The 112,453-nt window shown below is 68.8% G+C and carries 107 protein-coding genes, 4 tRNA genes and 1 pseudogene; 65 read left to right on the top strand and 47 right to left on the bottom strand.

Translation table 11 applies throughout. The annotated features are described in order from the left end of the window. The first annotated feature begins 61 nt into the window (after positions 1 to 61). On the top strand, positions 62 to 1,099 hold the full coding sequence (locus tag HNO83_RS13135) for a YeiH family protein (protein WP_175337963.1): 1,038 nt from the start codon (positions 62 to 64) through the stop codon (positions 1,097 to 1,099). 7 nt (positions 1,100 to 1,106) lie between these two features. On the opposite strand, the gene HNO83_RS13130 is transcribed toward HNO83_RS13135, so the two are convergent. After that, positions 1,107 to 2,003: a LysR family transcriptional regulator gene (locus HNO83_RS13130; RefSeq protein WP_175337962.1), complete on the bottom strand. Its 897-nt coding sequence runs from the start codon at positions 2,001 to 2,003 to the stop codon at positions 1,107 to 1,109. Between the two features lie 99 nt (positions 2,004 to 2,102). Between HNO83_RS13130 and HNO83_RS13125 the strand changes: the two genes are divergently transcribed. Both HNO83_RS13125 and HNO83_RS13120 read left to right on the top strand, forming a co-directional pair. Further along, positions 2,103 to 3,392, top strand: a complete 1,290-nt coding sequence (locus HNO83_RS13125; protein ID WP_502708434.1) for a DUF445 domain-containing protein — start codon at positions 2,103 to 2,105, stop codon at positions 3,390 to 3,392. 98 nt (positions 3,393 to 3,490) lie between these two features. Continuing rightward, positions 3,491 to 4,225, top strand: a complete 735-nt coding sequence (locus HNO83_RS13120) for an alpha/beta fold hydrolase (protein WP_175337961.1) — start codon at positions 3,491 to 3,493, stop codon at positions 4,223 to 4,225. Positions 4,226 to 4,234: 9 nt separating this feature from the next. Here the strand turns inward: HNO83_RS13120 and HNO83_RS13115 are convergent, their stop codons facing one another. After that, positions 4,235 to 5,209 (bottom strand): glycoside hydrolase family 6 protein, encoded by a 975-nt coding sequence (locus HNO83_RS13115; RefSeq protein ID WP_175337960.1) that lies wholly within the window; start codon positions 5,207 to 5,209, stop codon positions 4,235 to 4,237. Positions 5,210 to 5,297: 88 nt separating this feature from the next. Beyond that, entirely contained in the window at positions 5,298 to 7,355 is a 2,058-nt protein-coding gene (locus HNO83_RS13110) for a transglycosylase domain-containing protein (protein WP_175337959.1), read from the bottom strand. Positions 7,356 to 7,898: 543 nt separating this feature from the next. On the opposite strand from HNO83_RS13110, the gene HNO83_RS13105 reads away from it, so the two are divergent. The 4 genes from HNO83_RS13105 (at position 7,899) to HNO83_RS13090 (ending at position 11,971) form a co-directional block, all read left to right on the top strand. After that, positions 7,899 to 9,221, top strand: a complete 1,323-nt coding sequence (locus HNO83_RS13105) for a quaternary amine ABC transporter ATP-binding protein (protein ID WP_175337958.1) — start codon at positions 7,899 to 7,901, stop codon at positions 9,219 to 9,221. Further along, positions 9,218 to 10,132: an ABC transporter permease gene (locus tag HNO83_RS13100; RefSeq protein WP_175337957.1), complete on the top strand. Its 915-nt coding sequence runs from the start codon at positions 9,218 to 9,220 to the stop codon at positions 10,130 to 10,132. The genes HNO83_RS13105 and HNO83_RS13100 overlap by 4 nt, the downstream gene beginning before the upstream one ends. A gap of 123 nt (positions 10,133 to 10,255) precedes the next feature. Further along, positions 10,256 to 11,155, top strand: a complete 900-nt coding sequence (locus tag HNO83_RS13095; RefSeq protein ID WP_175337956.1) for a glycine betaine ABC transporter substrate-binding protein — start codon at positions 10,256 to 10,258, stop codon at positions 11,153 to 11,155. Between the two features lie 93 nt (positions 11,156 to 11,248). Beyond that, entirely contained in the window at positions 11,249 to 11,971 is a 723-nt protein-coding gene (locus HNO83_RS13090) for a DUF4396 domain-containing protein (protein WP_175337955.1), read from the top strand. Here the strand turns inward: HNO83_RS13090 and HNO83_RS13085 are convergent. Then, a complete protein-coding gene (locus HNO83_RS13085; RefSeq protein WP_175337954.1) occupies positions 11,955 to 13,157 on the bottom strand; it encodes a cation:proton antiporter in 1,203 nt (400 codons plus the stop codon). The two genes, HNO83_RS13090 and HNO83_RS13085, sit on opposite strands and share 17 nt — an antisense overlap. A gap of 147 nt (positions 13,158 to 13,304) precedes the next feature. Here HNO83_RS13085 and HNO83_RS13080 point away from each other — a divergent pair, with 147 nt between their 5' ends. Genes HNO83_RS13080 through HNO83_RS13065 form a run of 4 tightly spaced genes read left to right on the top strand, consistent with a single transcriptional unit; the run spans position 13,305 to position 18,304 of the window. Then, a complete protein-coding gene (locus tag HNO83_RS13080; protein WP_349627191.1) occupies positions 13,305 to 14,090 on the top strand; it encodes an SDR family NAD(P)-dependent oxidoreductase in 786 nt (261 codons plus the stop codon). Continuing rightward, entirely contained in the window at positions 14,087 to 15,895 is a 1,809-nt protein-coding gene (locus HNO83_RS13075) for a glycoside hydrolase family 15 protein (RefSeq protein ID WP_349627189.1), read from the top strand. The genes HNO83_RS13080 and HNO83_RS13075 overlap by 4 nt, the downstream gene beginning before the upstream one ends. Positions 15,896 to 15,901: 6 nt before the next feature. Next, the gene (locus HNO83_RS13070; RefSeq protein WP_175337952.1) at positions 15,902 to 17,236 is read left to right on the top strand and encodes an NAD(P)/FAD-dependent oxidoreductase; all 1,335 of its coding nucleotides are present in this window, start codon (positions 15,902 to 15,904) and stop codon (positions 17,234 to 17,236) included. After that, entirely contained in the window at positions 17,237 to 18,304 is a 1,068-nt protein-coding gene (locus tag HNO83_RS13065; protein ID WP_175337951.1) for a sodium:calcium antiporter, read from the top strand. Between the two features lie 19 nt (positions 18,305 to 18,323). Here the strand turns inward: HNO83_RS13065 and HNO83_RS13060 are convergent, their stop codons facing one another. Then, the gene (locus HNO83_RS13060) at positions 18,324 to 18,689 is read right to left on the bottom strand and encodes a MerR family transcriptional regulator (RefSeq protein ID WP_175337950.1); all 366 of its coding nucleotides are present in this window, start codon (positions 18,687 to 18,689) and stop codon (positions 18,324 to 18,326) included. A 169-nt stretch (positions 18,690 to 18,858) separates the two neighbouring features. Between HNO83_RS13060 and HNO83_RS13055 the strand changes: the two genes are divergently transcribed. Then, positions 18,859 to 20,388 (top strand): SulP family inorganic anion transporter, encoded by a 1,530-nt coding sequence (locus HNO83_RS13055; protein ID WP_175337949.1) that lies wholly within the window; start codon positions 18,859 to 18,861, stop codon positions 20,386 to 20,388. 23 nt (positions 20,389 to 20,411) lie between these two features. On the opposite strand, the gene HNO83_RS13050 is transcribed toward HNO83_RS13055, so the two are convergent. After that, on the bottom strand, positions 20,412 to 22,181 hold the full coding sequence (locus tag HNO83_RS13050; protein WP_217499020.1) for a chloride channel protein: 1,770 nt from the start codon (positions 22,179 to 22,181) through the stop codon (positions 20,412 to 20,414). Between the two features lie 67 nt (positions 22,182 to 22,248). Here HNO83_RS13050 and HNO83_RS13045 point away from each other — a divergent pair, with 67 nt between their 5' ends. The 4 genes from HNO83_RS13045 to HNO83_RS13030 are packed head-to-tail and all read left to right on the top strand — an operon-like array spanning position 22,249 to position 25,084. Continuing rightward, a complete protein-coding gene (locus HNO83_RS13045) occupies positions 22,249 to 22,719 on the top strand; it encodes a MarR family winged helix-turn-helix transcriptional regulator (RefSeq protein WP_175337948.1) in 471 nt (156 codons plus the stop codon). A 48-nt stretch (positions 22,720 to 22,767) separates the two neighbouring features. Beyond that, positions 22,768 to 23,259 carry a hypothetical protein gene (locus HNO83_RS13040; protein WP_175337947.1) on the top strand — a complete coding sequence of 164 codons (492 nt, stop codon included), beginning with the start codon at positions 22,768 to 22,770 and terminating at the stop codon, positions 23,257 to 23,259. Beyond that, the gene (locus tag HNO83_RS13035) at positions 23,246 to 23,887 is read left to right on the top strand and encodes a methyltransferase family protein (protein WP_175337946.1); all 642 of its coding nucleotides are present in this window, start codon (positions 23,246 to 23,248) and stop codon (positions 23,885 to 23,887) included. Before HNO83_RS13040 ends, HNO83_RS13035 begins: the two co-directional genes overlap by 14 nt. A gap of 9 nt (positions 23,888 to 23,896) precedes the next feature. After that, a complete protein-coding gene (locus HNO83_RS13030; protein WP_249776713.1) occupies positions 23,897 to 25,084 on the top strand; it encodes an FAD-binding domain in 1,188 nt (395 codons plus the stop codon). Here HNO83_RS13030 and HNO83_RS13025 read toward each other — a convergent pair. From HNO83_RS13025 to HNO83_RS13015, 3 genes are read right to left on the bottom strand one after another with little or no spacing between them, the layout of a single operon-like run. Then, positions 25,081 to 26,262 carry a redoxin domain-containing protein gene (locus HNO83_RS13025; protein WP_175337945.1) on the bottom strand — a complete coding sequence of 394 codons (1,182 nt, stop codon included), beginning with the start codon at positions 26,260 to 26,262 and terminating at the stop codon, positions 25,081 to 25,083. The two genes, HNO83_RS13030 and HNO83_RS13025, sit on opposite strands and share 4 nt — an antisense overlap. After that, positions 26,259 to 27,110: a cytochrome c biogenesis CcdA family protein gene (locus tag HNO83_RS13020; RefSeq protein ID WP_175337944.1), complete on the bottom strand. Its 852-nt coding sequence runs from the start codon at positions 27,108 to 27,110 to the stop codon at positions 26,259 to 26,261. The genes HNO83_RS13025 and HNO83_RS13020 overlap by 4 nt, the downstream gene beginning before the upstream one ends. Then, positions 27,107 to 28,153, bottom strand: a complete 1,047-nt coding sequence (locus HNO83_RS13015) for a cytochrome c oxidase assembly protein (protein WP_217499019.1) — start codon at positions 28,151 to 28,153, stop codon at positions 27,107 to 27,109. Before HNO83_RS13015 ends, HNO83_RS13020 begins: the two co-directional genes overlap by 4 nt. Before the next feature lie 264 nt (positions 28,154 to 28,417). Between HNO83_RS13015 and HNO83_RS13010 the strand changes: the two genes are divergently transcribed. From HNO83_RS13010 to HNO83_RS12970, 10 genes are all read left to right on the top strand, one after another. Next, a complete protein-coding gene (locus HNO83_RS13010; protein ID WP_175337943.1) occupies positions 28,418 to 28,828 on the top strand; it encodes a hypothetical protein in 411 nt (136 codons plus the stop codon). Further along, positions 28,825 to 29,466, top strand: a complete 642-nt coding sequence (locus tag HNO83_RS13005; protein WP_175337942.1) for a gluconate 2-dehydrogenase subunit 3 family protein — start codon at positions 28,825 to 28,827, stop codon at positions 29,464 to 29,466. The genes HNO83_RS13010 and HNO83_RS13005 overlap by 4 nt, the downstream gene beginning before the upstream one ends. Beyond that, positions 29,459 to 31,093 (top strand): GMC family oxidoreductase, encoded by a 1,635-nt coding sequence (locus HNO83_RS13000; protein ID WP_175337941.1) that lies wholly within the window; start codon positions 29,459 to 29,461, stop codon positions 31,091 to 31,093. The genes HNO83_RS13005 and HNO83_RS13000 overlap by 8 nt, the downstream gene beginning before the upstream one ends. A gap of 23 nt (positions 31,094 to 31,116) precedes the next feature. Beyond that, entirely contained in the window at positions 31,117 to 32,955 is a 1,839-nt protein-coding gene (locus tag HNO83_RS12995; RefSeq protein ID WP_175337940.1) for a thiamine pyrophosphate-requiring protein, read from the top strand. Continuing rightward, the gene (locus tag HNO83_RS12990) at positions 32,945 to 34,075 is read left to right on the top strand and encodes an enolase C-terminal domain-like protein (RefSeq protein WP_175337939.1); all 1,131 of its coding nucleotides are present in this window, start codon (positions 32,945 to 32,947) and stop codon (positions 34,073 to 34,075) included. The genes HNO83_RS12995 and HNO83_RS12990 overlap by 11 nt, the downstream gene beginning before the upstream one ends. A gap of 34 nt (positions 34,076 to 34,109) precedes the next feature. Beyond that, on the top strand, positions 34,110 to 34,910 hold the full coding sequence (locus tag HNO83_RS12985) for an alpha/beta fold hydrolase (RefSeq protein WP_175337938.1): 801 nt from the start codon (positions 34,110 to 34,112) through the stop codon (positions 34,908 to 34,910). Between the two features lie 86 nt (positions 34,911 to 34,996). Then, a complete protein-coding gene (locus tag HNO83_RS20430; RefSeq protein WP_249776712.1) occupies positions 34,997 to 35,581 on the top strand; it encodes a hypothetical protein in 585 nt (194 codons plus the stop codon). Further along, positions 35,578 to 37,185, top strand: a complete 1,608-nt coding sequence (locus tag HNO83_RS20800) for a helix-turn-helix transcriptional regulator (RefSeq protein WP_349627186.1) — start codon at positions 35,578 to 35,580, stop codon at positions 37,183 to 37,185. The genes HNO83_RS20430 and HNO83_RS20800 overlap by 4 nt, the downstream gene beginning before the upstream one ends. A gap of 132 nt (positions 37,186 to 37,317) precedes the next feature. Next, entirely contained in the window at positions 37,318 to 38,604 is a 1,287-nt protein-coding gene (locus HNO83_RS12975; protein ID WP_175337936.1) for a hypothetical protein, read from the top strand. Then, positions 38,604 to 42,941 carry a CLIPPER-2 domain-containing protein gene (locus HNO83_RS12970; protein WP_175337935.1) on the top strand — a complete coding sequence of 1,446 codons (4,338 nt, stop codon included), beginning with the start codon at positions 38,604 to 38,606 and terminating at the stop codon, positions 42,939 to 42,941. Before HNO83_RS12975 ends, HNO83_RS12970 begins: the two co-directional genes overlap by 1 nt. Before the next feature lie 125 nt (positions 42,942 to 43,066). Here HNO83_RS12970 and HNO83_RS12965 read toward each other — a convergent pair whose 3' ends face one another. Then, the gene (locus tag HNO83_RS12965) at positions 43,067 to 43,447 is read right to left on the bottom strand and encodes a VOC family protein (protein ID WP_175337934.1); all 381 of its coding nucleotides are present in this window, start codon (positions 43,445 to 43,447) and stop codon (positions 43,067 to 43,069) included. 494 nt (positions 43,448 to 43,941) lie between these two features. On the opposite strand from HNO83_RS12965, the gene HNO83_RS12960 reads away from it, so the two are divergent. Next, positions 43,942 to 44,373: an Hsp20/alpha crystallin family protein gene (locus HNO83_RS12960; RefSeq protein WP_175337933.1), complete on the top strand. Its 432-nt coding sequence runs from the start codon at positions 43,942 to 43,944 to the stop codon at positions 44,371 to 44,373. A gap of 62 nt (positions 44,374 to 44,435) precedes the next feature. On the opposite strand, the gene HNO83_RS12955 is transcribed toward HNO83_RS12960, so the two are convergent. From HNO83_RS12955 to HNO83_RS12925, 7 genes are all read right to left on the bottom strand, one after another. After that, a complete protein-coding gene (locus tag HNO83_RS12955) occupies positions 44,436 to 44,681 on the bottom strand; it encodes an acyl carrier protein (protein WP_175337932.1) in 246 nt (81 codons plus the stop codon). Between the two features lie 29 nt (positions 44,682 to 44,710). Next, complete coding sequence (locus HNO83_RS12950) at positions 44,711 to 46,066, bottom strand: dihydrolipoamide acetyltransferase family protein (RefSeq protein ID WP_175337931.1); 1,356 nt, start codon at positions 46,064 to 46,066, stop codon at positions 44,711 to 44,713. Then, positions 46,059 to 47,036 carry an alpha-ketoacid dehydrogenase subunit beta gene (locus tag HNO83_RS12945; protein ID WP_175337930.1) on the bottom strand — a complete coding sequence of 326 codons (978 nt, stop codon included), beginning with the start codon at positions 47,034 to 47,036 and terminating at the stop codon, positions 46,059 to 46,061. Before HNO83_RS12945 ends, HNO83_RS12950 begins: the two co-directional genes overlap by 8 nt. Next, a complete protein-coding gene (pdhA, locus tag HNO83_RS12940) occupies positions 47,033 to 47,998 on the bottom strand; it encodes a pyruvate dehydrogenase (acetyl-transferring) E1 component subunit alpha (protein WP_175337929.1) in 966 nt (321 codons plus the stop codon). Before pdhA ends, HNO83_RS12945 begins: the two co-directional genes overlap by 4 nt. Further along, positions 47,995 to 49,797, bottom strand: coding sequence for an acetate--CoA ligase (gene acsA, locus HNO83_RS12935; protein WP_175337928.1), 1,803 nt, complete (start codon positions 49,795 to 49,797; stop codon positions 47,995 to 47,997). The genes pdhA and acsA overlap by 4 nt, the downstream gene beginning before the upstream one ends. A 320-nt stretch (positions 49,798 to 50,117) precedes the next feature. After that, the gene (locus HNO83_RS12930; RefSeq protein ID WP_175337927.1) at positions 50,118 to 50,360 is read right to left on the bottom strand and encodes a hypothetical protein; all 243 of its coding nucleotides are present in this window, start codon (positions 50,358 to 50,360) and stop codon (positions 50,118 to 50,120) included. 157 nt (positions 50,361 to 50,517) lie between these two features. Continuing rightward, positions 50,518 to 50,823 carry a hypothetical protein gene (locus HNO83_RS12925; protein WP_175337926.1) on the bottom strand — a complete coding sequence of 102 codons (306 nt, stop codon included), beginning with the start codon at positions 50,821 to 50,823 and terminating at the stop codon, positions 50,518 to 50,520. 190 nt (positions 50,824 to 51,013) lie between these two features. Here HNO83_RS12925 and HNO83_RS12920 point away from each other — a divergent pair, with 190 nt between their 5' ends. Next, the gene (locus tag HNO83_RS12920; RefSeq protein WP_175337925.1) at positions 51,014 to 51,397 is read left to right on the top strand and encodes a hypothetical protein; all 384 of its coding nucleotides are present in this window, start codon (positions 51,014 to 51,016) and stop codon (positions 51,395 to 51,397) included. 214 nt (positions 51,398 to 51,611) lie between these two features. Here HNO83_RS12920 and HNO83_RS12915 read toward each other — a convergent pair. From HNO83_RS12915 to HNO83_RS12905, 3 genes are all read right to left on the bottom strand, one after another. After that, positions 51,612 to 51,687, bottom strand: a tRNA-Phe gene (locus HNO83_RS12915). A 76-nt stretch (positions 51,688 to 51,763) separates the two neighbouring features. Then, a tRNA-Asp gene (locus tag HNO83_RS12910) sits at positions 51,764 to 51,840 on the bottom strand. A gap of 42 nt (positions 51,841 to 51,882) precedes the next feature. Then, a tRNA-Glu gene (locus HNO83_RS12905) sits at positions 51,883 to 51,955 on the bottom strand. A 351-nt stretch (positions 51,956 to 52,306) separates the two neighbouring features. On the opposite strand from HNO83_RS12905, the gene HNO83_RS12900 reads away from it, so the two are divergent. Both HNO83_RS12900 and HNO83_RS12895 read left to right on the top strand, forming a co-directional pair. After that, positions 52,307 to 53,578: a peptidoglycan DD-metalloendopeptidase family protein gene (locus HNO83_RS12900; RefSeq protein ID WP_175337924.1), complete on the top strand. Its 1,272-nt coding sequence runs from the start codon at positions 52,307 to 52,309 to the stop codon at positions 53,576 to 53,578. Next, entirely contained in the window at positions 53,571 to 54,872 is a 1,302-nt protein-coding gene (locus HNO83_RS12895) for a C40 family peptidase (protein WP_175337923.1), read from the top strand. Before HNO83_RS12900 ends, HNO83_RS12895 begins: the two co-directional genes overlap by 8 nt. Positions 54,873 to 54,979: 107 nt before the next feature. Here the strand turns inward: HNO83_RS12895 and HNO83_RS12890 are convergent, their stop codons facing one another. Beyond that, positions 54,980 to 55,471, bottom strand: coding sequence for an inorganic diphosphatase (locus tag HNO83_RS12890; RefSeq protein ID WP_064109921.1), 492 nt, complete (start codon positions 55,469 to 55,471; stop codon positions 54,980 to 54,982). Positions 55,472 to 55,590: 119 nt separating this feature from the next. On the opposite strand from HNO83_RS12890, the gene tilS reads away from it, so the two are divergent. From tilS to cls, 15 genes are all read left to right on the top strand, one after another. Further along, positions 55,591 to 56,598, top strand: a complete 1,008-nt coding sequence (gene tilS, locus HNO83_RS12885; protein ID WP_349627198.1) for a tRNA lysidine(34) synthetase TilS — start codon at positions 55,591 to 55,593, stop codon at positions 56,596 to 56,598. Between the two features lie 16 nt (positions 56,599 to 56,614). Continuing rightward, on the top strand, positions 56,615 to 57,166 hold the full coding sequence (hpt, locus tag HNO83_RS12880; protein ID WP_175337921.1) for a hypoxanthine phosphoribosyltransferase: 552 nt from the start codon (positions 56,615 to 56,617) through the stop codon (positions 57,164 to 57,166). A gap of 79 nt (positions 57,167 to 57,245) precedes the next feature. Further along, positions 57,246 to 59,249, top strand: coding sequence for an ATP-dependent zinc metalloprotease FtsH (gene ftsH / locus HNO83_RS12875; RefSeq protein ID WP_175337920.1), 2,004 nt, complete (start codon positions 57,246 to 57,248; stop codon positions 59,247 to 59,249). Between the two features lie 13 nt (positions 59,250 to 59,262). Beyond that, the gene (folE, locus tag HNO83_RS12870) at positions 59,263 to 59,841 is read left to right on the top strand and encodes a GTP cyclohydrolase I FolE (protein WP_175337919.1); all 579 of its coding nucleotides are present in this window, start codon (positions 59,263 to 59,265) and stop codon (positions 59,839 to 59,841) included. Between the two features lie 8 nt (positions 59,842 to 59,849). Next, a complete protein-coding gene (gene folP, locus HNO83_RS12865) occupies positions 59,850 to 60,641 on the top strand; it encodes a dihydropteroate synthase (protein ID WP_175337918.1) in 792 nt (263 codons plus the stop codon). Beyond that, positions 60,634 to 61,017: a dihydroneopterin aldolase gene (gene folB / locus HNO83_RS12860; RefSeq protein WP_175337917.1), complete on the top strand. Its 384-nt coding sequence runs from the start codon at positions 60,634 to 60,636 to the stop codon at positions 61,015 to 61,017. The genes folP and folB overlap by 8 nt, the downstream gene beginning before the upstream one ends. After that, entirely contained in the window at positions 61,014 to 61,571 is a 558-nt protein-coding gene (gene folK / locus HNO83_RS12855) for a 2-amino-4-hydroxy-6-hydroxymethyldihydropteridine diphosphokinase (RefSeq protein WP_175337916.1), read from the top strand. The genes folB and folK overlap by 4 nt, the downstream gene beginning before the upstream one ends. Next, positions 61,568 to 62,047, top strand: coding sequence for a DUF3180 domain-containing protein (locus HNO83_RS12850; RefSeq protein ID WP_175337915.1), 480 nt, complete (start codon positions 61,568 to 61,570; stop codon positions 62,045 to 62,047). The genes folK and HNO83_RS12850 overlap by 4 nt, the downstream gene beginning before the upstream one ends. Continuing rightward, positions 62,031 to 62,516 (top strand): PH domain-containing protein, encoded by a 486-nt coding sequence (locus HNO83_RS12845; RefSeq protein WP_175337914.1) that lies wholly within the window; start codon positions 62,031 to 62,033, stop codon positions 62,514 to 62,516. Before HNO83_RS12850 ends, HNO83_RS12845 begins: the two co-directional genes overlap by 17 nt. Then, positions 62,513 to 64,192 carry a PH domain-containing protein gene (locus HNO83_RS12840; protein WP_175337913.1) on the top strand — a complete coding sequence of 560 codons (1,680 nt, stop codon included), beginning with the start codon at positions 62,513 to 62,515 and terminating at the stop codon, positions 64,190 to 64,192. The genes HNO83_RS12845 and HNO83_RS12840 overlap by 4 nt, the downstream gene beginning before the upstream one ends. Beyond that, a complete protein-coding gene (locus HNO83_RS12835) occupies positions 64,192 to 64,995 on the top strand; it encodes a Rossmann-like and DUF2520 domain-containing protein (protein WP_175337912.1) in 804 nt (267 codons plus the stop codon). The genes HNO83_RS12840 and HNO83_RS12835 overlap by 1 nt, the downstream gene beginning before the upstream one ends. 40 nt (positions 64,996 to 65,035) lie before the next feature. Continuing rightward, positions 65,036 to 65,908 (top strand): pantoate--beta-alanine ligase, encoded by an 873-nt coding sequence (gene panC / locus HNO83_RS12830; protein WP_175337911.1) that lies wholly within the window; start codon positions 65,036 to 65,038, stop codon positions 65,906 to 65,908. Positions 65,909 to 65,961: 53 nt separating this feature from the next. After that, the gene (gene lysS, locus HNO83_RS12825) at positions 65,962 to 67,491 is read left to right on the top strand and encodes a lysine--tRNA ligase (RefSeq protein WP_175337910.1); all 1,530 of its coding nucleotides are present in this window, start codon (positions 65,962 to 65,964) and stop codon (positions 67,489 to 67,491) included. A 33-nt stretch (positions 67,492 to 67,524) separates the two neighbouring features. After that, on the top strand, positions 67,525 to 67,698 hold the full coding sequence (locus HNO83_RS12820) for a hypothetical protein (protein ID WP_175337909.1): 174 nt from the start codon (positions 67,525 to 67,527) through the stop codon (positions 67,696 to 67,698). An 84-nt stretch (positions 67,699 to 67,782) separates the two neighbouring features. Beyond that, complete coding sequence (gene cls, locus HNO83_RS12815) at positions 67,783 to 69,246, top strand: cardiolipin synthase (RefSeq protein WP_175337908.1); 1,464 nt, start codon at positions 67,783 to 67,785, stop codon at positions 69,244 to 69,246. A 27-nt stretch (positions 69,247 to 69,273) separates the two neighbouring features. Here cls and HNO83_RS12810 read toward each other — a convergent pair whose 3' ends face one another. The 3 genes from HNO83_RS12810 to HNO83_RS12800 all read right to left on the bottom strand — a co-directional run bounded on the left by HNO83_RS12810 (position 69,274) and on the right by HNO83_RS12800 (position 71,088). Beyond that, positions 69,274 to 69,687 carry a type II toxin-antitoxin system VapC family toxin gene (locus tag HNO83_RS12810; RefSeq protein ID WP_175337907.1) on the bottom strand — a complete coding sequence of 138 codons (414 nt, stop codon included), beginning with the start codon at positions 69,685 to 69,687 and terminating at the stop codon, positions 69,274 to 69,276. Further along, positions 69,684 to 69,962, bottom strand: a complete 279-nt coding sequence (locus tag HNO83_RS12805; protein ID WP_175337906.1) for a FitA-like ribbon-helix-helix domain-containing protein — start codon at positions 69,960 to 69,962, stop codon at positions 69,684 to 69,686. Before HNO83_RS12805 ends, HNO83_RS12810 begins: the two co-directional genes overlap by 4 nt. Before the next feature lie 151 nt (positions 69,963 to 70,113). Beyond that, on the bottom strand, positions 70,114 to 71,088 hold the full coding sequence (locus HNO83_RS12800; protein ID WP_175337905.1) for a pirin family protein: 975 nt from the start codon (positions 71,086 to 71,088) through the stop codon (positions 70,114 to 70,116). 56 nt (positions 71,089 to 71,144) lie between these two features. Between HNO83_RS12800 and HNO83_RS12795 the strand changes: the two genes are divergently transcribed. From HNO83_RS12795 to HNO83_RS12775, 5 genes are all read left to right on the top strand, one after another. Continuing rightward, positions 71,145 to 71,567 (top strand): hypothetical protein, encoded by a 423-nt coding sequence (locus HNO83_RS12795; protein WP_175337904.1) that lies wholly within the window; start codon positions 71,145 to 71,147, stop codon positions 71,565 to 71,567. 130 nt (positions 71,568 to 71,697) lie between these two features. Then, positions 71,698 to 74,220, top strand: coding sequence for an ATP-dependent Clp protease ATP-binding subunit (locus HNO83_RS12790; protein ID WP_175337903.1), 2,523 nt, complete (start codon positions 71,698 to 71,700; stop codon positions 74,218 to 74,220). 135 nt (positions 74,221 to 74,355) lie between these two features. Further along, positions 74,356 to 76,278 carry an alkyl/aryl-sulfatase gene (locus HNO83_RS12785; protein WP_175337902.1) on the top strand — a complete coding sequence of 641 codons (1,923 nt, stop codon included), beginning with the start codon at positions 74,356 to 74,358 and terminating at the stop codon, positions 76,276 to 76,278. 64 nt (positions 76,279 to 76,342) lie between these two features. After that, on the top strand, positions 76,343 to 76,861 hold the full coding sequence (locus tag HNO83_RS12780) for an amino-acid N-acetyltransferase (RefSeq protein WP_175337901.1): 519 nt from the start codon (positions 76,343 to 76,345) through the stop codon (positions 76,859 to 76,861). A 63-nt stretch (positions 76,862 to 76,924) separates the two neighbouring features. Next, complete coding sequence (locus tag HNO83_RS12775; RefSeq protein WP_175337900.1) at positions 76,925 to 77,557, top strand: hypothetical protein; 633 nt, start codon at positions 76,925 to 76,927, stop codon at positions 77,555 to 77,557. Here the strand turns inward: HNO83_RS12775 and HNO83_RS12770 are convergent. Both HNO83_RS12770 and radA read right to left on the bottom strand, forming a co-directional pair. After that, on the bottom strand, positions 77,544 to 77,930 hold the full coding sequence (locus tag HNO83_RS12770; RefSeq protein ID WP_175337899.1) for a YciI family protein: 387 nt from the start codon (positions 77,928 to 77,930) through the stop codon (positions 77,544 to 77,546). The two genes, HNO83_RS12775 and HNO83_RS12770, sit on opposite strands and share 14 nt — an antisense overlap. A 69-nt stretch (positions 77,931 to 77,999) precedes the next feature. After that, positions 78,000 to 79,361: a DNA repair protein RadA gene (gene radA / locus HNO83_RS12765; RefSeq protein WP_175337898.1), complete on the bottom strand. Its 1,362-nt coding sequence runs from the start codon at positions 79,359 to 79,361 to the stop codon at positions 78,000 to 78,002. Between the two features lie 143 nt (positions 79,362 to 79,504). On the opposite strand from radA, the gene HNO83_RS12760 reads away from it, so the two are divergent. Then, a complete protein-coding gene (locus tag HNO83_RS12760) occupies positions 79,505 to 80,431 on the top strand; it encodes an alpha/beta fold hydrolase (RefSeq protein WP_175337897.1) in 927 nt (308 codons plus the stop codon). Here HNO83_RS12760 and HNO83_RS12755 read toward each other — a convergent pair. Next, positions 80,421 to 81,218, bottom strand: a complete 798-nt coding sequence (locus HNO83_RS12755) for an SGNH/GDSL hydrolase family protein (protein ID WP_175337896.1) — start codon at positions 81,216 to 81,218, stop codon at positions 80,421 to 80,423. The two genes, HNO83_RS12760 and HNO83_RS12755, sit on opposite strands and share 11 nt — an antisense overlap. An 88-nt stretch (positions 81,219 to 81,306) precedes the next feature. Here HNO83_RS12755 and HNO83_RS12750 point away from each other — a divergent pair. After that, a tRNA-Ser gene (locus HNO83_RS12750) sits at positions 81,307 to 81,396 on the top strand. A gap of 1,785 nt (positions 81,397 to 83,181) precedes the next feature. On the opposite strand, the gene HNO83_RS12745 is transcribed toward HNO83_RS12750, so the two are convergent. After that, positions 83,182 to 84,282 (bottom strand): tyrosine-type recombinase/integrase, encoded by a 1,101-nt coding sequence (locus HNO83_RS12745; RefSeq protein WP_175337895.1) that lies wholly within the window; start codon positions 84,280 to 84,282, stop codon positions 83,182 to 83,184. A gap of 138 nt (positions 84,283 to 84,420) precedes the next feature. Here HNO83_RS12745 and HNO83_RS12740 point away from each other — a divergent pair, with 138 nt between their 5' ends. Next, entirely contained in the window at positions 84,421 to 84,825 is a 405-nt protein-coding gene (locus HNO83_RS12740; protein WP_175337894.1) for a hypothetical protein, read from the top strand. Between the two features lie 8 nt (positions 84,826 to 84,833). Here HNO83_RS12740 and HNO83_RS12735 read toward each other — a convergent pair whose 3' ends face one another. Together HNO83_RS12735 and HNO83_RS20625 are read right to left on the bottom strand one after the other, a co-directional pair. Continuing rightward, entirely contained in the window at positions 84,834 to 87,512 is a 2,679-nt protein-coding gene (locus HNO83_RS12735; protein ID WP_349627183.1) for an AAA family ATPase, read from the bottom strand. 363 nt (positions 87,513 to 87,875) lie between these two features. After that, on the bottom strand, positions 87,876 to 88,010 hold the full coding sequence (locus HNO83_RS20625) for a hypothetical protein (RefSeq protein WP_283810099.1): 135 nt from the start codon (positions 88,008 to 88,010) through the stop codon (positions 87,876 to 87,878). A 558-nt stretch (positions 88,011 to 88,568) separates the two neighbouring features. Between HNO83_RS20625 and HNO83_RS20130 the strand changes: the two genes are divergently transcribed. Continuing rightward, entirely contained in the window at positions 88,569 to 89,453 is an 885-nt protein-coding gene (locus tag HNO83_RS20130; protein WP_217499018.1) for an HNH endonuclease, read from the top strand. Positions 89,454 to 89,852: 399 nt separating this feature from the next. On the opposite strand, the gene HNO83_RS12725 is transcribed toward HNO83_RS20130, so the two are convergent. The 4 genes from HNO83_RS12725 to HNO83_RS12710 form a co-directional block, all read right to left on the bottom strand. Further along, a complete protein-coding gene (locus HNO83_RS12725; RefSeq protein WP_175337893.1) occupies positions 89,853 to 90,593 on the bottom strand; it encodes a DUF4396 domain-containing protein in 741 nt (246 codons plus the stop codon). A 46-nt stretch (positions 90,594 to 90,639) separates the two neighbouring features. Beyond that, the gene (locus tag HNO83_RS12720; RefSeq protein ID WP_175337892.1) at positions 90,640 to 92,172 is read right to left on the bottom strand and encodes a multicopper oxidase family protein; all 1,533 of its coding nucleotides are present in this window, start codon (positions 92,170 to 92,172) and stop codon (positions 90,640 to 90,642) included. Between the two features lie 104 nt (positions 92,173 to 92,276). Beyond that, positions 92,277 to 92,882 carry a DUF305 domain-containing protein gene (locus HNO83_RS12715; protein WP_175337891.1) on the bottom strand — a complete coding sequence of 202 codons (606 nt, stop codon included), beginning with the start codon at positions 92,880 to 92,882 and terminating at the stop codon, positions 92,277 to 92,279. A gap of 83 nt (positions 92,883 to 92,965) precedes the next feature. Continuing rightward, complete coding sequence (locus HNO83_RS12710) at positions 92,966 to 93,427, bottom strand: DUF6153 family protein (RefSeq protein ID WP_175337890.1); 462 nt, start codon at positions 93,425 to 93,427, stop codon at positions 92,966 to 92,968. Positions 93,428 to 93,564: 137 nt separating this feature from the next. On the opposite strand from HNO83_RS12710, the gene HNO83_RS12705 reads away from it, so the two are divergent. Next, positions 93,565 to 93,816 (top strand): SHOCT domain-containing protein, encoded by a 252-nt coding sequence (locus HNO83_RS12705; RefSeq protein WP_258045885.1) that lies wholly within the window; start codon positions 93,565 to 93,567, stop codon positions 93,814 to 93,816. Between the two features lie 14 nt (positions 93,817 to 93,830). On the opposite strand, the gene HNO83_RS12700 is transcribed toward HNO83_RS12705, so the two are convergent. The 6 genes from HNO83_RS12700 to HNO83_RS12675 form a co-directional block, all read right to left on the bottom strand. Next, positions 93,831 to 94,148 (bottom strand): metal-sensitive transcriptional regulator, encoded by a 318-nt coding sequence (locus tag HNO83_RS12700; protein ID WP_175337889.1) that lies wholly within the window; start codon positions 94,146 to 94,148, stop codon positions 93,831 to 93,833. A 17-nt stretch (positions 94,149 to 94,165) separates the two neighbouring features. Then, on the bottom strand, positions 94,166 to 96,346 hold the full coding sequence (locus tag HNO83_RS12695; protein ID WP_175337888.1) for a heavy metal translocating P-type ATPase: 2,181 nt from the start codon (positions 96,344 to 96,346) through the stop codon (positions 94,166 to 94,168). Positions 96,347 to 96,402: 56 nt separating this feature from the next. Continuing rightward, positions 96,403 to 96,666 (bottom strand): YHS domain-containing protein, encoded by a 264-nt coding sequence (locus tag HNO83_RS12690; protein WP_175337887.1) that lies wholly within the window; start codon positions 96,664 to 96,666, stop codon positions 96,403 to 96,405. Positions 96,667 to 96,718: 52 nt separating this feature from the next. Next, the gene (locus HNO83_RS12685) at positions 96,719 to 98,986 is read right to left on the bottom strand and encodes a heavy metal translocating P-type ATPase (RefSeq protein WP_175337886.1); all 2,268 of its coding nucleotides are present in this window, start codon (positions 98,984 to 98,986) and stop codon (positions 96,719 to 96,721) included. A gap of 35 nt (positions 98,987 to 99,021) precedes the next feature. Beyond that, a complete protein-coding gene (locus tag HNO83_RS12680) occupies positions 99,022 to 99,231 on the bottom strand; it encodes a heavy-metal-associated domain-containing protein (RefSeq protein ID WP_175337885.1) in 210 nt (69 codons plus the stop codon). A 367-nt stretch (positions 99,232 to 99,598) separates the two neighbouring features. Continuing rightward, positions 99,599 to 100,102: a hypothetical protein gene (locus tag HNO83_RS12675; RefSeq protein WP_175337884.1), complete on the bottom strand. Its 504-nt coding sequence runs from the start codon at positions 100,100 to 100,102 to the stop codon at positions 99,599 to 99,601. 186 nt (positions 100,103 to 100,288) lie between these two features. Here HNO83_RS12675 and HNO83_RS12670 point away from each other — a divergent pair, with 186 nt between their 5' ends. After that, complete coding sequence (locus tag HNO83_RS12670) at positions 100,289 to 100,867, top strand: TetR/AcrR family transcriptional regulator (protein WP_175337883.1); 579 nt, start codon at positions 100,289 to 100,291, stop codon at positions 100,865 to 100,867. Positions 100,868 to 100,869: 2 nt separating this feature from the next. Here HNO83_RS12670 and HNO83_RS12665 read toward each other — a convergent pair whose 3' ends face one another. From HNO83_RS12665 to HNO83_RS12645, 5 genes are read right to left on the bottom strand one after another with little or no spacing between them, the layout of a single operon-like run. Further along, positions 100,870 to 101,397, bottom strand: coding sequence for a DUF2306 domain-containing protein (locus HNO83_RS12665; RefSeq protein WP_175337882.1), 528 nt, complete (start codon positions 101,395 to 101,397; stop codon positions 100,870 to 100,872). Between the two features lie 52 nt (positions 101,398 to 101,449). After that, positions 101,450 to 101,944 (bottom strand): GNAT family N-acetyltransferase, encoded by a 495-nt coding sequence (locus tag HNO83_RS12660; protein WP_175337881.1) that lies wholly within the window; start codon positions 101,942 to 101,944, stop codon positions 101,450 to 101,452. Between the two features lie 33 nt (positions 101,945 to 101,977). After that, on the bottom strand, positions 101,978 to 102,388 hold the full coding sequence (locus HNO83_RS12655; RefSeq protein WP_175337880.1) for an arsenate-mycothiol transferase ArsC: 411 nt from the start codon (positions 102,386 to 102,388) through the stop codon (positions 101,978 to 101,980). After that, on the bottom strand, positions 102,385 to 103,770 hold the full coding sequence (locus HNO83_RS12650) for an FAD-dependent oxidoreductase (RefSeq protein ID WP_175337879.1): 1,386 nt from the start codon (positions 103,768 to 103,770) through the stop codon (positions 102,385 to 102,387). The genes HNO83_RS12655 and HNO83_RS12650 overlap by 4 nt, the downstream gene beginning before the upstream one ends. Before the next feature lie 13 nt (positions 103,771 to 103,783). Continuing rightward, positions 103,784 to 104,521 (bottom strand): aquaporin, encoded by a 738-nt coding sequence (locus tag HNO83_RS12645; protein WP_217499016.1) that lies wholly within the window; start codon positions 104,519 to 104,521, stop codon positions 103,784 to 103,786. 77 nt (positions 104,522 to 104,598) lie between these two features. Between HNO83_RS12645 and HNO83_RS12640 the strand changes: the two genes are divergently transcribed. Next, positions 104,599 to 105,225, top strand: a complete 627-nt coding sequence (locus HNO83_RS12640) for an arsenate reductase/protein-tyrosine-phosphatase family protein (RefSeq protein ID WP_349627182.1) — start codon at positions 104,599 to 104,601, stop codon at positions 105,223 to 105,225. Here HNO83_RS12640 and HNO83_RS12635 read toward each other — a convergent pair. Both HNO83_RS12635 and HNO83_RS12630 read right to left on the bottom strand, forming a co-directional pair. After that, positions 105,222 to 105,902 (bottom strand): MFS transporter, encoded by a 681-nt coding sequence (locus HNO83_RS12635; RefSeq protein ID WP_175337877.1) that lies wholly within the window; start codon positions 105,900 to 105,902, stop codon positions 105,222 to 105,224. The two genes, HNO83_RS12640 and HNO83_RS12635, sit on opposite strands and share 4 nt — an antisense overlap. Further along, complete coding sequence (locus HNO83_RS12630; RefSeq protein ID WP_175337876.1) at positions 105,899 to 106,252, bottom strand: ArsR/SmtB family transcription factor; 354 nt, start codon at positions 106,250 to 106,252, stop codon at positions 105,899 to 105,901. The genes HNO83_RS12635 and HNO83_RS12630 overlap by 4 nt, the downstream gene beginning before the upstream one ends. A gap of 85 nt (positions 106,253 to 106,337) precedes the next feature. On the opposite strand from HNO83_RS12630, the gene HNO83_RS12625 reads away from it, so the two are divergent. From HNO83_RS12625 to trxB, 8 genes and pseudogenes are all read left to right on the top strand, one after another. Further along, positions 106,338 to 107,648 carry an NAD(P)-binding domain-containing protein gene (locus HNO83_RS12625; RefSeq protein ID WP_175337875.1) on the top strand — a complete coding sequence of 437 codons (1,311 nt, stop codon included), beginning with the start codon at positions 106,338 to 106,340 and terminating at the stop codon, positions 107,646 to 107,648. Positions 107,649 to 107,787: 139 nt separating this feature from the next. After that, a complete protein-coding gene (locus tag HNO83_RS12620) occupies positions 107,788 to 108,027 on the top strand; it encodes a hypothetical protein (RefSeq protein ID WP_175337874.1) in 240 nt (79 codons plus the stop codon). Positions 108,028 to 108,036: 9 nt separating this feature from the next. Continuing rightward, a pseudogene (locus HNO83_RS12615) lies at positions 108,037 to 108,380 on the top strand (ArsR/SmtB family transcription factor). Further along, positions 108,377 to 109,054, top strand: coding sequence for a cation efflux transmembrane domain-containing protein (locus HNO83_RS12610; protein ID WP_175337873.1), 678 nt, complete (start codon positions 108,377 to 108,379; stop codon positions 109,052 to 109,054). Before HNO83_RS12615 ends, HNO83_RS12610 begins: the two are co-directional and overlap by 4 nt. Positions 109,055 to 109,064: 10 nt before the next feature. Further along, positions 109,065 to 109,955: a metalloregulator ArsR/SmtB family transcription factor gene (locus HNO83_RS12605; RefSeq protein WP_175337872.1), complete on the top strand. Its 891-nt coding sequence runs from the start codon at positions 109,065 to 109,067 to the stop codon at positions 109,953 to 109,955. Between the two features lie 88 nt (positions 109,956 to 110,043). Beyond that, positions 110,044 to 110,457, top strand: coding sequence for an arsenate reductase ArsC (locus tag HNO83_RS12600; RefSeq protein ID WP_175337871.1), 414 nt, complete (start codon positions 110,044 to 110,046; stop codon positions 110,455 to 110,457). A gap of 5 nt (positions 110,458 to 110,462) precedes the next feature. Beyond that, the gene (locus HNO83_RS12595; protein WP_175338008.1) at positions 110,463 to 111,125 is read left to right on the top strand and encodes an arsenate reductase ArsC; all 663 of its coding nucleotides are present in this window, start codon (positions 110,463 to 110,465) and stop codon (positions 111,123 to 111,125) included. Next, positions 111,122 to 112,105 (top strand): thioredoxin-disulfide reductase, encoded by a 984-nt coding sequence (trxB, locus tag HNO83_RS12590; protein ID WP_175337870.1) that lies wholly within the window; start codon positions 111,122 to 111,124, stop codon positions 112,103 to 112,105. Before HNO83_RS12595 ends, trxB begins: the two co-directional genes overlap by 4 nt. Positions 112,106 to 112,453 lie beyond the last annotated feature (348 nt).

Below are 112,453 nucleotides of genomic sequence, written 5' to 3'. Positions count from 1 at the left end.
CTTGTGACGCGACAACGACCTCGGGATGGTTCGGGCCGCGTGGACGCGCGAACGTCGGAGCATGCAGCTCTCTCCCGTCCGAACCCTGCCGAGCAGGGCCGCCGCCCGCGCCATCGCCGTGGCGCCCGGTCTCGCTTTGACCCTCCTGATCGCCCTCGCGGCCACCGGTGTCTCCCGCATCGTCCCCGCCGTCGGGAGTGCGCTGCCCGCGCTCCTGATCGGCGTCGTCGTGAGCCTCGTCCGCCGGCCGGGCGGGCGGTTCGCGACCGGGGTCGCTTTCTCGTCGCGGTTCGTGCTGCAGCTCGCGGTCGTGCTCCTCGGCGTGCAGTTGTCCCTCTCGAGCGTGCTCGTCGTCGGCCTCCAGTCGCTCCCGGTGATGCTCTCCACGCTCGCCGTCTGCCTCCTCGCCGCGTGGGGCATCGGCCGCGCGCTGCGCATCCCGCGACGGGAACGCACACTCATCGGCGTCGGCACCGGAATCTGCGGGGCGTCGGCGATCGCGGCGGTGTCGCCGATCATCGGCGCCGCGAGCTCCGAGATCGCCTACGCCGTCTCGACGATCTTCCTGTTCAATGCGGTCGCGGTGCTGGTCTTCCCGCTCATCGGCCACGCGCTGGGCATGAGCACTCATGCGTTCGGGCTGTTCGCCGGCACCGCTGTGAACGACACGAGCTCGGTCGTCGCCGCCGCGAGCCTGTTCGCGACATCGGCGCTCGGCTTCGCCGTCGTGGTCAAACTCGTGCGCACCCTCATGATCGTCCCGATCAGCGTGGTGCTCGCGGTCGTGGAGCACCGCAGGCGGAACGCCGGAGCGCCCCTGACCGTGCGCCGGCTGGTCGGCCTCATCCCGTGGTTCCTGGTCGGATTCCTCGTCGTCGCGACGGCGAACTCGTTCATCGCGATCCCGCCGGGTCTGCACGACGGGCTGGTCACCGTGAGCGTCTTCCTCGTGGCGGTAGCGCTCGGCGGTATCGGCCTCTCCACCGACGTCGGCGCCATCCGTCGAGCGGGCTGGCGTCCCCTGCTGCTGGGAGCCGTGCTGTCGACACTGGTCGCCCTGACGAGCCTGGGGGTGCTCGCCGTCACCGGACAGGTGTGACCAGCGGTCAGGAGACGGACCGGACGACCTCCAGCAGCGTGCGCGCGCTCGCTGGAACACCGGACCCGCCGCGTGGCCACACGGCGGTCAGCGGCCGGGTGATGCGCAGATCGCGGATCGGGACCTTGACCAGTGTTCCGGCGGTGAGCTGCTCGCGCACGGCGAGGATGCTGAGCACGGCCGGGTGCTCACCCGCCGCCGCCGTCGCACGGATCGCGCTGGTGGAGGAGAGCTCGAACGCGGGGCGCGCGGCCGGGTGGCCCCGCTCCGCGAGGGCCCGCTCGAACGCCAGCCGGGTGCCGGAGCCGACCTCGCGCGATACCAGCGGGGTGCGGGCGAGCTCCTCCACCGGCACCCCCCGCGGCCGGCGCGCCCACGGATGGCTGCGGCCGACGACGACCACCAGCTCGTCAGAGGCGAACACGGAGGTCGCCAGGTCGGAGGGGACATCGGGCGTCTCGATGAACCCGATGGTCGCCGCGCCCTCGCGGACCGCGACGAGCACCGTCTCGCTGTTCGCGGCCGTCAGCTCGATGCGCGGCCCGGATCCGTCCGTACGCAGCGAGGTGAGCCAGCGTGGCGCGAGGTGCTCCGCGATCGTCATGCTCGCGGCGATCCGCAGGGTCTCCTCGGTGGCCCCGCGGAGCGACGCGACCGAGGCGTCGAAACGGTCGGCCGCCTCCACGACCTCGGCCGCCCACTCCGCGACGAGAGCCCCGGTCCCGGTCGGCCGGGCGCCCCGGCTGCTCCGCACGAGCAGCGGCGACCCGATCTCCCGCTCCAGAGCGGCGAGCCGGAGCGACGCCGCCTGCTGTGTCACGCCCGCCTCGCGCGCCGCCGCGGAGATGCTCCCCGACCGCACGACGGCCGTCAGCAGCCTCAGCCCTGCGAGGTCCACGGGCATCCCACGATCTCCACCCCGCCAACGCTACCGCCCGCGGTCTGCGGCACGGAGGAGGTGGCGTGAGTACGGTGGGGAGCATCCATCGAACCGGCCGGAGGGATTCGGGATGCTCACCCAGGACGCCGTCGCGTGACCGCCCTCCCCACCGACGCCGAACGCCGCGTGGCACTGCGGCGGATGAAGGTGCTCGCGACCAGCCTGCTCGCCGCGGCGGCCGTGGTGTTCGCCGTCGCGTTCGCGCTGGAGGACCGGTACCCGTGGCTCGGGTTCGTGCGGGCCGCCGCGGAGGGGGCGATGGTGGGAGCGCTCGCGGACTGGTTCGCGGTGACCGCGCTGTTCCGGCATCCGCTCGGGCTGCGTATCCCGCATACGGCGATCATCCCGACGAGGAAGGATGAGATCGGGGCGAGCCTCGGCGCGTTCGTGGAGACCAACTTCCTCTCCGACGAGGTGGTCGCCGGCAAGCTGTCGACCATCGATCTCGCGGGCGCCGCCGCCGGGTGGCTCTCCGAGCCGCGGATCGCCCGGCGCGTCGTCGCCGAGTTCTCCCAGGGCCTGACCGGCCTCGCAGGGCTGCTGGACGACGACCGGATGCGGGAGGCCGTGGAGGCGGTCGTGCGCGCGCAGCTCGTCGCACCGCAGTGGGGTCCGCCGCTCGGCCGGCTCGGTGCGCGGGTGCTCGAGTCGGGCGGCCACCAGGATGCGGTGGAGCTGCTGCTGGACCGGCTCGACGAGTGGCTCGCCGCCCACCCGGAAGCGTTCGAGGCCGTCGTGACGCGGCGCCTGCCCTCCTGGCTGCCGTCCTTCGTGGACCGCGCCATCGACGAGCGGCTGCACGCCCAGGCGCGCCGCTTCGTCCGGGAGCTGCGCGACGATCCCGACCATCGCCTCCGCCGGTCGCTCGACGAGTACCTCGCGCAGCTCGCCGACCGGCTGCAGCACGACGACGCCACGATCGCGCGGCTGGAGGAGGCGAAGGGGCGCGCGTTCGACGACCCGCGCATCCGGGAGCTGGCCGCCTCCGCCTGGACGGCCGCCCGCGCCGCCGCGATCGCTGCGCTCTCGGACGAGGACGGCGAACTGCGCCGGCGGGCGGAGGCGCTCCTCGCGGGCGCCGCACGGCGCGTGCTCGCCGACGACCAGCTGCGGGCGTCGCTGAACGCCCGGCTGACCGACGCCGCGCTGCACCTGGTGACGAGCTACCGGGGTGATATCGCGCACGTCATCGTCGAGACGGTGCAGTCGTGGGACCCGGCCGAGACGACCGACAAGATCGAGACCCAGGTCGGCCGCGACCTCCAGTTCATCCGTATCAACGGCACGGTCGTCGGCGCGCTCGCCGGCCTCGCCATCTACAGCGCCGCGACCGGCATCTCTGCCCTGCTCTGAGCGCTGCGCCGCGTTCAGCGTGCGGCACTGGTGCATGGCGCCGCGTGCTGAGAGACTGGCGCCGATTCCGCCCGTTCACGCCTCAGAGGAGAGCACAGATGAGCATCACAGAAGCGTCGCCGTCCGGCCGGCCGACCGTCGTCCTGGTCCATGGAGCCTTCGCCGAGTCCTCGAGCTGGAACGGCGTCATCGCGGGCCTGCTCGCCGACGGCTTCCCGGTGATCGCGGCGGCCAACCCTCTCCGCGGGGTGGCCTCGGACGCCGCCTATGTCCGCACCCTCCTGGGAGACGTCGACGGCGACCTGATCCTCGTCGGCCACTCCTACGGCGGCGCGATCATCTCCAACGCGGCGAAGGGGCTCGACCAGGTCAAAGCGCTCGTCTTCATCGGCGCCTTCGCGCCGGAGGAGGGAGAGAGCGCAGCGCAACTCGCGGGCAAGTACGAGGGCGGGACCCTCGGCGACACTCTGACCGCGGTCGACCTCGGCGCGGAGGGCAACGACCTCTACATCGTGCAGAGCAAGTATCACGAGCAGTTCGCCGCCGACTCTCCGGCCGACGTCGCAGCGGCCATGTCGGTCACCCAGCGCCCGATCCTGGAGGCTGCGCTCAACGAGGCTTCCGGCGCGCCTGCCTGGCGCGACATCCCGTCGTGGTTCCTCTTCGGTTCGGCGGACAAGAACATCCCCGCCGAGAGCCACCGGTTCATGGCGGAACGCGCCGGGTCACGCCACACGATCGAGCTCGCGGGTGGATCGCACACGGCGGGCATCCCGGAGGCTGCTCAGGTCGTCGCCTTGATCCGCGAGGCGGCCGACGCGGTCGCGGGCTGAGGGGCGCCGTCAGGCCCGAGGGCTGTTCAGCACCAGGGCCTCCGCCGCGCTCTCGTACCAGGCGCCGGCCGGGGGCCCGCCGTTGCACGGGCCGTCGCTGGCGCCGGGATGCTTCACCCAGAGCAGGGCGTCCAGCTTGACCGACGTCGACTGGGTGATCTGGGGGTTCTGGCCGAGCCCCGCCCCGGGCGGGTTGCGCCAGGTCCCGGTCCAGCCGTTGCCGTTGCGGGACACGTCGATCACGAAGTGCTTCCAGCCGACACGGGAGGAGACCTTTCCGGCGTAGTCCCGCTCGGTCTGGGTGGTGTCGAAGTTGGAGACGTTGGTGAAGAATCCGCGTGCACCGGCGACGCCCGCCGCGTTCAGGTAGGCGGCCTGCGCGTCCGGGGTCAGCCAGCGGGCGTTGCCTCCGTCGAGGTAGACGGACAGCCCGGCCGCCGCCAGGATGCCGACCGCGGACTGCAGCAGAGGGAGCCGCGTCGCGGCCACCCCGGCGCACTTGGCGCTGGAGAGCATGGCGAGGGAGTCCGGCTCGACCAGGACGACCGCGCGGCTCCCGGCGAGCGCGGCCGCCACCTGCCGCGTCCAGTCGAGGTATCGATCGGCCGTGTAGCCGCCGGCCGAGTACCCGCCGCAGTCCCGGTTCGGGATGGCGTACGTGACGAACACCGGTGTCGCGCCCTGGGCGGCGGCCGCGCGCAGGTGGCGCTGGATCACGCTGGCCAGCAGCGTCGGCGTGTACCAGTCACCCAGCCACACCGCCGTCGGCTGACTCGCGATGCGGCCGATGAGCGCCGCCCTGGCCGTGTCGCCCTGCGCGAGAAGGGAGTCGTACACGCGCTGGGCGTCGCTGGTGGGGTCGACGTACAGGCGGCTGCCGAAGGCGGGAAGATCGTCGGCGCGGGCGGGCGGTGCCGTCGGCGCCCACAGGAGCGCGGCCGCCGCGAGGGCCGCGCCGGTCAGGGAGGCGATCACTCTGCGCATACCAGGACTATCGGCAGGACTGCAGCGATGGTCAGAGGGTCATACTGGGTGCCGCGCTCACGGGCGCCGGTGCCTCTGTCGGGTCAGCTTACGGTGCGTCGAACGATTCGCCGCCGTACTTGTCCACGGCGAACGACATCATCGCGCGCATGACGGAGACGCGTGCGCTGGCGGGCGGAGTCCCATGCGTGGGCCGGATACGACGCATGTCGGCGTGCCCGCTGACGTTTCCCACCCAGTACGCCCCGGCCACCCCGGTGGTTGCGGCGACGAGCCAGATCTGCTCGTTCCCATCGGTCGTGCCCGTCTTCGCGAGCATGTCGCTGGATGTGTGGTTGAGGTTCGCAGCGGTTCCCCATCTCGTGACGGCTTGGAGCGCGTCCGCCATCGTCCGCGCCACCTTCGGCGTGACCGACTCGCGGCACGTGCTCTGAGGAGGCGCGACGTCGTCACCGTCGCGATCGACGATCCGATCGATCGCGACGGGCGTGCAGGTGACGCCGTGGTTGGCGATCCCGGCGAACGCCGTCGCCATCGTCAGCGGTGCGATCGTGTTGGTGCCCAGAACGGAGGACGGATTGGTCGCGAGCGGAGTTCCGGTGGCGGTGTGCACGTCGAAGGCCTGGGCACGTCGCCTGATCGCACAAAGGTCGAGCTGGTGGGCCATCGCGATAAACGCAGTGTTGATCGAGAGTGCTGTGGCTTGAAGGGCGCTTCTGCGGCCGGTCTCGCCTGACGAGTCGTTGCTCGGCCGGTACGTGCCTGTCCACGGCCCTCCGCAGGTGTCGGTGAAGCTGGACTGTCGGTAGGTGCGGTAGTCGGCGTTGACCGTCTCGGCCAGCGAGTGTCCGTCCGTCAGCCACTGCGCGAGGGTGAAGACTTTGTAGGTGGAACCGACCTGGAATCCGCGTGAGCCTCCGAAATCCTGATCGGTGGCGAAGTTGACGGCGCTGAAGCCGGCGCCCGTGTCTGCCGGGTCTTGCGTGTAGTCCTTGTTCTGCGCCATGTAGAGCACGCGTCCGGTTCCCGGCTGGACTCCGACGAGGACCGCCCCGAGGTCCGCCTTGGCATAGGTCTTGGGCACCCATTCCGCAAGGATCGATTCCGCTCGTTGCTGCAGATCCAGATCCAAGGTCGTGTAGATGCTGAACCCGCCGCGGTTGAAGCGAGCGGTGCGGGTGTCGACGTCGGGCCCGAATGCGGGATCGTTGAGGAACACGCGTTGCACGTAGTCGCAGAAGTACGCCGATCCGGCCGCGACCTTGCACCCGCGCACCGTGGGCGTGATGCGCGGTCGAACGGGCGTGACGATCGCCGACCGGTACTGATCCTCTGTCAGCCGGTGGGTATCCAGCATCTTGCGCAGGATGTAGTCGCGTCGCTGCCGATTGCGCGCATAGCCGTTCGCCGCTCCATTGTCCGGCGAGTCCGGCATGTCGATCTTCAGGGCCGCCGGCTGATTCACGATCGCGAGGAGGCTCGCCGCTTGAGCCGGCGTGAGCGCGGCGGCGGTCGTGCCGAAGTAGTAGTGCGCGGCGGCTTCGATCCCGTAGACGGTGCCGCCGAAGCCGACGATGTTCAGGTAGCTCTGGAGGATCTGGTCCTTGGTGTAGCGCTTCTCGACTCCGATCGCGAGGCGGATCTCGCGGAGCTTCCGCTCCGGGTTGACCCCGGTGGCGTCGTTCAGGCAGGACTGTGCCGTGGCCTTCTGTGCGGCGGTCTGAGAAGGGAGCGCTTCGCACTTCTGCAGCAGGACGTTCTTGACGTACTGCTGTGTGATGGACGACCCGCCCTGAACGCGGCCGCCGAGGGCTGTGGCGAGTGCGCCACGGAGGGTGCCCTGGAGGTCGGTTCCTCCGTGTTGGAAGAATCGTGGATCCTCGGCGGCGACGGCGGCGTCTCTCGCGGCTTGGGAGATCTGGTCGAGTCTCGCCGGCAGGCGGTTCTGCCAGTAGAACGTCGCGAGCGCTCGCGCCGAACCGTCGGCCTGCGTGGCATAGATCGTCGTCGGCTGTGCGAGTGGTCCGATCTCCAGATACTCCGGCAGGCTCTGGAAGACGTGTATTCCACTGCTCGCCGTCGTGCCGGCCAGCAGCACCCCCGGTACGGCTGTGGCGGCGATGAGCAGACCCGCGATCGCGCTCATGGCGACGAACGCTGCGAGGGCTCCCAGTCTCTTGACGATCACCTCGGGGCCTCCAGCCGCAATTCAATGTATTTTGCAACTGTTGCAGTTATGCACTGTTTCGTCAAAGCGGACCGGGCGCGTCCGCAGCGCACTCTGAGCATTCCCGAAGATTCCACGTGCTTTGAATAACGAAACCGTAACGGCTGCAGAGCCCCGGAAACACGGGGATCCGGAGGTGGTCCACACGCGCCCGGGACCGCATTTCGCGCCGGACGCCGTTCGGAATCCTGCGCGCCGGCTGATACGGTGCTTCACGGCCTCGTCCTGTGACGGGGCCGGAAACCAGTCCGCGAGCGCGTGAGCGAGCAGTGCCAGCCTCACGCGAACGTATGGTCCGCTGAGGCGGGCACGGTCCCGAATACCGTGTCGGCAGCGGGAACGGGCGTGGAGCTCGCGTGCTCCACCAGATCTGCCCTCCCGTTGCGCGCCTCGCGACCCGGCCGAGACAACGAGAGCCGTCACCCGGGCCGGGAGCCCGCGTGCGCGCTCGTCGGAGATCACGTGACCGAAAGCTACGCCGTCGAGGCGAGGAATCTCTACAAGGTGTTCGGGCGCAACCCGGACGAGGCCGTCCGCCGGCTCGCCGGGGGCGCCGACCGCAACGACGTCACCCAGGTCGGCACGGCAGCGGTCATCGACGCCTCCTTCTCGGTGAAGCGGGGTGAGATCTTCGTCGTGATGGGCCTCTCCGGCTCCGGCAAGTCGACCCTGATCCGGATGCTCAACGGGCTGTTGGAGCCGACCAGCGGCAGCGTCCGGGTCCTCGGGACAGAGATCGCGGGCATTTCGCCGGCGCAGCTGCGTGCGGTGCGCAAGCGCAGCGTCTCGATGGTGTTCCAGCACTTCGCCCTGCTGCCGCACCGCACGGTGCTCGACAACGCGGCCTACGGCCTCGAGGTCCAGGGAGTGCCGGTCGCCGAGCGACGCGAGCGCGCCTCGGCGATCCTCGAGAAGGTCGGGCTGGCCGGGTGGGAGCACAAGCTCCCGAGCCAGCTCTCGGGCGGCATGCAGCAGCGCGTCGGACTCGCCAGGGCGCTGGCGGCCGACACCGACATCCTGCTCATGGACGAAGCCTTCTCCGCCCTCGATCCGCTGATCCGCCGTGAGATGCAGGAGCAGCTGCTGGAGTTGCAGGGCGAGCTCGGGAAGACGATCGTCTTCATCACCCACGACCTGAACGAGGCCATGTACATCGGCGACCGGATCGCCGTCATGCGGGACGGACGCATCGTGCAGGTGGGGACACCGGACGACATCCTCACCGACCCGGCCAACGACTACGTCGCGCAGTTCGTGCAGGACGTCGACCGCGCGCGGGTGCTCACCGCTGAGGCGGTCATGGAGCCGGCCCGTGCCGTGATCAGCCGGGCCGCCGGTCCACGCGCCGCGCTGCGGACCATGCGCGACCTGCAGACCTCCGCCGCCTTCGTGGTGGGCAACGGCCGCGTGCTCCGCGGCGTGGTCCGCGACCGTGACGTCATGCGCCTGGTGAGGGCCGGGGAGGGAGATCTGGATGGTGCACTCCGCCACGAGTTGTCGACGGTCACGCGGGGCGCTCACCTGGCGGACGTGCTCGAGCCGGCCGTCGGCAGCGATCTGCCCGTCGCGGTCGTCGACGACGCCGGACGGCTGCTCGGCGCCATCCCGCGCGTGACGCTTCTCGCCGCGCTCGGCAACGTCAGCTCCAGCACGGGCGAGCTCGCGGTGATCGAGCCACCGGCCACCATCCCGGTGGATGTCGTGACCGAGACCCTCCGCTCCACCTCGGACCCGGAGATCGGTGGACGATCATCCGGCCTCACGACGGAAGGAGAACTGCGATGATCGCGTTCCGCATCCCGCTCGGCAGCTGGGTCGAGGACATCGTCGACTTCCTCACCCACGCGCTCAAGGGACTCTTCGGCGTCATCAGCTCCGTCCTCGGCGGATTCTACGAGGCCGTCGACGTCGTCTTCTCGGCGCCCCCGTTCTGGGCGGTGATCATCGTCCTCGTCGCCCTGGGGCTGTGGGCGCGGGGCTGGGTCTTCGGGGTCGGCACGCTCGTCGGCCTGGTTCTGATCTACGGCATGGATCAGTGGGACAACACCATGCACACCATCACCCTGACCCTGGCGGCGACGATCATCGCGGTCGTCATCGGCATCCCGCTCGGCATCTGGATGGCACGCTCGCCGGCCGCATCGGCGATCCTGCGGCCCGTCCTCGACTTCCTGCAGACGATGCCCGCGTTCGTGTACCTGATCCCGGCGATCATCCTGTTCAGCGTCGGTGTGGTTCCCGGCATCGTGGCGACGATCCTCTTCGCGATCGCGCCAGGAGTGCGGATGACCGAGCTGGGCATCAGGGAGGTCGACGCCGAAGTGGTGGAGGCGGGCCACGCCTTCGGTGCGTCGCCGGGCCGCATCCTGCGCCAGATCCAGCTCCCGCTCGCACGCCCGAGCATCATGGCCGGCGTGAACCAGGTCATCATGCTCTCCCTTTCGATGGTGGTCATCGCCGGCATGGTCGGGGCGCCTGGACTGGGCAGCCCGATCGTGTCGTCGTTCCAGACCATCGACGTGGGTCTCGGCTTCGAAGCCGGACTCTCCGTGGTCATCGTCGCGATCCTCCTCGATCGGCTGACGGCCGCGCTGACCGGGTCGCGCCGCCGCCTTCTGCCGTCCCAGCGGAAGCGACGTGCGCCCGAGGCGTCCGCCGCTGCGAACGAGGAACCGCTGGCGCCCGTGCGCGCCTGATCACCCAGCCTCACATCCCCGAATCCTCGGCCGGTGCCCCCGGCCGCGGTGCGGCGCGCCCGGAGACGGCCGCCGCATCATCACCAATCGCCCGGAGCACAGCAACCGGGCCGAAAGGACAGTATGAAGAAGCGCCTCATCACCTCCCTCGCGGCGGGAGCGGCGGCGATGCTCGCCCTCGCCGGCTGCTCGGCCGGAGCCGACGCGAACTCCGGCGGCCCCGATAACGGCGACAAAGCCAAGCTCACGATCAACGTGTTCAGCGGCTGGGCCGAGGACGTCGCGGTCTCGAACGTGTGGAAGGAGGTCCTGGAGGAGAAGGGTTACGACGTCACTCTGACCACGACCACCGCGGGCCCCGGCTTCACCGGGCTCAGCCAGGGGACGTACGACGTCAACTTCGACGCCTGGCTGCCCAACACCCACAAGGCGTACTGGAAGAAGTACGGCTCCGATCTCGAGAAGCTCGGCGCCTGGTACGACAAGGCCCCGCTGACCCTCGCGGTCAACAAGGACGCGCCCGTCGATTCCCTCGCCGACCTGGCGGCCCACGCCGACGAGTTCGGCAACCGCATCATCGGCATCGAGCCGGGCGCGGGCGAGACCGCGGTGGTCCGGGACAGTGTCATCCCGACGTACGGGCTGGACAAGATGACGTTCGTCACCTCGTCCACGGCCGCCATGCTCGCCGAGCTGAAGAAGGACATCGCCGACGGCGAGAACGTCGTGGTGACGCTCTGGAAGCCGCACTGGGCCTACAGCGAGTTCCCGCTGAAGGACCTCAAGGACCCGGAGGGCGCGCTGGGCGCACCCGACAGCATCAACACCATCGCGCGCAAGGGCTTCTCCGACGACTACCCGACGCTGGCGAAGTGGTTCGGCAACTTCTCCTTCCCCGACGAGAAGCTGTTCGACCTGGAGAACAAGATGTTCAACAGCGGTGCAGATGAGTCGGACTACCCGAAGATCGTCCAGGACTGGCTCAAGGACAACAAGGACTTCGCCGACGGCCTGACGAAGTAGCGCCGCGCGGCCGCGCCGGAGTCGACCCTCCGGCGCGGCCGAGTGGTCGCCCACCCCTCGCGCTCGCGGGAACCCGAGGGTACGGAGGAGGAGATGAACGGAAACCTCGCAACCTTCCCGCTCTGGCTCACCGTGATCGCCGCCCTCTCGCTGGCGATCGCTGTCGGATGTGCGCTCGTCGTGACCGTCGACGTCGTCCGCAGACCCCAGCGCATGGCGGTGATGGCGATCGTCTGGCCGGTCTCGATGCTGTTCGGCGGCGCCCTCTGGCTGGCGCTGTACTGGCGGACGGGCCGAGGAACGCCCAGAGGCCGGCACCCTGACGACCGGCAGAAGCCGATGCGGACAGCCGTCGCCACCGGCACCAACCACTGCGGCGCCGGCTGCGCTCTGGGCGACCTGATCGCGGAATGGCTGGCGTTCCTGGTGCCGGCGGTGGCGGTGCTCGGCGGCTACGGCTGGTTCTTCGAGGACAAGATGTTCGCGGTCTGGGTGATCGACTTCGTGCTGGCGTTCGGGATCGGGATCGTCTTCCAGTACTTCGCGATCGCTCCGATGCGCGGGCTCGGCGTCAAGCGCGGGATCATCGAAGCGCTCAAGGCCGATGCGGCGTCCATCACCGCCTGGCAGGTGGGCATGTTCGGGCTGATGGCGATCATCCAGCTCTTGCTGTTCCCGCTGTGGTTCGGCGGTCGTGCCCCGGTCGACTCACCGGAGTTCTGGTTCGCGATGCAGTGGGCGATGCTGGCGGGTTTCGCGACCAGTTATCCGGTGAACTGGGTGCTGGTGTCGAAGGGGGTCAAGGAGAGGATGTAGCGCCGCCCGGCGGCCCTGCACGTGCGGCGTCCTCCTTCTCCCGTCGGGCGAAGAACGCGGCGATCGGCACATCCGTCGAGGAGTGGGCGACGATCGACAGTGCGATCGCCACGACGATCAGATGGAACAGATGGTCGGCGTCCGGACTGCCGCTGTCGAGGACGAGGAACCCGTAGAGAACCGAGGCGAATCCCTTCGGCCCGAACCAGGCGGCGGTGAGGCGTTCCTCCCAACTCAGCCCGCTGCCGACGAGTGCCAGCTCCACGGCGGCCGGCCGAGCGAGCACGAGGGTGAGCACCGCGAACACGTAGCCCAGCCAGGGCACATCGGCGAGAACGCTCGGCGAGATCAGTGCTCCGAAGGCGAAGATCGCGAACAGCTTCACGATCTCGGAGATGAATTCGCCGTAGCCGGCGAACGCGTCCCGCATCTCGGTCGACACACTCGCGATGGTGATGCCGGCGCTGAACGCGGCCAGAAAGAGGTTGGCGCCGGTGAGCTCGCACAGGCCGTACACGATCAGGGCGACGGCCACCGGGCTGAGCGCCGCGTACAGCGGGGTGGTCGTGAGGAAGCGGAGCCGCAACAGCCACACCACCGCGAGGGGTACGACGATGCCGATGCCGACGCCGCCGATCAACTCGAGCCCGAGCACGGCGTAGTCCACATGAGGTCCGCCGACGACGGCGGTGAGGATCAGGACCACCGGAAGCGCGAGCCCGTCGTTGAGGCCGGATTCGACGTTGAGCAGTCCGCGAACACGTCCGGGGATCTCCTCCCGGCCGACGATGGCGGAGGCGAACACGGGGTCGGTGGGAGCGAGCACGGCGGCGACGAGCATGGCCTGCGCGACGGGGAGCCCGAGCAGGAGCATCCCGAGTCCGGTGGTGATCGCGAAGGTCAGCGGCATCCCGAGGAGAAGCGCTCGTCCCGGGAGCCTCCACGCGTGGGCGAGCTCGCGCACTCCGACGCGCTGTCCGTCGGTGAAGAGGACGACGAACAGCGCGAGCTCCATGGTCGTGGCGACCCAGCTGTCCTCGGCGTGGATGTCGAGGACACCGCCGATTCCCGGCCCCAGTGCCAGTCCGACCGCCAGGAACAGAACAGCCGTGGACAGCACCGTTCGGTGAGCGAGTCCCGAGATGAGGACCGCCGCCGCGAGCGTGATACCGAATGCCAGGATCATCCACCCCACCCAAGCCCAGAAGTGAGGCGCGCGCCAGCGGCCGGGCTTCGGCCTCGGCCTCTTGAAATGCACGGATGTGGGCGTACAACAGTTGCAGCTATGCATGTGTTTGGGAACCGCTCCCGGACAAGACGCCGAGGAGGAGACGTGGCGAACGTGGACCCGAGGGAACTCGACGGCACCTGCGCGGTCGTGACCGGCGGCAACGGCGGGATCGGTGCGGCGATCGTCCGCTCCCTCGCCCACGCCGGGGTCGCCGTGGTCATCGACTACGTCGCGCGTCCCGAGGACACCGCCGACCTGGTGCAGGAGATCACCTCGGCGGGCGGCAAGGCTGTCGGGGTCGACGCCGACGTCAGCACGGTCGCGGGGATCGACAAACTGATCCACACGGCGGTCGACCGATTCGGGAGGCTGGACGCGTTCGTGAACAATGCCGGGATCGAGAAGCGGCACAGCATCCTGGAGGTCGAAGAGGACACCTTCGACGAAGTGATGGCCGTCAATCTGAAGAGCGCCGTGTTCGGCACCAAACGCGCCGCGCAGCGGTTCATCGAGCAGGGCTCCGGCGGAGTGGTCATCAATATCTCGTCGGTCCACGAGGACTGGCCGATGCCCGGGAACCTCAGCTACTGCGTCTCCAAGGGCGGGATGCGGATGCTCACGCGGACCGCGGGGGTCGAACTGGGCCGACACGGCATCCGGGTGGTGAACGTCGCGCCCGGCGCTGTGGACACGCCGATCAACGAGGAGACGATGAAGGACGACGCGCTCCGTCAGAAGCTGGAGGGGTCCATCCCGCTCCGCCACGTCGCCGACCCGGCCGAGATCGGTGACGTGGTGGCCTTCGTGATGAGCGACAACGCGCGCTACATGACGGCGACCACCGTGTTCGTCGACGGTGGGATCATGCAGGGAAGCGCTGGCCTGTGACACAGCGCAGGGTCGAGGACTATGCACTGATCGGCGACCTGCACACGGGGGCCATGGTCTCCGTTACCGGGTCGGTGGACTGGCTCTGCCTTCCGCGGTTCGATTCGGCGGCGTGCTTCGCGGCGATGCTGGACGACGAGGACGCCGGTCGCTGGCGGATCGCGCCGCGAGGCGCCGGCCGGTGCACCCGGCGCCGGTATCGCGGCGACACCCTCATCCTGGAGACCGAGTGGGAGACGGCGCACGGCGAGGTCCGCGTGACGGACTTCATGCCGGTGCGTGACAGCGCCGCCGACCTCGTACGGATCGTCGAGGGGCTCTCCGGGTCCGTCCCGATGGAGATGGACCTTGCACTGCGCTTCGACTACGGACACGTCGTCCCGTGGGTGACCGCGACACCCGAGGGGATTCACGCGGTCGCGGGGCCCGACGCGGTGCTCCTGACGAGCGATATCGGCGTGCGCGGCGAGGACCTGCGCACGCGGAGCGAGTTCACGGTCGCCGCAGGAGAGCGGGTCGCCCTCGTGCTGACCTGGTACCCCAGCCACGAGCCGCAGCCGACGCCGGCGGACGCCTGGGAGGCTCTCCAGGAGACCGAGCTCTTCTGGTCGCGGTGGAGCGACAGGAGCACGGCGTACGGTCCGTATCGTGACGCGATCCAGCGGTCGCTGATCACCCTGAAGGGCCTGACGTACCTCCCGACCGGCGGGGTCGTCGCCGCGCCGACGACCTCCCTGCCCGAGCAGCCGGGCGGCCCGCGCAACTGGGACTACCGCTTCTGCTGGCTGAGGGACGCCACCCTCGCGCTGCAGTCGCTGATCGCCGCGGGTTACACCGAGGAGGCACGCGCGTGGCGCGACTGGCTTCTGCGGTCTGTCGCCGGCGACCCGGCGCAGCTCCAGATCATGTACGGCCTCGACGGCCGGCGGCGGATGCCGGAGGAGTCTCTCGACTGGCTGGCAGGCTTCGACGGCGCCACGCCCGTGCGGGTCGGGAACGCCGCGGCCGACCAGCTCCAGCTCGATGTGTGGGGAGAGCTGCTCGACGGGCTGGCTCTGACGCGTTCCACGATCGGCGCGGGGGACGACGCGTGGGCCGTGCAGTGCGCGCTCCTCGAGCACCTCGAGACCATCTGGGATCAGCCGGACAACGGCCTGTGGGAGATGCGCGGACCGCGGCGCCACTTCACGCACTCGAAGCTGATGTGCTGGGTCGCCGTCGACCGGATGATCCAGGGTGCGCAGCAGTTCGGGCTGCCCGGTCCTCTGCGCTCCTGGGAACGGCTCAGGGCGCGGATCCGGCGGGACATCCTCGACAACGGCTTCGACCCCGAGCTCAATTCCTTCGTCCAGTCGTACGGGTCCAAGCAGCTGGACGCCTCCCTGCTTCTCGTCCCGCGCGTCGGCTTCCTGCCGCCCGACGATCCGCGGGTCATCGGGACCATCGAGGCCATCCAACGGGACCTGACGGAGGGCGGCTTCGTGTTGCGCTATCGCCCGGACGACAGTGACGACGGCCTCCCGGGCACGGAGGGCGTGTTCCTCGCCTGCTCGTTCTGGCTCGTCGACGCCCTCGTCGGGGCGGGGCGCCGCGACGATGCCGAGGAGCTCTTCACGCGGCTTCTGGCGCTGCGGAACGATGTCGGTCTGCTGAGCGAGGAGTGGGACGTCCACGGGTCGCGTCAGCTGGGCAACATGCCGCAGGCCTACAGCCATTTCGCTCTGATCCGCTCAGCGTTCCACCTCCTCTCCGGCGTCGCTTCGACGACGGAGGACCGCATCGAACTCCCGACGCAGAAGGAGTAGACACTCATGGCACAGACGCACGTCCTCATCCTGGGCGCCGGGATGGCCGGTTTCTCTCTCGCTCGCAACCTCCGCAAGGATGTCGCGGCTCACCGCATGAGGGTGACCGTCGTCGACCCGCAGCCCTACCTGACTTACAAGCCCCTGCTTCCCGAGGTGGCGGGCGGCGAGACGCAGCCGCGGGATACCGCGGTGACGCTGGAACGCCCCTTGCGTCACTGCACCCTGCTGGCGGGGGTGCTGGAGTCGGTCGACGTCGAGAACCGCACGGCAGTGGTGCGCGGGATCGACGGAACCCAGCAGCCCGTGGAATTCGATCACGTCGTCTTCGCGCTCGGCGCGGTCAGCAAGGTGATGCCGATCCCCGGGCTGGCCGAGACGGCCATCGGATTCTCCAGCCTGGAAGAGGCGCTCTTCCTGCACGATCACGTCCTGGAGCGCATCCGCTTCGCCGCGACGACGACCGACCCGGCAGAGCGGCAACGCGCGCTGACGTTCGTCTTCGTCGGCGGCGGATACACCGGAGTGGAGGCGATCGCCGAACTGCAGCTGCTCGCTCGCGCCGAATTCGGGCGGTTCCCGCAACTCGCGGGGGAGAGCATGCGATGGATGCTCGTGGAGGTCGCCGGCCGCATTGCAGCGGAGCTCCCGCAGCCACTCTCGGAGTGGACGTCGGATCTGTTGCGCACGCGGGGTATCGACGTGCTGCTCCACACGGAGATGAAGAGCTGCGAGAACGGGGTGGTCGAGTTGAGCGACGGCGGCTCCTATCCGAGCGACACGGTGGTGTGGGTGGCCGGGGTCACCCCGAACCCGGTGCTGCACCGTGCAGGCGTCCCGCTCGGGGCGAAGGGGCACGTGCAGTGCGATGCGTGCCTGCAGGTGATCACAGCGGACAGCACCCCGGTCCAGGGGGCGTGGGGGCTCGGCGACAACGCGCAGGTCCCTGACCTCACCGCCCCGTCGCAGCCTGCGTACTACCCGCCGAACGCGCAGAACGCGGTCCGTCAGGCCACGACGCTGGGGGAGAACCTCCAGCGCGCGATCGACGGCCGACCGCCGGTGGAATACCGCCATCGCAGCCTCGGCATGCTCGCCAGCTACGGCGGCGGGCGCGGCGCCGCCGTCGTGCGCGGGATCCGGCTGCGCGGGATTCCCGCGTGGATGGTGGACAAGCTCTACCACGCCGTCGCCCTGCCCAGCTTGGCGCGCCGGGTGCGGCTCGCGCTCGGCTGGATCGCGAACACCCTGACGCCTCGGGACAGTGCGTCCACCGACGCCGTGAGGCATCCGCGGCGTCGCTTCCAGCAGGCCGCCGCCGCGCAGGCGAAAGGCGACTGAGTGGACGCCCTCCCGATCTGGCTGCTCCTCGTCCTCTTCGCCGTCGGTGCTGCCGTGATCTGGGTCGCGGGGATCTTCCTGTCCAAGACCACCGACGTGCTCGATGGCCGACTCCATCTCGGCAGCGCGCTCGGCGGGCTGATCGTGCTGGCGGTGGCCACGAACCTTCCCGAGCTGGCGATCACCGTCAGCGCGGCGGCGTCCGGCTCGCTCGAGGTGGCCGCGGGCAACATCCTCGGCGGCATCGCGATCCAGACGGTCGTGATCGCGATTCTCGACCTGTTCGGGAAGCGCGGGAAGGGCGTCCGGCCGCTGACCTACCGGGCCGCTTCGCTCGGCCTCGTCCTGGAGGCGATCGTCGTCGTCGCCGTGCTCGCCGTGGTGATCGCCGGCAGCCAGCTCCCTCCCGGGCTGGTGTTCGCCCGACTCAGCCCCGACGTGGTCCTGATCGCCGTCATCTGGGTCGCCGGGCTCTTCCTCGTGCAGCGGGCGGGCAAGAGCCTGCCCTGGCATGAGGACGGCGCGGCCCCGGACACGAAAACGCCGCACCCGACCGGGCACCAGATTCGCAAGCAGGACCGCGTCGAGCGGATGGGCACCGCTGCGGTGGTGCTGGTCTTCGCGGTGTGCGCCCTGGCGACGCTGGGCGCCGGCGTCCTCGTCGAGCGCGCAGGCGACGCAGCGTTCGGGCAACTCGGGCTGTCCGGGGTGCTCTTCGGGGCCACGGTGCTCGCGCTGGCGACATCGCTCCCGGAGATCTCCACCGGACTTCAGGCGGTCAGACAGGGCAACGACAACCTGGCCGTGTCGGACATCTTCGGTGGGAACGCGTTCCTGCCCGTCCTCTTCCTGCTCGCGACTGTCATCTCCGGCAGGTCGGTCCTCCCGCAGGCGAACGCCGCCGACGTCTTCCTGACCGCCGTGGCCATCCTGCTGACTCTCGTGTACGCCGTCGGGCTCGTCTTCCGCCCGCGGAAGCACATCGCGGGGATGGGCATCGACTCCCTGCTGGTGATCGTGCTCTATCTGATCGGAATCGGCGGGCTGGTCGCGATCACCGCGACATGACGCCCAGAGCGGAGCGATGTCACAGGCTTCGGAGCAGGGCGCTGAACTCGTCGGCCATCTCCAGCTGGCGGGCGAGCTTCGCGCGCCGCTCCAGCGTCTCGGACAGGAAACGATCGAGCTCCGCCCGGGCGGCCACGTCCCCGGGAGAACGCCGCAGGGTGTCGACGGTCGAGAGGAGCTCTTTCATCGACTCGATGCTGTAGTCCAGCGGTTTCATCCGCCGGATGAGGAGCAGTCTCTCGACGTCATCCTCCGTGTAGAGCCGGAAACCGCCCTCGCTGCGACCGGAGGGGCGCACCAGCCCGACCTCCTCGTAGTGACGCATGGTGCGGTGGGAGAGCCCTGTGCGCTCGGCCACCTCGCCGATCTGCATCATCACGCCCATCTCGTCCTCCGCTCGCCAACTCTACCCTCACGTTAGGGTAGGGTTGAGGGTTGGCGCCTCTGGCGTCCCCTCCCTTCCCATTCTTGCCGGTCGCTGTTGTGCGGATGCCGTGCGAACCCCCCGCCCCCCCGCCGAAAGCGCCGAGACGCGTCCCACAAGGAGTCGAGCCATGGCCTCTGGCCTGAAACAGCTGTTGCTGGCCGCCACCGTCGGAGTCCCGACCGATGACGGCACCGTCCGCGTCGTCGACGTCCTCCGCCGGCCGAAGCTGATGACCCGCGAACTCCTGGCCGGCCTCGTCGTCGGGCTCGCTCTCATTCCCGAGGCCATCTCGTTCTCGATCGTCGCCGGGGTGAGCCCGAGTGTGGGGCTCTACTCCTCGGTGGTCATGGCGATCGTCATATCGATCACAGGCGGGCGCCGGGCCATGATCAGCGCGGCCACCGGCGCCATCGCTCTCGTGGTCGCACCGGTCGCCCGCGACTACGGGCTCGACTACCTGGTCGCCACGGTCATGCTCGCCGGGCTGCTCCAGATCCTCCTGGGAGTCGCCGGGTTCGCCAAGCTCATGCGCTTCATCCCGCGCAGCGTCATGGTCGGTTTCGTCAACGCACTGGCGATCATGATCTTCCTCGCTCAGCTGCCGCACCTGATCGGCGTTCCCTGGCTGGTGTATCCGCTGGTCGGGCTCGGCATCCTGATCATCGTCCTCTTCCCGCGTCTCACGAAGGCCGTCCCGGCGCCGTTGATCGCGGTGGTCGCCGTCACCGCGATCGCGATGCTCGGGAGCCTCGACATCCCGACCGTCGGCGATGACGGGAAGGTCCCGGCGGGGTTGCCGAACCTGTTCTTCCCGCACGTGCCGTTCACGCTCCACACCCTGACGATCATCGGACCCTTCGCCCTGGCGGCCGCCTTGGTCGGGTTGGTGGAATCGCTGATGACCGCGAAGCTCGTCGACGACATCACCGAGAGCGGCTCGAACAAGACCCGAGAGTCCATAGGACAGGGAATCGCGCAGATCGCCTCCGGCTTCTTCGGAGGAATGGGCGGCTGCGGCATGATCGGTCAGACCATGATCAATGTGCGTGAGTCCGGCGCACGCACTCGCCTCTCCACGTTCTCGGCGGGAGTATTCCTGCTCATCCTGATGGCCGTCTTCCACGACCTCGTCAACCAGATCCCGATGGCCGCGCTCGTGGCGGTCATGGTCATGGTGTGCGTCGGCACTTTCGACTGGCACTCCATCCGCCCTGCCACCCTGAAGCGGATGCCCGCGGGGGAGACCGTCGTCATGGTCACCACCGTCGTGGTCGTGGTGGCCACCAACGATCTCTCGATCGGGGTCGTCGTCGGCGTGATCGCCGCCATGATCATCTTCGCCCGCCGCGTTGCGTCGATCGCCACGGTCACGCGCAGCCTGCCTGCGGCGGACCACGCTCACTACCGGGTCGACGGCGAGCTGTTCTTCGCCACCAGCAACGACCTCACCCACCGCTTCGACTATGCGGGCGACCCGGCGCGCATCACCATCGACCTGTCCGATTCGCACATCTGGGACGCGTCGACCGTTGCCGCGCTCGATGCCATCGAGACCCGGTATGCCCGACACGGCAAGACGGTGTCGGTCGAGGGAATGAACCAGGTCAGCCGGCGCTTCCACTCACGGCTGACAGGGCAGCTCGGCGGCGAAGGCTGAGTCCTGTGCGCCGGCGGCCGCCATCAGGACGTGACGGCACGGAGGACATCGGCGGGTGCCAGCCAGCCGACGAGCATGCCGTCGACGACGACCGGGATCCCGTCCGTCGACTCCGCGCCGATGACACGGTCGAGCACGGTCGACACGCGATCGTGAGCGTCCAGTGCGGGACTCCGTTCGGTCAGCTCGGCAGCGGTGCGCGCGCCCGCGTCGGCGTCGGTCGCGAGCGCTGAAGCGGCGTCGGCGGAGGTCAGGACCCCCAGGAGGGCACCATCCGGCCCGACGACCGGTGCTGCACGCCGGTGGGATGCCCCGAGCCGAGCGATCGCCACCCCGGCGTTCTCGTCGCCGGAGATGGTGGGCGGCGGCGGTGACATGACGGACGCGACAGTGCTGCTGGCCAGGCCGGGAAGGGCAGGTGCGGAGAGATCGACGCCGCGTCGGGTCAGTTTTCGCGTGTAGATCGTCTCGCGGCTGAGCAGTCGGGAGATGCCGGTCGCGACGACGACGGCGAGCAGCAACGGCAGGATGATCGAGTACTCTCCCGTGAGTTCGAAGAGGATGATGCCCGCGGTGATCGGAGCCCGGGTCGCGCCGGCGAAGACGGCGGCCATGCCGACCAAGGCGAAGGTGCCGGCCTGCCCCGAGAGCCCCGGTATGACGAGACCGACGGCCTCTCCCGCTGCCGCGCCGAATGCGGCGCCGATGACGAGGCTGGGCGCGAAGACGCCCCCGGATCCGCCGATCCCGATGGTGAGGCTGGTGGCCGCCATCTTGGCGAGGACGAGCACGAGGAGGAAGCCGATCGTGTACTTCCCCGCGACGCTGGCCTCCAGGACGGGGTACCCGACGCCGTACAGCTGCGGCATGGCGAACAGCAGCAGACCGAGCAGCAGGCCGCCGACGGCCGGGCGCAGCCACTCCGGTCCCCGCCAGGCCCAGTCGCAGACATCCTCGATCAGGTACAGGATCTTGCTGAACAGCACGCCTACCGCACCGGCCAGCAGACCGAGTCCGGCGAAGAGCAGATACTCGCTCGGCTGGCTGACCCGGAAGGCGGGCAACACCAGGAACGGATGATCGCCCAGGATGGCTCTGCCGATCACGGAAGCGGTGATCGAGGAGAGCATCACGGCGGCGAAGGAGCGAGTGGCGAAGTCGCGCAGGATGAGCTCCAGCGCGAAGAAGACCCCGGCGATGGGGGCGTTGAACGTCGCGGCGATCCCGCCGGCCGCACCGCAGGCGACGAGAGTGCGCAGCTGCGACTCCGGCATGCGCGTGATCCGCCCGAGGGTCGATCCGAGCGCTGACCCGATCTGGACGATCGGCCCCTCGCGGCCGACCGATCCGCCGGAACCGATGGTGATGGCAGAGGCGAGCGCTTTGACGACGGCGACACGTCCGGGGATGTGGCCGCCGCGGCGGGCGACCGCGTACATCACCTCCGGCACGCCGTGGCCGCGCGCTTCGCGCGCGAACCGGTGGACGAGGGGGCCGTAGATCAGGCCGCCGACGGCCGGGGCAAGGATGACGAAGGCGCCACCGAGCCACGGGACCCACGGGTTGGCGGGATGTCCGGTGGTCGCTGCGTAGTCCGACGTCCCGGTGAAGACCACGGTCGCGGTCTGCACCAGCCAGCGGAAGACGACGGCGGCGAGGCCTGCCCCCGCGCCGACGACGATCGCGGATACGACCAGGGGTGCGGGGGTCGCAAGGATGCGCCGCCACCAATGCGTCATGCTGTCACGTGAACCGTCGACGATTCCACGGATGCTGGCGGTGATGGCAGACACAGAACCCCAATCATGTAGTGATGCAACTGTTGCATTTATGCATGAGAAGCGTAACACTGGAGGCACCATGCACATCGACGGATTCCCGCACGCGGCCACCGAGGCGACCCTGCGCGCCTCGCGCGCTCTGCTCGGCATCGTCGCGCGTTCGGTGGCGGATGCGCTCGATCAGGTGACCCTGCCGCAGTTCCGTGTGCTCGTCGTGCTCTCCGGCTCCGGTGCGATGCGGATGGGCGCCCTGGCGGCGCGGGTCGGCGCGGTGCCCTCGACGTTCAGCCGCACCATCGACCGCATGGTCGACGGCGGTTGGGTCGTCCGCCAGGAGAGCCCGCAGAGCCGGAGGGAGATCCTGGTCGACCTCACCGACGCCGGGCGGCAGCTCGTGGAGCAGGTCACCGACCGGCGGCGCCGGCAGATGGCGTCCGTCCTGACGTCCCTGACCAGCGAGGAGCAGCAGAAGATCATCGACGCCCTCGACCTCTTCTCCACCGCCGCGGGCGAGCCGACACCCGAGGATCTGCTGGTCCTGGGGCTGTAACGAAAGCCGCGTGGGGACGCGGCCACCACCTCACCAGAAGGAGATGCGATGACGGATCCAGACGAGGCCCTCGCGGTCACTCAAGCGAACGTGCAGAGCTATTTCGCTGCGAGTCTCGAGGCGCTGCTCGGTGACGCCGCCGACCAGATCGCCTGGGAGGAGTGGGTCGCGTCGGTTCGTTTCGCCTCCGAGGAGACCTGGTTCCGGTGCAACGCCTTCCTCCTGGCGCACACGCTCGGCCGGTTCCTCGCGCGATCCGCGCCGGGGGAGCCGGACGCACCGCGCGACGACTGGCTCGACGCGTTCGTCGGAGCGGTCGCGTCCGGAGACGCCCGGGCCGAACTCGTGCTGTGGGCGTCCGCGCCTGTCGACAACCCGGTGGCGAACGATTCCGTCCGCTTCTCGGCCGCCCTCTGGTCGATGTGCACCGCCTTGCGAACGTCCCGGCCGCTCGACGGAGCGCGGCCGGGGCCTTTCACGGAGCCCGTATGGCTCGACGACCCGGACATGGTCTGGAGTCCGTCCGATGAGCGGGGGTGAGGGCGCCGGCCCCCGGGCGGTGCTGACCGCCGCCAACGCGCTCGGCGCTCTGGCAGCGGCCTACCTCGTCCTGGGGCCGCTGTCCGTCGCCGCTCCCGGACGCGCGTGGCTCGTCGTGGGCTGTTCTGCGGTGTACGTGCTGCGCGTCGTCGTGACCACCTACGTCACAGTTCAGCGATCGGTCGGATACGCGGAGGCAGCGCTGGTCGGCGGGTGGATGCTGATCATCCACGTGACGATGGGCCTGGTCGCCATGCATGTCCGGTCGCCACTGGACGGCTGGACGATCGCCGGGGTGGCCCTCTACCTCTTCGGGTCGTGGATGAACACCTTCTCGGAGCTGCAGCGGCGCTCGTGGAAGGCGCGGCCGGAGAACAGCGGGCACCTGTACACGCGGGGGCTCTTCTCCTGGTGCCGGCACCCGAACTACCTCGGCGACACGCTCCTGTTCACCGGGTTCGCGGCGGTGACGGGTTCGTGGGTCGCGCTCGTCATCCCGGCCATCATGGCGCTGGGCTTCGTGTTCGCAGCGATCCCGGCGCTCGACAAGCGGTTGCGCGAGCACTACGGCGACGAGTTCGACCGGTGGGCAGGGAAGACGGCCCGCTACATCCCGCTCGTCTGGTGATGATGGGAGATGGTCGGCATGAAGGTGCTGATCGTGGGTGCGGGCATCGCGGGGCCGACGCTCGCGTACTGGTTGCAGAGAACGGGGCATGAGCCGACTCTGATCGAGTCTGCGCCCCAGCTGCGCCAAGGCGGCTATCTGGTGGACTTCTGGGGTGCCGGGTTCGACGTCGCAGAGCGGATGGGGATCACCGACCGTATCCTGGAGCGCGGCTACCGGGTGCGCGAGGTCCGAGAGGTGGACGAGGGCGGACGCCGGATCGCCTCCCTCGACGCGCTCAAGCTGATCGGCGGCGCCGACGGGCGCTACACCAGCGTGGGGCGCTCCGATCTGTCGGAGGTCATCTTCGATGCGATCGGCCCGGGGATGGAGACGATCTTCGGTCAGACCGTCGGGGCGATCGACGACGACGGGCGCCGCGTCCGGGTGCAGCTGAGCGGTGGGGCCGAACGGGAGTTCGATCTGGTCGTGGGGGCGGACGGGCTCCATTCCACTGTGCGGCGACAGGTGTTCGGCGCGGAGAGCAGCTTCGAACGGCGACTCGGCATCGCCGTCGCGGCGCTCGACCTGCCGGGATATGTGCCGAGGGAGGAGCTCGTCGCCGTCTCGCGTACTCAGGTCGGGCTGCAGACGCTGCGGCTCAGCCTCCGCGATGACGAGACGCTGATCCTGTTCACCTTCCGCTACGACGGCGAGGTGCCGCAGGACGACATACCGGCGCAGCAGCAGCTGCTCAGAGACCTGCTCCGTGGGGTGGGGTGGGAAGTGCCGGCGATGCTCGAGCGCCTTTCACAGGCTCGGACGTTCTACATGGATGTCGCCGCCCAGATCCTGATGCCGGCCTGGAGCCGCGGCCGCGTCGCCCTGATCGGCGACGCCGGGTCGTGCCCGTCCCTGCTCGCGGGGCAGGGTTCGGCGCTGGCGATGATCGAGGCGTACGTGCTGGCCGCGGAGCTTCACCGAGCGGAGGGCGATCATCGCGCGGCCTTCGCCGGCTACCAGCGCAGACTCGGAACGTTCGTCCGGTCGAAGCAGGACGCGGCCACGAAACTCGCCGGGGCTTTCGCACCGCGGAACAGGCGGCAGCTGGCGCTGCGGAACACCGTGATCCGGATGATGGGGCTGCCCGGCGTCATGCAGCTGGCGGTCGGGCGCAGCCTGAGGGACCGCATCGAACTGCCCGCCGTCCCCGCCTAGCCTTTCGATCCGCTCGCAGGCATCAGGGTCTGCAGGATGTACTCCAGCTGCTCGGCGGTGAAGGCGCCCGGGTGCCGGATCAGCACACGGCCGGAGGGATCCAGGACGACGGTGTAGGGAAGCCCGGTGATGTGGAAGCGGCCGGCGATCACCCCATCCGCATCGGCCGCGAGCGGGTAGGTGACTCCCGACCGGGCCGCGAGAGAACGCGCGGATGGCGTCTGATCGGAGACGTCGATGCCGAGGAAGGCGGCTCGCCCGCTGAACTCCTGCGCGACTTTCTGCAGCGCGGGCAGTTCCGTGACACAAGCCGTGCAGGTGCTGGCCCAGAAGTTCAGCACGGTGTAGGCGCCGGTGGAGCTGCTGTTGCGGCCGGAGCCGTCCAGGGCGGGCAGGGAGAACGGCGCGGGTTTCGAGCCGACACCGGTGCCCGTCGTGCCGAGGTCGGCCGGCGCCGCGCCCGAGACGGTGCCGCGTTCGGACGACGGCAGCAGATCGACCGCCTCCTGCGCCATCGTGTGGGCGAACGCGGCGGTGCTGGCCGAATCCGTGCCGAACTGGCCGAGCGCGCGTTCGGTGCCGGAGGGGTCGATGAAGAAGATCTCGGTGCCGTGCACAACGGACCGCTGGGCCGGGTCGAGCTCGATCGGGACGCCGTACGCCTGGGCGACGGCCGCGAGCGTCTTCGGGCTCCCGGTGCCGTAGTACCAATTGGCGGCGTGCCCGAGGCCGTGCGCGTCCGTCCACTGCGCGACATCGGTGACCGCCGGGTAATACGGGTTCGCGTTGATCGAGACGAACGCGATCTTCCCGGACTGCGAGCCGAGGTCCGTGTCAGCGCGCGCGACATCCTGGGCCAGGAGGGTGCACAGGTCCTGGCACTGGTCGTCGTTGAAGGTGAGGACGACGGAGCGGCCGTGGAAGGAGTCCGGGGTGATGGTCCGTCCGCTCTGGTCGGTCAAGGAGTAGGAGGGCGCTCGCACCGCGCTATGGCCGAGAGGGTCGAGCTGGATGAGGTCGGCCGCCGCCGACGTGATGCCGGGCGCCGCGGGCGGAGACGACGGTGCTGCAGCCGTGGACGGCGGCAGCGCGGCGGCGATGACGACGCCGACGAAGGCGGCCAGGACGGCGACCGCCGCGACGATCACCGGCCAGATGCGAGGTCGTTGTGCTGTCACTGCTGCTCCGGGGGGTTCGGGGTGCGACGTCGCCGGGCGATGGCGATCGACGCCAGAGCGGAGAGGACCACGAGCGTGGCTGTCGCACCGATGATCAGCGGGTGGGCGGAGACCGCGGAGCCGAGCGCGTCGGCGGCGCCCGCCACGTAGGTCGAGAGACTCCGCTGAGCGTCCGGCTGGACGACGAGGCGGGTTCCGAACGCCAGCAGGTAGATGCCGACGAAGATCAGCACCCAGGATGCGATGCGGGGAAGGTACCGGGTGATTCGGCGTCCCGCGATCCGCACGGCCTCGGCGCCGAGGAGCGAGGCGACGACGCTGCAGGCGGCGACGAAGATGCCCATGCCGAGGGCGTAAGCGAGAGCGGCGGCCAGGGCGCCGAGGGGCGCGCCGGCGGTGACGCTGGGGGACGCGGCCGCGAGGAAGAGGGGCAGCGTGCATCCGAGGGAGGTCGCGGCGAATGCGGCGCCGTACCCTGCCATCGCTGGCGCGTCGCGCCCGGACCGGAAGGGGAGTGCGACCGCCGGCAGTCTCAGCTCCTTTCCCGCCGCGCCGAAGATGCCGACCACCAGGAGGACGAGCCCCAGGGCGGCCGTGAAGTACGGCGTCCACGCGAGCCCGAGCTTCAGTCCGGCGGCGACCGCGAGGCCCGCGACGGCGAACACCGCGACGAACCCGGCTGTCATCGAGGCCGACGCCTTCACAGCGCGCAGCAGCCGACCGGACAGGGATGCCGCATCCTCCCCGAGGAAGACGGCGAGGTAGGCGGGGAGGAGGGGGAACCCGCACGGGTTCAGGGTGGCGGCCAGGCCGAGAGCGAAGGCGTAGACCAGATCCGCCGCGTTCACGCGCCGTGCCGTTCGTCGTAGGCCGCGAGCCGTGCCAGGTAGTCGTTGTACGCGGCCCGCTCTGCCTCGGCGCGGGCGCTCGACCTCTCGAGCCGGCGGGTGCGCCGTTCGTCCGAGCGCTGCCACTGCAGGAAGATCACCCCGAGCACGATCAGGGTCGGGATCTCGGTGAACCCCCACGCGATGCCGCCGCCCACGGCCTGGTCCGCCAGCGGTGCAATGCCCCACCCGGGGATCGGGTGGCGGTAGAACCCGACGGTCAGAGCGACGGACATCATGAGCATGACCCCGAAGAAGGCGTGGAACGGCGTGGTCGCCGCGAGCTCGACGATCCTGACGGTCGGCCCGGCGTAGCGGCGCAGGCCGCGGGATGCCTGGCGGGGAGTCGGGTCGATGCCGAGCACACACCAGAAGTAGAGGAATCCGACGGCCAGGAAGTGCACCAGCATCAGGTTGTGGCCCCACATGGTGCTCATCAGAGCGTCGAAGATCGGGGTGAAGTAGAGGCCGTAGAGGCTGACGAGGAACAGCGAGAGCGACGTCACCGGGTGGGCCAGGAATCGCGCCGGCCGGCTGTGCAGGACGGCGAGGAGGAGCGAGCGGGCCGACGTCTGGCCGGATGGCCTCGCCGGAAGCGCACGGAGGGCGAGCGTGATCGGTGCCCCCAACACCAGGAAGACGGGGGCGAGCATCGACAGCACCATGTGCTGCACCATATGGGCGCTGAACAGCTCCATCCCGTAGCCGTCGATGCCGGTGGCCGTCATGGCCAGCACGGACGCGATGCCGAGCGTCCAGAGGATGCTCCGGTGCAGCGGCCAGCGGTCGCCGCGGAGCCGCAGCCTCACGACGGCGATGGCGTAGAGAGCGAGCAGCAGGAGCATCAGCACGGGGATGATCGGCACCGGCTGAGGGTGGACCGCGATCATCCGGGCGAATGTCGGGGGCGTCGTCGGCATCCACATCAGCCCGGTCATGGCGTGCAGGGGCGACCCGTCGCCCGGTGGCGGGGATGGTGCGGCCCAGACGGAGAGATTCTTCATGGCGGTGTTCACGGCGATTCGACAACCAATGCATATCTGCAACATTTGCAAGGCTACACGGCTTGCAACGCGCGGGGTGACACGATCCCGGTGTCCGGATCTGAGAAATCCGAAACGTGCACTTGTACAACTGTTGCAACGGGGGAGGGTGGGTCGTGAACGCGCGGACGGGGTCCGGCCCTCGCGCACGAGTGCATCAGGGAGGCGACAGTGTCGGTTCGTCGGCGCGGCACCAGGACACGAAGCGAGTTCGGGATCGACCGCATGATCCGCAACATCGAGACCGGGCGGTTCGAGCGATCCCTCGCCGCTCTGACGGCAGCCGGAGCGGTGGTCACGGCCGGCGAGATCTTCTTCGAGCACGACAAGGCGAGCTTCGGCAACCGGTGGATGTGGGTGCCGGTCGTGCTGGGGCCGGTCGGCGCCGCCGCCGGAATCGCCGGGGTGTTCAGCAAGCGCGCCGCCAAGGTCGTGCTCCCACTGGCGTCGCTGACCATCATCGCGAACGGGCTGCAGGGCACCTACCTGCACGCACGCGGAATCGGCCAGAAGCCCGGGGGCTGGCGCAACACCCGCTACAACCTCGAGATGGGCCCGCCGCTGCTGGCGCCGCTCCTGGTGACCCTGGTCGGTGGGATGGGCGTCCTCGCCGCGATCCTGAGGCGCGAGCGATGACGGCGCTGAACCTGGAGCCGCGCCACGGCGGCGGCCGCTATCCCGGCTTCGACACTCTCGCCTTCCGTGACCACTGGGACGATGCCACCCGCGCCACCGTGGACAGCCGGCTCGGGATGCTTCCGGACTTCCGCTTCTTCACCCTTGAGGAGCAGGCGGCCGCGACGGCCCTGTTCGACCAGCTGCTCTACCAGCGCGACGAGCCGAAAGTGCCGGTGACGAACATGGTCGACGCCCGGCTGGCCGAACTGCAGACCGACGGCTGGCACTACGACGACATGGCCGGCGATGCGGAGGCGTGGCGCTCGACGCTGGCCGCGCTGGACGAGGACGCGTCGGCGGCCCATGGCTCACCTTTCTGCGAGCTTGAATGGGATGACCAGACGGCTCTCCTGGCGGGCATCCATAACACCGACGGCGATTGGCACGGCTTTCCGGCCGCCCGCGTCTGGAGCCTCTGGACCCGCTACGCATGCACGGCCTTCTACTCGCACCCGTTGGCCTGGAACGAGATCGGCTTCGCCGGCCCGGCGTACCCTCGCGGTTACAAGAACATCGGAGTCGACCGGCTCGAGCCCTTCGAGGTCCCGGACGCCCGGCCCTCCGAGAACCCGATCCCGGGGAAGCGCGATGGTTGACGCCGTACGCGAGCGCAACGAGTCGGCCTGGCTGCTCACCGACGACGGGTCGCAGTACCGGCACGGGCTGCGGGAGGACATGCGCCGGTTCGACGACACCGACGAGGTCGATCTGGTGATCGTGGGCTGCGGAGCGGGCGGTTCGACGCTCCTGCAGCGGGTCGCCCGCGCCGGGTGGCGGGCGGTGGCGCTCGATGCAGGACCGTTCTGGGACACCCAGCGCGACTGGGTCAGCGATGAGGCCGGTTCTCACCATCTCTATTGGACAGAACCGCGGCAGATCGGCGGAGACGACCCCGTGCCGCTCGGTTCGAACAACTCGGGCCGAGGGGTCGGCGGTTCGATGATCCACTACGCCGGGTACACGCCGCGTTTCCACCCGAGCGACTTCCACACGGCGACGGCGGACGGCGTCGGCGCGGACTGGCCCATCGAGTACGGCGATCTCGCTCCGTACTACGGGCGCATCGAGGGCGAGCTCCCGGTCGCAGGGCAGGACTGGCCGTGGGGCGACCCGCACTCGTACCCCCACCGTCCTCACCCCGTGTCGGGCAACGGCGAGATCTTCCTGCGCGGGGCGGAGGCCGCCGGGATCGAGGCGCGGGTCGGTCCCGTCGCGATCGCCAACGGACGCTTCGGCCATCGTCCGCACTGCATCTACCGCGGGTTCTGCCTGCAGGGCTGCAAGGTGAACGCGAAGGCGTCGCCGCTGATCACGCACGTCCCCGATGCCCTCGCGCACGGTGCCGAAGTCCGCGCGGACTGCATGGTCTCGTCCATCGAGGTGGATGCGCGCACCGGGCGCGCGACAGGAGTCCACTACCTGAAGGACGGACGCCACCGGTTCCAGCGAGCCCGCATGGTCGCCGTGGCCGGTTACTCCATCGAGACGCCGCGACTGCTGCTCAACTCGGCCTCGTCGCGCTTCCCCGACGGGCTGTGCAACGACTTCGACCAGGTCGGCCGCTACCTGATGGTGCAGGGCGCTCCGCAGACGGCGGGACGCTTCGAGTCGGAGGTGCGCATGTGGAAGGCGCCGCCCCCGGAAGTGAGCACCGAGCAGTTCTACGAGACGGACCCGAGCAAGCCGTACAAGCGCGGCTTCTCCATCCAGACCGTGTCGCCGCTGCCGATCACCTGGTCGGAGCACGTCATGGCCGAGGGGCGCTGGGGCGCGGAGTTCCGCGAATACATGACCGACTACGCGCACTGGGCCTGTCTCGGGGCGCTGTGCGAATTCCTCCCGCAACCGGGCAACCGCGTCACGCTCGCCGACGAGAAGGACCGCTACGGACTCCCGATCGCGCACTTCTCGTACAGCCAGTGCGACAACGACCGGGCGCTCGCGAAGGCCGCACAGGGGGTCATGGAGCGCATCCTCACGGCGGCGGGTGCACAGGAGACGATCACTGTCCAGCGGTACGCGCATCTTGTGGGCGGGTGTCGGATGGCGGCCGATGAGCACGACGGCGTCGTCGATGCCGACTGCCGGAGCTTCGCCGTGCCGAACCTGCTCATTACCGACGGGAGCGTGCTGCCGACGCAGGGCAGCGCCAACCCGGCGCTCACCATCATGGCCATCGCGGCGCGGGCGGCCGATCGGCTGATCGCGCGGCCCGAACCGTAGGAATCACAGAGGAAGGAAGCATCATGGCAAGCACCGTCAGCGACTTCATCATCGGACGCATCCAGGAGTGGGGCGTGCGTCGCGTCTTCGGCTTCCCGGGGGATGGGATCGGCGAGTTCGACGGCGCCCTCGGCAAGGCCGAGCGCTCGGACAGGGGACTGCAGTACGTGCGGCCCACGCACGAGGAGATCTGCGCCCTCATGGCGGCCGCTCACGCCAAGTTCACGGGGGAGGTCGGGGTCTGCATCGCCACCTCGAGCCCCGGAGGCTTCCACATGATGAACGGTCTCTACGACGCGAAGATGGACAATCAGCCGGTCGTCGCCATCGTCGGTCAGCAGGGACTCGACTCGTTCGGCACGTTCAACCAGCAGGAGAGCAACCTCGAGCAGACCTTCTCCGACGTCGCCGCCTACGTGCAGACGATCGTCTCGCCCGAGCAGGCGCAGGCCGTCGTAGACACGGCCTTCCGCACGGCGATCACGCGCAAGCAGCCGACCGTGATCATCCTCCCGCACGACGTGCAGGGCATGAAGATGGCTGAGCCCGGCGCCGAGATGTGGGTCTCCCGCTCCAGCGCGGTGGCGCCCTCCACCGATCTGCTCCCGCCGGCGGACGAGCTGGCGAAGGCCGCTGCGGTGATCAACGCGGGCAAGAAGGTGACCTTCCTGGTCGGGCACGGGGCGAACGGCGCCACCGACGAAGTGCTCGAAGCGGCGCGCAAAGCCGGTGCGGGGATCATCACGGCGCTGCGGGGCAAGCAGGTCGTGCCCTCGGACATCCCGTACCACACCCAGCAGCTGGGCCTCCTCGGCTCGCTGCCGAGCTACCACCAGGCCAACGAGTGCGACACCCTCGTGATGCTGGGCACGAACTATCCCTACGGGCAGTTCCTGCCGAAGACCGGGCAGGCACGCGCTGTCCAGATCGACCTCCGGCCCGAGCAGCTGGGCCTGCGCTATCCGACCGAGGTGAGCCTCTGGGGGGACGTCAAGACCACGCTGGCGGCGCTCATCCCGCTGCTCGACACCAAGACCGACCTCTCCTGGCAGGAGAAGGTGGCGGGCGAGATGGCCGACTGGGAGGCCGAGATGGAGGCCCAGGCGATGGTCGAGTACTCCGACGGCGTCAATCCGCGTCGCGTGTATCACGAGCTGAACAAGCGACTTCCCGCGCAAGCGATCGTCACCGCGGACGCCGGGACGACGGCGGACTGGTACGGCCACCACATCCGGCTCCGGCGGGGGATGATGGGCGACCTCTCCGGCCGGCTCGCGACCATGCTCGCCGCCATGCCCTATGCGGTGGCCGCCAAGTTCGCGTATCCGGAGCGGCCCGTGATCTGCACCATCGGCGACGGCGCGTTCCAGATGCTCGGCATGAACGAGCTCATCACCGTGAAGAAGTACCTGAAGACCTGGGACAACCCGCAGCTGATCATCCTGGTGCTCCACAACGACGACCTCACCCAGGTCTCGTGGGAGATGCGGACGGAGGACGGCAACCCGGTGTGGTCGACCTCTCAGGATGTCGAGTCCGTCGACTATGCAGGCTGGGCCGAGCTGGTCGGGTTCACCGGGATCCGCGTCACGACCGACGACCAGGCCGCGCAGGCGTGGGATCGGGCGTTCGCGAACCCCGGCGTCACCCTGATCGACGCCCACACGAGCAAGAACGTCCCTCCGCTGCCTCCGCACATCACGGCGGAGTTCGCCAAGAACACGGCGCTCGCCCTGCTCAAGGGCGACCCGGACGAGTTCGGGGTGATCAAGGACTCGGCCAAGGCACTGTTCACAGAGGGGGTCGAGCGGGTGAGGGGCGCCATGCACCTGGACCGCGACCACGACGGCGATGAGAAGTGACCCGGACGCCCGGCTGACCTCGCTCGCGGTGGACGCGGTCAGCGTCGCCACGACGACCGGCGGCCGGGAGCGGCCGGAGAGCGACGGCACCATCGCGTGGAGCAGCACCGGCCTCGTCGTTGTGCGCCTGAGCGGCGGGGGCGAGACCGGCATGGGCTACACGCACGCCCCCGCGGCCACGCTCGGCATCATCCGCGAGCTGCTCTGGCCCGCGGTGGCCGGCATGGATGCGCGCGACACCGACCGCGTCTACTGGGCCATGGCCCGGGCGGTGCGCAACGCCGGGTGGCGCGGGGTCGCCGCCGGAGCGATCGCGGCGGTCGACATCGCCGCGCACGACCTCGCGTCCAAGCTCGCCGGCGTCTCGCTCACGCAGTACCTCGGCGGCGCTCACGACACGGTCGCGGCGTACGGCAGCGGGGGCTTCACCGACTACACCGACGAGAAGCTCGTCGAGCAGCTCGGCTCATGGGCGGAGCACGGCCTCCGCGCCGTCAAGATGAAGGTCGGCTCGCACCCGGACGACGACCTCCTCCGTGTGAGGGTCGCCCGGTCGGCCATCGGCGACGATGTGGAGCTCTTCGTGGATGCCAACGGCGCCTACGAGCGCAAGCAGGCGCTCGGCCTGGCGTCGGCATTCGCCCTCGAAGGTGTCACCTGGTTCGAGGAGCCGGTCTCCAGCGATGACCGTGCCGGCCTGCGCCTGATCCGCGATCGCATGCCCGCTCCGATCCGGGTGGCCGCCGGAGAGTACGGCTACACGCCCGCCGACTTCCGCGACCTGGTGGCCGGGGGCTGCGTGGACGTGCTCCAGGCGGACGCGACACGGTGCGGCATCACCGGGTTCCGGACGGCCGCGGCACTCGCCGCAGCATTCGACCTGCCTCTCAGCGCCCACACCGCCCCGGCCCTCCACGCCTCGGTGGCGGCAGCGTTCGACGTCGCGATCAACGTGGAGTACTTCCACGACCACGCCCGGATCGCCAGCGCGTTCTTCGACGGGCTCCCGGCTCTGCGCAACGGCGAGCTCGTGCCGGACCGATCGGTGCCCGGGCACGGGCTGACGCTGAAGGAGGCCGACGCGGAGCCATACCGCACCGCTCAGTGGAAGTCCGAATGACCTCAGGCTCTCGGGAGAAAGGCAGGGACGAGAGATGTCCGACCGCACCATCCGCCTCGGCGACGGCCGGCTGACGGGATTCTCCGCGATCGGCGACCCGGTCGGCCGCCGACTGGTGATCCTGTGTCACCCGACCCCGGGTGCCGCGGGCTTCGACCCCGATCCGCCGGTGTCACGGTCGTCGGGCGCTCACATCGTGGCGCTCGACCGCCCGGGGTACGGCTCATCCGAACGCGTTCCCGAAGCGGCGGCCTTCACCCCTGCCGGGTGGGCCGACGAGGTCGCGGAGTTCCTGAAGCGGACCGAGCAGACAGCCGCGTCCATCTCGACCACCGATTTCCAGAACGTCGGGGTGATCGGGTGGCGCGAGGGCGGCCTGTTCGCCGCCGCCCTGGCCGCGCGACACCCTGAACTGGTCGACCGCGTCGCCTTCGTCGGTTCGCCCGCGCCCGCGCGGCTCTCCGCTGCGGCCGGGACCGATCCGGCGGACTGGCTCGATGAGTCCCGCTTCCGCACCGGCCGGGACGACACGGACGCCTACGCCTACACGCGGCGGATCCAGCGGATGCTCGCCGACGCGACCCTGTCCGGGGCCGCCGGAATCGAGAATGATCTGGCCGCCTTCCACCGAGCCGACGTGGACTTCTCGGCGATCGCATCCGACAACCTGTTCGTCTACGGGATGCGGGACGACATCGTCACCGTCCGCGACGCCACGTGGTACCGCGAGAACGTCCCGAACACGGTCGCATACCGCTCCCGCACCGGGGGCCGCGATCTGATCCGGGCGGAATGGCGGAGGATCCTCGACCACGTCGCGCCGCGGAGGGAGTGACCGGGCCTCGTCGTCGGCAGTGGACCGCCGAGGCCGGCCGCGCATGCCAAGATACGAAGGTCGTCCTCCCCGTGAAGGAGCCACTCGTGTCGATCTACCCGGAGGCCGCGGCCACCCGCCGCCGTCTCTCGTTGCTCCACGTGGTCGTGTCGGTGGTGATGGCGGGGGCGGCGACCGCACTGGTCGTCCTGGCGTTCTCGCCGTTCAGCGCGGCGACGGCCGCGTTCTCCGCGCCGCTGTACGCCGTGGTCGCGGGCGGGTACAGCGTGTTCCCCTTCCTCGCACGCCGGGTGCTGGGGTTCCGCTGGGCGGCGACGGCCGCCGGAACGGTCGCGGGGCTGCTGTCGGCTCCGATCAGTCCGATCGGGCTGTTGATCGTGGTCCCGTTCGTCGCCGGGGGAGCCGCCTACGATGCCACGATCTGGGCGCTCGCCCGCTTCCGTCGTGACGGGCGGACCCCGGAATGCGTCTTCGCCGCCGCTGCGGCGGTCTCGGCCCTCGTCCTGTTCCTGGTCTCGATGCCGGTGATGACGAACCGGGCCCCGCTGTTCCTCCTCGCGGTGCTCGGCGGCCGGCTGGCCGGGCAATCGGCCGCCTCGGCGCTGGCCGGGCTGGCAGCGCGCGTCGCGTCGCGTCGCGGATCGGCCGGCCGGCCGGGTTCGCTTCGGTGAGCGATCGGGAGGGCGCGGCGCTCGCCGACGGCGCGGCCGACGACGCGGGGGATGACGCGCTCGCTGCGCTCCGCACCGCTGTCGAGGCGGCGGACTGGCCGGCGGTGACGAACGCCGTGCGCCGCGGATGGTTCACGCTGGTCACCGACGAGCACAGCGAGACCACCCGGGCTCTGCTCGAACGGGTGCCCGCGAGCGTGCTCCGCGCGGAGCCGCTGATCGCCACAGAACTCGGGATCGTCCTCAACAAGCTGCGGTTCCACCGGCTGCGCGCCGTCCGCTACTTCGTCATGGCCGTGCGCGCCGCCCGCTCGACCCAGAACTCCGACCTGCTCCCGGTGGACCGCGTGCTCATCCGGACGGCGGAATCGGGGGCGCTTCGACTGCTCGGCCGCACAGGAGCCTCCGTCGCGGCGGCGCGGGCCGCACGGGAGCAGCTCGACCGGCTCGGCGACGACGACCGCGAACTCATCGCGGACCTGCCCCGCATCTACGCCGTCATCGGCGTCTCGCTCTACTACGGCGGATTGCCGGAGGAGGCACTGGATGCGGCCGCGCACGGGCTCGCCGAGGCGCCCACGACGCCGCCCTCGACGGGGATGGGCGCACTCGCCCTGCTCGCCGGTGTGCACGCTCTGCGCGGAGACATCCCGTATGCGATGGAGCACATCCACTACGCGCGCACCGGGCCGTGGACCGATCGGCAGCGGAGCATGTACTCGGGGGTGTTCTACCGGATCGCCGAGGCGGTGGTGGCGCTCGAACGGTTCGACGCCGACCGGGCACGCGCGGAGCTCGACTCGCTGATCCACGGCCGTCATGGCACGGAGCACTGGGTGACCGTGGCCCAGATGCGCGCGCTGACCGAGCTCGTCGCCGGCAACCCCGGCACCGGACTGGCCGATCTCGACGCGTCCGTGGCCGAGCACGGCGCCGGCGGCAGGTCGCCGCGCGTCCACGCCATCCTCGCGCCGATCCGCGCGCAGCTCCAGCTCGCGCTCGGCAACCCGGACGCGGCCGCGGCGATCGTCAAGCGGGAGCTCTCGGCGGGAGCCGCCGGCCATCTGGAACGCGCCCGGGTCGCGCTGGCCCTGGGGCAGAGCGGGAGCGCGCTGAGCGAGCTTCGCTCGATCGGCGCCGAGCGCCTGTCGAGCCGGCAGGCGGCCGACGCCGCCGCGCTCGAGGCCGCCGTGCTCCTCAGGATCTCGCCGACTCCGCGCCGCGACGGCGTCATCGAACGGCTGGGCACCCTGCTGCAGCGGACCGGGCAGCGGCTCGCCCTCGCGCTTCTCCCGCCGCAGGACCGGCAACGCGTCACCGAAGCGATGGAGGCCGCCGGTTACGGGGCCGTCACGGCCGAGCTTCCCGAACGACCCCTCCTGCCCGACGTCGAGCCGCGCCTCCTGCTCACCAGGCGCGAACGGGCGGTGCTCGAGCAGCTGATGCTCAACCGCACGACCCCCGAGATCGCGGCGGCGCTCGTGGTCTCCGCGAACACGGTCAAGACGCAGCTGCGGAGCATCTACCGGAAGCTCGGCGTCTCCGACCGGGAGGACGCGGTGGCCGTCGCGCTTGAGCGCCACCTGCTCGCCGACGAGGACTGACCGGGCGGTCGTGCACGACCCCCCCGGATGGGGGAGGGGTGATCGGCGGGTTAAAAACGCCGTCCGCCCGCGCCGCCGCCGATAGCGTGCGAGCGAGGGCAGCGCTGTGTGCTGGCCGCGAAGGGGAGTCACATGCACACGCGCTCGCGCGCCGCCCGGCTGATCGCTGCCGGAGTCGCCGTTCTCGGCCTCATCATCGGAGGGACGGCCGTCGCGGCCCCCGCCTACGCGGTCGACTCGATCTCGATCTCGCCGGCTACGACGACCGTCGCCAGCAACGTCCTGACGACCTACACACTCACCTACTCGTGCAGCACCTCCGGCAACTGCCTCAACGCCGCCGTCACGATCCCGACGAACACGGTGACCGGCAACGGGTCGAACACCGACTTCTCGTCGTGGGTGTCGGCGGGCACCTGCCCGGCTCTGACGAAGACCGCGGGGCAGGTCGCCTTCGCGCTGGGGACCGTGCAGACCGGCACGTACTCCTGCAACTTCACCGTCCGCGCACCGAACAAGACCACGCTCAACGGGGCGAAGGCGACGATCACCCCGACCTTCACCAGCAGCGGCGGATCGGTCACCGCCCCCGCGCCGGCGGTCCTCACCCTCACGGCAGGCCACAACGACAGCATGGGCGCCGGTGTCAACCCGTCGAGCGTCCTCAGCGGAGCCGCCCTGACTCTCAGCTTCAGCTTCGGCTGCGGCTCCAGCCAGACGAGCCCCGCCGGCGACCTCGGCCTGTCCGCGCTGAACATCACCGACGCACTGCCCGCGAACTTCACGTTCTCCGGTGTCTTGACCGCCCCTGCCTCCCTTCCCGGTGTTCTCACCGTCCCGGCCGTGGGCAGCTCCGGAGGGACGATCACGTACGCGGGCAACGGGTCGGAGGGCCTGAACCCGGCGAACAACCGCATCGTGTTCACCGTGCAGGGCACCGCGTCCACCAACGGCGTGCCGGACGCAGTCGGCGCGAAGGTGTGCCACACCGCGAGCGCGAGCTTCACCTACATCGACGGCTTCGCGGCCACCGCGACCTCGACGCCGGCGTCGCCGTGCGCCACGGTGATCGACATCGACTGGACGACGAACAAGGTCGTCACGCCCAAGACGATGGTCAACCGGGGCCAGTACACGGCGCTCGACGGCACCACTCCGACGCTCTACACCTTCCCCGGCGACTGGGACGGCGGGAGCACCACCAGCTACGACCTCACGGTCAACACCAAACCGGCGACGACCGGCTCGGGCCTCAGCTACGACCTCAAGGATCCGCTGCCGTGCATCGACAACCTCTCGGGGGCGAAGTACCTGAGCAACGCTCCCGGCGTCGCCTGCGCGAACCCCGCCTACATCCCCCGCGTGGTGACGGTCAGCGGCTTCGCGCCCGCGGCGGGCGCGAAGCCATCACCCTGCTGATGGCCGACGGCACCACCCGCACCGTGCCGTATGTCGCCGGGACAGGCTGGACGCTCCCGACCTCGCCCGCCGTGTCGGAGATCGACATCCCGCCCTTCACGCAGGAGGGTGCCAACACCTTCGCGGTCATCACGTTCCACGTCACCGGCTACGCCTCACCGGCGGCCGTGCCCGGCCACATCCTCACCAACACCACCTCGGTGAACGCCTACCTCTCGGGCACCTCCACCGCGATCAAGACGGCGCAGGGCCAGTCGGCGAGCATCCTGGTCGCCGACCCGGCGGCCAACGGCGACGGCGCGCTGACCTTCGCGACCTTCAGCACCGCGTACAGCGGAGGCTGCGTGGAGCGCGTGCAGCCGACGGGCAGCGGGATGGAGATCACCCAGGCCCCGTCGAAGGCCATCTATCTGGACTACCTTGCCCCGGCGGGCGTCGGCACCATCGCCGTCCCCGCGCTCTCCTTCACCCTGACCGGCGGGAACGGCAAGACGTTCACCGCCACCGGCGTCGTGCCGACACGGCAGGTCACCGACTACAACGGCACGGGCCGCACCCTGATCGAGTGGACGATCCCAGCGGGCCTCGCGACGGTACCGGGCTTCTACACGCTCGGGATGACCGGGTTCGACGTGAACCTCGGCGCGGGCTGCGCCGGGACGTTCCAGAACGCGATGACCGTCGGCTACGGCGCCGTGATCCCCGGCTGCGCCGTCTCGGGCGTCAATCAGACGCCGCCGGTCGCGCCCGCCGGCGACCCCGCGCTGAACACGAACGGCTCCCCGATCGCGGGCAACTACTGCGGGGCGTCAGCGCCGCTCAAGGTCACCGCGACCAATCCGGGCTTCAGCGTCGACAAGCAGGTGCAGGGCAACCTGGACCCGGCGCCGATCGGCTCCGGGGGAACCGGGCACGTGAGTGCCGCGGGCGGTACCGCCTCCTACACGATCTCGTTCACCAACACCGGGCAGTCGACCCTGGCGAATCCCGTCATGTACGACCTGCTGCCCCGCGTCGGCGACACCCGCGCGACGTCCACGGCGCCGCGCAACTCGCAGTTCCCGGTCACGCTCGAGGCGATCGCGACGCTGCCCGCCGGCCTCACGGTCGCCTACTCGCAAGCCGCCAACCCCTGCCGTCCCGAGGTGCTCGCCACCGACCCGGGCTGTGTCGACGACTGGTCCGCCGTGCCGCCGTCACCGCTCTCGGCGGCGACGGCACTGCGGTTCACGTACACCGGCAACGTCCTCGTCTCGGCCGGGTTCACGGCCACCTACACGGTCAGCACGCCGCCGTCCGCTGCGGGGAACGTCGCCTGGAACAGCATCGGCACGAATGTCACCGCCGGCGACACCCTCCTCGGTGCCGCGGAGTCGTCCCTGACCGGCCTGCAGGCGCAGAGCGCACAGCCCGCGATCACCAAGACGGCCGACCGGTCGACGGTGGATGCGGTCGGCCAGCCGATCGTCTACACCTTCACCGTCACGAACAACACGGCCGTGACCCTGGGCAACGTCCGGGTCGCCGACGCGCTCGTGGACTCGGCGGCGTCGAGCGTCGCGCCCACGGCGAGCTGCGCCTCCCTGTCCGCGCCCGCGGCACCCTGCTCCGGCGCCGTGACCTCCCTCGCGCCCGGTCAGGTCGCGACATTCACGGCGACCTACCTCACGACGCAGGCGGACCTCGATCACGGCGGGATCTCCGACCAGGCGACCGCGACGGCCGACCCGCCCACGGGTCCGGGACTCAGCAACAGCAGTGGCGTGGTGACGGTCGCCGCCCAGCAGACCGGCGCGCTCGCCCTGGTGAAGTCGGCGAGCCCGGGGACGGTGGACGCCGTCGGCGACGTCGTGGACTACACCTTCCGGGTGACGAACACGGGGAACGTCACCCTGCACGGCATCGGCATCGACGAGCTGTCCTTCGGCGGCAGCGGATCGCTGTCGGCGATCAGCTGCCCCCCGGATGCGCTGGCCCCCGGCCAGTCCGTGGAGTGCACGGCGAGCTATCCCGTCACGCAGTCCGACCTCACGGCGGGCTCGATCGCGAACACGGCGGCGGCGACCGCGCTGGACCCCTCCGGAGCCCCGGTCACCTCTTCCGGCTCCAGCGCCACGGTGACCGTCGACCAACTGGCGGGCCTCGCGGTCGTCAAGTCGGCGACCCCCTCTGAGGCGGCCGCGTACAACGCCGGACAGGTCATCACCTACTCGTACGTCGTCTCGAACACCGGCAACGTGCCCGTGAGCGGGATCACGGTCGACGAGGTGTCCTTCACGGGCTCCGGCGCACTGTCGGCGATCGACTGCCCGGGCACTTCGCTCGCTCCGGCGGGCCAGTTCACCTGCACGGCGACGTACACGCTCACCCAGGCGGACGTCGACTCCGGCTCCTTGGTCAACACCGCCCACGCGTCGGGCACCGCTCCTTCCGGTCCGGTGGTCTCGGGCGACTCGACGGTGACCACGCCGCAGACGCCGCTGGCGCGGCTCACGCTGACGAAGACCGCGGACACCGGCTTCGTGAACGCCGCCGGCGACGCCATCACCTACACGTTCGCGGTCGTCAACAGCGGCAACGTGACCATCCACGGCGTCCACGTGGAGGAGACCGCGTTCTCGGGCTCGGGAGGCCAACCGGCGGTCACCTGCCCGGCGAGCGTCCTCGTTCCCGGCCAGCGGGTCGACTGCACCGCCACCTACACGGTGACGGCGGCCGACATGGACGCCGGATCGGTCGTCAACACGGCCCGCGCCGTCGGCAGCGACCCGGCCGACACCGATGTGGCGTCGGCCCTCTCGACCGCGACCGTCACCGCGAACGCCGCTCCGGCCCTCACCCTGGTGAAGTCGGCCGGCGCCGCGGCCTTCGACGCGGTCGGCGACCCGATCGGGTTCTCGTTCCTCATCACGAACTCCGGCAACGTCACGGTCACCGGCATCGGTGTGATCGAGGACGCCTTCAGCGGCAGCGGCCCGCTCGGCGACATCCTGTGCCCGACCACCGATCTGGCGGCGGGCGAGAGCGCGACCTGCACGGCGGACTATGCGGCGACCCAGGCCGACCTCGACCGGGGCGGCATCGACAACACGGCCACCGCGCTCGGACAGGGTCCTGACGGCGCTCCTGTGCTGTCCGACCCGTCGACCGTCGCCGTCGCCGCCACCCAGGCGCCGGCGCTCGCGCTGCAGAAGACCGTGTCCCCGGGGACCGTGGATGCCGCCGGCGACACCGTGACCTACACGTTCCACGTCACGAACACCGGCAACACGACCCTCTCCGGCATCGCCATCGCGGAGACCGCGTTCTCGGGGGCGGGAGTGCTCGCGGCGCCCGACTGCGGCGCCGCTCCACTCGCTCCCGGTGCCGACCGCACCTGCACCGCCACCTACCACGTGACCCAGGCCGACGTGGACGCGGGCACGCTGACGAACACGGCCGTCGCCTCCGCGGGGGCGGTGGACTCCTCCCCGTCCACCGCGACCGTGACGATCGACCGCGCCCCGGCGCTCACCCTGGTGAAGTCGGCGCAGCCCGCCGCACCCGCGGACTTCCGGGCCGGCCAGACGATCACCTACTCGTTCGTGATCACGAACACCGGCAACGTGACCATCACCGGGGCCGGGGTTCAGGAGGGAGCCTTCAGCGGCTCGGGACCCCTCCCCGCACCGGCATGCCCGAGCTCCGGACCGCTGGCGCCCGGCGCACAGCTCGTGTGCTCCACCGCCTACACGGTCACGCAGGCGGACATCGACTCCGGCTCGGTGACCAACAGCGCCACCGCCACCGGGACCGGACCGAGCGGAGTCACGCCGCCGACCTCGCCGGTGTCGACGGCGAGCGTTCCCGAGCCGGCCAAGCCGGCCCTGGCTCTCCAGAAGACGACCGATGTCACGCGCATCACGGCCGCGGGCCAGCAGGTGCCGTACACGTTCACCGTCACGAACACGGGCAACACCACGGCCTCCGGCATCTCGATCGTCGAGGGCGACTTCACCGGCCACGGCCCGAAGCCGGTCGTGACCTGCGCGAAGGGCTTACTCGTCCCCGGACAGTCGCTCACCTGCACGGCCGTCTACACCGTGGTGAGCGCCGACCTCGACGGGAGCGTCCTGTCCAACACGGCCACGGCGACCGCCGGCTCGCCCGGAGGCGGCAGGGTCGGCTCCGGCCCGTCGAGCGCGAGCGTCCACGACGTCGCCTCGGCCGCGGACCCGAGCGGCCTCCCCTCCACGGGAAGCATCATCGGGTGGGGAGCAGGTCTGATCGGAGCGGTGCTGATCCTCTCGGGAACACTGCTGATCGCGATCAGGCGGCGGCGCGGGCTGACCTCGTGATGGGCGGTCACAGCTCCTCGCTCCGCGCCGGGAAGGGGTAGGAACTCATCAACCCGTTGCCTGTTCAGATCGCCCTCTGAGCGGCTCGGCACGTGGCGCCGAGGGACTGATGCTCGCCTGCCCTGTCAGGACGGCGAGCCTCCACGGTCGGATGCCGTTGTGTCCTGGACCATCATCCCGATCAGGTTCCCTGCGGGGTCGCGGATCATTGCGAACGTCCCTACGCCGGGCACGCTCGTCGCCTCGACGACGCGCGAAGCGCCGAGCTTTTCCGCGTCCGCAATGGACGCCTCGAGGTCGTCGACGGACACGTAGACGGTGAAGTAGGGCGGCGTCCCGCCGCTGGTCTGCAGGACACCGCCGGCGAGCCCACCTCCTCCCGGTGAGAGGAGCCAGTACTCCGGGCCAGACGGCCGGACCTCCCAGCCGAACAATCGGCCATAGAAATCTGCGAGCGCACCGCCGTCCGGTGCCCCGAACTCGAAGTGAATGACGGGATGGGACATGACTCTCCTCCTCAGGATCGCGAATCGCTCAGGCCCGTCCACTGCCCAACGTGAACAGACGCGAGCACAGCAGCACCCCCACGACCATGTGGGCGAAGACGACGGCGTCGAACTTCAGGCGCTCCGTGAGGAGCACCGATCAGCGCGGTTCCGCTAACGGCAAGCACCCGCCCACAGCGCAACGAGACGTGCGACTCCCTCTCGGCGGCCCTGTGGGGCGGTGCCTCACCCGCGCGGTCTGACGACGATTCATGCTGCATGCACACACTGTGCGCATTCGACGAAATGGGTGCTCGGGCCGAAAGTCACGCGGGCCGAGCGGCACCCGTTCGGAGCTCCATGCGGGAATCGGCATTCTTGGCAACCGAGAGCACCGTGCGCGACTGGGCGCGTTCCCCGGAGGCTGAGAATCAGCGGAGGACCTTCGGCCCGCGCCCGCAGTCTCTTCGCCACCTAGCCTTGACCACCGCAGGGCAAACGAAGGGATGCTGACCATGACCGACGAACTACTCCGTCTTGACCCGTTCGCTCGCTTGGCGCGACTGGAACGTGACATGTTCTCGAATGAGTGGGAACCGCGGATGCGGGTGTCGATGCCGGTCACCGACATCTACACGACCGACGACGACACCATGATCGCTGAAGTCCATCTTCCGGACTTCGCGGAGGGGGACATTTCGGTCGACCTCGATGCGGGTGATCTGGTCATCCGAGCCGAGAAGCACGAGAAGAAAGAGGATCACGGCAAGAACTATGTGGTTCGCGAGTCCAGCCGGAGCTTCTACCGGCGGATCGCGCTTCCAGAGAAGGCCGACCCGGAGAAGGCCACGGCCTCCATGGGCAATGGCGTGCTCACGGTCACCGTGCCGCTCGACGGTTCGGGACGGCGCACCCGTATCCCGATCTCCGTCAAAGCGAAGGATTGAGCTCGCCAGAGCCTTCTGCCGTCGACAGCCGCCGGCTCCGGGCAGACCGGGGCCCGCGGCTTTCACTTCGCGTGCGCGGCGACGTAGTCGACGAAGCCGCCGACCGTGTCGAGGTGGTGGTAGTCCTGCTCAGGGGTCTCGACGCCGGTGGAGTCCGCGATCAGTTGGACCAGCCTGAGGAAGTCGAACGAGTCGATTTCCAGGTCCTGACGCAGTCGAGCGGTATCGCCGAGATCGTCGCGGGCGAGATCGGGTGCCACCTCGGCGAAGGCGTTCTCGACGGCCGTACGTGCTAGATCGATGTTCATGGACGCCTCCTGTCAGACCCGCCCCGGACTCACAGTGCGTCCGGGCCCTGAAGCAACTCGGCGATCCGGCTGAGGAAGCGCGCGCCGCGCATGCCGTCGCTGACGCGATGGTCTGCTGAGAGAGTCGCGTTCACCGCCGGGCGCGTCCCGACCATGCCATCGTGCGCCCATGGCTGTTCGCTCACCCGCCCGAACCCGACCAGCGCGACCTGCGGCGGGTAGATGACGCCGAGCACGCTGTCCACTCCGAGGTCTCCGAGGTTGGTCACTGTGATCGTCGCCTCGGTCATCTCCGCGCGCTGGAGCCTTCCGGCCCGAGCGCGGTCCACCACGTCGCGGAAGCGTCCCATCAGTTCGTCGACCGGAAGCGTGTCCGCATCGAGGATCGCGGGGGCGATGATGCCTCCTGTCCGAAGCGACACGACGACACCCACGTTGACGTGCGATGAGGGTGAGAAGTGTCCGTCCTCGAAATATCCGTTCATCTCCGGCATCTCGTGGGCGGCGATGCTCGTCGCGCGCAGAAGCAATACGGCAGGGACGATACGGGAGCCGACGGACCTCGACGAGTTGGCGGACTCCAGCCAGGCCATGGCGGCGCGCAGATCGACGGTACTGGTGAGGTAGTAGTGCGGGATGGTCTTCTTCGACCGCGTCATCAGTGCGCCGACGGTGCGGCGCAGACCGGCGGCGCGCTTACCCGCGGCATCGCCCGGCTCCCGGGCCGCGGGCTGGTGTACGCGTGGCGATGCGGCGCCTTTCCCAGCAGTCTTTCCCTCGAGGACGCGGCGCAGGTCGGCCTCGGTGATCGCTCCTCCCGGACCGGTTCCCGCGATCGTCGACAGGTCGATCCCGTGGTCTGCTGCGAGCCGGCGCGCCCGTGGCGAGGACCGCGGATTCCGCGAAGCGACCGCGGGTTCCGGCGGTGGCGAGGACGCGGCCGAGCTCGCGGCGGGCGGTGCCGATCTCGCCGAAGCAGAAGGCTCTTCCCGGATGGCGCGCTCCACGTCCGCGTGAGTGACGGCGCCGCTCACTCCCGTCCCCCGGACGGCCGACAGGTCGATGCCGGCCCGCTGCGCGAACTGCCGGACGGGTGGGCTCACACGGCGGTGCGGTGCTGCGGTCGGCTGTGACTCCGTTCTCGTCGCGGGGGTGGGCACGATCCTCGCCAGTAGTGCACCGACGGGCAGACGGTCGCCCTCCTTGGCGAGTAGTTCGGTGACGACGCCGTCATCGAACGTCTCCACGTCGATCACGGACTTATCAGTGTCGACCGCGGCGACCAGCTGGCCCTTGTGCACGACGTCGCCCGGCTTGATCATCCATTCGACGAGTGTGCCCTCTTCCATGTCTGCGCCCAGCGCCGGCATCGTGAAATCACCCATGGCGGACCACCTGGCGGGTCGCTGCGACGACGCGCTCCGCCGAAGGGAGGGCCGCCGCTTCGAGGTGTCCGGCATATGGGATCGGGACTTCGGCGCTGCAGACGCGCGCGACCGGCGCGTCGAGGTCGTAGAAGGCTGCCTCGGTGATTCGGGCGCTCACCTCCGCAGCGAGGCCGCCGCTTCGCCAGCCTTCGTCGATGACCACGGCCCTGTGGGTCTTGGATGCGCTCGCCAGGACGGTCTCGTCGTCCACGGGCCGGAGGACGCGCAGGTCGATCACCTCGGCCTCGATGCCGTCGGCAGACAGGGTGTCCGCGGCTTCGAGAGTGAGTGGAAGCGTGCCCCCGTAGGTGATGAGCGTCACGTCCGTCCCTGGTCGGCGGACCGCTGCGTGCTCGATGTCGACGGCCCCCGCGTCATCCGGCAGGTCGCCGGCGGAGGAGTAGAGGGAGCCGTGCTCGAAGATGAGCACCGGGTCAGGGTCTTGGAGGGCCGTCCAGAGCATCCCGCGAGCATCGGCGAGCACGGCCGGGGTGAGGATTCGGAGCCCGGGGATGTGCGCGTACCAGCCCTCGAGGCTGTGGGAGTGCTGCGCGGCGAGCTGCCGGCCCGCTCCGGTGGTCATCCGGATGACGAGAGGCACTCCGAACTGTCCGCCCGACATGTGGTGCAGGGTGGCGGCGTTGTTCAGGATCTGGTCGAGGGCGAGCAGGCTGAAGTTGACGGTCATGATCTCGACGATGGGCCTCATGCCGCCGAGCGCGGCTCCGATCCCGGCGCCGACGAAGCCGGACTCGGACAGCGGCGTGTCCCGGATGCGCTCGGGGCCGAACTCCTCCAGCAGCCCGAGGCTCACCGCGAAGCAGCCGCCGTAACGGCCGACATCCTCTCCCATGAGGAAGACCCTGTCGTCGCGCTGGAGGGCGTCCCGGATCGCTGCCCGCATCGCCTCCCGATATGTCGTCTTCATGGGAGCGCCTCGCTGTAGACGAATCGCTCGAGCTCCTCCACCGGTTCCGGGTGCCCGGCCTGGGCGAACGCGACGGCGTCGTCGATCTCATCGCCGACCGACTTCTCGATGGCAGACCAGTCGTCGTCGGGCAGCTCTCCGCGTGCGAGGAGAGCGGACCGCAGCGAAGCGATCGGGTCGCGCTCCTTCCAGCCCTCCACCTCGGACTTGTCCCGGTAGCGCTCCGGGTCGTACATCGAGTGGGCGCGGAAGCGGTACGTGCGCAGCTCCAGGAAGTGCGGCCCGCCGCCGGATCGCACGGCGTCCACGGCGCGGGAGGCGGCGGACGCGACCGCCTCGACGTCCATCCCGTCCGCCGCCCACGCCGGGATCTCGTAGGCGGCGGCCTTGAGTGCGATGTCGGTCTGCGACTCGGACCTGTTCAGCGCGGTACCCATGGCGTAGAGGTTGTTCTCGCAGCAGAAGAGCACGGGAAGCTGCCAGAGCGCGGCGAGGTTGAGGGCCTCGTGGAACTCGCCTTCGGCCACCGCGCCCTCTCCGAAGAAGCAAACGGTCACCCGGTTCCCACCGGACATCTTCTCGGCGAGGGCGAGACCGACGGCGAGAGGCAGGCCGCCTGCGACGATGGCGTTCCCGCCGTAGAAGCGGGTCTGCCTGTCGAACAAGTGCATGGACCCTCCCCGCCCGAGGCAGCAGCCTTCGACATCGCCGTACATCTCGGCGAGGATGGCGCGGGCAGAGACGCCCTTGAGCAGGGCATGGCCGTGTTCGCGATAGGTGGCGACGACGGCATCGTCCGGCCGCAGAGTCGACATGACGCCTGCTGCGACGGCCTCCTCCCCGATGTAGACGTGCATGAAACCGCGGATCTTGGCCGCGCTGTAGAGCTCGACGCAGCGCTCTTCGAGGCGCCGGATCCGCAGCATCTGCTTCAGCAGGTCGGCGGAGGGGGAGGTGCTCATCGCGGCGTCTCCACTGTGGAAGTGTCCCCTTCGGGCAGTCCGAGCTCTCGGGCTTTCAGTAGCCGCCGAAGGATCTTGCCGCTGCGCGTGCGGGGGAGGGCGTCCACGAATTCGATGACCCGCGGCGCGACCGCGGCTCCGAGCCGTTTGCGGGCGAAACCGATGAGGTCGAGCCGGAGAGCCTCAGACGTCGACCACCCCGGCTTGAGCTCGACGAACGCCTTGACGATCTCGCCGGCCACCGGGTCGGGGATCCCGATGGCGGCCGCCTCTGCGACGGCGGGGTGCTCCATGAGAGAGCTCTCCACCTCGAACGGGCCGATGAGGTGCCCCGAGGATTTGATGACGTCGTCTCCCCGTCCCACGAACCAGAAGTAGCCGTCGGCGTCCCGGCTGACCAGGTCGCCCGTGAGGTACCAGCCCCCGGCGAAAGCCGCTCGGTAGCGGGCCTCGTCGCCGAGGTACCCGCGAAACATCGATGGCCAACCCGGACGGAGCGCCAGCTCGCCCACCGCCCCCGGCTCCGTGAGCAGCTGGAGCTCTCCATCTTCGACGACGGGCTGTCCTGTCTCGTCGCGTCGACCCACCGCCGCGACGATCCCGGGAAGCGGCCTTCCCATCGAACCGGGCCGGATGTCGGACGCGAGCAGGTTCGCGATCATGATGCCCCCTGTCTCGGTCTGCCACCAGTTGTCGTGGACTGGGAGCCCGAGCGCGTCGACGCCCCAGAGCACGACCTCCGGGTTCAGCGGCTCACCGACGCTTGCGACGAACCGCAGGGCGGACAGGTCGTGACGGGAGATCGGGTCGGTCCCTGCCCTCATGAGCATGCGAAGCGCGGTGGGCGCGGTGTACCAGACCGTGACGCGCTGCTCCTCGAGAATGCGGTACCAGCGGTCGGCGTCGAGCTCCTCCTCGTCGACGATTGTGGTCACCCCCTGAACGAGAGGCGCGATGATCCCATAGGACGTGCCGGTCACCCATCCGGGGTCCGCAGTGCACCAGTAGATGTCATCCGGGTGCAGATCGAGCGCGAGCCGGCCTGTCGCGGAGTGAGCCACGACGGCTTCGTGCACGTGGACTGCCCCCTTCGGCCGCCCGGTCGTGCCACTTGTGAAATGGAGGAGGGCCATGTCCTCCGGTTCGGTCCGGACCGGCCGGACGCCGGAGTCCGCACCCAGCATCAGGGCAGGCAGCCCGAGGGTACCGTCCGGTAGATCGGCACCGTTGCCGTCGACGATCAGAATGTGGGTGAGGGCCGGAAGCGACGCCCGCAGCGCAGCTACCTTCTTGCGGTAGGCCGCGAGCGTGGTCACGAGAACGCGTCCAGTCCCGAGCGTCAAACGCTGCTTGATCGGCTCCGGGCCGAATGCCGAGAACAGGGGGCAGAACACGCTTCCGTTCTTCAACGTACCGAGGGCTGCCGTATACAGCTCGGGCCTGCGACCGAGAAGCGAGAAGACGCGATCCCCGCGCTGGATGCCGAGCGCCCGGAGGACGCTCGCGAATCGGTTCGTGCGTTCGGCCAGCTGAGCGAAGCTGGTCGTCTCGACCGTTCCGTCGCCGCGGATGAATCTGAGTGCGTCCCTCGCCCCCTTGGGACCGGCGGCATGGCGGTCGACGGCTTCGTAAGCGATGTTGAGGCCGCCGCCGGGTAACCCCGACAGCCGGCGGCGCTCGTTGTCCCAATCGAATGAGTCATAGGCGGCTTCATAGTCGAGAAGGTTGGGGACCACGCGAAGGCCGACGAGATCCTTGCGGATGGTGCGCGACACGCCGGTGCCGCTCTCTATGGTCATGGATTAACGAGAACGTCGGAAGGGCGGACGAGGACAGGGCCCAAGGGCCCATGAGCCCCCGCGCCGTCACCGCGCCTCGCTGTGCCGGAGCCGTCCGCACATGACATCCGGTTCTGGATGCGCGGGCGTGCGTATCGCCGCAGAGGCGGTGACGGAACAACAGCCGTACGAGGTTCTGCGGAGGTACGCCGGGTTCGAGGTGGGGCGATACCCTCCCTGCACCGTGGCGGAAGCGGGCATGACCCCCCTTGGACCACCGCGGTTCGCGCGCTTCGACCCGCTATTCATGCCATGGTTCCTGCGCCACAACGCATGGTGCGTCACGGCTTTCCTCCCGTTTCGTGAATGGTGACCACGGTCTCCACGGCCTGGTCCAATGTGGGGCATGTCACCCGAAGTTGCGGGTGGGAGCGGGACTGCGTCGCGTACATGCCGTTCGATCGTGAGATCGTGCCGATCTCCTCGGCGTACTCGTCGTGGTCTTCGAACAACACCCACGACCCACCCTCGTAGAGCGTGTAACGATGCTCTGAGCGCACGAAACTTCTGACTTCGTGAAGCATGAACTCCCCCTCTCGCCGTGCGGAAGCGCGTCCAGCACCGGCATGACCCGGTCGTCTCGCCTGCATTGCTCTGCATGACTTGCCGCGAGCCAAGACGGGCGAGCAACGGCGCAGCAGGGTCCTTGGTCCCGCGATACTCGGGAAGGAACGTGAGAGTTCAGGCGGGTCCCGCTGAGGTGCCGGCCTCGTCGGGGTCGAGGTCGGTCAACCACCATCTGCCCCCATTTCCGCTGATGACCACGAACACGTGGGAGTCGCCCTCGATGGAACTGGCCGTCAGCTGCCATCCGGTGACGAATGTCGGGAGGGGGTCGTCGTTGTCACGGGTGAACAGCATCCTCCCGCGGGGAAGTGGCGGTCGGTCGGGGTAGTAACGGACATCGTGCCAGTCCAGCCGGGCCGGTATGCCCTCTTCCAGCACCAGTGTCACGGGCTCTTGTAGCACCGTGTCGGTGTCGACCACGCTGCCTCCTCTGTCGGTTCGCCGCTGATGCGTTCCCCGGCAGGCTCGTGGATCCTCGGCCTGAATCGAAGAGCAGAAAGTCCCTTCGTCACCTGAGAGAGTTGCGGGACTTCCGGCCCTCGGCGCCGGGCGTGCACGAGACGCAGGGTTTCCGTGATCGACATGTCCGTGGACGAGGAAGGGGGGCATCGTGTTGCGCGAGGAGGGCGCCCGACAGGCGAGCAGGAGGCGCAGGGCGGGGACCGGTTCAGTGATTCTGGTGGTGGGGCCGAACATCCCTGAATCTCTGCTGCGCCGGCATTGCGTTGCGGCTTTGCGCGCAGGCAATACTGTGGCCCTTGTCCAGTTGCGACCGAGCACGGCGGGGGAGGGGTACCTGTTACGCGCGCTGGCCCGTTGGTATGGCAAGGGGCAGATCGCCTTGGTCGAGGACCATCGCGATTGGCTGCAACTCCCCGAGCGTCGCCGGCTCGTCGTGCTTTCCGAGCGCGGCCTCTGGCGTGATGATGAGCGTGTCGCCGAGGGAGGCGCAATGCTCGCCATGTCGTCGTCGGACGTCGCCGCCCTGTACTGAGCGACCAACCATGCTGTCGGAATCGGCGCAGTCGGCTGGCGGCGATCAGCGACCCGCGGTCGCGCGGAATGGTCGCCCGCCGCCCATTCCCGTCCGTGGCACTCGATGCCGAGGCGGCGGAATCAGTTGTGGTCGAACGTCCTCAACGCTGCTCCGGCGGTGTCGCCCGATCAAGAACAAACCCCCGGATTCCTGAGTGAACCGGGGGTTTTCTTGGTGGCTCCGACCGGCATCGATCCGGTGACCTTTCGATTTTCAGTCGAACGCTCTACCAACTGAGCTACAGAGCCGTGCCGCCGAGGCGGCGGGCCGCTGCGAGCAGCGGCCATAGACGGAAGCCCTTCCGGATGGAAGGGCTTGTCGCCGTGGCGACCCTGACGGGACTTGAACCCGCGACCTCCGCCGTGACAGGGCGGCACGCTAACCAACTGCGCTACAGGGCCTTATTGTGGTGCTTTTTGAATTGTAGTGGCGTCCGTTGGACGTGACCCCAACGGGATTCGAACCCGTGCTACCGCCGTGAAAGGGCGGCGTCCTAGGCCGCTAAACGATGGGGCCGGATCGTCCCGAATCGCTTTCGCTTTCCGATGACCACCGACGCATAAGCATACGGAAGTGCGCGCGAGAATGCGAATCGGCCTCGGATCCCGGGCGGGTCGGTTGCATCGAGGATGTCTCGCTTCTCGCAACGCCCCTGCTGAATACCCGGTCAGCGCGGGTCCTCGCCATAGTCTGCGGCCCAGGCGGTCCCCCGGCCGCCCGTGCGCCGGCACGCCACCTTCGACCGATTCCGGCCGCCCGACGCTGGGTGTCCCGGACCCTCCTTGGTAGAGTTGCGCCTGTTGACAGGGTGACTGATGTGACGTGTGTGACGAATGTGGATTCAGAAGTGAGCGGGTCGAGAACACCATGAGACGCCAGAGAACCAGCAGGACGGTCCTCCCGATCGCGCCGGCAGGCGGTCGCCGCCGGCTGCTCCGTGGTGCCCTGGCCGCCCTCGCCATCGCCGTCGTCACCGCCGTGGGCTCGGTTGCGGCGCCCGCCTATGCCGACTACCCCAGCTGGCAGGACGTCCAGAACGCCAAGGCGAACGAAGCGGCCGCCTCAGCGCAGGTGACCCGCATCAACGACCTCATCGGCCAGCTGAAGCAGGAGGTCTCCGACACGCAGGCGGAGGCCGTCAAGCGCGGCGAGGAGCTGCAGGCCGCGCAGGAGGCCCTCGACACGGCGACCATGAAGGCGCTCGACCTCGAGTCGCAGGCCGCCGCGAGCCAGAAGAAGGCGGACGACGCCAGCACGCAGGCGGGCAAGCTCGCCGCCCAGCTGTACCGCACCGGTGGCCGCAACCTGTCCGCCAACCTGTTCCTGAGCGGGAACAACGCGACGTCGACCAGCCCCGAACGCCTGCTGTCCGACCTCGGCAGCATGTCCAAGCTCGTCGAGCAGTCCAACAAGGTCTACGCCGACGCCAAGACCGCCCAGAACACCGCGAAGGCGCTGGCGCTCAAGGCGGACGACGCCAAGGCCGCCCGCGAGAAGCTGAAGGTCGCGGCCGACGCGGCGATGCAGGCCGCGATCGTCGCGGCCAAGGCGGCGCAGGACAAGCTGGCCGAGCAGCAGAAGCAGATCGTCGTGATGCAGGCTCAGCTCGCCGCGCTGAAGGACACCACCACGAAGGTGGTCTCCGGCTACGAGGCGGGCGTCGCCGCAGCGGCAGCGGCGGCAGCGGCCCGCGCCTCGGCAGGGCTCCCCGGCGGAACGGTCGGCCCGCAGGGCTGGGCCGTGCCGGCCGGTGGCCCCATCACCGACGGGTTCGGCGCCCGCCCGTCGCCCGGCGGGGTCGGCAGCACCTACCACCTCGGCATCGACATCGGCGCCGGCTGCAACTCGCCCATCTACGCCGCGCACGACGGCACCGTGATCTACGCGGGTCCCAGTGGGTCCTACGGCAACTTCGTGCTCATCGACAACGGCGGCGGCATCGAGACCGGCTACGCCCACATCCGCAACGGCGGCATCCTCGTGGGCATCGGCCAGAGCGTCGGCGCAGGCCAGCCCATCGCGCGCGTCGGCACGACCGGTGCGTCCACCGGCTGCCACCTCCACTACGAGGTGCGCGTCAACGGGACCAAGATCGACGGAATCCCCTTCATGAGAGACAGGCAGGCACCCCTTGGCTGACGCGAACGAGAAGACCGGCCGGGTGCGCCCCGGGCTTGCCATCGGGGCGGGCGTCATGGGCGCTGTCACGGCATCCATCGGCATCGTCACCCCCGCGCAGGCGGTCGACTACCCGTCGTGGAACGACGTCCAGCAGGCGAAGAGCAACGTCGCCAACCAGCAGGCGATGATCGACAACATCACGACGCTCATCGGCAACCTGCAGTCGAGCGTGGACTCGGCTCGCATCGCCTCCGAGAAGGCGGCGGAGGCCTACTTCCAGGCGAAGGACGCGCTGGACACGGCGACGGCGAAGGCGAACGACCTCCAGAAGCAGGCGACCGACGCCGCGGCCAAGGCCAAGACGTCGAAGATGCGCGCAGGACTCCTCGCGTCGCACCTCGCCAAGTCGGGCGGAGGAGATGTCACCACCGACCTGATGCTCAAGGGCGGCGGATCCGGCTCGGCGGCGGACAAGCTGCTGTTCCAGCTCGGCACGATGAGCAAGCTGACCGAGCAGTCGAAGGCCGTCTACGACCAGGCGACGAAGGACAAGAACACGGCGGATGCGCTCACCGCCCAGGCGAAGGCGGCCAAGACCGAGCGCGAGTCGCTCGCGACGGAGGCCGACAAGGCCCTGGCCGCGGCTCAGTCCGCGCAGGCCGCGGCGCAGTCCGCGCTGGCGACCCAGCAGCAGAAGTCGACAGAGCTCGTCGCCCAGCTGGCCACGCTCAAGAACACCTCCGCCCAGACCGAGGCCGCGTACCTCCAGGGCGAGCAGATCCGGCAGCAGCAGGAGGCGGCGCGCAAGGCCGCCGAAGAGGAGCAGCGCCGTCAGCAGGCGCAGCAACAGCAGCAGCAGAACTCCGGCGGCGGCTCCGCGCCGAGCGGCGGCGGAGGGGGCGGCAGCGCCCCGTCGGCGCCGGCGGCTCCGAACGGGAACGTCGTCGACACCGCGATCTCGTACGCGCGCGCCCAGCTCGGCAAGCCGTACATCTTCGGCGGCGAGGGCCCGACCGGCTACGACTGCTCCGGCCTCACGATGAAGGCCTACGGCTACGCCGGCCTCTACATCGGCTCCCACTCGGTGAACAACCAGTACTACACGGCGGCGAACCGGGGCCAGCTGGTCTCGTACGGCGCCAAGCAGGCCGGCGACCTGATCTTCTGGGGCTCGGGGCCCGGTGACTTCTACCACGTCGGCATCTACATCGGCGGCGGCATGATGATCGCGGCTCCCACCGAGGGCGACGTGGTCAAGATCCAGTCGGTCTGGGGTTCGCCCTACCGCCTGGTCGCGCGCCCCAGCGCCTGATCCCGCCACCCGCGCAACGCAATCAGCTCCGGACTTTTTCGACCGAATCCGCGTGGATCGGTCGTAAAAGTCCGGAGCTGTTGGCTTGGGGCCGGGCCCTGGGAGGGTCAGTGGCCCTCGGCGGCGAGCTTCGCGATCGCCTTCTGCACGAGCGAGTCGGCCTCGGCCGCGTCGCCCCAGCCCTCGATGTTGACGAATTTGCCCGGCTCGAGGTCCTTGTAGCGGGCGAAGAAGTGCTCGATCTCCTTGCGGGTCTGCTCCGGGATGTCGTTCACATCCTGGATGTGCTGCCAGCGCGGGTCCTTGTACGGCACGGCGATGATCTTCGCGTCGCCGCCCGCCTCGTCGCTCATGTTGAGCACGGCGACCGGGCGCACCTTGACGCCGACGCCCGGGAAGACCGGGTACTCGAGCAGCACGAGCGCGTCCAGCGGGTCGCCGTCGTCGCCCAGGGTGTTCTCGAAGAAGCCGTAGTCGGTCGGGTACACGAAGCTCGTGAACAGTACCCGGTCGAGGTAGACGCGACCGGTCTCGTGGTCCACCTCGTACTTGTTGCGGCTCCCCTTGGGGATCTCGATGACGACGTCGTATTCGGCCATGCCGTACTCCTTATGTGGTCGTGATTCGGCACTAACGTTACTAGGTGCCTCTCAACGGTCAGGATGCTCCCGGGCGCCGCCCGCGCCTCAGCCCGCCGATCGCCGACGCCCGTCGCGCGGTGCGGACTGCGCTCGCCGCAGCGGCAGCGCTCCCGCCGGTGGATCCGCACGACGACCACGGCCCCGACCGTCCCGCGCCGCTCTCGGCCGGCGCCCTGGTGCTGGTGGGCCTGAGCGGGGGAGCCGACTCCCTCGCCCTGGCCGCGGCGATAGCCTTCGAGGCGCCGCGAGCCGGTTTCCGCGCCGGTGCCGTGATCGTCGACCACGGCCTCCAGGAGGGGTCGGACGCCGTCGCCGCCCGGGCCGCCGGACAGGCCGCCGCGCTCGGGCTCGACCCCGTCCTCGTCGAGCGCGTCTCGGTCGACACCGCCGGGGGACCGGAGGGCGCCGCCCGCGCCGCCCGGCACGCCGCCTTCGACCGGGCGCTGGCGCAGACCGGCGCCGAGCGGATCCTGCTCGCCCACACCCTCGACGACCAGGCCGAGACCGTGCTGCTCGGCCTCGCGCGCGGCTCCGGCCCGTCGAGCCTGCAGGGGATGCTGCCCGACACCGGCCGGCTTTTGCGCCCCTTCCTCGGGCTGCGCCGCGCCGAGACGCGGGCCTTCTGCGCGGACAGCCGGCTGGAGCCCTGGGACGACCCGCACAACGACGACCCCACCTATACGCGCGTGCGCGTGCGGAACGCCGTGCTCCCCGTGCTGGAGCGCGAGCTCGGCCCCGGCGTCGCCGAGGCGCTCGCGCGCACGGCCGAGCAGCTGCGAGAGGACGACGACGCCCTCGACGGCCTCGCGCTGGAGTGGGCGCAGGAACTGGTCACCCAGGCCGACGACGGCTCGGTCGCGCTCGATGTGCGCGGCCTCGCAGCGGACCCGGCCGCGCTGCGCCAGCGCATCATCCGCCTCGTCGTCTCCGCCGAGTTCGGCGTCGCGCTCACCCGCGCCCACACGCTGTCGGTCGCGGCCCTCATCACCGACTGGCACGGGCAGGGCCCGGTCGATCTGCCAGGCGTTAGAGTGGTCAGGCAGAACGGGCTGCTCACGTTTCACCCCACCACGTACGCCACGTAAGGACAGCGCCACCCCCATGGAACTCACGGACGCTCAGGCCGACCTCACCGAGATTCTGATCACCGAGGAGCAGATCCGCTCCCGCATCGCCGAGCTGGCCAGGGACGTGGAGCGCGACTACGCGGGCAAGGACGTTCTGCTGATCGGCGTGCTCAAGGGTGCGGTCATGGTCATGGCCGACCTGTCCCGCGAGCTGCGCATCCCGGTCACCATGGACTGGATGGCCGTCAGCTCGTACGGCAGCGGAACGCAGTCGAGCGGAGTCGTCCGCATCCTGAAGGACCTGGACACCGACCTCAGCGGCAAGACCGTCCTCATCGTCGAGGACATCATCGACTCCGGCCTGACGCTGTCGTGGCTGCTGTCGAACCTGAAGAGCCGCGGGCCCGAGTCGATCGAGATCTTCACCCTGCTCCGGAAGCCCGAGGCGGCGCGCGTCGAGATCGACGTGAAGTACGTCGGTTTCGAGATCCCGAACAAGTTCGTCGTCGGCTACGGCCTCGACTTCGACGAGCGCTACCGCACCCTCCGCGGGGTCGGCATCCTGGCGCCCGCCGTCTACAGCTGACGCCGCCCCGGGCCACGCAGACCGCCCAGAGCGAACACGCAGGCGGCCCACAGCGGCCAGGCGGTACTGTGGTCGCACCATGAACGTCAAGAAGATCTTCCGCGGCCCGATCCTGTACGTCGTGCTCGCGATCATCGCGGTGTGGATCGGCTCGAGCCTGATCACGATGTCCGGCTTCAAGAGCGTCTCCACCCAGAAGGGCATGGAGTACCTCGCCCAGGACAAGGTGTCGAGCGCGAAGATCGTCGACGGCGAGAACCGCGTCGACCTGACGCTCAAGGAGCCGGACGGCAACCTCGGCAACCAGGTGCAGTTCTACTACGTCACGCCGCGCGGCCAGGACGTCGTGAAGGCCGTCGACGACGCGAACCTCCCCAAGGGCTACGACGACGAGGTGCCGCAGCCGAACTGGTTCGTCAACATCCTCGGCTTCCTCATCCCGGCTCTCCTGATCGGCGTGTTCTTCTGGATCATGCTCTCCGGCATGCAGGGCGGCGGCAACAAGGTCATGCAGTTCGGCAAGTCGCGGGCGAAGCTCGTCACGAAGGAGACGCCGAAGGTCACCTTCGACGACGTCGCCGGGTCCGACGAGGCCATCGAGGAGCTGCAGGAGATCAAGGACTTCCTGAAGGAGCCGGCCAAGTTCCAGGCGGTCGGCGCCCGCATCCCGAAGGGCGTGCTGCTGTACGGCCCTCCCGGCACCGGCAAGACCCTGCTGGCCCGCGCCGTCGCGGGTGAGGCGGGCGTGCCGTTCTACTCGATCTCGGGTTCCGACTTCGTCGAGATGTTCGTCGGCGTCGGCGCGAGCCGTGTCCGCGACCTGTTCCAGCAGGCCAAGGAGAACTCGCCCGCCATCATCTTCATCGACGAGATCGACGCCGTCGGCCGTCACCGCGGCGCCGGCCTGGGCGGCGGCCACGACGAGCGCGAGCAGACGCTCAACCAGTTGCTCGTGGAGATGGACGGCTTCGACCCGAAGACCAACGTCATCCTGATCGCGGCGACCAACCGCCCCGACATCCTCGACCCGGCCCTGCTGCGTCCCGGCCGCTTCGACCGCCAGATCGGCGTGGATGCGCCCGACCTGCTCGGCCGCAAGAAGATCCTCGAGGTGCACGGCCGCGGCAAGCCGCTGGCGGCGTCGGTCGACCTCGAGGTGCTGGCTCGTAAGACCCCCGGCTTCACGGGCGCCGACCTGGCCAACGTGCTCAATGAGGCCGCGCTGCTGACCGCGCGTTCCAACGCTCAGCTGATCGACAACCGTGCGCTCGATGAAGCGGTCGACCGTGTGATCGCCGGTCCGCAGAAGCGCACGCGCGTCATGAAGGACCAGGAGAAGCTCATCACCGCGTACCACGAGGGCGGCCACGCCCTCGCCGCCGCGGCGATGCGCCACACCGACCCGGTGACGAAGATCACCATCCTGCCGCGCGGCCGCGCCCTCGGCTACACGATGGTGATGCCGCTGGAGGACAAGTACTCCGTCACCCGCAACGAGCTGCTCGACCAGCTCGCCTACGCCATGGGCGGCCGCGTCGCGGAGGAGATCGTCTTCCACGACCCGACCACCGGCGCCTCGAACGACATCGAGAAGGCGACCTCCATCGCCCGCAAGATGGTCACCGAGTACGGCATGAGCGCCGACATCGGCTCCGTCAAGCTGGGCCAGGCGAACGGCGAGATGTTCCTCGGCCGCGACATGGGCCACCAGCGCGACTACTCCGAGCGCATCGCCGAGCAGGTCGACGCGGAGGTGCGCGCCCTGATCGAGAAGGCGCACGACGAGGCGTGGGAGGTCATCAACGACAACCGCGCGGTGCTCGACCGTCTCGCCGCGTCGCTGCTGGAGCACGAGACCCTCGACCACAACCAGATCGCGGAGATCTTCGCCGATGTGAAGAAGCTGCCGGAGCGCCCGCAGTGGCTCTCCAGCGACAAGCGCCCGATCTCGGACGTCCCGCCGATTCCGTTCCCGAAGGCCCCGATCGACGCGGGCGCGGTGGACGGCGGCGTCGACTCCGAGCCGCCGGCCGCGAAGCCGAAGCGCTCGCCCGCGATCAAGCCGCGACCGGCCACCGCCTAGGGCCGCCTCGCGCATGAGCGGCATCGATCGTCCGCGCATCGAGGCGGCCGTCGCCGAGATCCTCGCCGCCATCGGCGAGGATCCGGCGCGTCCGGGGCTGGAATCGACGCCGTCTCGGGTCGCCGATGCCTACGCCGAGTTCTTCGCCGGCGTCGGCCGGGACCCGGTCGACGACCTCGGCGCACCGGTGCCGCTGGAGTCCGGGCGTCAGGCCGAGACGGTGCTGCTGCGCGACATCGAGTTCCGCTCGGTGTGCGAGCACCACCTCCTGCCGTTCCTCGGCGTCGCGCACGTCGCCTACCTGCCGGGGGAGGCCGTGGTCGGGCTCGGCCGCATCCCGAAGGTCATCGAGACGCTGGCGGCCCGCCCGCAGATCCAGGAGCGCCTGACCGAGCAGATCGCCGACGCGATCGAGCAGGGCACCGCGGCCCGCGGCGTGCTGGTGGTGCTGGACGCCGCCCACACCTGCGTGACCACACGCGGCGCCCGCCAGACCCGGAGCACCACGGTCACTGTGGCGGCCCGCGGCGCGTACACCGACCCTGCGGCCCGGGCGGAGCTCATCGCCCTGATCGGGCACGGCGCCGAGTGACTCTCATCATGGGCGTCCTCAACGTGACGCCGGACTCGTTCAGCGACGGCGGGCTCTGGCTCGAGCCCGACGCGGCCATCGCCCACGGCCTCGAGCTGGTGGCGCAGGGCGCCGACCTGGTCGACGTCGGGGGCGAGTCCACCCGGCCGGGCGCCATCCGTGTGGAGCCGGAGGAGGAGCGCAAGCGCGTCGTCCCTGTCATCCGCGAGCTCGCGGCCCGCGGGGTGACGGTGAGCGTCGACACCCTCAACGCCTCCACAGCCCGCGCCGCCGTCGAAGCCGGCGCCGCGATCGTCAACGACGTCTCGGGCGGTCTGGCCGACGCCGGGATGCCCGACGCGGTCCTCGACACCGGGGCGCAGTACGTGGTCATGCACTGGCGCGGGCGGCTCGACGCGGCCGACTCCCGGGCGGTGTACCGGCACACCGTGCCCGAAGTCCGGGCGGAACTCTCCGCGCGGATCACCGACCTGCTGCAGCGCGGCATCGACCCTGCCAAGCTCATCCTCGACCCGGGCCTCGGGTTCTCGAAGAACGCGGGCCACAACTGGCAGGTCCTGGCCGGTCTCCGCGAGATCGAGACGCTCGGCTACCCCGTGCTGATCGGCGCCTCCCGCAAGCGGTTCCTCGGCGCCCTGCTGCCGGAGGGCGCGTCGGTCGAAGACCGGGACGCCCCCACCGCCGTCATCTCCGCGCTCGCGGCACAGGCCGGCGCCTGGGCGGTGCGGGTGCACGACGTGCCGTCGACCAGGATCGCCCTCGACGTCGTCCGGGCGTGGCAAGCTGGATCCGATGAATAGCAACCAGGCGCGGCCGACCGACTCGATCGTCCTGACCGGCCTCCGCGTGCGCGCCCACCACGGCGTGTTCGACTTCGAGCGGGCCGACGGTCAGGACTTCGTGGTCGACGTCACGGCATGGCTCGACCTGTCGCCGGCGGCCGCGGGCGACGACCTCGGGGCGACCGTCCACTACGGCGAGCTCGCCGAGGAGGTGGCCGCCGCCGTCGAGCGCGACCCCGTCGACCTCATCGAGACGGTCGCCGAGCGCGTCGCCGCCACCGTGCTCGCGCACGAGCCGGTCGACGCCGTCGAGGTGACCGTCCACAAGCCGCAGGCGCCGATCGCCGTGCCCTTCGCCGACGTCGCCGTCCGCATCGTCCGGAGTCGCGCATGAACGCCGCACCCCTCGGCAAGCCCGTGCGGATGCGCGTCGGCGTACCCGCTGTGCTCGCCTTCGGGAGCAATCTGGGCGACCGCGCCGCGACCATCCGGGACGCCGTCGACCTGCTCGGCGCCGAACCGGGCGTCGACGTGCGCGCCGTCTCGCGGCTCTACGAGACCCCGGCGCTGAAGCCGGACGGCGTCGACGAGGAGGCACCCCCGTACCTCAACGCCGTCGCGCTCGTCCACACCCTGCTCGAGCCCCTCGACCTGCTCGGCCTCGTCAACGCCGTCGAGGACCGCCTGGGCCGCGTCCGGGAGGAGCGCTGGGGCGACCGCACCCTCGACATCGACATCGTCGACTACGGCGGGATCGTCTCGGACGACGACCCGCGCATCGTGCTCCCGCACCCCCGCGCCCACGAGCGGGCCTTCGTGCTCGTGCCGTGGCTCGACGTCGACGCGGACGCGCAGCTGCCCGGCTACGGCCCGGTGGCAGCGCTGGCGGAGAAGGCGACCGACCCTGTGCGGCTCTGGCCTGACGCCGCCCGGGGGGAGGAGCTGTGAACCGCACGCGCGCGACCTCGCTGATCGGCCTCGGCGTCGGCGGCCTCGTCGTCGGCTTCCTCGCCGAGCTCGCCGCCTCCGGGATGGGCCAGGCCGTCTTCATCCCGCCGCTCACCCTCCCGATCACGCTGCTCGCGGTGGCCGTGCTCGTCATCGCCTTCGCCATCCCGATCCGCCGGGCCGTGCGCGGCCGCAGCGTCCGCCGCATCGACCCGTTCCAGGCGACGCGCATCGTCGTGCTCGCCAAGGCCTGCAGCCTGAGCGGGGCGCTCCTGACCGGCGTCGGAGTCGGGATCGGCGCCTACCTGCTGACACGGGATGTGCTTCCCGGCGGCAACGCCATCCTGCTCACCGCGCTCGCCACGGCGGGGGCCGTGATCCTGATGGTCGCGGGACTGGTGGCCGAGCTGTTCTGCACCCTCCCGCCGGGCGACGACGACGAGCGCAGGGAGCGCGTCCATGCCGGAACGGATTGACCTCAACGTCGGCGAGTGGCGCCGCGTCTCGCCGAAGTACGTGCTGGTGGTGATCTCCGGAACCGTGATCACCGGCCTGATCCTCTCGGCCGCGAGCCTGTTCCTCTGGCTCGTCGGCGGGTGGCCCTTCGGCTGGCTGGCGCTCGCGGTCGTGGTGGCGATCACCGTCATCGCGCTGATCATCGCCCCACGCCGCGCCCGCTCGATCGGCTACCGCCTGCGCGACGACGACCTGCTGTTCCGGCGAGGCATCATGTTCCAGCGCTTCGTCTCGGTGCCGTACGGGCGCATGCAGCTCATCGACATCAACCGCGGTCCGGTCAGCCGGATGCTGGGGCTCGCCGACCTGAAGTTCGTGACGGCCGCCGCCTCCACCGGGGTGATGGTGCCCGGTCTGCCCGAACCCGAGGCCGCGGAGCTGCGCGACCGGCTCGTCGAGCTGGCGGAGAGCAGGCGGGCGGGGCTGTGAACGTCCGTGGGGCGCTGCCCGGCGGCGCACCGCTGTCGGCGGCGGAGCGCGCGGCCGAGCGGTACACCGACGGCGAGTGGCACCGGCTGCATCCCGCGACGCCGCTGCTGCGCGGCGGCATCGTCTTCATCGCCGTGTTCGGTTTCGTGCTCTCCAATCTGCGCGAGCGGCTGATCTCGTTCTTCGTCGGGGCGCCCGACTACGGCGGCGACCCGCTCGACGCGATCTACAACCACGGCTGGGAGGGCTGGGCGCTGCTCGGCGTCGCCGTGGTGCTGCTGCTGTGCCTCGGTGCGTTCTACCTGTCGTGGCGGATGCACAGCTTCCGGATCACGGGCGATGCGGTGGAGGTGCGCAGCGGCATCCTGTTCCGGACGCAGCGCAAGGCGCGGCTCGACCGCATCCAGGGCATCAATCTCGTCCGCCCCGTGCTCGCGCGCATCTTCGGCGCCGCGAAGCTGGACATCTCGGTGGCCGGCCACGACGCGAACGTGCAGCTCGCCTACCTCGGGTCGACGCTGGCGGACGGGCTGCGCGGCGACGTGCTGCGGCTCGCGTCGGGCGTGCGGGCGGCGGAGGCGGCGGAGGCCGCGGGGGCAGCGGCCGCTCAGGGGACTGCGAATTCGGCCGCACCGGGGGAGGCCTCGCGGGCCGCGGCCGTCGGGGAGCTCGTCGGCCGGCGGGTGAACGAGTTCCTGGCGCCGGAGCTCGACCCGAACGCCGCGCCGCCGGAGTCGGTTGTCAAGATCCCGCCGCTGCGCCTGCTCGGGTCGCTGCTGCTCAGCGGGTTCACCGTCTTCGTCGTGATCGTGGTCGCCTTCCTGATCTGGGGCGCCTCGACCGGGTCCGCCTGGCTGCTCATCGTCGTGCTCCCCGGCCTGATCGGCTCGGCGAGCTTCTACATCAACCGGTTCACGAAGTCGCTGCGGTACTCGATCGCGGGCACGCCGGACGGAGTCCGCGTCGGCTTCGGGCTGCTCAGCACGAGCAACGAGACGCTGCCGCCGGGTCGCATCCACGCCGTCGAGGTGCTGCAGCCGCTGCTGTGGCGGCCGTTCGGCTGGTGGCAGATCCGCATCGACACCGCCGGCCATTCACGCGAGAAGGGCGCGGCCGGGCAGCCGAACACGACCATGCTGCCGGTCGGCGACGCGGCCGACGTGTCGCGGGTGCTCGCCCTCGTGCTCCCCGGCCTCGGCGCGGAGGAGGAGCGGCGTGCGATCGAGGCCGGAATGGTCTCGGCGGGCCGCGACAGCTTCGTCGGCAGCCCGCGACGCGCGGCCTGGTTCCGGCCGTTCTCCTGGCAGCGCACCGGCTTTCTGCTGCTCGACGACACCGTCCTGCTCCGGCGCGGGTTCGTGTGGCGCAGCCTCGCGGTGGTCCCGCTCGCGCGGCTCCAGAGCCTGGAACTGAAGCAGGGACCGCTGGAGGCGGCCCTCCGGCTTTCCGAGGCGCGCTTCCACACGGTCTCCGGTCCGGTCCGGCCGCGCCTCGCCGCGATCGACGCGCCGACCGGCGTGCGGCTGTTCGAGGAGGTGGCGGCGCGCGCGATCGCGGCAGCGGCGGCCGACCGCAGCCACCGCTGGGGGAGCGTCGCGCCGTCCGCGGCGCCCCGCGATGCCTCGTCCGCCCCGGGTCCGATCACCGATGTCCCGTCTTCCGAGGAGGAACACTGATGCTCCCGTCCGCCCGTCCGCCGTCGCAGCGTTCCGGCCGGCTCGGCGTCGGCATCGTCGGCTCCGGCCGCGTCGGCCCGGTGCTCGGGCTGGCCCTCGCCGGCGCGGGGCACGCTCTCGTCGGTGTCTCCGCCGTGTCCGAGGCCAGCCGCGAGCGGGCCGAGGGGATGCTGCCGAACGTCCCGCTGCTCGACGTCCCGACCCTGGTGGAGCGCAGCGAGCTCGTCCTTCTCGCCGTGCCGGAGCCGGAGCTGCCGGCCCTGGTCTCAGGGCTCGCGGCGACGGGAACCTGGCAGCCGGGCCAGATCGTCCTGCACACCGCGCCGGGCCGGGGGATCGACGTGCTGGCGCCCGCAGCCGCCGCCGGCGCCATCCCGCTGGCCATCCATCCGGCGCTGGAGTTCACCGGGACGAGTCTCGACCTGGCGCGCCTGTCGGAGAGCTACTTCGCGGTGACCGCGCCCGCTGCCGTGCTGCCGATCGCGCAGGCCCTCGTGGTCGAGATGGGCGGGGAACCCGTCGTCGTCGCCGAGGCGGACCGCGCGGCGTACGCCGAGGCGATCGCGACGGCGACCGCGTTCTCGCGCTCGATCGTCGAGCAGTCCACCGGTCTGCTGCGCGATATCGGGGTGGAGAACCCCGGCTCGTTCCTCAGCTCGCTCATCCGGTCGGCCGTGGACAACGCGCTCACCCGCGCCGGCGCGCCCACCCGGCTCGACCTGGACGTGCTCGACGCCATCGAGGACGGCGCCCCTCCGAGCGCCCGGGACGACGGCCGCGGCTGGTTCCTCCGCGGCGAGTAGCCTTGATCCGGCCGGTGGACGACCGGCCGGAAGGACGAGCATGCCAGAGATCATCACGACCATCGCCGAGCTGCGGGCGCGGATCGCCGGGGCACGGCGCACCGCGATGCAGGACGGCCCGGCGGACGCGCCCACCGGGCGCGTGGTGCTCGTGCCGACGATGGGCGCTCTCCACGAGGGTCATCTGCGCCTGGTGTCGCGCGCCCGGGATCTCGGCGGAGTGGTCGTCGTCTCGATCTTCGTCAACCCGCTGCAGTTCGGCCCGGGGGAGGACCTCGACCGCTACCCGCGCACCCTGGATGCCGACGTGGTCGCCCTGGAGGGGCTGGCCGACATCGTCTTCGCACCGACCGCGGCCGAGATGTATCCGGCCGGTCCGTCCGAGACGCGGGTGACTGCAGGCGAGTCGGGAACGCTTTTCGAGGGCGCCTCCCGGCCCGGACACTTCGACGGCGTGCTGACCGTGGTGACGAAGCTGTTCAACATCGTCCAGCCCGATGTGGCCGTTTTCGGGCAGAAGGACGCCCAGCAGGTCCACGTGATCGGCCGGATGGTCGAGGATCTCAACCTGCCCGTCACGATCGCCGTCGTCGACACCGTCCGGGAGGACGACGGTCTCGCGCTTTCGAGCCGCAACCGCTACCTCGGCGCCGACGACCGGCTTGCCGCGGTCACCCTGTCGGAGGCGCTCGCCGCCGGGGCGGATGCGGCCACCGACGGCGTCGCCGCCGCCCTCGCCGCGGCCCGCGCGCGCATCGAGGCGCAACCGGCGGTTAAGCTGGACTATCTCGCGATCGTCGACCCGGAGAGCTTCCGGGAGGCCTCGCCTGACCACCACGGTCCCGCTCTGATGCTGATCGCCGCCCGGGTCGGCACGACCCGCCTGATCGACAATCAGCGCCTCACGACGTGACCGGTAGCCGACCAGCCACGACCGCCCGCCCTCTTCGATAAGGAACGACAGCGATGACCGACGCGCAGACCACCGCGGCCGACCTCGAGCCCGCCGACGCCGGCGAGGAGGACGTCAGCGAGCAGAAGGCGGTACGGCTCAGCAAGCGCGAGCGCCTGATCGCGGAGGCGGCCGACGCGAGCGGCGGCGCATACCCGGTCCATGTGCCGGTGACCACGACGATCCCGGCCGTCCGTGCGAAGTGGGAGCACCTTCAGGCCGACGAGGCCTCCGGCGAGGTCGTCGGCATCGCCGGCCGCGTCGTCCACCTGCGGAACACGGGCAAGCTCTGCTTCGCCGTGCTGCAGGCGGGTGACGGCTCGCGCATCCAGGTCATGGTGTCGCTCGGCGAGGTCGGCCAGGAGTCGCTCGACGCCTGGAAGGAGCTCGTCGACCTCGGCGACCACGTGTTCGTCTCCGGCGAGGTGATCTCCAGCCGTCGCGGCGAGCTGTCGGTGATGGTGACCGAGTGGCGGATCGCCGCGAAGGCCCTGCTCCCGCTGCCCAACCTGCACAACGAGCTGAGCGAGGAGACCCGGGTGCGCGCCCGCTACCTCGACCTGATCGCGCGTGAGCAGGCACGCAAGACCGTGATCGACCGCGCGAAGGCGGTCGCGAGCCTGCGCAGCACGTTCGCCCAGCGCGAGTTCGTCGAGGTCGAGACGCCCATGCTGCAGGTGATGCACGGCGGTGCGTCGGCGCGCCCGTTCGTCACCCATTCCAACGCCTTCGACACCGAGCTGTACCTCCGCATCGCGCCCGAGCTGTACCTGAAGCGCGCGGTGGTCGGCGGCATCGACCGCGTGTTCGAGATCAACCGCAACTTCCGCAACGAGGGCGCCGACTCCACCCACTCGCCCGAGTTCGCGATGCTGGAGGCCTACCAGGCGTACGGCGACTACAACTCGATCGCCGACCTGACGCAGACCCTGATCCAGGATGCGGCCGTCGCGGTCTCCGGCTCGCATGTCGTCACCTGGGCCGATGGCACGGAGTACGACCTCGGCGGCCAGTGGGACCGCATCCGGATGTACGACAGCCTCTCGGACGCCATCGGCGAGGAGATCACGCCGGAGACGCCGATCGAGCGACTGCGCGAGCTCGCCGCGCTCGCGGGCATCGAGATCGAGCACCCGCTGGCGGGCAAGTACGTCGAAGAGCTGTGGGAGCACTACGTCAAGACCGACCTGGTGCGGCCGACGTTCGTGATGGACTTCCCGGTCGACACGAGCCCCCTGGTTCGTGCGCACCGCTCGCGTGAGGGCGTCGTCGAGAAGTGGGACCTGTACACGCGGGGCTTCGAGCTGGCCACGGGCTACTCGGAGCTCGTCGACCCCGTCGTGCAGCGCGAGCGCTTCGTCGAGCAGGCGAAGCTCGCGGCTGCGGGCGACAACGAGGCCATGCGCCTGGACGAGGAGTTCCTGCGGGCGCTCGAGTTCGGGATGCCGCCGACCGGTGGCATGGGGATGGGCATCGACCGTCTGCTCATGGCCCTCACCGGGCTCGGCATCCGCGAGACCATCCTCTTCCCGCTGGTCAAGTAGCCTCCCAGGCCGTGGCGCTACGATGAGGGCGATATGAACGACATCCTCGGTGGCCTCGTCTGGGCGCTCGCGCCGACCGTGCTGGTGGGCCTGCTGTTCTGGGCGATCATGCGCTTCATCGTGCGCGCCGACCGCAACGAGCGGAAGGCGTACAGCCGGCTGGAGGCGCAGGAGCGCGCCCGCCGCGGACTCGCCCCGAAGCCCTGATGTCTGCCGGGCACCGGTCGCACCCGATACGGTAGGCCTGGGGACGCGTCCGCGTCGCTCTGACTTCGCCGGAGGGACGTGTGCATGGAGACGGGATTCTGGGTCTCGATCTCCATCGGGGTCGCCCTGCTCGTCGACTTCATCATCCGCGTACTCGCGATCATCATCGTGCCGCGCAACCGCAAGCCCACCTCGGCGACCGCGTGGCTGCTGGCGATCTTCCTCATCCCCTATATCGGCATCCTGTTCTTCCTGCTCATCGGCAGTTATAAGCTCCCGAAGAGTCGGCGCAAGAAGCAGGAGGAGATCAACCGCTTCATCATCGAGAGCACCGAGGGCATCGAGCGGGTACGGCGCGACCACCCGTGGCCGCCGTGGCTGGAGGGCGTGGTCGAGCTCAACCGCAAGCTCGGCGCGATGCCGCTCGTCGGCGGCAACCGGGCGACCCTGAACGGCGACTACGTCGGCACGCTGAACGCCATGGCGGAGGAGATCGGCAAGGCGCGGAAGTACGTGCACGTCGAGTTCTACATCCTGTCGCTCGACAAGACGACGGGACCATTCTTCGACGCGCTCGAGGAGGCGGCGAAGCGCGGCGTGATCGTGCGCGTGCTGCTCGACCACATCGCGTCGCTGCGTACGCCCGACTACAAGCGCACCACGAAGCGCCTCACCGCGATGGGGGCGAAGTGGCAGCTCATGCTCCCCGTGCAGCCGTTCAAAGGCAAGTACCAGCGGCCGGACCTGCGCAACCACCGCAAGCTGCTGATCGTCGACGGCCGTGTCGCCTTCATGGGGTCGCAGAACATCATCGACCGCAGCTACAACAAGAAGTCGAACATCCGGCGCGGGCTCAAGTGGAAGGAGCTCATCGTGCGGCTGGAGGGCCCGATCGTCGCCGGCCTCAACGCGATCTTCATCACCGACTGGTACAGCGAGACCGACGAGCTGCTGCAGCGCGAGACCGAGCCGATCACCGACGAGATCGACCCGAACGAACTGGACGCCCAGGTCGTGCCCTCGGGTCCGGGGTTCGCGGGCGAGAACAACCTTCGCCTGTTCCTGGCCCTGCTCTATTACGCGCAGGAGCGCATCGTCATCACCTCGCCCTACTTCGTGCCGGACGACGCCATGCTCATGGCGATCACCTCCGCCGTGCAGCGCGGCATCTCGGTCGACCTGTTCGTCTCGGAGATCGGCGACCAGGCGCTCGTCTATCACGCGCAGCGGTCGTACTACGAGGCGCTGCTGCGTTCGGGCGTGCGGATCTGGATGTACAAGGCGCCCTACATCCTGCACGCCAAGCACTTCACCATCGACGACGATGTGGCCGTCATCGGCTCGAGCAACATGGACATGCGCTCGTTCCAGCTCAACATGGAGGTCTCGCTCATGGTGCGCGGCCGCTCCTTCGTCGACGAGATGCGCAAGGTGGAGGACGGCTACCGTCGCGACAGCCGCGAGCTCACCCTCGAGGAATGGATGAAGCAGCCGCTGCGCTCCACCGTGCTCGACAACCTGGCCCGCTTGACCTCCGCGCTCCAGTAGCCGGCTCGTGTCGGCGGCCATGGCCGGTCACGCCGCTGCCAGTTCGCGGACCAGACGCACGTCGCACCACGGTCGCGCGGCTTCCGCGAGACGTTCGTCGGCGGTGAGGAGCGGAAGCTCCAGCACGTGCGCGAGCGCGACGTACATGGCGTCGTACGCGCTGAGGTTCTCCCGCCATCGCCAGGCGTACTCCCAGAGCGGTTCGTGCTCCATGCGCATGATGTCGAGCCGGTAGAACCCCATGACGAAGCGCTCGTAGTCGTCCGGTCGCCCTCGCTCGCGCATCGCGTGCCGCCGCACCGTGCTCAGGAACTCCGGATCGAGCAGGTGCGGCGCCACGAGGATGCACTCCTCAAGCTCGGGATGTTCGTGAAAGACGGCCGGGCCGCCTGCATCGAGAAGATCGACCACGGCACTGCAATCCACCACGGCGGATCTCATCGGTTGTCGCGATCTTCGTGGAGCGAGGCGACGATCTCGTCGGTGCTCATGCCCAACGGTCGCCAGGGCTCGGTCGGAACGGAGGGTCGCTCACGGGTGGAGCGGCTCGCGGAGGACACCTCGTTCCAGCGCTCGTCGATGCGCAGCTTCTCGGCGATGCGCGTCAACTCGCGACGCAGGTACTCGGAGTACGACAGGCCCTTGGCCGCCGCCGCTTCCTTCAGTCGGTCGTTGACCGCCGGATCCAGATCTCTGACTTGCACGGTGACTCCCATGTGATTGATTGTACAAAGGTGTGCATGCGAAAGCAACGGTTTTGCATGCATGTACCAAGTGTGCCGGGTCGGGGCATCGCAGAGGAGTCGTGCGGGGAAAGTTGTGGAGAACCGGCGTGACCCGGTGGCTGTGGACGGGAACGGAGACGGGTCAGCCGCGGGGGCGTAGGCGCACCGTGGGGAGCTCCGGTGCGGGCAGGGGGGCTCCGTCGTAGCCCTCGACCGTGCCGAAACGCCCATGCGGCTCGGCGCCGGCGATCACCTCGCCCTGCCAATCGGCGCGGAACGCCACGATCTCGTCGTGACTGCGGCCGATGAAGTTCCACCACATCACGATCTGCTCGCCGAGCGGCTCCCCACCCAGCAGCACGATGCGCGCGGGCGTCGCGGCCGCGACCGTGACCCGGGGGCGGCCCGGAGACAGGTACGCCAGGTGCGAGAGGGGTACTGCGACACCGTTCACCGTCACCTCGCCCGTGTCGACCAGGATGCCGTGCTCGAACACCGCATCCAACGGCACCTCGATCGTCGCCCCGGCCGGGATGACCAGCTCCGCCCCGACGAGCGGCGAGAACACAGTGGCCGCCGTGCCGCTCCCCGCCAGCGACCCGACGAAGGTGCGCACGATGGCGGCCCCGATGCTGCCGGCGACGGGGGTGTAGTGCTCGAAGAACGGAGCGACGTCGCGGGACGACTCCGGCAGTGCCACCCAGAGCTGGACGCCGTGCAGCCGCCGCGTGCCCGGCGTCGAGACCTCGGAATGGCTGATCCCGCGGCCGGCCGTCATCAGGTTCAGCTCGCCCGGCCGTACCAGGGCGTGGCTGCCGACGCTGTCGCGGTGGTCGATCTCGCCCTCGAACAGCCAGCTCACCGTCTGCAGGCCCGTGTGCGGGTGCGGCGGCACGCGCATGCCGCCGGTCGCGTCCACGTCGTCCGGACCGTAATGGTCGACGAAGCACCAGCCTCCGATGAGCGACCGGCGGCGCTGCGGCAGCGTGCGGCGCACGGTCATCGCGCGCGGCCCGCCGAGCGGGACATCCCGCGGCTCCAGCAGCTCGACGTCGGCGTCGTCGAGGACGGCGGTGCCCGCCACGAGCTCCGCCGGATCGCGTTCGAGGTTGCTCATAGCGGCATCCTAGGCGCGCACGGCCCGCTCCGAGACGCGCTCCCTAGAATGGGCGCGTGCCCCGGACCGCCTCCCGTCTCCTCCCCGCTGTCGCGGCCTTCGCCGCGGTCGCCGCCCTCGCCGGCTGCACCTCGGCGCCGGGGCGGCCGGTCGAGGACTACGCGGGCGAGCCGAAGGGCGTGGAAGCCCCGGCCAGCAGCGCGGGCGGATCGTCGTGGGCGGTCTGGATGGAAGACGGCACGCGCCTCGCGATCGTGCTCTACGGCTCCTCCACCTGCCCGCCGAAGGTCGACCACATCCGCTCCTCCGGCCCCACGAAGATCACGGCGACCCTCGCTCCTGCGCCCGGCGGCATCTGCACGCACGACTACGTGCCGTACACGACGGTCTTCGCCACCCCGGACGGCACGTCCAAGACGGCGGAGGTGGGCGTCGAACTGCCCGACCAGACCCTCACGCTGCCCGCCCGGCAGGGTTGAGCGCCGCCGAACCCTGGCGTCCTCTGAGACCCGTCACGCCCACGGCGAACAGGGCCGCGGGACGGGGGAACCGGTGGTTACTCTCTTTGTATCGACGCCGAACCTGCCCGGAGTCGTACGAGGAGTAGACATGTTCGAGAGATTCACCGACCGAGCCCGCCGTGTGGTCGTCCTGGCCCAGGAAGAGGCCAAGATGCTGAACCACAACTACATCGGGACGGAGCACATCCTGCTCGGCCTGATCCACGAGGGCGAGGGCGTCGCCGCCAAGGCCCTCGAGTCGCTCGGCATCTCGCTCGACGCGGTGCGCGAGCAGGTCCAGGACATCATCGGCCAGGGCCAGCAGCAGCCGACCGGCCACATCCCCTTCACGCCGCGCGCGAAGAAGGTGCTCGAGCTCAGCCTCCGCGAGGCCCTCCAGCTCGGCCACAACTACATCGGCACCGAGCACATCCTGCTCGGCCTCATCCGCGAGGGCGAGGGCGTCGCCGCCCAGGTGCTCGTGAAGCTGGGCGCCGACCTCAACCGCGTCCGCCAGCAGGTCATCCAGCTCCTCTCGGGTTACCAGGGCAAGGAGCAGGTCCAGGTCGGCGGCAACGATCAGACCACCGCGCAGGCCGGTAGCCAGATCCTCGACCAGTTCGGCCGCAACCTCACGCAGGCCGCGCGCGACAACAAGCTCGACCCCGTGATCGGACGCGAGAAGGAGATCGAGCGCGTCATGCAGATCCTGTCGCGCCGCTCCAAGAACAACCCCGTGCTGATCGGCGAGCCCGGCGTCGGCAAGACCGCCGTCGTCGAGGGACTCGCGCAGGCGATCGTCCGCGGCGACGTTCCGGAGACGCTGAAGGACAAGCAGCTCTATACGCTCGACCTCGGCTCGCTCATCGCCGGTTCCCGCTACCGCGGCGACTTCGAGGAGCGCCTGAAGAAGGTCACGAAGGAGATCCGCACCCGCGGCGACATCATCACCTTCATCGACGAGATCCACACCCTCGTCGGAGCAGGTGCTGCAGAGGGCGCGATCGACGCGGCCTCGATTCTCAAGCCGCTGCTCGCCCGCGGCGAGTTGCAGACGATCGGCGCCACGACCCTCGACGAGTACCGCAAGCACTTCGAGAAGGACGCTGCGCTCGAGCGCCGGTTCCAGCCCATCCAGGTCGCGGAGCCCTCGCTGCCCCACGCGATCAACATCCTGAAGGGCCTGCGCGACCGCTACGAGGCGCACCACAAGGTGTCCATCACCGACGGTGCGATCGTCGCGGCGGCGAACCTGGCCGACCGCTACATCCAGGACCGCTTCCTCCCGGACAAGGCCATCGACCTGATCGACGAGGCCGGCGCGCGACTCCGCCTGTCGATCCTGTCGGCGCCGCCGGAGCTGCGCGAGTTCGACGACAAGATCGCCGCCGTGCGCTCCCAGAAGGAGGCCGCGATCGAGGACCAGGACTTCGAGAAGGCCGCGAGCCTGCGCGACGAGGAGAAGAACCTCCTCGGCGAGCGGCTGCGCCTCGAGAAGCAGTGGCGCTCGGGCGAGGTCAAGACCACCGCCGAGGTGGATGAGGGCCTCATCGCCGAGGTGCTGGCCCAGGCGACCGGCATCCCGGTGTTCAAGCTCACCGAGGAGGAGTCGGCTCGACTCGTCTACATGGAGAAGGCGCTGCACGAGCGCGTCATCGGCCAGGAGGAGGCCATCGCGGCCCTGTCCAAGACGATCCGCCGCACCCGCGCCGGACTGAAGGATCCGAAGCGTCCCTCCGGCTCGTTCATCTTCGCCGGCCCCACGGGGGTCGGTAAGACCGAGCTGGCGAAGGCGCTCGCCGAGTTCCTGTTCGACGACGAGTCGGCCATGATCTCCCTCGACATGTCGGAGTACGGCGAGAAGCACACCGTCTCCCGCCTGTTCGGCGCCCCTCCCGGGTTCGTCGGCTTCGAGGAGGGCGGCCAGCTGACCGAGAAGGTCCGCCGCAAGCCGTTCAGCGTCGTGCTGTTCGACGAGATCGAGAAGGCGCACCCCGACATCTTCAACTCGCTGCTCCAGATCCTGGAGGAGGGACGTCTGACGGACGGTCAGGGTCGCGTGGTCGACTTCAAGAACACCGTGATCATCATGACCACGAACCTCGGGACGAAGGACATCTCCGGCGGCCCCGTCGGCTTCCAGATCGAGGGCGACCCGACGACCGGCTACGACCGGATGCGCGGCAAGGTGTACGAGGAGCTGAAGAAGAACTTCAAGCCCGAGTTCCTGAACCGTGTCGACGAGATCATCGTGTTCCCGCAGCTCAGCAAGCCGGAGCTGCTGCAGATCGTCGACCTGTTCATCAAGCGCCTGTCGAACCGCCTGCTCGACCGCGACATGACCATCGAGCTGACCGTCCCGGCGAAGGAGCGGCTGATCGAGGTCGGGTTCGACCCGACACTCGGCGCCCGCCCGCTCCGCCGCGCGGTGCAGCACGAGATCGAGGACCGGCTGAGCGAGAAGATCCTGCACGGCGAGCTGAACGCGGGCGACCACGTCCACGTCGACTTCGCCGACGGCGACTTCGTGTTCACGACGACGGCTCGCAAGGAGCCGATCGGTGCCGGCATCAACGCCGCCGCCGCGATCGGGACCGGGCCTGCCACGCCGGATCTCGCCGCGAACGACTGACGCACGCCTCATCGGAACGGCCGGTGCCCGCTCGGGCACCGGCCGTTCCGCGTTTTCCGGTACTCCCCGCGCCGCCAGCGGCCCGCTAGCCTGACGGCGAGATCGCGCCAGGGCGGCCGCGGAGAGGGGACCACGATGTCGGATGCGAACGACACGATGCCGAAGGACGCGACGGAGCACACCCGCGCGGCGAACCGGGCGGCGCGCGACATGCTGCCGCTGGGCGACCGGCGCGACTACGACGATGCAGCGCGCGGGTTCGTCGGCGCACCGGCCGATCCGCTGATCCGCCGGGCCGACGGCACGCCCGTGCTCGATCTGACGTCCCACGACTTCGTCGATGCCTCGGAGGAGGCGCCCGATACCGTGCATCCCAGCCTCTGGCGGCACGCCCAGGTGAACAACCATCACGGGCTGTTCGAGGTCGCCGAGGGCGTCTACCAGCTGCGCGGGATCGACCTGGCGAACATCACGATCGTCGAGGGCGAGACCGGGATCATCGTCATCGACCCGCTGAGCTTCGCGGAGACCGCCCGCGCGGCGCTCGCCCTGTACCGCGAGCACCGCGGCGACCGGCCCGTGACCGGCCTCGTCTACACGCACAGCCACGTCGACCACTTCAGCGGATCTCGCGCCATCCTGGAGGACGCGCACGGCGGCGACTTCCCGGTCATCGCGCCGGAGGGTTTCCTGTACGAGGCCGCGGCCGAGAACGTCTACGCGGGCACGGCGATGACCCGCCGCGCGCTGTACATGTACGGCCCGCTCCTGGCACCGGGCCCGCGCGGCCAGGTGGATGCCGGGCTCGCCAACACGCTCGGCGCGGGCGGGAGCGCCACCCTGGTGCCGCCGACCGACCTGATCCGCGAGACGGGGGAGAGCCGGACCGTCGACGGGGTCGAGATGACGTTCCAGATGGCGCCGGGAACCGAGGCGCCCGCCGAGTTCCTCATCCACTTCCCGGCGCTCCGCCTGCTGTGTGTGGCGGAGGACGCCAACCACCTGATGCACAACCTGTACACCCTGCGCGGCGCGCAGGTGCGGGATGCGGCCACCTGGTGGAAGACCCTCAACCAGACGATCGGGCTGTTCGGCGGGGAGACCGACGTGCTGGTCGGTCAGCACGGCTGGCCGCGCTGGGGAACCGCGGACATCCGCGAGTACCTGGCGAACCAGCGCGACCTGTACAAGTTCATTCACGACGAGACGCTGCGGCTCGCGAACCGCGGGCTGACGATGACGGAGATCGCGGAGGAGCTGCGGCTGCCCCCGGGCCTCGACCGCGAGTGGTACAGCCACGGCTACTACGGCTCGCTCAGCCACAACGCGAAAGCCGTCTATCAGCGGTACCTCGGCTGGTACGACTCGCATCCCGCGCACCTGAACCAGCTTCCGCCGGCCGAAGCGGGGCCACGCTACGTCGAGTACATGGGCGGGGCGGACGCCGTGGTCGAGAAGGCGCGCGCGGCCTACGACGCCGGCGACTACCGCTGGGTGGCCGAGGTGCTCACGCACGTCGTCTTCGCGGACCCGGCGAACCGGGCGGCCGCGCTGCTGCAGGCGGACGCGTTCGAGCAGCTCGGGTACCAGTGCGAGAACCCGACCTGGCGCAACGAGTACCTCATGGGGGCGCTGGAGCTGCGCAACGGCGTCAGGAACCTCGGCGATATCCAGCTGGCGACCCCGGACGTCTTCGCCGCCATGTCGCCGGAGATGATCCTCGACTTCGCCGGCATCAAGCTCGACGCCGGCCGCACCGGCGACGAGCCGTTCGCCCTGGGCTGGACGGTCACCGACGCCGAGCGCGGACCGGCGGCTTTCCTGCTGGAGGTTCGGAACGGCGTGCTCGTGTACACACGCGACGCGTCGCTCGACGGGACGGTGGCGCGGGTGTCGTCGAGCAAGGCGGCGCTGGCCGCGGCCCTGTTCGGCGGCCGGCCCCTCGACGACCTCGTCGGCTTGGGCGAAGCACGCGTGGAGGGCGACCGCGCGGCGGTGGACCGGCTGTTCGGGATGCTGGACGACTTCCCGCTGTGGTTCCCGATCGTGCAGCCGTGAAGTGTCCACGGGCCTGAGCCGCGTGCGGTCCGGGGCGGCTCCCGCCCCTCGGTAGGCTGGAACGGTGAGCGGTGACAGCGGGCCAGGGTTCAGCATCCGGAGGGCGCGGACGAGTGACGTGCCCCGCATCCAGCAGCTGGTGGAGCCGCTGGTGCAGCGGCGCATCCTGCTCGGCAAGGAGATGGTCACTCTCTACGAGGCGGTGCAGGAGTTCAGGGTCGCGCAGAACGCCGACGGCGAGCTGATCGGCTGCGGCGCGCTGCACGTGATGTGGAGCGACCTCGGCGAGGTGCGCACGCTCGCCGTGGCGGACGACTGGCTGGGCCGCGGCGTCGGCCGGGCGCTGCTCGGGCGGCTGGAGTCGGACGCCCGGGAGCTCGGGCTGGACCGACTGTTCTGCCTGACGTTCGAGGTCGGCTTCTTCGGGCGCAACGGTTTCGAGGACATGGGGGAGGCGACCGTCGATCCCGCCCTGTACGCGGAGCTGCTGCGCTCCCACGACGAGGGCGTCGCCGAGTTCCTGGATCTGGCCCGGGTGAAGCCCAACACGCTCGGCAACACCCGCATGATCAAGCACCTCTGAGCATGCCCTGACGGCCGGGCGCGCCTGCCGGGCGTGTCCGGGGGCCCTGGCTATAGTGCGGGCATGTCGACGTTCAAGAACCCGGTCGGCCCGCAGCCGAGCAGCGTCTACTGGCGTCGTCGGCTCATCGTCCTCATCGGACTGGTCGCCGTCGTCGTCGTCATCGTCCTCATCGTGGTGCGCCCCGGTTCCGCCGGCGGCGAGCCCGCGAAGAAGCGGCCCGTGCCCGCCTCGACAAGCACGCCGGCCGCCGCGACGAGCATCCCGACCAGCAGCGCGAGCGCCGACGGTAAGCCGTGCGCGCCGGGCGACGTGAAGGTGGAGGCCGTCACGGACAAGGACGTCTACGCCGCGGGCGAGCTGCCGCAGCTCTCGGTGGCGCTGACGAACACCGGGTCGGCGGCCTGCACGATCGACGCCGGGACCGCTAAGCAGGCCTTCACGATCACGAGTGGTTCGGAGGTGTACTGGAAGTCGACGGACTGCCAGACCGACAAGGTGGATGCCGAGGTGCTGCTGCAGCCCGGCAAGACCATCTCGTCGCAGGCGCCGATCACCTGGGACCGTACGCGCTCCGACCCGTCGACCTGCCAGGCGCAGCGGCCGCAGGTCCCCGCCGGCGGCGCCTCGTATCACCTGGAGACGAGCGTCTCCGACGTGAAGAGCTCGCAGACGAAGCAGTTCATCCTGCAGTGACGTCGGCGGCGGGTGCGGTGGCCGCAGCCGCCGTGTCGGCCTCCCGGAGGTAGGCGCCGGCGACCTCACGGACCTCGACGCCGGAGCCGTGCCGCATCGCCGGGTTCTGGCGCGCGAGCGCGAGTGCGGCCTCCCGGTCGCTCGCCTCGACGATGCCGATGCCGGCGATCAGCTCCTTGCTCTCGGTGTACGGGCCGTCGGTCTCGCCGTCGGCGCGGAGGGAACGGGCCGTTGCGGGCGGGGTGAGCGCGTAGGCGGCGACGAGCGCCCCCGCGCGGATGAGGTCGTCGGAGTGCCGGTCGTGCTCGGCGAGCTCGGCGGCGTCGTGCTCGGCGCTCGGGTCGAAGTGGATGAGGATGGCGTAGAGCGGCATCGGGTGTCCTTCCGTATTCGGTTCGTATCCGTGCGTCGAACGGCCGGGCCCGGATTCGACACGCACTCGTCAGAACGCGGCGTCGAGCTCCCGTTCGCGATCCGTCGATGCGGCGGTGAAGGCGAGTCGGAGGGCCTCGCGGATGGACTCGCTGCGCTCGTCGACCCGCGTCGAGAAGCCGAGCCGGGCCGCCTCTGCGGTGCGCTGCTTGCCGCTGACCACGGAACGGACCTCGCCGGCCAGGCTGATCTCTCCGAAGGCCGCCAGGGTGTGCGGGATGGCGCGGTCGGTCGCCGCGGAGGCGATCGCGAGCGCGATGGCCAGGTCGGCGCCGGGCTCGTTGAGCCGCACGCCGCCCACGGTGGAGACGTACACGTCTTTGTCGCCGAGACGGATGCCCGCCCGGCGCTCGAGGACTGCGAGCAGCATGGCGACGCGGGAGCCGTCGACGCCGTTGGTCACCCGGCGCGGGTTGGGCGCCGTCGTGCCGACGACGAGCGCCTGCACCTCGACCGGCAGCGGGCGCCGGCCCTCCATGGCCACCGTCACGCAAGTGCCGGACACGGGCGTCGTGTTGCGGCTGAGGAAGAGGCCGCTCGGGTCGGGCACCTCGGCGATGCCGTCTCCGGTCATCTCGAAGCAGCCCACCTCGTCGGTCGGGCCGAAGCGGTTCTTGAGGGCCCGGACGAAGCGCAGGGCCGTCTGGCGGTCGCCCTCGAACTGGCAGACCACATCCACCAGGTGTTCGAGCAGCCGGGGGCCGGCGATCGAGCCGTCTTTCGTGACGTGGCCGACGATGACGATGGGCAGGTCGCGCTCTTTGGCGACCCGGATGAGCGTGCTGGCGACCTCCCGCACCTGGCTCGGGCCGCCCGCGATGCCCTCGGTGGACCCGCTGGAGACGGTCTGGACGGAGTCCACGATCACCAGCGCCGGCTCGACCGCGTCGATCTGCGCGACGATGGTGGCGAGGTCGGTCTCGGAGGCGAGGTAGAGCGAATCGTGCACGGCGCCGGTGCGCTCGGCGCGCATGCGCACCTGGCTCACCGATTCCTCCGCGCTGACGTAGAGCACGCGGTTGCGCGCGCGGGCGGCACGGGAGGCCACCTCGAGCAGCAGCGTCGACTTGCCGACGCCCGGCTCGCCGCTCAGCAGGATGGCCGCACCAGGGACGATGCCGCCGCCGAGCACTCGGTCGAACTCCCCGATGCCGCTCGGCCGCCGGTCGACGCCGTCCGCGCGGATGTCGGTGATCGCGCGGGCTTCGCGGCCGGCGGCGATGGTCACCGGCTTGAGGGCGCGGAGCACACCCGTGGGCTGCGCCTGCTCGGCGAGCGTGCCCCACGCGTCGCACTCCGAGCACCGGCCCACCCACTTCGCGGTCGACCAGCCGCATTCGGAACAGCGATAGTTGACGGACGCCTTGGCCACGGCACCTCCCCTCCTCGATCGGGCTCAACACTACGGGCAGCCACCGTCATCGGAGGGAGGATCGCGGAGCCTGTGGAGATCGCCGGCGGACGACCGCCTGTGGGCACTTCTGCGTGTCGCCCGTCGCGGGCACAATGGGCCGCATGGCTGACCGCACGTTCACTCTCCGTTCCGGCCGCGTCGTCGGACTCACCGCCTTCGGCGACCCCGACGCCGAGCGGCTGGTGGTGTTCTGCCACCCCGCCCCCGGCTCGTCGATGTTCGACCCCGACCCGGACGCCTCAGCCGAACGCAGCGCCCACATCGTCGCGCTCGACCGCCCGGGCTACGGGTCGAGCGAGCCCTGGCCGACGGGTGCCTGGCCGAGCATCGCGCGGGCCGCCGACGACATCGCCGAGTACGTGCGCTCCGTCGTGGTGGCCGAGTCGGTGATCGGCGTCAGCCGCCCGCGCACCATCGGAGCCGTCGGCTGGTCCGCCGGCGGCCGTGTCGCCCTCGCACTCGCCGCCCGGCATCCCCAGCTGGTGGACCGGGTCGCCATCGTCGGCACTCCGGCGCCGAACGAGGCCGTCCCGTGGATCGAGCCCCAGCTGCAGGCGATGTCGGACCGGCTGGCCGCGATGGAGCCGGACGCCGCGCGGGCGCAGCTGAGCGGGATGCTGCAGCCGCAGGCCGACGCGGTGGCGGCCGCCTCGGAGCCGGGGGACGTGCCGCTCGATCTGCTCGGCGTCGGCGCCGTCGACCAGCAGGTGCTGACGCGTCCGGGGCTGCACGACCGGCTCGGGCGGATGCTGCAGGATGCGTTCCGCCAGGGCTCCGTCGGCGTGGCGGACGACATCCTGAGCTACACCGCGCGCCCGTGGGGCTTCGACCTCGCCGACGTGGCGGCGAAGACGCTGGTGATCGCGGGCCAGGCGGATGCCGTCGCCGGTCACGCGCACGCCGCCTGGTATCAGCGCTCGCTGCCGGACGCGCGGATGGAGATGGTCCCCGGCGTCGGTCATTTGGCCGTCGCGCCGATGTGGGGCCGCATCCTGTCGCACGTGGCCCCGGCGGGCGTCACGCGCTGAGCGGCTCCGCCGTCCTCTCGGTCGTGACGCCGGTGCGCGGGTAGAGCTCGCGGGCCCGCGCGGTGACGGCCGGCAGGAACGCCGACGCCCACACCCGGTAGCCGTGGTCGTTGGGGTGGAAGAGGTCTTCCGCGAACTGCGTGAATGCGCCGCGGATCCCCTGCCGCCGCATGGTCGCGTGCAGCGGTGCGACCTGCAGGCCGCGCGCGGCGGCCTCCTCGCGCAGGATGCGGTTTGCTTCGGCGACGAGCCGCTCGTTCCAGGGGAGGTAGAAGTACGGGAGGTCGGCCACGATCGCGTGGTCGGGCACCGCGGCGAACACGGCCCGGATTCCCGCCCGGAACCGCTCCGGGTCGAACGCTGCGATGTCGTTCGCACCGATCGAGACGGTGACGATGTCGGGCTGGAGCGCCGTGAACCTTGGCAGCTGGTCGGCCACCGCGAGGGCGACCGTCGCACCGGAGACGGACAGGTTGTCCACGCGGACGGTGCGCCCGGTGACCGCGCGCAGGTGGTCGGCGATGACTCCGACGTAACTGTTCTTGGGCGCCGTGGCCCCGATCCCCTGCGCCGCACTGTCGCCGATGGCCACATAGAGCAGCTCGCCCGGGTCTTTGGCGGCATCCCGCCACCACTTCGAGTGCACCGGCAGCATCTCGTTGAGCCGCACCCGCCCCTCGGCCACGGATGCGCGCTTGGCCTGCACCCGCTGCCACCCGACCGCCGCCAGCAGCGCGCCGGCCGCCAGACCGGCGAGGGCGGACAGGACGCGGGGGAGAGCCTTCATGCGACGAACAGTACCCCGGGCCACCGACCCGCGGACGCCCACCCCCCCCGATTGGAGACGACCGCCCGAATCGCGTACGATAGTCCGCGGTACCGTGTCCGAGCGGCCGAAGGTGCAACTCTCGAAAAGTTGTGTGGGTGAAAGCCCACCGTGGGTTCAAATCCCACCGGTACCGCCACGTGCAAGCCCCCGCGATCCCAGTGTTTACAAGGGATCCGGGGGTTTTCGCTTTCCCTGAAGCGGCCGCTTGACTACATTTTGACTACATCCGCGGAAGCCGAATGCGGTTGAATTCAGCGTTGACGGGGCGCGCTAGCCTGTCGGTTAGTAAGCAACCGCTTCAGATTGGATTAGCCACGACTGATCAACCAACGTCAGACTCCGCGGTAGCGGCGCCTCAGATTACGGACGAGTTGAAAACGGCCGGCGCGACTCTGTTGCTAGCCATCATTGACTGGCAGGCATGGTCCCACCGAAAAGTTGAATCGCTTGATTTTTATGAAGGAAGGCGGGGCCGGCGGCGGGTGTCGATCGACTGCACACCACTCAACCTTCGCTGGCGCGATCCTCGCGTCCAAGAAAGCTTCCAACCGTCCGAAGCCATAGCCGTTCCACTTACGATGATGGGAAAGGCCCCACTCCGACAGCTCGACGTGCGAGACGCAGGCGGAGTCGCCATCCCGGTTCTCGGGGCATCGTCGAACGGGTTGCTTGCGGCGTCTGCCCTCTTGAATCTCTTGATCCTCGCCGTTGGCGTAGATGCTGCTGAGTTGGCGTGGCCGCGAGTGTGGAAGGTCGCTACGGGAGGAGAATCGGAGGCTCTGGCTGAGGCAGAGACCATCTGCGAAGAATTCAACCTGGACCTCTTTGCTACTCAGCAGTTCCGTGACCTGGCGTCGAACTTCATTCTCACGGCGCTTCTTCCGGCGAGCGCCGCTGGCGTTCGAACTGTAATCAAGTACGCCTACCACTGGGATGTCGACCCGATGCCCGCTGCGCCGCTTCCGCTCGGGCGTCGAGTTCAGGTCTGGCTCAAGTCGACGGCGGCCGGATTGGGACTCGCGTCGCTATCTGTTGATGTCGATCTCAACTCAGCGGACTCGTCAAGCAGTTATCACTTGGAGTGCACCGCTCCGAACGGGATCTCTTGTTCGGAAGTGCGCCTTCCAACCGACTCTTCCGGAAGCGAGCCCGTTGACCCGGCAAGTGGACCCGTCGGCCACGTGAAAGGTCGGTTTGACTTTGGGCACCGGGGAGACGATGAACCAGCTCGCGTTTCCTTCGTGATGGAGCCGGGTGGCGCTCTTTCGCGAGCCGCTCTATTTTCGGCACTAACCGCAGCGTTCCTATTTTTCCTGATACTGGTGCCGGGTGTCCCGGGTGCATTTAGTAAGGATCCTGGGTCAGCTCTTTCCCTACTACTTTTCTTGCCGGCCGTATTGCTTGCGCTTAACGCGAAGGGGACGGAAAACGTGTTCGTCTCTCGGTTCTTGCGACCCTCCCGAATAATCTCCGCTGCGCTATCCGCGGTGTATGCGGTCAGCGGTGGGCTCCTCGTCGCCAAGGCCAGCGAAGAAGCTGTTGTGGCATGGTGGCGGTTCGGATTATTCTGCGCAGTCATCGCGTTGATATTAACTGCGGGTGGGCTTTACGGCTTGCGTGTCAGGAGGAGGGTCTAGCATGAGCGGCATGGAGAGCTCCGCACGTAGAAGTGATCGCACGCCTCCGGCATTTGTAATCCGGTCCGCCGAAGGGCGTCGCACCGGCGCAAAGAGCGCGGCTGAAGAGCGCGCATACGAGAGCCAACGAAACGAAGTCCTTCGGCAGATTCGTGGTGGACGGTCCGCGGGCGCGCGGTAGCATCCCACGTGGCGAAGGTCGGGATCGAGGTGGAAGCCGCTTCAGCTCTTAGCGTCTCGCGGAACGCGTAGACATCGGTCGCCGCCGAGACCCCAAGGGCGACTCACTTTCTCGCCTTCGCGCGTGCCATATCAAGAGCAATGGCTACGGCATCCAAGTCGTCATCGAACAGGTCAGCATACGTGTCGAGAGTCATGGAGGCAGACGAATGGCCGAGCATACGTTGAACAGCTTTGACATTGGCGCCGGCGCTGATGGCGAGGCTTGCGGCGGTGTGTCTAAGGTCATGGATTGTGACGCGCGGGAAGCTGTCATCGGCGGCCTGCGATCGCGCGATCGCAGACACGTACCAGCCCCGACGTCGATCGGGTTGGTGCAGGTGACGGTCCCCATCGCCGAAGAGCAGTTGGGATGGGGTCTTGTTCGCGGTGGCGGTCGCCAATAGCGGTACGAGGAACGGCGGGAACGGGACGCTTCGGGATTCGCCGGTCTTCGGAGTTCCGATATGGATGGTGCCCGAGACTTCCACCGCGTTCTGATGAACGTCAATTCGACGGCGATCCAGGTCAACATCGCGTACGTGTAACGCTGTCGCTTCGCCCCAGCGCAGCCCGGTGTAGGCGAGGAATAGGACCATGGTCCGGTGCTTCTTCGCACTGTCCGCGAGGAGCTCGACTTGCGCGTGGCTGAGGTACTTATGCTTCCCCTTCAGCTTTCGAGGAAGGTTGACGCCGCGCGCCGGGTTCGACGGGATTCGGCGATCCATCACGGCGGTGTCGAGAATGCCAGCAAGAACACCGTAGGCGCGTAGGACAGTTGTCGCCGAGCGCGGTTTATCATCGCCCTTAGTGAAGGCGGTGACCCAGTTCTGGACCTCCGAATGGCGGATTTCCCCCACCCGTCGGCTTCCCCATTTCGGTTCTACGTGGAGTCGCCAGGCGATCTGGACAGGGCGGAGTGACGAGGGCTTCAGATGGTGCTGATTGGCCAGCCACTCAGCACCGAGGGTGCTGATCGTCGACTGCGACGCTCGAGGGTCCATGAACTCGCCTCGAGCCTTGGCGACTTCAACGGATGCGAGGAAGAGTTCGGCGTCTCGCTTCGTTCGAAATCCGCGCTTTCCCGTGAGCGCGTGCTCGGGCGTTCTGTACTGGACGCGATAGCGCTTGCCGCCTCCTGCCTCGTACGCGTGAATGCTCCCCATAGCTCAGCTCCAATCGCCGATCGTGGCGTTGCGCCTCGATGACGTGAGTAGCGTCAGGCTACGCGCGAGCGCTGACATCCTGTCTTCCGGACGCACCTCCCAAGTAGCAAGGACAGCAGTCTCGGGCAGACTGGTCTTGTGGAACGACAGCCTCCGAAGCCGAAACCGTGGGGAGTTTCGGACGATGAAGCAATCGAACTGTGCCGCGACTGGATGATCTACCTCGGCGCAGCGGACACAGTCGTGGCGTCTGGAGCTGCGGTTCAGGCTTGTGACCTCTACAGTGCGGGCTATCTGGCGTGGGTCGAAAACAAAACAGGGAACGTGGAGATCGGTCTGGTTGAGCATGCGGCGGCCGTCGTCGCTGCTGACGGTCGTCGAGCGTTGATCTTCGCTCGTCGCGGCGTGATTCCCGCCGCGCGCGTGAGGGCCGACGAGCTTGGAATCGCCATCTTCGGCTTCGACCCTCAAGGTGGGACGCTGGATGGCGTCAACCTGCTTGGCCGCGAGCTGTTCGCAATGGCTCACGCCCGGCAGGATTAGCGGCTTGATCATTTGAGACCGACCGATGCGATTTCACGATCGGGCGCTGCGATGATCGGGCCGCCGGACGGTTGGGCAGCCTGCATGAATTCGGTCTGCGCTGCAGCTCTCGACTTCTCCATCGTCTCTTCCAGTGGCTGGCGTTGCATCATCTCTACCAGCTGAGAACTCGCGGAGTCCTCGGTAGGAGCGACTAGTACGGCGGCGTTGTGTTGCTTCCCGCGAGTGAGGCCGACGTAAAGGCCAGCAGCGTCGACACCTGGACCAACGAGGGCACGATCGGTCGTCTCGCCTTGGACGCCGTAGACCGTCGTGGCGTACGCGAGATGGATGTGCGATGCGGCGTAGTTGAGACTGACTTTCCTTAAATCGGTCGTGTCGGTGCTCGCTGCCAGGATCGCATGGTCGTTGCCGATGGTTTTGACGATCCAATTCTGACGGTTCTGCACATCCGCAGCAGTGTCGTTGCGGCGGGTCTGGACAACGTCACCGACGAAGATTGCCTGGCCTGATTGTCCTGAAAGTGCACGCCCGGGGCGAACGTCCCCGGACTCGATCCGTCGGCGTTGGATGGCTTCGCTGATCTCCTGGGCTTCGGCGTGCGTTGCCGTGACTAGCGCGATCGTCTCGCGATCGCGTGTGGCGTCGAACCATCCTTCGACCATCGCCTCGCGAGCAGCAAGATCGCTATCGGTCAGAACGACATGATCAGTTCGAACGAGGTCTTCGGCGACCTTGCGCATCGCATCCTTGCCACGTGGGTCCCGGAGCCGAAGCGCGATATCCGCCCAGACCAGGTCGCTAAAGCGATGGGTAGTCGCGAGCTCCACCCGATCTGGCGAGCGGCGCCAAAATAGAGCCATGGCCCCCGAGTGCCCGACTGGCAGGGCTTGTTGCTGATCACCGACGAGAGCGACGCCCACGCCAGTGTCACGTAGGACATCGAGCAGCGCCGACGCGGCCTCGAGGTCGAGCATGCCGGCCTCGTCGACAACGATGCGATCCCCGGGGCGGATGCTGATTTGGGGGCCGAGATACGTTCCGCCAGAGGCCTGGTCCAGCTCGCCGATCGAGAGCCGCCGCCACTCGGTTGCGCCCGACGCGGTGGCCGCCCAGCGCCATCCGTAGTCGTAAAGGAACTGGTGGAGGGACGACGAACCGCTCATCGTTTCACGTCCGGCGACGGCTGAGGCTTTCTTGGTTGGCGCGACGATGATCATGTTGTGCCCACGCCGCCGCAGAGCAGCGCCCGCAACCTTGAGCATCGTGGTCTTACCTGTGCCGGCCGGTCCGGAGATAACGACGCTGCGAGATGTGCCGCCGATCCCTGCCGCGCCGGCGAGCTGGCCGTCATCGAGCGTCCGATCGGGCTCGATCATGTGAGCGATCGCAGCGACCTCCTCTGTGTCGAGGATCTGTCCGGGTGCGGAGAACGCGTCGACCTTTTGAGCGAGGGTGGCCTTCAACGTGGCGGTGGAGACCGCCATCAGATGCTTGATGTGCTTCGGCGCATCCGGCTCCGAGATCAGTGTCACCGTCTGCGAGTGCGCAACAACGTCCTCGGCCAGCTTCGCGAGCATGTCCCTGTCGGCGACAACGCCGGCAGTTGCGATCGCTCGGAGAGCGCCGGCACGCACATCCATCACGCTGAAGCGACCACCGCTACCGGTCGAGCGGGCGTCCGCGTCGACGACTGCCTTGGCGGCCAGCAAATCGAGGTCGAGATCCTGGACGGCGACAGAAGGCAGCGGCGCGGGCGAACGCTGTGTTCCGAGCGCCGGGTCGGCGGCAAAGAGTTCTTCGCGGACGAGCGCGGCCCAGCCGTCCTCATCCAGCTCGCCAGGCTTGTTTGGGCGGGCAACAGCCCACGCCCAATGGTCGATCTGGCTGAGCACATCGTGAGACGGCTCCTGTCCGGGGTGCTGTTGCTTCCACCACGCAGTGCGGGCGATCTTGTTGGCCTCGATCTGCGCGGACCGCTTCGATAACGGCCGCACCAGGTGCTGCAACTGGGTGATCTCCCCGTCCTCGTTGAGGGTGAAACCTTTGGCAGCGAGAGCTCGGATCCAGGCTGGGTCGGTGCGGGAGGCAAGATCACCCTCGGCGTTGATCACGTTCTGGAACCGCAACGCCACCCGGGTGTCGATGTTGGACCACTTGCCATCCACACCTTGGACTTTGACATTCAGCCAGAGGTGGCGGTGCTTGTGCGGGTCCAACGATCGGGAGCGTTCGTGGCGGAGTTCGACGACCTCGATCCGGGCCAGGTTCTCCCGGATGGATCCGCCTTTGCCGCGGCGGGCGTTCAGCTCGGACTGCCAGAGCTTAATGATTCGGTCGCGGAGGCGGTCTTGGAGGTCTTCGTATGCGGCGGCCAACTCGGGGTCGAGCATCGTGACGATCGAGAACGACTTGGGCGCGTTGATGGTCGCATCCAGGATCAGGTCCGCGAAGGGAGACTCGAGGTCGCGTCCGCGGCGGTCACCGGTTAGGGGGTCGAGGCCGTCGGCCCAGTCCTTGAGCTGGTCGCGGGTGAGTAGGTTGTCGCGGATAGCACCGTTCTCGACGATGTAGCGGGTCATGAGAGCGTCGGCGTAGCCGGCGGCCGCGATCACACCGTCGGCGGTTTTGGCGGTGAGGGTGGCGTCACAGACGCCACTGAAGGCGTAGTTCGCCGCTTGCTTCACCCCGTGGGACTGCTGTCCCCGCTTCCACCTAGCTACTCCGCCTCGCACGTGGACTCACTTCTCTTCTCGTCAGGTCGTGGTCCGGGCTCCTTCCGGGAGCTCAGATTTCTCCTCTCACTTAGTACTTCCGGTTTGCTACCGGTGCTGGCGCGCTCTGAGCGCGCACCGAGGTCTTTCCGGCAGGTCGCGCCCTTCCGGACCGGCCGAGAACACCTGATCCGGCACGCCACCGGTCCGGTCGGCGAGCTGCCCTGCGGTGCGGCACCCGAATCGAACGCCCCCATACCTACACGTTGTGTTTCCCAGCCGGTTTTGACGCGCAAATCGGAAATCCGTTGGGCCCAGGCCCAACGGCAAAGACCGCTACCGGGTTCCTCCGAGTCGGGTCAGATTGACGAATGGCACGCAGGCTGTCTCCGCGGTGAGGGCGGCGAACCAGCCGATAGGGGTGTGCGGGTCGGCGGCGATCGCCCACCCCTCCCACACGTACTGGCTCACGGTCTCTACGCATTCCCTCTTCTCTGCGGTAGTCGGGTTCGAGGACCCTTCGATGCCTACGAGTCCGCCTTGCAGTTCTGGGGCAATGTTTCTGGTGTCGATGATGAATAGCCGCATCTCGCTCACTCCCAAGGTCAATCGTTTTTGAGTGCCTTCCGGCGAGTGATCGAGAGCGAGTGGGAGGTGCGCAGTGCCGGGACCGTGGAGTACCGGACTGGAGCGAAGCGGAGGGAGGATACGCCGCGAAAGCCCGGCACGGAGCACCGGGAGGAAGCTACGATCGGGCGGCGGAAAGGACCTCAAACCTCAACAGGGACAGCGCCGCGCGCGGCGGCCTCGACTAGAGTCACGTGCGGTCTACTGGCCTGCTATCCGGATCCACGGCATCGAAGCCGACCCACCGAACGGTGTCCGAGAGGGCGCTCTGATCGTGGATCGAGACTCGGTGTGATCCACCCAGATTGGGGAGTTCAGTATTGCTGTTATGGCCGACAGACTGCGAACGGACCGTGAAACGTAGACTCGAAGGTAGACCCGCGCGTGCTTGTTGGACCCCCGTTGCCAGATGCGCTGTCTGAAGCGATCACCGCCGACCCCTCCTTCATCGGTTCCGCGCCCTTCATCCCAGTTGCGCTCCTTGTAGTTGGTCTCGTTCTAGTCGGCGCCATCGTGTGGGCGGTAATCGCCATTCGACGAGGGCGGATCGTCCGCGCAGCGAGCTCGGCGATCAAGGCACTGGAAGGGCTCAACAATGCATATCGGCCGCACTTCCAGAAGCACCCGGCGGTTCGAAAAGACTTCTCCGCGCGGGTCGACTCGAAAGCCAAATACGACCGATTCGATCTCAGTAGCTACTTGAGCCGAACCGTGCTCGACAACGAGCAGTGGTTCGAGCAGGCAATCGGCCTGCGGGCATCTCCAATTCAGAACTACAAGTCTTACCAGCACGACTTCGAGCTCATCGAACATCTCGAGCTCGGCAAGAGCAGCGACCCCCGGCTCAGTCCCGAGCAATTCGCCGCGATCGAGCGACGGCTGCTGCATCGGCGAAAACTCGCATGTCCGACGCCCAAGGCCAGGATCACCTCTACTGTGCGGTACACGAGCCCCAAGGGTAAGAACTCGTACGCGCGGACCATCACCTGGGACTTTGGACAGTTGCAGCAAGGACTCTCCGCAGCTCAAGCCGAGCGAGCGCGACAGTCAACTGCGCAATTCCTTCGCGATCGTGAACGGAAGCTGATGACGGTAGGGGTCCGGACCAAGGTGATGAGGCGCGATAACTTCAGGTGCCAAATGTGCGGCGCATCCCAGTCGGAGGGAGTCACTCTCCACGTAGATCACATCCTTCCGGTTAGTCACGGTGGCCTCACAGTTCTCGAAAACTTGCAGACCCTGTGTGCGGACTGCAACCTCGGCAAGGGCAACTCGTTCGTAGGCTAAGGCGCCCGCTCTGGCGGGGTTTTAGATTTCGGGTTGGCACGTCAAGCGCATGAAGATTCGACGCGGCGTTGCTGACCAAACGGCCAGCAGCTCGGGTCCGGGAGAGTGCACGAGACGACGCTCCGCTAAGCCCTCACTGCATAAGTGCCTACGTGCATCGTCTATCTCTTGTCTCTCCTGTTGCTCTTGCCCTGGCCTCTCTTGTCTCCTCGTGTCAGTTCTTCTCTCTTGGGCTGGCTCTCTCATTTCGTTGTCTGTCGATATTTGGTTCTTCTCTCTCGTCGGCCTCCCACACCTCTCGGTCGATGCCCTTTGCGCCTGCGATGACGCGATCCCCTCAATGTTTGACCTCTCCCAGGCCAATGCCGATCGTGATTGACGTTTGGAGTGCCCTCGGCCTTACATCCGCTCTTTGATGCCCACTCGAATGAGCAGCCAATTGACCGGGTACGCCGTTACGAATCCCAGCAGCATCGCCCATTGCATTGCGAACCAGAACTCGGGCGAGTTGACCGGGGCGCGGCCGCCGAAGAGTGCGGGGAACAGAACGAGCTGGATCAGCGCCATCGCCCCGTACATACCGACCTGCCAGGAGGTGATGGAGGCGGCGTCGGCTTTGAGCGCTTCGATCAGGCCTTTGCCGAGTCCGAGCCCGCGCATGGGGGCGATGGCGAAGTACTGGAAGATGATGCCGAGTCCGAAGGCGAGGATGAAGTCGAGGATCCAGACGGCGAACATTTTGTCCTGGAAGAGCCAACCCCAGCCGAACGCGACGGCGACGGCTGGGATGAGGAAGGCGACCCACTCCGCGATGAGGTCCCCGAGCGCGCAGCCGGCCCCGCAGTGGTTGGTACCGGTGCCGACGGCCACCGCCATGGGCGTCTCCGCATCGTCCGCATTCTGTGAAGGTGCGGGTGTGCGTCCCCAGCGGAGGTAGCCGCCGAGCCAGAGGAATCCTCCGAACAGCATGGAGACGGGCCAGACGACGTTCATCACGGCCATCTTCTGCGGTCGTCGGATCACATCGACGGCGACGCCGATGGTGCAGGCGATGCCGATCCCGAGGGAAGTCCAGGCGAGGACGTTGAGCCAGGTGGGGAAATCGCCCAGGGCAGGCGTTATCGCGTGGGGAGGCGTCATGCCTCCACTGCTACCCGGATCCTGGCGCGGGCTGTAGCCCGTTGACTCAGCTCTTCTCGTAGCCGAGGACGGCCATCATCCCTGATTCGGCGTGGTAGATGTTGTGGCAGTGCGTCATCCATTGGCCCGGGTTGTAGGCATCCAGTAGCACCGTGAGAGATCGGTGCGGCAACACGATCGCAGTGTCCTTTCGCGGGCCGCCGTCGAGCTGGAACGTGTGGCCGTGAACGTGGAACGGGTGCCACATCATGGTCTGGTTGGCGATGGTGAGCTGGACGCGTTCGCCTTCCCGGACCGTGTAGGCGCCGTCGAGCGGGTTGTTCATGTCGAAGGCTTTGCCATTGATGCCCCAGTCGTACTTCATCATTCCGCCGGTGAGGGCGATGTCGATGCGGCGGTCGATTCTGCGCCGCTGCAGGGTGTCTGCAGAGGTGGCGCTCAGTACCGCCGCTGTGACCGGTGACGTGTCAGAGGCCGTGTAACCGTTCGCGGTGGGTGTGGGGCTCCCAGAGTTGGAGCGGAGGACGCCGAAGCCGCGGTCGGCTTTGCCGACGGCCTCGGCCACGATCGGGAAGGCACCGTCGGCGACGGTGACGATCGCGTCGTAGCGTTCGCCCATCCCGAGCAGGATGCTGTCGCCCTCGACCGGGTTCACCGGGTAACCGTCGGTGTGTGTGACGGTGAGCCGGTGGCCGCCGACCGAAAATCGGAAGGCGGTGTCGCCGCCGGCGTTGATGATGCGCAGCCGCACCCGTTGCCCGGGCTTGGCGGTGAAGGTGGCCGGGTCTCCGGCTGGGCGTCCGTTGATGAGGTAGTAGGGGTAGTAGACGTCTCCGGCGTCGCCGCCGAGCAGGTTGGAGCCGGTTCCGGTGAGCAGGTTGCCGGCGCGGGTCGGGGTGCCGTCCTGGCCGCCGCCCATCATGCCGCCCATTCCTCCCATCCCGCCCATGCCTTTCATGCCTTTCTTGAGGTCGGCGAGTACCTGGTCGGGTGTCGCGGTGACGCCGTCGAGCCAGTCGTCCAGCACGAGTACCCAGTCGTGGTCGTAGTTGAGGGGTTCGCGGGGGTCTTCGATGACCAGCGGGCCCTGGAGGCCGCGGTCGAGTTGCGGGCCGACGTGCGGGTGGTACCAATAGGTTCCCGGGGCGTCGGCGGTGAACGCGTAGTCGAACGAAGCTCCGGGGCCGATCGGCTGCTGGGTGATCGGGGGAACGCCGTCCATGTCGTTGCGGAGGGCGATGCCGTGCCAGTGGACGGTGGTGTCGTCCGGGAGCTGGTTGGTGACGTGCGCGCGGATGATGTCACCGACATGTGCCCGGATGGTGGGGCCGGGGACTTCACCGTTGTAGGCCCAGGTGGAGGCGGTGCGCCCGGCCAGGTCGATGTCGGTCTTGGCGGCGGTGAGCTGGACGCGGGTTGTTCGCCCGGTGCGCCGCCGGGCCGTTTCGGCAGCGGTGACGGGGCTGCTGGTCGCGGTGAGGAGGTTCGGTCCGCCGGTGCAGGCGGCCAGGGCGAAGGCGGTGGCGACCCCGGCGCCGCCGAGGAGAAGGCTGCGCCGGGTGAGGTTCGAAGAGTTCATCAGATGTCCAGAGAGGAAGCGGCTAGAGGGCCGTGAGGAGTGGGGAGGGGCGGGCGCCGCCACGAGGGGGAGGGGTGACGGCGCCCGCGTCTGGTGCGACCGGTTCAGAGGCTGGCGAGGAGCTGCTTCATGGTGGCGATCTCGGCGCTCTGTGCGGCGGCGATCTTCTTCGCCAGCGCGACGGCGTCGGTGGCCGTGCCCTGTTCGGTCTCGGTCGTGGCCATGGTGATGGCGCCCTGGTGGTGCTGGATCATCTGGGTGAGGAACAGCTTCGACGCGTCTGCGCCGGACGCGTTCCTCAGCGCGTCCATGTCCTGTTGCGACATCGTGCCGTCGCCGCCCATGTCCATGCCGCCCATGTCGGATTTCTGGCCCCAGGTGTCGAGCCAGCCATTCATGGTGTCGATCTCCGGCTGCTGCGCGGCCTTGATCTTCTGCGCGAGTTCGGTCACCCGGGCGTCGATGCCCTGCTTGGCAAGGAGCGTGTCGGACATTTCGATGGCCTGCTGGTGGTGGGGCACCATGCTCATGGCGAAGGTGACGTCGGCCTGGTTGTGGTCGGAGGTGGCGGCGGGGCTCGAGCTCCCGTGGGTCATCCCGGACATGCTGCCCATGCCTGGGTCCTTTCCGGAGGCGCCCGCGGTGCAGCCAGCCAAGGCGGCGGCGGTCAGGAGTGCGCCGGAGGCGATCGCGATCAGTCGGATGTTCATTGTGGGGTCTCTTTCGTCGTATGAATCTGCGGATGGTAGGCACGCTGAAGCAACACCGCGCGATGCGCGGTGTGCGGTGTGCGTCATCTGCGATCGATAGACAGTGCGAGAAGAGACGGTGGTGATGATCCGACCCTGCGCGTGATCATCCGGGCCAGGGTCGTGGGTGCAGCCCGGGAGCCCAGGCCGAGGAGCGCCCGGCTGAGTACCGGGGCGATCAGGAGGATCGTCGCGGCGAGCAGCGCGAGCGTGCAGATCATGGCAGTCGTGTCGTGCATCGGATCACAGCCGTCGATAGCGCATCCCCCGCCCGCCCTGGTGTCGGACATCGCCTGGCTGGAAACTGCAGGGTGCGATTGGTCTGGGTGTGACACTGTCGACGCGGATACCGCTGGCTGGACCGCGACGAACCCGTGTGGTTCGCCCATAGGCGTGCTGACAACGTGCATGGCGAGGATCCCGGTCACGATGCCCGCGACCGCGAAGAGGAGGACGAGCACGCAGCGCCAGGTGCGGGTGCGCATCGAGATGCTGTCGGCGAGCATTTCTCCTCCTTCCGGGAGACAAACTACCGGCGCAGTCTGGATACCCGCCGGGGGTTTAACGCTGACGGGACCTAATGCCCCATCCGTCTCCACATTCGCGTCCAAGCTGAATGGAGAAATCGTTTGAGGAGGCGGACGTGTACGGGTGGATGATGGGCGGCATGGGGGCGTGGTGGATCATTTGGCTGATTGTGCCGTTGCTGATCATCGCGGTTGTGATCGTGCTGGTGGTCACTCTTAGCCGGCGTGGTCCGTCCGCCGGTAGTGGTGCGGTTCAGCCAGGGCGTCCGTCGCCTCGGGACATTCTCGATGAACGGTACGCCCGAGGCGAGATCGACCACGACGAGTACGCCAGGCGTCGGGACGAGTTGGGTCGTTCTGGAAGCTGAGCCCACGGGACCCGTCACGAACGCACGAGTCGGGCGATGGCGTCGCTGGCTTCCTGGATCTTGGCCTGGCCTTCGTCCCCGCCCAGTAGCACGGCGTCGGTGACGCAGTGTTTCAGGTGGTCGTCGACGAGGCCGAGGGCGACGCTCTTGAGTGCGGAGGTCAGGGCGGAGATCTGGGTGAGGATGTCGATGCAGTACTGCTCTTCATCGACCATTCGCGCGATTCCGCGGGCTTGCCCTTCGATCCGGCTGAGGCGCCGCATGTATCCGGCTTTGTCGGTGATGTAGCCGTGCTGGTGTTCGTGCTCGGCGGTGGTCGTGGTGTCGTTCATTAAGGCTCCAAGGGCGGTCAGGTTCGGGATGCGGGTGCCGGCGTCGCCGGCTGGGTGCGATTTCGGTCGAGGGCAACGCGGGCGCTGGTCTCTGGTCGCAGGTCGAGCCGGCGCAGCAGCTGAGCGTTCAGGGCGACGACGATCGTGGACAACGACATGAGGATCGCGCCGACCGACATCGGCAGGACGAACCCGATTGGTGCGAGCACGCCGGCGGCAAGCGGCACGGAGATGAGGTTGTACCCGGCTGCCCACCACAGGTTCTGCTTCATCTTGCGGTAGCTTGCGCGGGAGAGTTCGATGACCGACAGCACGGAACGCGGGTCGTCGCTGGCGAGGATCACTCCTGCGGAGGCGATCGCGACGTCGGTGCCGGCGCCGATGGCGATTCCGACGTCGGCCTGGGCAAGAGCGGGGGCGTCGTTGACGCCGTCGCCGACCATCGCCACCTTGCGTCCCTCCGCCTGGAGCTCCTTGACCTTCGCGGACTTGTCCTCTGGCCGCACTCCGGCGAAGTACCGGTCGATGCCGAGTTCGTTGGCGACCGATCTGGCTACGGCGTCTGCGTCGCCGGTGATCATCACGACCTGCGCGTTCTGAGCGTGGAGGGCGTCAACCGCTTGCCGGGACTCCTCGCGGATCTCGTCGGCAAGTTTGAGCGCACCGGCCACCTGTCCGTCGACCAGGACGTGCAGGATGATGGCGCCGTCCTCTCGCCAGGCGTCGGCGATCCGGAGTTCGTCCACTCCGGCTTCGTGCAGCAGGTTCGGGCCGCCGACCTGGACGTGGTGGCCGTCGACCGTGGCCGACACTCCGACCGCGGGGGAGGATTCGAAACCTGCGGCTGCGCCGACGGTCACATGGCGAGCGGCTGCGGCGTTGACGATGGCCCGTGCCAGCGGGTGCTCGGAGTCCGCCTCGGCGGCGGCGGCCAGTGCCAGCAGTCGATCGGAGGTGGTGCCGTCGGTGGTCTCGATCGCGGTGACGCTGGGTTCGCCCTTGGTCAGGGTGCCGGTCTTATCGAACAGCACCGTGTCGATGGTGCGCATGCTCTCCAGGGCGAGCCGATCCTTGATGAGCACTCCGCCGCGGGCGGCGCGTTCGGTCGAGATGGCGACGACGAGCGGGATGGCCAGACCGAGGGCGTGCGGGCAGGCGATGACCAGAACCGTGATGGTGCGCACGACGGCCTCATCCGGCAGGCCGAGCAGGGTCCAGACGACCGCGGTGATGATCGCCGCGCCGAGGGCGAACCAGAACAGCCACCCGGCGGCGGTGTCGGCGATCCGCTGGGCGCGGGACGAGGAATTCTGGGCGTCGCTGACCAGGCGTTGGATACCGGCGAGCGCGGTGTCGTCGCCGACCGCGGTGATTTCAACGCGCAGACCGGAGTCGGTTGCGACGGTGCCCGCGACGACGGCGTCTCCGACGTCGCGGCGCACGGTGCTGGATTCGCCGGTGATCATCGACTCGTCCATGCTCGCCGAGCCGGAAACGACGCGTCCGTCGGCGGGGATGCGGCCACCGGGGCGGACGACGACGACGTCGCCGACCCCGAGGTCGGCGGGGGCGACCTGCACCGTGCTGTCACCCTCGACGCGTTCGGCCTCGTCGGGCAGCAGCGCTGCCAGTGAGTCGAGGGCGGAGGTGGTCTGTGCCAGTGACCGCATCTCGATCCAGTGGCCCAGCAGCATGATCACGATGAGGAGGGCGAGCTCCCACCAGAAGTCGAGTTCGTGATCCAGGATCCCCAGGCTCGCACCCCAGGACGCCAGGAACGCGACCGTGATCGCCAACGCGATCAGCAGCATCATGCCGGGTTTGAGCGCCCGCAGTTCACCGACGGCGCCAGTGAGGAATGGGCGACCGCCCCAGACGTACATGACCGTTCCGAGGATCGGCGAGATCCACGCCACCCAGGCGGCGTCCGGCAGCGGGTACCCCAGGATCATCGCGAACATCGAGGAGAAGCCGACGACGGGGACGGCGATGATGAGCATGATCCAGAACAGACGACGGAACTGGCCGACATGGTCGCCGTGGCCGGCGTGCCCACCCATTCCGCCGTGACCGGCGTGTCCGGCCATGTCGTGTCCGGCGTGCTCGCCCACGTCGTGGGCCTCGTGGTTCTCGGCGGTCTCGGTCGAGGTGGAGTGGGCGCGGTGGTCGCGCCCGTCGTGCTCGGTGTGGTCGTTCATGCTTAGCCCTTCACCTGGGTGATGTGCTGCTGGCCGCCTGTACCGGGCGGTGGCGGTTATGCGGTGATGTATGCCGTGGGGTCGGCGTCGAAACGGGGTGCGCAGCCGGCACAGCAGAACCAGTACCGCTCGCCGTTGTAGTCGCGGTAGAGGCCTTGTGCCTCTGCCTTCGCCTTGCTGACGGTGCTGCCCTTCATCACGACGCACTCGGTGAGATCGTCGGCGCCCGTCCCGCCGAGGAGGTTGGTGCTTCCCGTCGGCATGGTGGCGGCGTGGTGGTGGTCGCTGGTGGTGCTGGTGTTGCAGCAGCTGTCGCTCATGATGTGTCCTTTTCGTGAGTGGTCATGCGGTTTCGAGCACGGTCGCCGGCGTTCAGGCGGCCGTTCGGGTCGTGGTGGTCTTGGAGCGGAAGCCGCGCAGGCGGAGGCTGTTGCTCACGACGAACACGCTGGAGAATGCCATTGCCGCTCCGGCGATCATCGGATTGAGCAGGCCGAACGCTGCCAGCGGGATCGCCGCAACGTTGTAGGCGAATGCCCAGAACAGATTCGTCTTGATCGTGCCCAGCGTTCGCCGGGCCAACCGGACGGCATCGGCGACAGCCCGGAGGTCACCGCGGACGAGCGTGATGTCAGCAGCTTCGATGGCGGCATCCGTACCGGTTCCCATCGCCAGTCCCAGGTCGGCGGTCGCTAAGGCTGCGGCGTCGTTGACCCCGTCGCCGACCATCGCCACCGTCTTGCCTTCGGTCTGAAGCCGGCGCACGGTATCGGCCTTGTCTTGGGGGAGAACCTCGGCGAGCACGGTCTCGATGCCCACCGCGCGAGCAACCTCCCGAGCGACGGTCGCGTTGTCTCCGGTGAGCAGGATCGGGGTGAGTCCGAGCTGCTTGAACGCGGCCACCGCTTCTCGGCTGGTCGGCTTGATCGCGTCCGCGACGACGAGCAGCCCTCGCGTTTTCCCGTCCCATGCGACGCAGACCACGGTCTGTCCGGCAGTTTCAGCAGAGTTCTTGGCGGTTGCGAGCCTGTCATCGAGGACGATGGACCAGTCCTCCAGCAGCGACTGGCGGCCCACGAGCGCCAGGTGTCCGTCCACAACGCCCTGTACGCCGCGGCCTTCGATGTTCACGAAGGATTCAGGAGTGGAGAGGGTGCCGACGCGCTCGATGGCCGCGGCGGCGACGGCTCGGGCGATCGGGTGCTCGGAAGCAGCTTCAACGGCGCCGGCTATCCGGAGCAGTGTGGACTCCTCGACGTCGGGCGCGGTGATGACCTGGAGCAGTGTCATCTTCCCGGCGGTGACCGTGCCGGTCTTGTCCAGGACGATGGTGTCGACGGTGCGGGTGGACTCCAGCACTTCGGGTCCCTTGATCAGGATGCCGAGTTGCGCTCCACGTCCGGTTCCGACCAGGAGCGCCGTCGGGGTGGCGAGTCCGAGCGCGCAGGGGCAGGCGATGATCAGTACCGCCACGGCGGCCGTGAAAGCCGCAGCGGTCGGGTGACCGGTGAGTATCCAGGCCGCCAGGGTGACTACGGCGATGCCCAGAACGATCGGGACGAAGATGCCGGAGATGCGATCGGCGAGACGCTGCACCGCTGCTTTGCCGGACTGGGCGTCCTCGACGAGCTTGGCCATCTGCGCGAGTTGCGTGTCGCTGCCGACCCGGGTGGCGCGCACCAGGAGGCGGCCGCCGGAGTTCACCGTGGCACCGGCAACGGCGTCACCGGCCGTGACCTCGACGGGCACGGATTCGCCTGTGAGCAGCGACATGTCGATCGCACTCGAACCGTCGACCACGATCCCGTCGGTGGCGATCTTCTCGCCGGGCCGGACCACGAACTCGTCATCGGTGCGCAGCGTCTCGATTGGGATGCGCACCTCCAGGCCGTCGCGGATCACTGCCACATCCTTGGCGCCGAGTTCAAGGAGCGCCCGCAGGGCTGCGCCGGCCTGCCGCTTCGATCGCTTCTCGAAATAGCGGCCGGCGAGCACGAAGGTGGTGACTCCAGCGGCGACCTCGAGATAGATGTTGCCAGCTCCGTCCGAGGCGGTCACCGTGAAGCTGAACCCGTGAGTCATCCCGGGCATCCCCGCCGTTCCGAAGAAGAGGGCGTAGAGCGACCAGACGAATGCGGCCAGGGTTCCGATCGACACCAGGGTGTCCATCGTGGCCGCTCCATGGCGGGCGTTGATGAACGCTGCTTTGTGGAACGGCCACGCTCCCCACGCCACGACCGGTGCCGCCAGCGTGAGCGAGAGCCACTGCCAGTACGTGAACTGCAGCGGCGGGATCATCGCCAATGCGATGACCGGAACGGACAGCGCGACGCTGCCGATGAGCCGGTTGCGAAGTCCAGTGAGTTCCGGGTCGGCGTCCGCCGGCTCGCTTTCGAGTTCGACAGCCGGGAGCGCGGCTGTGTAACCCGTCTTCTCGACTTCGGCGATCACGGTGGCCACATCCATGCCGTCCGGCAGGGACACTCGTGCCTTTTCGGTCGCGTAGTTCACGGTCGCGGTGACGCCGTCCAGACGGTTCAGCTTCTTCTCGATCCGCATTGCGCACGACGCGCAGGTCATTCCGCCGACCTCGAGCTCGAGGGTGGCGCTGCTTGCTGCGGGCGAGGGAGATGCTGTCATGTGGTGCTCCTCAGGTTCGGACGGCGGTGCGGTTCCTACTTCCGGACGGCGGCGTAGCCGGCCTCGTCGACCGCGGCGAGTACGGCGGTGTCGTCCACGCCGGTCGCGGCGGTGACATGCAGAACGCCGTCGGACGCGGACACCTTCACGTTCTCGACGCCGGCGACCTGGGCCACCTCGGTGGACACTGCCCGCTCGCAGTGCTCGCAGGTCATTCCGGTCACCTGGTACTCGATCGTTTCCATCAGTCCTCCATGATTGCTGGGATACCCTCGGAGGGTATCGCTGTCTTGGAAAATGATACCCCTAGGTGGTATTTCTGCAACCCTGGATGTCCGTCGTCGCGCAACATGGTGGTTTTCGCAGCGGCTCTTCTCTGTCGTTCGAGATCGCCGTACTACAGTGGCGCGGCCACCCACCCCCGATCGGAGGTTCGATGGCGCACGCCCACGCGCATTCTCATGGCGGCTCATTCCGCGCACGCCCCCACGGTCGGCTCCTGCGCACTGTTGTCCCAATTGGATCGTGACGACGTCGATTGACTGCCCGTGCGGCTGAGTTGAGCCGCATCGAGAGCGACATCGATCTATCGACCGAGGTAATTGCGGAGCATCAACTTCGCTGCAGGACTCGTTCTCGCGCGGCCCAGGGCGTGATCCCTCGGGGTTTGATAAAGCTCAGGAGCGCGATCGCGCAGAGCACGATCAGCCCTGCGACGCTGTCGACGACAAGTTGGACGCGAGCGGCCGCGAAATCTCGTCCGGTTGTCACCGCCGCGTGCGCGGCGATGTCGGAGACGTGTGCGTGCAGTGCGAGGGCGGCGGTAGCGACAACAGTCAGGATCAGCTTCAACAGGACCCAATAGTGACGCGTCAATCCCCAGCGGGTGATGAGCGAGACGAAGATACCGCTTATCAGGCTGGCACCCGCGAGAGGAACGATCACGAACCATATGGTCGCCCGAAGCGCCGCATAGATTCCTGCCCAGAGATCCTCTTCGGCGGTCGTCCAGCCGAGTGTTGCGATGGTGGCGAAGGCAGCGACTGCGCCGACCCAGCCGATCGACAGCCCCACGTGCCACGCGACGATCGCCGTTCGAGCTCGCGGCGACGTCATCCGTGCATCCGCGCCATGCCGTTACCGGTGAGATGCAGGACGAGAAGTACGGCTATCGCCAGAACGATCGTTGCGGATACGACGAGCACCCAGCGCGGGGGCCTGTTCCTGTTGTCTGTCACGCCTTTATCTATACAGAACGTCGCGTAAACGTCAAAGCGTCTCCCAAACGGCTATAGTGGAATCATGCCGAAGCTGTGGAGCGAGACGATCGAAGAGCACCGTTCGGCCGTGCTCGATTCGATCCTCGACGCGACGGGGAGGCTGGTTCATCGGGAGGGGATCACCGGTCTGACGATGACCGCCCTGGCAGAGGCCAGCGGAGTAGGGCGCGCCACGCTGTACAAGTACGTACCCGATGTGGCCGCCGCGGTGGCCGGCTGGCAGGAGCGAGAGATAGGGCGTCACCTCCAACAGCTGCGCAGCATTGCGCACGATAGTCCAGCCGAATCCCGCCTGAGCGAAGCGCTACAGGCGTACGCGCGGCTGCGTCGACACCAACATGGGGATGATGGTGTCCTGCACCTTCCGGAGCGGATCTCGCCGGCCGAGCTCGAACTGACTGACATGGTGCGTGAACTCATTGATGAGGATGCCCGCGCCGGGCGCGCACGCACCGACATACCAGCAGACGATCTCGCGGCGTTCGCCGTTCACGCCATGGGAGCCGCCGCGACCGCATCGGATCATTCCGCCGTAGACAGGCTCACCGCGGTGGTTGTCGGTGCCATCCAGGGCCCTTTTTCGCAGCCACCCGCTAGCTAAAGTTATGGTGTCCGCGCAGCCGCCCGCTCCGATCGCATCCGACGGTGGCGCAGTACCGCACGCATGATAAGGGGTGTCCCGATGATCGCCGGCAGGAACCAGAACAGCCAGGACGGGAGGAGCTGCCAGATCGGCAGGTGAGGTCCGTTGTCGACGTAGAACGCGGTCAGCATGGCGACGTAAGAGACTCCCATGGCGATGATGTGTGGAGCGTCGCCGGGTCGGTGGAGCCGACGGTAGATGAACCCGTAGGTGGCCGCGACGGCCGCGACAGCACCGGGAGCAACGAGCGGTAGGTCGGCGGGCCACCGGAAGGCGGACATCGCGCACGCGGAAGCGAAGACGATCAGGATCGCTCCGAAGTAGAACCGGCCGCTGACGACATGTCGGCCGGAGCCCTTTCGGCTGAACATGGCAACGAGTCCGCTCACGATGGCGACCAGAGCCGCCGCGACGTGGATTCCGAGCAGGACCAGGAAGACGGCGGAGAGCGAGGCAACGTCCAGTCCGAGCAGAGGTTCCGTGCGCATGAGGGGGCCTCCCTCCGGTGCGCCCAGGGTAGCGCCGCGCCAGGGGTGCGGACTACTGTTCCCGTCGCCGCTCGATAAGGATGGTGTCGCGCCATTGCCCCACCCACGGCCCGTAGGTCATCCGGGCGATGCGTTCGCGATGGCCGACGACTCGGAAACCGGCGTGCTCGTGGAGACGGAGGCTGGCCGTGTTCTCGCGGAAGATGCTCGACTGGATCGTCCAGATGCCCGCGTTGTCGCACGCGCTGATCAGCTCGTTCAGGAGCAGCCGTCCCAGTCCGCGGCCGCGCGCGCGGTCAGCAACATAGACGGAGTGTTCGACGACGCCCTGGTAGACCTCGCGTGAGGAGACCGGGGACACGGCTGCCCAGCCGGCGAGGCCGCCTTCATCGACCGCGACCAGTCGACCGACGTGCAGCTTGCCCGCGTCGAAGCGATCCCACGACGGAGGCGTGGACTCGAATGTGGCGTTTCCGGTCGCGATGCCCTCGGAATAGATCCGCTCGACCTCGGGCCAGTCGGTCTGCGTGAGTGGTCGGATGATCATTTGCCTGTCGAGTCTTCCAGTGTGGTCACTGAATCATTCTTGTGCGGGCGCGACCCACTCCACTAGTTCTTCGACCTGCACCAGGATCGTGTCCCGGAGCTCCCGCACGCCGTCGAGGTCCCAGCTCGCCGGGTCGGGGAACGCCCATTGGACGAACTGGCCCGCCACGGGGCCGGGAAGCTGGAGCCCAGGCTTCATGGCCACGACGATGTCGGCGGTCGCGAGGTCGTCGGCCGTCACCGCTCGGGGCTGCGCGCCGGAGCTGTCGATGCCGAGCTCGGCGAGAGCCTGAACCACGGGCTGGCTTGGCCCGTCAGCGGGCGCCGTGCCGGCGCTGGTGGCGTGGGCGCGGTCGCCGGCGACGTGGCGGAAGAGGTGGGATCCGAGCTGCGAGCGGCCGGCGTTGTGGGTGCAGAGGAAGAGGACGGTGGGGGCGTCGTTCATACCGTGATCTCGGTTTCGATGGTGGCTCGGGTCCAGGCTTGGGTCGCCGCCTGGACGGCGTCCCACGGTGAGCCGAGTGGCGGCGTGTAGGAGAGGTCGAGGTCGCTGATCTGCTGGACGGTCAGCCCGGCGAAGAGCGCCGTCGCGTAGGTGTCGACGCGTTTGGCTGTCTCGGTGCCGAGGCGGCCGACGAGTTGAGCGCCGAGGAGGCGTCCGTCTTCGGCGTCCCCGGTGATGCGGATGCTGATCGGCTGGGCGCCCGGGTAGTAGCGCTTGTGGTCGTCGGCGGTGGTCTGGGTGGTGACGCTCTGGAAGCCGGCGGCGCGTGCTTCGTGGTCGCGAAGGCCGGTTCGCGCTGCGACGAGGTCGAAGACCTTGACGACTTGGGTTCCGACGGAGCCGGCGAAGCGGGCGTCGCCGCCCAGGGCGTTCTCCCCGGCCACGCGTCCCTGCTTGTGCGCGGTCGTCCCGAGCGGGAGGTAGGTGACCCCGAGCAGCCGGTGGTGGGTGACGACCCCGTCGCCGGCACCGTAGACGTGGGGGAGTCCGGTGCACATGTGCTCGTCGACGATGACCGCGCGGCCGGCGCCGAGGGTGGCTCCGGCGGATTCCAGGAGCTGAGTGTTCGGGCGGACACCGACAACAGCGAGCACGATGTCGGCTCGCAGGTCGACGGCTTGGCCATCCTGGTCGGCGCGGACGAGGAGACCGTCAGTGTCCTTCTCAACCGAGCGAACCACGGTGCGGGTGCGCACGTGCACGCCGTGGCTGGTCAGTTCCTCGCGGACGGAGGACCCGAGTTCCGGGTCGAGCGTGGAGAGGACTTCGGGTCCGCGCTGGAGAACGGTGACGTCGATGCCGCGCGCGGTGAATCCTTCGGCCATCTCGAGGCCGACGTAGCCGGCGCCGATGATGATCGCGGTGCGCGGGTCGCGTGCTTCAAGGTCACGGTCCAGGGCGAAGGTATCGCCCATCGAGTGGATGACGTGCAGCCCATCGGCGGGGGTGAGCTGGTCGAGTCCGGTGATGCCCGCGTGCGAGGGGAGCGCGCCGGTGCCGACGATCAGCTCGTCGTACCCGATCACGGACTCGGTTCCGTCCGCCGCCCGGACGTTCAATCGTTGACCGGCGACGTCGATGTTGGTGGCGAGCGTGTTGAGCCTCAGCGACATTCCGGTGGCTTCGAGGTCGGCGTGGGTCCGGTGGGCGAGCGACTGCCAGGGGCGCACGTCACCGGAGAAGTAGTACGGGATGCCGCAGATGGAGAAGTTGGGGTATTCGTCGGCGACGACGACGGTGACGTCGGTCGCCGGGTCGAGTTCGCGGGCGCGCAGCGCGGCGGAGATTCCGGCGTCGCTGCCGCCGATGGCGACGAGATGCATGGGACGGTTCCGTTCAGCGATCGGTGGTCTGCGGGATGACGACGTCCGCCGCGGCCTGGGCCAGCACCTTCTCGGAGCGGAACAGCGCCAGGGTGAGTGCGACGCCGATGGCGGCGCCGACGAGTTGGGCGGCGATGAAGGGGAGGACGGACGCCGGGGCGATGCCGGCGAACGAGTCGGAGAAGATCCGGCCGATGGTGACGGCGGGGTTCGCGAACGAGGTGGAGCTGGTGAACCAGTAGGCGGCGCCGATGTAGGCGCCGATCGCGGGGGCGGCAGCGGCGCTGCGTCCGGTTCGGGCGAGCGCGAGAATCAGCATGATGAGCCCGGCCGTCGCGACGACTTCGCCGAGGAGCGTCCCGGCAGTGACCCGCTCGGTGGTGGCAACGTGCGTGGGCAGCTCGAACATCGCGTTGGCGAGCAGGGCTCCGCCGATGGCGCCGAGGACCTGCGCGAGGATGTATGCCCCCGCCTCGGCGAGGGTCAGTCCGTTGCGGGCGGATCGGCCGCCGATCCAGTCGACCAGTGAGACGACCGGGTTGAAGTGGGCTCCGGAGACGGAGCCGAACAGGAGGATCAGCACGGCGAGGCCGAGGGCGGTGGCGATGCTGTTCTCGAGCAGCTGCAGGCCGGTGTCGTGGGAGAGGCGGCTGGCGGCGATCCCGGAGCCGACGACGACCGTGACGAGGAGTCCGGTTCCCAGGAATTCAGCGAGCAGTCGGGAGAGGAGGCGCGTATTCATCGCGTTCATCTTGACCGGTGCAAGTTACCTCAGTCAAGATTGAGGCAATGAACAGTGGGCGAAATCCCTTGGAGGAGCGGGCTGCGTTGCACGCGGCCCTCGCCGATCCGTTGCGCCTGCGGGTCCTGGACCTCCTCGTGATCGGCGACTTGACACCGGGAGAGCTCGTCGCGGAGCTCGGGGTGTCGACCAATCTGCTAGCGCACCATCTCGCGGTCCTGGAGCGTCAAGGGATCATCGTGCGCGAGCGCTCGGAGGGAGATCGCCGGAGAACGTACGTGCGCCTCCGGCCGGCCGCGCTCGCGGCGCTGGGGCCGTCGGCCGATGCCGCAGCGCACCGCGTCGTCTTCGTCTGCACTGCGAACTCGGCACGCTCGCAACTGGCGGAGGCGCTCTGGTCGCGCACCAGCACGGTCCCGGCCGTCTCGGCCGGTACGCATCCGGCGGCACGCGTCGCAGAGGGCGCCGTTCAGGTGGCGGCGCACCACGGCGTGGCGTTGATCGGTCGGCCGAAGCTCTATGCGGACGTCATCGCGGACGGCGACTATGTGGTGACCGTCTGCGACCGCGCACACGAGGAGCTGGGGCTGGGAGGTGCGCACTGGTCGATTCCGGACCCGGTGTTAGACGGCAGTGCGCAGGCGTTCGAGTCGGCCTTCCAGGAGATCGCGCGCAGGATCGACTCCCTCGCAGCGCATTTGACGCCGAGCTAGGTCGCCCGCGAGAGAGCCAACGCTGCCAAGGCCACGCCGGCCATGAGCGCGGCCATCCCCGCGTAGCTGCCGACGCTGTTGGCGATAAGGGGCCCGAGCGCCGGTGCGAGCGCCGTCAGCACAGTGATCGGGGCGGCGAAGACACCGTTGATCGACCCGTAGTTGTGGACTCCCCAACGGTCGGCGACAGCGGACGCCTGAACCAGTGTGTGAGCGCCGCGTATCGCGCCGACCAGGATCGCGACGAGAATCAGCAGCCACACCGGGCCAGGGATCAGGGCAAGCCCGAGCAGCCCAACGGTCGACCCGAGAGCGATGACCGCGATCGGCAGCGACGGCTTCGAGCGGTGAGGGGTCAGGTAGAACAGCAACCGGCCGATCACCTGTCCGGCGCCCACCAACCCCAGGGCCAGCGCGGCGACGCCGTAGCTCATGCCCTTCTCCGTGAAGAGCGGAATGATCGCGAGGGTCACCGCATACAGGCTGGTGGTGATCAGCGACATCGTGCCCACCAGCACCCAGAACCGACGGGTTCGGACCACGGTAGACACCCGATGCTCTACGACCGGGGCGTAGTAGAGGATCCCCCAGTTCAGGATCTGGCCGGCCGACAGTGCGGCGAGACTCCAGCGCGATGGCTGCCTCGTTGCGACAGGCGGCTGGGCGAGCTCGGTCACAGTGCCGTCGTGAGCACCTTCGACACGCGCTCCAGGCTTCCCGGGACCAGCTTGTAGTACGACCAGGTGCCGCGCTTCGATCGGGTGATGTAGCCCGCGTCCAGCAGAAGCTTAAGGTGATGCGACACCGTCGGCTGGCTGAGCCCGACCGGTTCGGTCAGGTCGCACACGCACGCCTCCTGGCCCTCGGAGTTGGCCACGATCGAGAGCAGGCGGAGCCGGGTGGGGTCGCCGAGCGCCTTGAACGCCGTGGCCATCGACTCCGCCTCGTCGAGCGAGAGGGTCTCGCTCGTCACGGGAGTGCAGCAGGCATTCACGGGTGTGATCGGGAGTGCTTCGAGAACGGCCATGCTGTTAGTGTACCCATACATTGACAGATTTCGATGAAGCATGCACACTATAAATCGAAAACCTTCGATGAATGGAGAATGACGGATGACCCTCGTCGACCTGACCGTACCCACGGTCCGCAGCAGCCGCCTCGACGGGCTCCCGGTGGCGATCATCGGCGCCGGGCCGATCGGGCTCGCGGCCGCCGCCCACCTGATCGAACGCGGCATCCCGTTCGAGATCTACGAGACCGGCGACGCGTCCGGTCACACCGTCTCCCAGTGGGCGCACATCCGCTTCTTCTCGCCCTGGAAGATGCTCGTCGACCCGGCCGCAGCCCGGCTCCTGGCTGAAACAGGGTGGGCGAGTCCCGACGAGAAGAAGCTGCCCACCGGCGGCCAATTCCTGGATGACTACCTGGCGCCGCTGGCTGCACTCGACTCGATCCGTCCGCACATCCGTTACGGCGTCACGGTCACCGATGTCAGTCGCGAGGGCATGGACCGCACCCGCAGCACCGGCCGCGACGACACCCCGTTCCTGCTCCGCATCAGCGATGCGGACGGCGTGCGGGAGGTCACGGCCCGCGCCGTCATCGACGCGTCCGGCACCTACCTGACCCCGAACAGTCTGGCCTCGTCCGGGCTGGACCCCCTCGGACTGCCGTCGGTCGCCGGGCACGTCTCGCACGCTCTGCCGGATGTGATTGGGCGCGAGCGCGACCGGTTCGCCGGCAAGCGCGTCACCGTCGTGGGCGCGGGCCACTCCGCAGCGAACACCCTCCTGAACCTCGCCGCCCTCAAGCGCGAGGTGCCGGAGACGCAGATCACCTGGCTCATCCGCAACGCCAGCGCCGTCCGGGTCGCCACTTCGGATAACGACCAGCTGATCGAGCGCGCCGCCATCGGCAAGCGCGTCGACCGCCTCATCGGTACCGGCGCCATCCAGCAGCTCGACCGGTTCGAAATCCTCCGCCTCGCCGCAACCGAGAACGGCGTCAAGCTGATCGGCCAGCGAGCGGGCGAGCTCGTCGAGCACGACACCGACATCGTGGTGAACGCGACAGGCTTCCGGCCCGACCTGGACATGCTGCGCGAGATCCGGCTCGACCTGGACGAGATCGTGGAGGCTCCCGTCCGGCTGGCGCCGCTGATCGACCCCAACATCCACTCCTGCGGCACGGTCGAGCCCCACGGGTTCGCCGAGCTGGAGCAGCCGGAACCGAACTTCTTCCTCGCCGGGATGAAGTCCTACGGACGCGCCCCGACGTTCCTCCTCGCCACCGGATACGAGCAGGTCCGATCCATCACCGCCTACCTCGCCGGCGACATCGCGTCGGCACGCAACGTGCAACTCGTGCTCCCGGCCACAGGTGTCTGTTCGACCGGCGCGAGCGGGTCCTCGTGCTGCTCCTAGCGGGCTGACGCGTGGGTGGCCGCGTGCGAACGTTCCGTTAGTACAGCAATCGCTGTATCATCAGAACATGACGCATGTCGGCCCCCTCAACGGACTCCCGATCGCTTGCACACTGTCTCCCAGCACTGGCAGGGAACAAGTGAAACGCTGGCACGACTTCGATGAGCGGTACGGCATCAGTCGTGAGAACGGCGACGGCAACATCACCGTCGGCTACGTCAAGAACGACACTTCCCTTGCGGAGCTGCGCGACCTCGTGACCGCCGAACAGTCCTGTTGTGCGTTCGTCGACTGGGACATCGATGACACGCACGACGATCTCCGACTGATCGTCTCGGGGACGGCGGAGCAGCTGACCGCCTTCGCTCTCACTCACTGAGGTCGAGCGATGACGACACTCGCACCGGCCGCCACCGTCACGCACACTGCCGCTCTCGCGCGGTTCGGGCATGCACTCTCCGACCCCACCGGGTCGGCATCCTGCTCGCACTGCGGGAAGCGCCCGCCTTTCCGTCCGATCTCGCCGAAGCACTTGGGGTGTCCCGCCAGGTGATGTCGAACCAGCTCGCGTGTCTGCGCGGTTGCGGTCTGGTGGAGGCCATCCCCGAAGGTCGACGCACCTGGTACCGGCTCGCCGACGGTCATATCGCGCCCGCGCTGGACGAGCTCCTGCGGGTGACCTTGTTCGTGGAACCCGGATGCTGCGATGGGGAGGAGTGTCAGTGCGCATGACCGTGGCCGCCTCCGCCGACCGGGCTCTGGTTCTTCAGCGCCGCATTCGATGGATCGTCGCAGCAACCATCGGCTACAACCTCATCGAAGCCGTTGTGGCGATTGCTGCTGGCAGCGCTGCCTCCTCGACGGCCCTGATTGGCTTCGGCCTCGACTCGACCATCGAGGTGCTCTCGGCGGCTGCCGTCGCATGGCAGTTCACTCGCCGCGACCCCGAGCGCTGGGAGAAGCCGACCCTGCGCGTCATCGCCCTCGCGTTCTTCGCGCTCGCCGTCTACGTGACCCTCAGCTCAGTACTTTCGCTCGTTGGGCGGATCGACGTCCAGCACTCTCCGGTCGGGATCGTCCTGACCGCACTGAGCGTTGTCGTCATGCCGTTCCTCTCCTACGCCGAGCGCTGCGCCGGGCGAGAACTCGGGTCGGCGACGGCCGTGGCGGACTCCAAACAGACGCTGATCTGCACATATCTCTCCGCCGCTGTGCTGGTCGGCTTGCTCGTGAACAGCCTTCTCGGCTGGTGGTGGGCAGACCCGATCGCAGGTCTCGTCATCGCCTTCTTCGCCGCCCGTGAGGGCATCGAAGCATGGAAGGGCGATGCATGTGCGACCTCGGTCGGGATGCTGCTCGACGAGGATGACGGCGCACCGGACACGGCTGGGCGGCAAGGCGCATAGACTCACGTCTATGAGTGTCGCCAACGTCACCGGACTGCAAAGCCTCAAGCGCATCAGCGATCCGACGCGTGCGGCTCTGCTGCGGATCATTCTCGACTCAGAGGAAGGCAGAGGCTCGGTGACCCGAATGGCCGAAGCCCTCGGCCTCACCCAGCCCACCGTCTCGCACCACCTGCGGATGCTCAAGAACGAGGGCCTGGTCGAGCGCGAACAGATCGGCCGGACCGCGTGGTACTCGATCACACCCTCCCAGCTTGACCGCGTCGCCGACCTGGTCCGAGACGGCGAGACACGCGATGACACACCCGCGCTGGAGCGCATCGTCGCCGACCTGACGGCGCGGTACCGAGGGGTGTTAGCGCCGGAGACCGTCAATTCGTATGTCCACGACAGCTACCGGATGCTCGGTGAGCGCGACGGATCGCATCCGACCCGAGCGTCGCAGACCAGCAGCTTCACGATCGATCGGCTCGATGCGCTCCTACGGGCCGACGAAACCATCCACACCGTGCCGGAGGTGCTGTTCGTCTGTGTGCAGAACGCCGGCCGCTCCCAGCTCGCCTCGGCGATCCTGCGCCAGCTCGCCGGCGACCGGGTCATCGTCCGTACAGCCGGCTCGGAGCCGGCGGAGGCGGTGCGCTCGACGATCGTCACGGTGCTGGACGAGATCGGCACCCCGCTCGGCGGCGAATTCCCCAAGCCGCTCACCGACGAAGCGGTCCGCGCGGCCGACTACGTGATCACTATGGGCTGCGGCGACGCCTGCCCCATCTACCCCGGCCGCGAGTACCTGGACTGGGACATCCCCGACCCCGTCGGGCAACCGATCGCCCGCGTCCGCGAGATCCGAAACGACATCGAGGGTCGCGTCCGCGACCTTCTCGAGCGGATCGAAAAGTGAACGATTGCCGAATTCGGCGATAGACGACTGGAAAAAGCATTGACCTACATCTATGCTTAACGAAGATCGTTGAGAACCGAGGAGAACCATGACTGACACCAAGCCCACCGTCCTGTTCGTCTGCATCCACAACGCCGGCCGCTCCCAGATGGCCGCCGGGTACATGCGCGAGCTCTCCGGAAACCGCGTCGAGGTCCTCTCCGCCGGCTCCGAGCCGAAAGACCAGATCAACCCGGTCGCCGTGCAGGTCATGGCCGAGGAGGGCATCGACATCGCGGGCGAGCAGCCGAAGATCCTCACCACTGAGGCGGTCAAGGAGTCCGACGTCGTCATCACCATGGGCTGCGGCGACACGTGCCCGATCTTCCCCGGGAAGCGCTACGAGGACTGGGAGCTCACCGACCCGGCCGGGCGTCCTGTGGACGAGGTCCGTCCGATCCGCGACGATATCAAGCAGCGCGTCCAGAACCTGCTCGCCGAGCTCCTCCCAGCGGCGGTGTGACGCTCATGACCATCGACGCGACGGGGCGCCGAGCCCAGCCGGAACTCGCCTACCCGGAACAGTATCTGCGCCGTCTCGCCGACGATCTGGCGGCCAAGTTCGAGGGGATCTTCAACCGGGAGACCGTCGAACGGTACGTGCTGGAGTCGTACACGGCGCTGCTGCGCACCGCGACCGTGAAGGCGCACCTGGCGACCCGCACCATTCACTTCGCGACCGAACGCCTGACCGCGCTCGCCCAAGCCAAGGGCGCCCTGCCGGTGATCTGGCCCGAGGTGCTGTTCGTGTGCGAGCAGAACGCCGGCCGCTCCCAGATGGCCGCCGTCCTCACCGAGGCGCTCTCCGGCGGCCGCATCCACGTCCGCTCCGCCGGGTCGATGCCCGCCCATGAGCTGAACCCGGCCGTGGTCGAGGCGATGACCGAGATGGGATTGGATATGAGCCGCGAGTTCCCCAAGCCGCTGACCGACGACGTCGTTCAGGCCGCGGACGTCGTCATCACAATGGGCTGCGGCGACGCCTGCCCGATCTACCCCGGCAAGCGCTACCAGGACTGGGAACTGCAAGACCCGCAAGGCCAGTCCATCGAGCAGGTCCGCGTCATCCGCGACGAGGTGGAGCAGCACGTGCGCGAGCTGCTGACGAGTCTGGAGGTGACGCCCGCGTGAGCGTCGAAAACGTTGTCGTCATCGGCTCTGGCCCCGCCGGGTACACGGCCGCGATCTATCTGGCCCGCGCCGGCCTTGACCCGATCGTGCTGACCAGCTCGGTCGAGATCGGCGGTGCGCTGATGAACACCACCGAGGTCGAGAACTTCCCCGGCTTCATCGACGGCATCCAGGGCCCGGACCTGATGGAGAACCTGCGCCAGCAGGCCGAGCGCTTCGGCGCTCGCCTCGTCTACGATGATGCGACCGCCGTCGACCTGACCGGCGACATCAAGTCGATCTCCACCGGAAGCGGAACCGTGTATGAGGCACACGTCGTGGTCCTTGCGATGGGGTCGGCGCACCGCAAGCTCGGCATCGAGGGAGAGGATCGGCTCTCCGGGTACGGGATATCGTGGTGCGCCACCTGCGACGGCGCGTTCTTCAAGAATCAGGACATCGCGGTCGCCGGCGGCGGCGACTCGGCGCTGGAGGAGGCCATGTTCCTCACCCGGTTCGCCAACTCGGTAACCCTCATCCACCGGCGTGATGCCTTGCGCGCATCGAAGATCATGCAGGATCGGGCGCAAGAGAACCCCAAGATCACCATCCGCTGGAACACCCAGATCGCCGAAGCCCACGGTGACGACAAGCTGAACGGGCTCACGGTTCGCAACACCGTCACGGGCGAGCCGGGCACCCTGGATGCGACCGGCCTGTTCGTGGCGATCGGTCACGACCCGCGCAGCGCATTGGTCGCGGGTCAGATCGATCTGGACGCCGACGGTTACGTGAAGGTTCAGCATCCGACCACCGAGACGAACCTGCCCGGCGTGTTCGCGTGCGGCGACCTCGTCGACCGTCGGTACCGGCAGGCCATCACAGCCGCGGGCACCGGCTGCGCTGCCGCCCTAGATGCGGAGCATTATCTCGCCGCGCACGGGCTGGGCACGCACGCCCAGGCGCAGACCGCGGTCGCGAATGCGCTCGCGCACCCCTGATGGAGAACGCGAACTCTTTCGGAAGTCCGCTAATCCAGGTCAACTAAGGCTGGCAGCTCACATGGCGGCCCTGATCTTGGTGGATTCTTAGCGAACCTCCGGGTATGGTGCCGTCGCATCTGACGCCGCCTCCCCCCAGTCGGTTGTCAGCGCGCTCGCCCGTGGGATACTCGCGCCTCGGTGGTCGACCGGCGCCGTTGTGACCAGCCGATCTCGAAGAAATAAGTCGGTGACGGGCGTCGGAGATCGACTGGACGGCCCCGTCGTGCGATACCGCTCAGGCAACGACGGGAGGAGCCGCCTCCGGCGGCGCTGCCTTTGACGGTTTGTGTGTCTTTCCGCCGCCCG

The sequence above is a fragment of the Leifsonia sp. C5G2 genome (genome assembly GCF_013359685.1).
Lineage (GTDB): Bacteria > Actinomycetota > Actinomycetes > Actinomycetales > Microbacteriaceae > Leifsonia.
This window is presented reverse-complemented; position numbering and strand designations above follow the sequence as displayed.

Bases quoted from the DNA above. Each gene is read 5' to 3' on its own strand.
- HNO83_RS13135 (WP_175337963.1), top strand. From the start codon at position 62: ATGCAGCTCTCTCCCGTCCGAACCCTGCCGAGCAGGGCCGCCGCCCGC.
- HNO83_RS13130 (WP_175337962.1), bottom strand. From the start codon at position 2,003: ATGCCCGTGGACCTCGCAGGGCTGAGGCTGCTGACGGCCGTCGTGCGG.
- HNO83_RS13120 (WP_175337961.1), top strand. From the start codon at position 3,491: ATGAGCATCACAGAAGCGTCGCCGTCCGGCCGGCCGACCGTCGTCCTG.
- HNO83_RS13115 (WP_175337960.1), bottom strand. From the start codon at position 5,209: ATGCGCAGAGTGATCGCCTCCCTGACCGGCGCGGCCCTCGCGGCGGCC.
- HNO83_RS13110 (WP_175337959.1), bottom strand. From the start codon at position 7,355: ATGAGCGCGATCGCGGGTCTGCTCATCGCCGCCACAGCCGTACCGGGG.
- HNO83_RS13100 (WP_175337957.1), top strand. From the start codon at position 9,218: ATGATCGCGTTCCGCATCCCGCTCGGCAGCTGGGTCGAGGACATCGTC.
- HNO83_RS13095 (WP_175337956.1), top strand. From the start codon at position 10,256: ATGAAGAAGCGCCTCATCACCTCCCTCGCGGCGGGAGCGGCGGCGATG.
- HNO83_RS13090 (WP_175337955.1), top strand. From the start codon at position 11,249: ATGAACGGAAACCTCGCAACCTTCCCGCTCTGGCTCACCGTGATCGCC.
- HNO83_RS13085 (WP_175337954.1), bottom strand. From the start codon at position 13,157: ATGATCCTGGCATTCGGTATCACGCTCGCGGCGGCGGTCCTCATCTCG.
- HNO83_RS13070 (WP_175337952.1), top strand. From the start codon at position 15,902: ATGGCACAGACGCACGTCCTCATCCTGGGCGCCGGGATGGCCGGTTTC.
- HNO83_RS13060 (WP_175337950.1), bottom strand. From the start codon at position 18,689: ATGGGCGTGATGATGCAGATCGGCGAGGTGGCCGAGCGCACAGGGCTC.
- HNO83_RS13055 (WP_175337949.1), top strand. From the start codon at position 18,859: ATGGCCTCTGGCCTGAAACAGCTGTTGCTGGCCGCCACCGTCGGAGTC.
- HNO83_RS13045 (WP_175337948.1), top strand. From the start codon at position 22,249: ATGCACATCGACGGATTCCCGCACGCGGCCACCGAGGCGACCCTGCGC.
- HNO83_RS13040 (WP_175337947.1), top strand. From the start codon at position 22,768: ATGACGGATCCAGACGAGGCCCTCGCGGTCACTCAAGCGAACGTGCAG.
- HNO83_RS13035 (WP_175337946.1), top strand. From the start codon at position 23,246: ATGAGCGGGGGTGAGGGCGCCGGCCCCCGGGCGGTGCTGACCGCCGCC.
- HNO83_RS13030 (WP_249776713.1), top strand. From the start codon at position 23,897: ATGGTCGGCATGAAGGTGCTGATCGTGGGTGCGGGCATCGCGGGGCCG.
- HNO83_RS13015 (WP_217499019.1), bottom strand. From the start codon at position 28,153: ATGAAGAATCTCTCCGTCTGGGCCGCACCATCCCCGCCACCGGGCGAC.
- HNO83_RS13010 (WP_175337943.1), top strand. From the start codon at position 28,418: ATGATCCGCAACATCGAGACCGGGCGGTTCGAGCGATCCCTCGCCGCT.
- HNO83_RS13005 (WP_175337942.1), top strand. From the start codon at position 28,825: ATGACGGCGCTGAACCTGGAGCCGCGCCACGGCGGCGGCCGCTATCCC.
- HNO83_RS13000 (WP_175337941.1), top strand. From the start codon at position 29,459: ATGGTTGACGCCGTACGCGAGCGCAACGAGTCGGCCTGGCTGCTCACC.
- HNO83_RS12995 (WP_175337940.1), top strand. From the start codon at position 31,117: ATGGCAAGCACCGTCAGCGACTTCATCATCGGACGCATCCAGGAGTGG.
- HNO83_RS12990 (WP_175337939.1), top strand. From the start codon at position 32,945: ATGAGAAGTGACCCGGACGCCCGGCTGACCTCGCTCGCGGTGGACGCG.
- HNO83_RS12985 (WP_175337938.1), top strand. From the start codon at position 34,110: ATGTCCGACCGCACCATCCGCCTCGGCGACGGCCGGCTGACGGGATTC.
- HNO83_RS12975 (WP_175337936.1), top strand. From the start codon at position 37,318: ATGCACACGCGCTCGCGCGCCGCCCGGCTGATCGCTGCCGGAGTCGCC.
- HNO83_RS12970 (WP_175337935.1), top strand. From the start codon at position 38,604: ATGGCCGACGGCACCACCCGCACCGTGCCGTATGTCGCCGGGACAGGC.
- HNO83_RS12965 (WP_175337934.1), bottom strand. From the start codon at position 43,447: ATGTCCCATCCCGTCATTCACTTCGAGTTCGGGGCACCGGACGGCGGT.
- HNO83_RS12960 (WP_175337933.1), top strand. From the start codon at position 43,942: ATGACCGACGAACTACTCCGTCTTGACCCGTTCGCTCGCTTGGCGCGA.
- HNO83_RS12955 (WP_175337932.1), bottom strand. From the start codon at position 44,681: ATGAACATCGATCTAGCACGTACGGCCGTCGAGAACGCCTTCGCCGAG.
- HNO83_RS12950 (WP_175337931.1), bottom strand. From the start codon at position 46,066: ATGGGTGATTTCACGATGCCGGCGCTGGGCGCAGACATGGAAGAGGGC.
- HNO83_RS12945 (WP_175337930.1), bottom strand. From the start codon at position 47,036: ATGAAGACGACATATCGGGAGGCGATGCGGGCAGCGATCCGGGACGCC.
- pdhA (WP_175337929.1), bottom strand. From the start codon at position 47,998: ATGAGCACCTCCCCCTCCGCCGACCTGCTGAAGCAGATGCTGCGGATC.
- acsA (WP_175337928.1), bottom strand. From the start codon at position 49,797: ATGACCATAGAGAGCGGCACCGGCGTGTCGCGCACCATCCGCAAGGAT.
- HNO83_RS12930 (WP_175337927.1), bottom strand. From the start codon at position 50,360: ATGCTTCACGAAGTCAGAAGTTTCGTGCGCTCAGAGCATCGTTACACG.
- HNO83_RS12900 (WP_175337924.1), top strand. From the start codon at position 52,307: ATGAGACGCCAGAGAACCAGCAGGACGGTCCTCCCGATCGCGCCGGCA.
- HNO83_RS12890 (WP_064109921.1), bottom strand. From the start codon at position 55,471: ATGGCCGAATACGACGTCGTCATCGAGATCCCCAAGGGGAGCCGCAAC.
- hpt (WP_175337921.1), top strand. From the start codon at position 56,615: ATGGAACTCACGGACGCTCAGGCCGACCTCACCGAGATTCTGATCACC.
- ftsH (WP_175337920.1), top strand. From the start codon at position 57,246: ATGAACGTCAAGAAGATCTTCCGCGGCCCGATCCTGTACGTCGTGCTC.
- folE (WP_175337919.1), top strand. From the start codon at position 59,263: ATGAGCGGCATCGATCGTCCGCGCATCGAGGCGGCCGTCGCCGAGATC.
- folP (WP_175337918.1), top strand. From the start codon at position 59,850: ATGGGCGTCCTCAACGTGACGCCGGACTCGTTCAGCGACGGCGGGCTC.
- folB (WP_175337917.1), top strand. From the start codon at position 60,634: ATGAATAGCAACCAGGCGCGGCCGACCGACTCGATCGTCCTGACCGGC.
- folK (WP_175337916.1), top strand. From the start codon at position 61,014: ATGAACGCCGCACCCCTCGGCAAGCCCGTGCGGATGCGCGTCGGCGTA.
- HNO83_RS12845 (WP_175337914.1), top strand. From the start codon at position 62,031: ATGCCGGAACGGATTGACCTCAACGTCGGCGAGTGGCGCCGCGTCTCG.
- HNO83_RS12835 (WP_175337912.1), top strand. From the start codon at position 64,192: ATGCTCCCGTCCGCCCGTCCGCCGTCGCAGCGTTCCGGCCGGCTCGGC.
- panC (WP_175337911.1), top strand. From the start codon at position 65,036: ATGCCAGAGATCATCACGACCATCGCCGAGCTGCGGGCGCGGATCGCC.
- lysS (WP_175337910.1), top strand. From the start codon at position 65,962: ATGACCGACGCGCAGACCACCGCGGCCGACCTCGAGCCCGCCGACGCC.
- HNO83_RS12820 (WP_175337909.1), top strand. From the start codon at position 67,525: ATGAACGACATCCTCGGTGGCCTCGTCTGGGCGCTCGCGCCGACCGTG.
- cls (WP_175337908.1), top strand. From the start codon at position 67,783: ATGGAGACGGGATTCTGGGTCTCGATCTCCATCGGGGTCGCCCTGCTC.
- HNO83_RS12810 (WP_175337907.1), bottom strand. From the start codon at position 69,687: ATGAGATCCGCCGTGGTGGATTGCAGTGCCGTGGTCGATCTTCTCGAT.
- HNO83_RS12805 (WP_175337906.1), bottom strand. From the start codon at position 69,962: ATGGGAGTCACCGTGCAAGTCAGAGATCTGGATCCGGCGGTCAACGAC.
- HNO83_RS12800 (WP_175337905.1), bottom strand. From the start codon at position 71,088: ATGAGCAACCTCGAACGCGATCCGGCGGAGCTCGTGGCGGGCACCGCC.
- HNO83_RS12790 (WP_175337903.1), top strand. From the start codon at position 71,698: ATGTTCGAGAGATTCACCGACCGAGCCCGCCGTGTGGTCGTCCTGGCC.
- HNO83_RS12785 (WP_175337902.1), top strand. From the start codon at position 74,356: ATGTCGGATGCGAACGACACGATGCCGAAGGACGCGACGGAGCACACC.
- HNO83_RS12775 (WP_175337900.1), top strand. From the start codon at position 76,925: ATGTCGACGTTCAAGAACCCGGTCGGCCCGCAGCCGAGCAGCGTCTAC.
- HNO83_RS12770 (WP_175337899.1), bottom strand. From the start codon at position 77,930: ATGCCGCTCTACGCCATCCTCATCCACTTCGACCCGAGCGCCGAGCAC.
- HNO83_RS12760 (WP_175337897.1), top strand. From the start codon at position 79,505: ATGGCTGACCGCACGTTCACTCTCCGTTCCGGCCGCGTCGTCGGACTC.
- HNO83_RS12755 (WP_175337896.1), bottom strand. From the start codon at position 81,218: ATGAAGGCTCTCCCCCGCGTCCTGTCCGCCCTCGCCGGTCTGGCGGCC.
- HNO83_RS12745 (WP_175337895.1), bottom strand. From the start codon at position 84,282: ATGGGGAGCATTCACGCGTACGAGGCAGGAGGCGGCAAGCGCTATCGC.
- HNO83_RS12725 (WP_175337893.1), bottom strand. From the start codon at position 90,593: ATGACGCCTCCCCACGCGATAACGCCTGCCCTGGGCGATTTCCCCACC.
- HNO83_RS12720 (WP_175337892.1), bottom strand. From the start codon at position 92,172: ATGAACTCTTCGAACCTCACCCGGCGCAGCCTTCTCCTCGGCGGCGCC.
- HNO83_RS12715 (WP_175337891.1), bottom strand. From the start codon at position 92,882: ATGAACATCCGACTGATCGCGATCGCCTCCGGCGCACTCCTGACCGCC.
- HNO83_RS12710 (WP_175337890.1), bottom strand. From the start codon at position 93,427: ATGCTCGCCGACAGCATCTCGATGCGCACCCGCACCTGGCGCTGCGTG.
- HNO83_RS12700 (WP_175337889.1), bottom strand. From the start codon at position 94,148: ATGAACGACACCACGACCACCGCCGAGCACGAACACCAGCACGGCTAC.
- HNO83_RS12695 (WP_175337888.1), bottom strand. From the start codon at position 96,346: ATGAACGACCACACCGAGCACGACGGGCGCGACCACCGCGCCCACTCC.
- HNO83_RS12690 (WP_175337887.1), bottom strand. From the start codon at position 96,666: ATGAGCGACAGCTGCTGCAACACCAGCACCACCAGCGACCACCACCAC.
- HNO83_RS12685 (WP_175337886.1), bottom strand. From the start codon at position 98,986: ATGACAGCATCTCCCTCGCCCGCAGCAAGCAGCGCCACCCTCGAGCTC.
- HNO83_RS12680 (WP_175337885.1), bottom strand. From the start codon at position 99,231: ATGGAAACGATCGAGTACCAGGTGACCGGAATGACCTGCGAGCACTGC.
- HNO83_RS12675 (WP_175337884.1), bottom strand. From the start codon at position 100,102: ATGACGTCGCCGCGAGCTCGAACGGCGATCGTCGCGTGGCACGTGGGG.
- HNO83_RS12670 (WP_175337883.1), top strand. From the start codon at position 100,289: ATGCCGAAGCTGTGGAGCGAGACGATCGAAGAGCACCGTTCGGCCGTG.
- HNO83_RS12665 (WP_175337882.1), bottom strand. From the start codon at position 101,397: ATGCGCACGGAACCTCTGCTCGGACTGGACGTTGCCTCGCTCTCCGCC.
- HNO83_RS12660 (WP_175337881.1), bottom strand. From the start codon at position 101,944: ATGATCATCCGACCACTCACGCAGACCGACTGGCCCGAGGTCGAGCGG.
- HNO83_RS12655 (WP_175337880.1), bottom strand. From the start codon at position 102,388: ATGAACGACGCCCCCACCGTCCTCTTCCTCTGCACCCACAACGCCGGC.
- HNO83_RS12650 (WP_175337879.1), bottom strand. From the start codon at position 103,770: ATGCATCTCGTCGCCATCGGCGGCAGCGACGCCGGAATCTCCGCCGCG.
- HNO83_RS12645 (WP_217499016.1), bottom strand. From the start codon at position 104,521: ATGAACGCGATGAATACGCGCCTCCTCTCCCGACTGCTCGCTGAATTC.
- HNO83_RS12630 (WP_175337876.1), bottom strand. From the start codon at position 106,252: ATGGCCGTTCTCGAAGCACTCCCGATCACACCCGTGAATGCCTGCTGC.
- HNO83_RS12625 (WP_175337875.1), top strand. From the start codon at position 106,338: ATGACCCTCGTCGACCTGACCGTACCCACGGTCCGCAGCAGCCGCCTC.
- HNO83_RS12610 (WP_175337873.1), top strand. From the start codon at position 108,377: ATGACCGTGGCCGCCTCCGCCGACCGGGCTCTGGTTCTTCAGCGCCGC.
- HNO83_RS12605 (WP_175337872.1), top strand. From the start codon at position 109,065: ATGAGTGTCGCCAACGTCACCGGACTGCAAAGCCTCAAGCGCATCAGC.
- HNO83_RS12600 (WP_175337871.1), top strand. From the start codon at position 110,044: ATGACTGACACCAAGCCCACCGTCCTGTTCGTCTGCATCCACAACGCC.
- HNO83_RS12595 (WP_175338008.1), top strand. From the start codon at position 110,463: ATGACCATCGACGCGACGGGGCGCCGAGCCCAGCCGGAACTCGCCTAC.